Source organism: Rhodopseudomonas palustris, from assembly GCF_003031265.1.
Taxonomy (GTDB): Bacteria; Pseudomonadota; Alphaproteobacteria; order Rhizobiales; family Xanthobacteraceae; genus Rhodopseudomonas; species Rhodopseudomonas palustris_H.
In genome coordinates this window covers 3,864,774-3,978,734 of the sequence record NZ_CP019966.1, presented here as the reverse complement: position 1 = coordinate 3,978,734, position 113,961 = coordinate 3,864,774, and the positions used below count along the sequence as shown (strand labels likewise).

100 protein-coding genes, 1 other RNA gene and 1 riboswitch (1 of these 102 cut by a window edge) are annotated in these 113,961 nt (G+C 66.0%); of the genes, 59 read left to right on the top strand and 42 right to left on the bottom strand.

Going from position 1 to position 113,961, the window contains the following annotated elements:
- Window positions 1–1,171: 1,171 nt before the first annotated feature.
- From RPPS3_RS18540 to RPPS3_RS18530, 3 genes are all read right to left on the bottom strand, one after another.
- Window positions 1,172–2,014: an AAA family ATPase gene (locus RPPS3_RS18540; RefSeq protein WP_107345376.1), complete on the bottom strand. Its 843-nt coding sequence runs from the start codon at window positions 2,012–2,014 to the stop codon at window positions 1,172–1,174.
- Window positions 2,015–2,129: 115 nt separating this feature from the next.
- The gene (locus RPPS3_RS18535) at window positions 2,130–2,384 is read right to left on the bottom strand and encodes a GlsB/YeaQ/YmgE family stress response membrane protein (protein ID WP_013501497.1); all 255 of its coding nucleotides are present in this window, start codon (window positions 2,382–2,384) and stop codon (window positions 2,130–2,132) included.
- A 154-nt stretch (window positions 2,385–2,538) separates the two neighbouring features.
- Window positions 2,539–4,473 (bottom strand): diguanylate cyclase, encoded by a 1,935-nt coding sequence (locus RPPS3_RS18530; protein ID WP_107346677.1) that lies wholly within the window; start codon window positions 4,471–4,473, stop codon window positions 2,539–2,541.
- A gap of 169 nt (window positions 4,474–4,642) precedes the next feature.
- On the opposite strand from RPPS3_RS18530, the gene RPPS3_RS18525 reads away from it, so the two are divergent.
- The 3 genes from RPPS3_RS18525 to sseA all read left to right on the top strand — a co-directional run bounded on the left by RPPS3_RS18525 (window position 4,643) and on the right by sseA (window position 7,440).
- Window positions 4,643–5,818, top strand: coding sequence for a vWA domain-containing protein (locus RPPS3_RS18525; protein ID WP_107345375.1), 1,176 nt, complete (start codon window positions 4,643–4,645; stop codon window positions 5,816–5,818).
- Between the two features lie 148 nt (window positions 5,819–5,966).
- A complete protein-coding gene (locus RPPS3_RS18520; protein ID WP_107345374.1) occupies window positions 5,967–6,383 on the top strand; it encodes a rhodanese-like domain-containing protein in 417 nt (138 codons plus the stop codon).
- A gap of 196 nt (window positions 6,384–6,579) precedes the next feature.
- The gene (gene sseA, locus RPPS3_RS18510; protein WP_107345373.1) at window positions 6,580–7,440 is read left to right on the top strand and encodes a 3-mercaptopyruvate sulfurtransferase; all 861 of its coding nucleotides are present in this window, start codon (window positions 6,580–6,582) and stop codon (window positions 7,438–7,440) included.
- 12 nt (window positions 7,441–7,452) lie between these two features.
- On the opposite strand, the gene RPPS3_RS18505 is transcribed toward sseA, so the two are convergent.
- Window positions 7,453–8,445, bottom strand: coding sequence for a hypothetical protein (locus RPPS3_RS18505; protein WP_107345372.1), 993 nt, complete (start codon window positions 8,443–8,445; stop codon window positions 7,453–7,455).
- Window positions 8,446–8,867: 422 nt separating this feature from the next.
- Between RPPS3_RS18505 and RPPS3_RS18500 the strand changes: the two genes are divergently transcribed.
- Complete coding sequence (locus RPPS3_RS18500; protein WP_107345371.1) at window positions 8,868–10,133, top strand: L,D-transpeptidase family protein; 1,266 nt, start codon at window positions 8,868–8,870, stop codon at window positions 10,131–10,133.
- Window positions 10,134–10,212: 79 nt separating this feature from the next.
- On the opposite strand, the gene RPPS3_RS18495 is transcribed toward RPPS3_RS18500, so the two are convergent.
- Window positions 10,213–10,413, bottom strand: coding sequence for a hypothetical protein (locus RPPS3_RS18495; protein WP_011159149.1), 201 nt, complete (start codon window positions 10,411–10,413; stop codon window positions 10,213–10,215).
- A gap of 240 nt (window positions 10,414–10,653) precedes the next feature.
- Here RPPS3_RS18495 and ettA point away from each other — a divergent pair, with 240 nt between their 5' ends.
- The 5 genes from ettA (at window position 10,654) to RPPS3_RS18470 (ending at window position 15,926) form a co-directional block, all read left to right on the top strand.
- Entirely contained in the window at window positions 10,654–12,303 is a 1,650-nt protein-coding gene (ettA, locus tag RPPS3_RS18490; protein ID WP_107345370.1) for an energy-dependent translational throttle protein EttA, read from the top strand.
- Window positions 12,304–12,351: 48 nt separating this feature from the next.
- Window positions 12,352–13,059, top strand: coding sequence for a hypothetical protein (locus RPPS3_RS18485; protein ID WP_159060695.1), 708 nt, complete (start codon window positions 12,352–12,354; stop codon window positions 13,057–13,059).
- A 93-nt stretch (window positions 13,060–13,152) separates the two neighbouring features.
- Window positions 13,153–13,923 carry a trans-aconitate 2-methyltransferase gene (gene tam / locus RPPS3_RS18480; RefSeq protein ID WP_107345368.1) on the top strand — a complete coding sequence of 257 codons (771 nt, stop codon included), beginning with the start codon at window positions 13,153–13,155 and terminating at the stop codon, window positions 13,921–13,923.
- A gap of 174 nt (window positions 13,924–14,097) precedes the next feature.
- A complete protein-coding gene (locus RPPS3_RS18475) occupies window positions 14,098–14,688 on the top strand; it encodes a TIGR00645 family protein (protein WP_107345367.1) in 591 nt (196 codons plus the stop codon).
- Complete coding sequence (locus tag RPPS3_RS18470; protein ID WP_199852152.1) at window positions 14,688–15,926, top strand: lytic murein transglycosylase; 1,239 nt, start codon at window positions 14,688–14,690, stop codon at window positions 15,924–15,926. Before RPPS3_RS18475 ends, RPPS3_RS18470 begins: the two co-directional genes overlap by 1 nt.
- A 76-nt stretch (window positions 15,927–16,002) precedes the next feature.
- Here RPPS3_RS18470 and RPPS3_RS18465 read toward each other — a convergent pair whose 3' ends face one another.
- Together RPPS3_RS18465 and RPPS3_RS18460 are read right to left on the bottom strand one after the other, a co-directional pair.
- A complete protein-coding gene (locus RPPS3_RS18465) occupies window positions 16,003–16,287 on the bottom strand; it encodes a hypothetical protein (RefSeq protein ID WP_011159141.1) in 285 nt (94 codons plus the stop codon).
- Window positions 16,288–16,508: 221 nt separating this feature from the next.
- Complete coding sequence (locus tag RPPS3_RS18460) at window positions 16,509–16,868, bottom strand: hypothetical protein (protein ID WP_107345365.1); 360 nt, start codon at window positions 16,866–16,868, stop codon at window positions 16,509–16,511.
- Between the two features lie 103 nt (window positions 16,869–16,971).
- Here RPPS3_RS18460 and RPPS3_RS24850 point away from each other — a divergent pair, with 103 nt between their 5' ends.
- Both RPPS3_RS24850 and bfr read left to right on the top strand, forming a co-directional pair.
- Window positions 16,972–17,469 (top strand): (2Fe-2S)-binding protein, encoded by a 498-nt coding sequence (locus tag RPPS3_RS24850; protein WP_349626908.1) that lies wholly within the window; start codon window positions 16,972–16,974, stop codon window positions 17,467–17,469.
- A 122-nt stretch (window positions 17,470–17,591) separates the two neighbouring features.
- Window positions 17,592–18,074: a bacterioferritin gene (gene bfr / locus RPPS3_RS18450; RefSeq protein ID WP_012497027.1), complete on the top strand. Its 483-nt coding sequence runs from the start codon at window positions 17,592–17,594 to the stop codon at window positions 18,072–18,074.
- A gap of 53 nt (window positions 18,075–18,127) precedes the next feature.
- On the opposite strand, the gene RPPS3_RS18445 is transcribed toward bfr, so the two are convergent.
- Window positions 18,128–18,670: a hypothetical protein gene (locus RPPS3_RS18445; RefSeq protein ID WP_107345364.1), complete on the bottom strand. Its 543-nt coding sequence runs from the start codon at window positions 18,668–18,670 to the stop codon at window positions 18,128–18,130.
- Between the two features lie 136 nt (window positions 18,671–18,806).
- Window positions 18,807–20,510: a methyl-accepting chemotaxis protein gene (locus RPPS3_RS18440; protein ID WP_107345363.1), complete on the bottom strand. Its 1,704-nt coding sequence runs from the start codon at window positions 20,508–20,510 to the stop codon at window positions 18,807–18,809.
- Window positions 20,511–20,862: 352 nt separating this feature from the next.
- Here RPPS3_RS18440 and RPPS3_RS18435 point away from each other — a divergent pair, with 352 nt between their 5' ends.
- Together RPPS3_RS18435 and RPPS3_RS18430 are read left to right on the top strand one after the other, a co-directional pair.
- A complete protein-coding gene (locus RPPS3_RS18435) occupies window positions 20,863–22,443 on the top strand; it encodes a DUF1800 domain-containing protein (RefSeq protein WP_107345362.1) in 1,581 nt (526 codons plus the stop codon).
- Window positions 22,430–23,635 (top strand): DUF1501 domain-containing protein, encoded by a 1,206-nt coding sequence (locus RPPS3_RS18430; RefSeq protein ID WP_107345361.1) that lies wholly within the window; start codon window positions 22,430–22,432, stop codon window positions 23,633–23,635. Before RPPS3_RS18435 ends, RPPS3_RS18430 begins: the two co-directional genes overlap by 14 nt.
- A gap of 17 nt (window positions 23,636–23,652) precedes the next feature.
- On the opposite strand, the gene RPPS3_RS18425 is transcribed toward RPPS3_RS18430, so the two are convergent.
- Window positions 23,653–24,282 carry an SOUL family heme-binding protein gene (locus RPPS3_RS18425; protein WP_107345360.1) on the bottom strand — a complete coding sequence of 210 codons (630 nt, stop codon included), beginning with the start codon at window positions 24,280–24,282 and terminating at the stop codon, window positions 23,653–23,655.
- Between the two features lie 154 nt (window positions 24,283–24,436).
- On the opposite strand from RPPS3_RS18425, the gene RPPS3_RS18420 reads away from it, so the two are divergent.
- The gene (locus RPPS3_RS18420; RefSeq protein ID WP_107345359.1) at window positions 24,437–24,703 is read left to right on the top strand and encodes a DUF2277 domain-containing protein; all 267 of its coding nucleotides are present in this window, start codon (window positions 24,437–24,439) and stop codon (window positions 24,701–24,703) included.
- Window positions 24,704–24,747: 44 nt separating this feature from the next.
- Here the strand turns inward: RPPS3_RS18420 and RPPS3_RS18415 are convergent, their stop codons facing one another.
- Window positions 24,748–25,386 carry a collagen-like protein gene (locus tag RPPS3_RS18415; RefSeq protein WP_107345358.1) on the bottom strand — a complete coding sequence of 213 codons (639 nt, stop codon included), beginning with the start codon at window positions 25,384–25,386 and terminating at the stop codon, window positions 24,748–24,750.
- Between the two features lie 119 nt (window positions 25,387–25,505).
- Window positions 25,506–26,585, bottom strand: a complete 1,080-nt coding sequence (locus RPPS3_RS18410; RefSeq protein ID WP_107345357.1) for a hypothetical protein — start codon at window positions 26,583–26,585, stop codon at window positions 25,506–25,508.
- A gap of 309 nt (window positions 26,586–26,894) precedes the next feature.
- Here RPPS3_RS18410 and RPPS3_RS18405 point away from each other — a divergent pair, with 309 nt between their 5' ends.
- Window positions 26,895–27,509 carry a hypothetical protein gene (locus tag RPPS3_RS18405; protein ID WP_107345356.1) on the top strand — a complete coding sequence of 205 codons (615 nt, stop codon included), beginning with the start codon at window positions 26,895–26,897 and terminating at the stop codon, window positions 27,507–27,509.
- A gap of 141 nt (window positions 27,510–27,650) precedes the next feature.
- Here the strand turns inward: RPPS3_RS18405 and RPPS3_RS18400 are convergent, their stop codons facing one another.
- Complete coding sequence (locus RPPS3_RS18400) at window positions 27,651–28,601, bottom strand: YiiG family protein (RefSeq protein ID WP_107345355.1); 951 nt, start codon at window positions 28,599–28,601, stop codon at window positions 27,651–27,653.
- 193 nt (window positions 28,602–28,794) lie between these two features.
- On the opposite strand from RPPS3_RS18400, the gene RPPS3_RS18395 reads away from it, so the two are divergent.
- On the top strand, window positions 28,795–29,223 hold the full coding sequence (locus RPPS3_RS18395; protein ID WP_107345354.1) for a hypothetical protein: 429 nt from the start codon (window positions 28,795–28,797) through the stop codon (window positions 29,221–29,223).
- Here the strand turns inward: RPPS3_RS18395 and RPPS3_RS18390 are convergent.
- Window positions 29,216–29,770, bottom strand: coding sequence for a hypothetical protein (locus tag RPPS3_RS18390; RefSeq protein WP_107345353.1), 555 nt, complete (start codon window positions 29,768–29,770; stop codon window positions 29,216–29,218). The two genes, RPPS3_RS18395 and RPPS3_RS18390, sit on opposite strands and share 8 nt — an antisense overlap.
- Window positions 29,771–30,064: 294 nt before the next feature.
- On the opposite strand from RPPS3_RS18390, the gene RPPS3_RS18385 reads away from it, so the two are divergent.
- The gene (locus RPPS3_RS18385; protein WP_107345352.1) at window positions 30,065–31,357 is read left to right on the top strand and encodes a flavin-dependent oxidoreductase; all 1,293 of its coding nucleotides are present in this window, start codon (window positions 30,065–30,067) and stop codon (window positions 31,355–31,357) included.
- A gap of 17 nt (window positions 31,358–31,374) precedes the next feature.
- Here RPPS3_RS18385 and RPPS3_RS18380 read toward each other — a convergent pair whose 3' ends face one another.
- Together RPPS3_RS18380 and RPPS3_RS18375 are read right to left on the bottom strand one after the other, a co-directional pair.
- A complete protein-coding gene (locus RPPS3_RS18380) occupies window positions 31,375–31,563 on the bottom strand; it encodes a hypothetical protein (RefSeq protein ID WP_107345351.1) in 189 nt (62 codons plus the stop codon).
- Window positions 31,564–31,732: 169 nt separating this feature from the next.
- A complete protein-coding gene (locus tag RPPS3_RS18375; RefSeq protein ID WP_107345350.1) occupies window positions 31,733–32,017 on the bottom strand; it encodes a hypothetical protein in 285 nt (94 codons plus the stop codon).
- Window positions 32,018–32,960: 943 nt separating this feature from the next.
- On the opposite strand from RPPS3_RS18375, the gene RPPS3_RS18365 reads away from it, so the two are divergent.
- The 5 genes from RPPS3_RS18365 to RPPS3_RS18345 all read left to right on the top strand — a co-directional run bounded on the left by RPPS3_RS18365 (window position 32,961) and on the right by RPPS3_RS18345 (window position 36,134).
- Window positions 32,961–33,623: a hypothetical protein gene (locus RPPS3_RS18365; RefSeq protein ID WP_107345348.1), complete on the top strand. Its 663-nt coding sequence runs from the start codon at window positions 32,961–32,963 to the stop codon at window positions 33,621–33,623.
- Window positions 33,624–33,642: 19 nt separating this feature from the next.
- A complete protein-coding gene (locus tag RPPS3_RS18360; protein WP_234819987.1) occupies window positions 33,643–34,089 on the top strand; it encodes a hypothetical protein in 447 nt (148 codons plus the stop codon).
- Window positions 34,090–34,393: 304 nt separating this feature from the next.
- The gene (locus tag RPPS3_RS18355; protein ID WP_107345346.1) at window positions 34,394–34,906 is read left to right on the top strand and encodes a hypothetical protein; all 513 of its coding nucleotides are present in this window, start codon (window positions 34,394–34,396) and stop codon (window positions 34,904–34,906) included.
- Window positions 34,907–34,969: 63 nt separating this feature from the next.
- Window positions 34,970–35,500: an REP-associated tyrosine transposase gene (locus RPPS3_RS18350; protein ID WP_107345345.1), complete on the top strand. Its 531-nt coding sequence runs from the start codon at window positions 34,970–34,972 to the stop codon at window positions 35,498–35,500.
- 244 nt (window positions 35,501–35,744) lie between these two features.
- Window positions 35,745–36,134, top strand: a complete 390-nt coding sequence (locus tag RPPS3_RS18345; protein WP_107345344.1) for an ester cyclase — start codon at window positions 35,745–35,747, stop codon at window positions 36,132–36,134.
- Between the two features lie 100 nt (window positions 36,135–36,234).
- Here RPPS3_RS18345 and RPPS3_RS24525 read toward each other — a convergent pair whose 3' ends face one another.
- The 6 genes from RPPS3_RS24525 to RPPS3_RS18315 all read right to left on the bottom strand — a co-directional run bounded on the left by RPPS3_RS24525 (window position 36,235) and on the right by RPPS3_RS18315 (window position 43,007).
- Window positions 36,235–37,251: a hypothetical protein gene (locus tag RPPS3_RS24525; protein WP_159060694.1), complete on the bottom strand. Its 1,017-nt coding sequence runs from the start codon at window positions 37,249–37,251 to the stop codon at window positions 36,235–36,237.
- Between the two features lie 640 nt (window positions 37,252–37,891).
- Window positions 37,892–39,817 carry a phosphomethylpyrimidine synthase ThiC gene (thiC, locus tag RPPS3_RS18335; RefSeq protein ID WP_107345342.1) on the bottom strand — a complete coding sequence of 642 codons (1,926 nt, stop codon included), beginning with the start codon at window positions 39,815–39,817 and terminating at the stop codon, window positions 37,892–37,894.
- Between the two features lie 233 nt (window positions 39,818–40,050).
- Window positions 40,051–40,659 carry a thiamine phosphate synthase gene (locus tag RPPS3_RS18330; RefSeq protein WP_107345341.1) on the bottom strand — a complete coding sequence of 203 codons (609 nt, stop codon included), beginning with the start codon at window positions 40,657–40,659 and terminating at the stop codon, window positions 40,051–40,053.
- Window positions 40,646–41,428, bottom strand: coding sequence for a thiazole synthase (locus RPPS3_RS18325; protein WP_107345340.1), 783 nt, complete (start codon window positions 41,426–41,428; stop codon window positions 40,646–40,648). The genes RPPS3_RS18330 and RPPS3_RS18325 overlap by 14 nt, the downstream gene beginning before the upstream one ends.
- 254 nt (window positions 41,429–41,682) lie before the next feature.
- A complete protein-coding gene (gene thiS / locus RPPS3_RS18320) occupies window positions 41,683–41,880 on the bottom strand; it encodes a sulfur carrier protein ThiS (protein ID WP_107345339.1) in 198 nt (65 codons plus the stop codon).
- A complete protein-coding gene (locus RPPS3_RS18315) occupies window positions 41,871–43,007 on the bottom strand; it encodes an FAD-dependent oxidoreductase (protein ID WP_107345338.1) in 1,137 nt (378 codons plus the stop codon). The genes thiS and RPPS3_RS18315 overlap by 10 nt, the downstream gene beginning before the upstream one ends.
- Window positions 42,996–43,133, bottom strand: a riboswitch (TPP riboswitch). Its footprint overlaps the gene before it by 12 nt.
- 184 nt (window positions 43,134–43,317) lie before the next feature.
- Here RPPS3_RS18315 and RPPS3_RS18310 point away from each other — a divergent pair.
- A complete protein-coding gene (locus RPPS3_RS18310) occupies window positions 43,318–44,799 on the top strand; it encodes a hypothetical protein (RefSeq protein ID WP_107345337.1) in 1,482 nt (493 codons plus the stop codon).
- Window positions 44,800–44,812: 13 nt separating this feature from the next.
- Here RPPS3_RS18310 and RPPS3_RS18305 read toward each other — a convergent pair whose 3' ends face one another.
- Both RPPS3_RS18305 and RPPS3_RS18300 read right to left on the bottom strand, forming a co-directional pair.
- Window positions 44,813–46,147 carry an ATP-binding protein gene (locus RPPS3_RS18305; protein WP_107345336.1) on the bottom strand — a complete coding sequence of 445 codons (1,335 nt, stop codon included), beginning with the start codon at window positions 46,145–46,147 and terminating at the stop codon, window positions 44,813–44,815.
- A complete protein-coding gene (locus tag RPPS3_RS18300) occupies window positions 46,144–46,866 on the bottom strand; it encodes a response regulator (RefSeq protein ID WP_107345335.1) in 723 nt (240 codons plus the stop codon). The genes RPPS3_RS18305 and RPPS3_RS18300 overlap by 4 nt, the downstream gene beginning before the upstream one ends.
- A gap of 167 nt (window positions 46,867–47,033) precedes the next feature.
- Between RPPS3_RS18300 and RPPS3_RS18295 the strand changes: the two genes are divergently transcribed.
- Entirely contained in the window at window positions 47,034–47,582 is a 549-nt protein-coding gene (locus RPPS3_RS18295; protein WP_107345334.1) for a hypothetical protein, read from the top strand.
- Between the two features lie 274 nt (window positions 47,583–47,856).
- The gene (locus tag RPPS3_RS18290; protein ID WP_107345333.1) at window positions 47,857–48,420 is read left to right on the top strand and encodes a PRC-barrel domain-containing protein; all 564 of its coding nucleotides are present in this window, start codon (window positions 47,857–47,859) and stop codon (window positions 48,418–48,420) included.
- Window positions 48,421–48,499: 79 nt separating this feature from the next.
- Here the strand turns inward: RPPS3_RS18290 and RPPS3_RS18285 are convergent, their stop codons facing one another.
- From RPPS3_RS18285 to RPPS3_RS18275, 3 genes are all read right to left on the bottom strand, one after another.
- Window positions 48,500–50,059: a DUF4403 family protein gene (locus RPPS3_RS18285; protein ID WP_107345332.1), complete on the bottom strand. Its 1,560-nt coding sequence runs from the start codon at window positions 50,057–50,059 to the stop codon at window positions 48,500–48,502.
- A 156-nt stretch (window positions 50,060–50,215) separates the two neighbouring features.
- Window positions 50,216–50,554, bottom strand: coding sequence for a hypothetical protein (locus tag RPPS3_RS18280; RefSeq protein ID WP_107345331.1), 339 nt, complete (start codon window positions 50,552–50,554; stop codon window positions 50,216–50,218).
- A 188-nt stretch (window positions 50,555–50,742) separates the two neighbouring features.
- On the bottom strand, window positions 50,743–51,462 hold the full coding sequence (locus RPPS3_RS18275) for a L,D-transpeptidase (protein WP_107345330.1): 720 nt from the start codon (window positions 51,460–51,462) through the stop codon (window positions 50,743–50,745).
- 269 nt (window positions 51,463–51,731) lie between these two features.
- Here RPPS3_RS18275 and RPPS3_RS18270 point away from each other — a divergent pair, with 269 nt between their 5' ends.
- From RPPS3_RS18270 to arsB, 5 genes are all read left to right on the top strand, one after another.
- Window positions 51,732–53,180, top strand: a complete 1,449-nt coding sequence (locus RPPS3_RS18270; protein ID WP_107345329.1) for a tryptophanase — start codon at window positions 51,732–51,734, stop codon at window positions 53,178–53,180.
- 226 nt (window positions 53,181–53,406) lie between these two features.
- Complete coding sequence (locus tag RPPS3_RS18265; RefSeq protein ID WP_107345328.1) at window positions 53,407–53,607, top strand: DUF3606 domain-containing protein; 201 nt, start codon at window positions 53,407–53,409, stop codon at window positions 53,605–53,607.
- A gap of 386 nt (window positions 53,608–53,993) precedes the next feature.
- A complete protein-coding gene (locus tag RPPS3_RS18260) occupies window positions 53,994–54,371 on the top strand; it encodes an ArsR/SmtB family transcription factor (protein ID WP_107345327.1) in 378 nt (125 codons plus the stop codon).
- Window positions 54,372–54,379: 8 nt separating this feature from the next.
- Complete coding sequence (gene arsC / locus RPPS3_RS18255; RefSeq protein WP_107345326.1) at window positions 54,380–54,805, top strand: arsenate reductase (glutaredoxin); 426 nt, start codon at window positions 54,380–54,382, stop codon at window positions 54,803–54,805.
- Window positions 54,806–55,035: 230 nt separating this feature from the next.
- Window positions 55,036–56,070, top strand: a complete 1,035-nt coding sequence (gene arsB / locus RPPS3_RS18250) for an ACR3 family arsenite efflux transporter (RefSeq protein ID WP_107345325.1) — start codon at window positions 55,036–55,038, stop codon at window positions 56,068–56,070.
- Window positions 56,071–56,098: 28 nt separating this feature from the next.
- Here the strand turns inward: arsB and RPPS3_RS18245 are convergent, their stop codons facing one another.
- The 4 genes from RPPS3_RS18245 to RPPS3_RS18230 all read right to left on the bottom strand — a co-directional run bounded on the left by RPPS3_RS18245 (window position 56,099) and on the right by RPPS3_RS18230 (window position 60,404).
- A complete protein-coding gene (locus RPPS3_RS18245; RefSeq protein ID WP_107345324.1) occupies window positions 56,099–56,920 on the bottom strand; it encodes an SDR family NAD(P)-dependent oxidoreductase in 822 nt (273 codons plus the stop codon).
- On the bottom strand, window positions 56,917–57,636 hold the full coding sequence (locus tag RPPS3_RS18240) for an SDR family oxidoreductase (protein ID WP_107345323.1): 720 nt from the start codon (window positions 57,634–57,636) through the stop codon (window positions 56,917–56,919). Before RPPS3_RS18240 ends, RPPS3_RS18245 begins: the two co-directional genes overlap by 4 nt.
- Window positions 57,633–59,534: a B12-binding domain-containing radical SAM protein gene (locus RPPS3_RS18235; protein WP_107345322.1), complete on the bottom strand. Its 1,902-nt coding sequence runs from the start codon at window positions 59,532–59,534 to the stop codon at window positions 57,633–57,635. The genes RPPS3_RS18240 and RPPS3_RS18235 overlap by 4 nt, the downstream gene beginning before the upstream one ends.
- Window positions 59,535–59,765: 231 nt before the next feature.
- Entirely contained in the window at window positions 59,766–60,404 is a 639-nt protein-coding gene (locus RPPS3_RS18230) for an HAD-IA family hydrolase (RefSeq protein WP_107345321.1), read from the bottom strand.
- 177 nt (window positions 60,405–60,581) lie between these two features.
- Between RPPS3_RS18230 and RPPS3_RS18225 the strand changes: the two genes are divergently transcribed.
- Complete coding sequence (locus tag RPPS3_RS18225) at window positions 60,582–63,845, top strand: autotransporter outer membrane beta-barrel domain-containing protein (RefSeq protein WP_107345320.1); 3,264 nt, start codon at window positions 60,582–60,584, stop codon at window positions 63,843–63,845.
- Between the two features lie 36 nt (window positions 63,846–63,881).
- Here RPPS3_RS18225 and RPPS3_RS18220 read toward each other — a convergent pair whose 3' ends face one another.
- Window positions 63,882–64,121, bottom strand: coding sequence for a hypothetical protein (locus RPPS3_RS18220; protein ID WP_107345319.1), 240 nt, complete (start codon window positions 64,119–64,121; stop codon window positions 63,882–63,884).
- 190 nt (window positions 64,122–64,311) lie between these two features.
- On the opposite strand from RPPS3_RS18220, the gene RPPS3_RS18215 reads away from it, so the two are divergent.
- Window positions 64,312–66,267, top strand: a complete 1,956-nt coding sequence (locus RPPS3_RS18215; protein WP_107345318.1) for a methyl-accepting chemotaxis protein — start codon at window positions 64,312–64,314, stop codon at window positions 66,265–66,267.
- 123 nt (window positions 66,268–66,390) lie between these two features.
- The gene (locus RPPS3_RS18210) at window positions 66,391–67,632 is read left to right on the top strand and encodes an extensin-like domain-containing protein (protein ID WP_107345317.1); all 1,242 of its coding nucleotides are present in this window, start codon (window positions 66,391–66,393) and stop codon (window positions 67,630–67,632) included.
- Between the two features lie 11 nt (window positions 67,633–67,643).
- On the opposite strand, the gene RPPS3_RS18205 is transcribed toward RPPS3_RS18210, so the two are convergent.
- On the bottom strand, window positions 67,644–68,294 hold the full coding sequence (locus RPPS3_RS18205; RefSeq protein WP_107345316.1) for a TetR/AcrR family transcriptional regulator: 651 nt from the start codon (window positions 68,292–68,294) through the stop codon (window positions 67,644–67,646).
- Window positions 68,295–68,476: 182 nt separating this feature from the next.
- Between RPPS3_RS18205 and RPPS3_RS18200 the strand changes: the two genes are divergently transcribed.
- Both RPPS3_RS18200 and RPPS3_RS18195 read left to right on the top strand, forming a co-directional pair.
- A complete protein-coding gene (locus tag RPPS3_RS18200; protein ID WP_107345315.1) occupies window positions 68,477–69,757 on the top strand; it encodes an HlyD family secretion protein in 1,281 nt (426 codons plus the stop codon).
- A 150-nt stretch (window positions 69,758–69,907) separates the two neighbouring features.
- Complete coding sequence (locus RPPS3_RS18195) at window positions 69,908–71,503, top strand: DHA2 family efflux MFS transporter permease subunit (RefSeq protein ID WP_107345314.1); 1,596 nt, start codon at window positions 69,908–69,910, stop codon at window positions 71,501–71,503.
- A gap of 192 nt (window positions 71,504–71,695) precedes the next feature.
- Here the strand turns inward: RPPS3_RS18195 and rnpB are convergent.
- Window positions 71,696–72,178, bottom strand: an RNA gene (rnpB, locus tag RPPS3_RS18190) — RNase P RNA component class A.
- A gap of 62 nt (window positions 72,179–72,240) precedes the next feature.
- A complete protein-coding gene (locus tag RPPS3_RS18185) occupies window positions 72,241–73,107 on the bottom strand; it encodes an N-acetylmuramoyl-L-alanine amidase (protein ID WP_107346676.1) in 867 nt (288 codons plus the stop codon).
- Window positions 73,108–73,606: 499 nt separating this feature from the next.
- Here RPPS3_RS18185 and rsmH point away from each other — a divergent pair, with 499 nt between their 5' ends.
- From rsmH to murB, 11 genes are all read left to right on the top strand, one after another.
- Window positions 73,607–74,605 (top strand): 16S rRNA (cytosine(1402)-N(4))-methyltransferase RsmH, encoded by a 999-nt coding sequence (gene rsmH / locus RPPS3_RS18180; RefSeq protein ID WP_107346675.1) that lies wholly within the window; start codon window positions 73,607–73,609, stop codon window positions 74,603–74,605.
- A complete protein-coding gene (ftsL, locus tag RPPS3_RS18175) occupies window positions 74,605–74,985 on the top strand; it encodes a cell division protein FtsL (RefSeq protein ID WP_199851840.1) in 381 nt (126 codons plus the stop codon). Before rsmH ends, ftsL begins: the two co-directional genes overlap by 1 nt.
- Window positions 74,982–76,736 (top strand): peptidoglycan D,D-transpeptidase FtsI family protein, encoded by a 1,755-nt coding sequence (locus RPPS3_RS18170; protein ID WP_107345313.1) that lies wholly within the window; start codon window positions 74,982–74,984, stop codon window positions 76,734–76,736. The genes ftsL and RPPS3_RS18170 overlap by 4 nt, the downstream gene beginning before the upstream one ends.
- A gap of 112 nt (window positions 76,737–76,848) precedes the next feature.
- A complete protein-coding gene (locus tag RPPS3_RS18165; protein WP_107345312.1) occupies window positions 76,849–78,306 on the top strand; it encodes a UDP-N-acetylmuramoyl-L-alanyl-D-glutamate--2,6-diaminopimelate ligase in 1,458 nt (485 codons plus the stop codon).
- Entirely contained in the window at window positions 78,303–79,742 is a 1,440-nt protein-coding gene (locus RPPS3_RS18160; RefSeq protein WP_107345311.1) for a UDP-N-acetylmuramoylalanyl-D-glutamyl-2,6-diaminopimelate--D-alanyl-D-alanine ligase, read from the top strand. The genes RPPS3_RS18165 and RPPS3_RS18160 overlap by 4 nt, the downstream gene beginning before the upstream one ends.
- A gap of 10 nt (window positions 79,743–79,752) precedes the next feature.
- Window positions 79,753–80,838: a phospho-N-acetylmuramoyl-pentapeptide-transferase gene (mraY, locus tag RPPS3_RS18155; RefSeq protein WP_107345310.1), complete on the top strand. Its 1,086-nt coding sequence runs from the start codon at window positions 79,753–79,755 to the stop codon at window positions 80,836–80,838.
- A 151-nt stretch (window positions 80,839–80,989) separates the two neighbouring features.
- A complete protein-coding gene (gene murD, locus RPPS3_RS18150) occupies window positions 80,990–82,399 on the top strand; it encodes a UDP-N-acetylmuramoyl-L-alanine--D-glutamate ligase (protein ID WP_107345309.1) in 1,410 nt (469 codons plus the stop codon).
- A 261-nt stretch (window positions 82,400–82,660) separates the two neighbouring features.
- Window positions 82,661–83,803, top strand: coding sequence for a putative lipid II flippase FtsW (ftsW, locus tag RPPS3_RS18145; RefSeq protein ID WP_107345308.1), 1,143 nt, complete (start codon window positions 82,661–82,663; stop codon window positions 83,801–83,803).
- Window positions 83,804–83,807: 4 nt separating this feature from the next.
- Entirely contained in the window at window positions 83,808–84,908 is a 1,101-nt protein-coding gene (murG, locus tag RPPS3_RS18140) for an undecaprenyldiphospho-muramoylpentapeptide beta-N-acetylglucosaminyltransferase (RefSeq protein WP_107345307.1), read from the top strand.
- 136 nt (window positions 84,909–85,044) lie between these two features.
- The gene (gene murC, locus RPPS3_RS18135; RefSeq protein ID WP_012496964.1) at window positions 85,045–86,448 is read left to right on the top strand and encodes a UDP-N-acetylmuramate--L-alanine ligase; all 1,404 of its coding nucleotides are present in this window, start codon (window positions 85,045–85,047) and stop codon (window positions 86,446–86,448) included.
- An 85-nt stretch (window positions 86,449–86,533) separates the two neighbouring features.
- Window positions 86,534–87,463, top strand: coding sequence for a UDP-N-acetylmuramate dehydrogenase (gene murB / locus RPPS3_RS18130; protein WP_107345306.1), 930 nt, complete (start codon window positions 86,534–86,536; stop codon window positions 87,461–87,463).
- A 58-nt stretch (window positions 87,464–87,521) separates the two neighbouring features.
- Here murB and RPPS3_RS18125 read toward each other — a convergent pair whose 3' ends face one another.
- Entirely contained in the window at window positions 87,522–88,343 is an 822-nt protein-coding gene (locus RPPS3_RS18125) for a DUF4239 domain-containing protein (RefSeq protein WP_107345305.1), read from the bottom strand.
- Window positions 88,344–88,571: 228 nt separating this feature from the next.
- Between RPPS3_RS18125 and RPPS3_RS18120 the strand changes: the two genes are divergently transcribed.
- The 8 genes from RPPS3_RS18120 (at window position 88,572) to recN (ending at window position 99,638) form a co-directional block, all read left to right on the top strand.
- Window positions 88,572–89,900 carry a glycosyltransferase family 87 protein gene (locus tag RPPS3_RS18120; protein ID WP_107345304.1) on the top strand — a complete coding sequence of 443 codons (1,329 nt, stop codon included), beginning with the start codon at window positions 88,572–88,574 and terminating at the stop codon, window positions 89,898–89,900.
- A gap of 109 nt (window positions 89,901–90,009) precedes the next feature.
- The gene (locus tag RPPS3_RS18115; protein WP_107345303.1) at window positions 90,010–90,999 is read left to right on the top strand and encodes a D-alanine--D-alanine ligase family protein; all 990 of its coding nucleotides are present in this window, start codon (window positions 90,010–90,012) and stop codon (window positions 90,997–90,999) included.
- Window positions 91,000–91,316: 317 nt separating this feature from the next.
- On the top strand, window positions 91,317–92,306 hold the full coding sequence (locus RPPS3_RS18110; protein WP_107345302.1) for a cell division protein FtsQ/DivIB: 990 nt from the start codon (window positions 91,317–91,319) through the stop codon (window positions 92,304–92,306).
- Complete coding sequence (gene ftsA, locus RPPS3_RS18105) at window positions 92,303–93,625, top strand: cell division protein FtsA (protein ID WP_107345301.1); 1,323 nt, start codon at window positions 92,303–92,305, stop codon at window positions 93,623–93,625. The genes RPPS3_RS18110 and ftsA overlap by 4 nt, the downstream gene beginning before the upstream one ends.
- A gap of 93 nt (window positions 93,626–93,718) precedes the next feature.
- Window positions 93,719–95,497 carry a cell division protein FtsZ gene (gene ftsZ, locus RPPS3_RS18100; protein WP_107345300.1) on the top strand — a complete coding sequence of 593 codons (1,779 nt, stop codon included), beginning with the start codon at window positions 93,719–93,721 and terminating at the stop codon, window positions 95,495–95,497.
- A 346-nt stretch (window positions 95,498–95,843) separates the two neighbouring features.
- Entirely contained in the window at window positions 95,844–96,806 is a 963-nt protein-coding gene (gene lpxC, locus RPPS3_RS18095; RefSeq protein ID WP_107345299.1) for a UDP-3-O-acyl-N-acetylglucosamine deacetylase, read from the top strand.
- Window positions 96,807–97,032: 226 nt separating this feature from the next.
- Entirely contained in the window at window positions 97,033–97,941 is a 909-nt protein-coding gene (locus tag RPPS3_RS18090) for an outer membrane protein assembly factor BamD (RefSeq protein WP_164573044.1), read from the top strand.
- Between the two features lie 11 nt (window positions 97,942–97,952).
- The gene (recN, locus tag RPPS3_RS18085) at window positions 97,953–99,638 is read left to right on the top strand and encodes a DNA repair protein RecN (protein WP_107345298.1); all 1,686 of its coding nucleotides are present in this window, start codon (window positions 97,953–97,955) and stop codon (window positions 99,636–99,638) included.
- A gap of 153 nt (window positions 99,639–99,791) precedes the next feature.
- On the opposite strand, the gene RPPS3_RS18080 is transcribed toward recN, so the two are convergent.
- Complete coding sequence (locus tag RPPS3_RS18080; protein WP_107345297.1) at window positions 99,792–100,079, bottom strand: GIY-YIG nuclease family protein; 288 nt, start codon at window positions 100,077–100,079, stop codon at window positions 99,792–99,794.
- A 145-nt stretch (window positions 100,080–100,224) separates the two neighbouring features.
- Here RPPS3_RS18080 and ligA point away from each other — a divergent pair, with 145 nt between their 5' ends.
- Window positions 100,225–102,372, top strand: a complete 2,148-nt coding sequence (gene ligA / locus RPPS3_RS18075) for an NAD-dependent DNA ligase LigA (RefSeq protein WP_107345296.1) — start codon at window positions 100,225–100,227, stop codon at window positions 102,370–102,372.
- A 307-nt stretch (window positions 102,373–102,679) separates the two neighbouring features.
- Here ligA and RPPS3_RS18070 read toward each other — a convergent pair whose 3' ends face one another.
- Both RPPS3_RS18070 and RPPS3_RS18065 read right to left on the bottom strand, forming a co-directional pair.
- A complete protein-coding gene (locus RPPS3_RS18070) occupies window positions 102,680–103,966 on the bottom strand; it encodes a multidrug effflux MFS transporter (protein WP_107345295.1) in 1,287 nt (428 codons plus the stop codon).
- Window positions 103,967–104,347: 381 nt separating this feature from the next.
- Entirely contained in the window at window positions 104,348–106,177 is a 1,830-nt protein-coding gene (locus RPPS3_RS18065; protein ID WP_107345294.1) for an aminopeptidase P family protein, read from the bottom strand.
- A gap of 196 nt (window positions 106,178–106,373) precedes the next feature.
- Between RPPS3_RS18065 and RPPS3_RS18060 the strand changes: the two genes are divergently transcribed.
- Window positions 106,374–106,568, top strand: coding sequence for a hypothetical protein (locus RPPS3_RS18060; protein ID WP_107345293.1), 195 nt, complete (start codon window positions 106,374–106,376; stop codon window positions 106,566–106,568).
- A gap of 24 nt (window positions 106,569–106,592) precedes the next feature.
- Here RPPS3_RS18060 and RPPS3_RS18055 read toward each other — a convergent pair whose 3' ends face one another.
- Window positions 106,593–107,483: a 50S ribosomal protein L11 methyltransferase gene (locus RPPS3_RS18055; protein WP_107346672.1), complete on the bottom strand. Its 891-nt coding sequence runs from the start codon at window positions 107,481–107,483 to the stop codon at window positions 106,593–106,595.
- Between the two features lie 443 nt (window positions 107,484–107,926).
- Between RPPS3_RS18055 and RPPS3_RS18050 the strand changes: the two genes are divergently transcribed.
- On the top strand, window positions 107,927–108,229 hold the full coding sequence (locus RPPS3_RS18050; RefSeq protein ID WP_107345292.1) for a hypothetical protein: 303 nt from the start codon (window positions 107,927–107,929) through the stop codon (window positions 108,227–108,229).
- 68 nt (window positions 108,230–108,297) lie between these two features.
- Here RPPS3_RS18050 and RPPS3_RS18045 read toward each other — a convergent pair whose 3' ends face one another.
- On the bottom strand, window positions 108,298–109,908 hold the full coding sequence (locus RPPS3_RS18045; protein ID WP_107345291.1) for a phytoene desaturase family protein: 1,611 nt from the start codon (window positions 109,906–109,908) through the stop codon (window positions 108,298–108,300).
- A gap of 161 nt (window positions 109,909–110,069) precedes the next feature.
- On the opposite strand from RPPS3_RS18045, the gene RPPS3_RS18040 reads away from it, so the two are divergent.
- The gene (locus RPPS3_RS18040) at window positions 110,070–112,349 is read left to right on the top strand and encodes a spermidine synthase (RefSeq protein WP_107346671.1); all 2,280 of its coding nucleotides are present in this window, start codon (window positions 110,070–110,072) and stop codon (window positions 112,347–112,349) included.
- 284 nt (window positions 112,350–112,633) lie between these two features.
- Here the strand turns inward: RPPS3_RS18040 and RPPS3_RS18035 are convergent, their stop codons facing one another.
- Window positions 112,634–113,404 carry a L,D-transpeptidase gene (locus tag RPPS3_RS18035; protein ID WP_107345290.1) on the bottom strand — a complete coding sequence of 257 codons (771 nt, stop codon included), beginning with the start codon at window positions 113,402–113,404 and terminating at the stop codon, window positions 112,634–112,636.
- A gap of 269 nt (window positions 113,405–113,673) precedes the next feature.
- On the opposite strand from RPPS3_RS18035, the gene RPPS3_RS18030 reads away from it, so the two are divergent.
- Window positions 113,674–113,961, top strand: the 5' portion of a protein-coding gene (locus tag RPPS3_RS18030) for a hypothetical protein (RefSeq protein WP_107345289.1). Its footprint extends 60 nt past the window's final position; only the first 288 of its 348 coding nucleotides appear in the window; the start codon lies at window positions 113,674–113,676; the stop codon falls past the right edge of the window.

Here is a 113,961-nt window from a genome sequence, read left to right as displayed (position 1 = left end):
GCAAGGCGGTAAAGGACTGAGCCGAAAACGAAAATGGCCGGGACAAGCCCGGCCATGACGCAAATTCTGATGGATCGATCTTGAGCCTGCCGCCTCAGACCGCGCGCCGGCTCAGCGCGTCGTAGGCCGGCGTGAGCATGGTGATACGCCGGGCCGCCCGAGACCCGCATGTCGCGACGCTCACGCGGGCTACCTGCTTAACTGATCAGCTGCGCCAGTGATGCTTGAGGCACCACGCGATCGAAAATCGCCGTCTCATCCGGCAATATCGTTCCATCCAATAAAGCTCATCGACGATCGCATTGGCCGAACAGCCTTGTGCCGCTCGATGTTCAAGGTAAGGTCTCCAATCGGGGTCTTGTGCAGCAATCCGGAGATCGCTGATAGCCGCGCGTTCTACTTTTGAAGATCGAGTGATTTTGTTGATTTGTCGTGGGGATCTTGGCTGCAGAACGCCCTTAAGGCCGGCAGCTCTTGCTTGACCGTACCCAAATCCCATTCTGAGGCTCGTAGGCTTGTCATTTGTCACGATGACGTTCCAGTGCAAGCGAGCAGCTAAGGGGAGCATTTCTAAGAATAATGGAACCTAATATGGCAGCCAAGGGGCTCTACAGGACCAAAACTCCAGAAAGTGACGCTGAGTACGCTTTTGTTGATTATGGAGTCCCGTCATCTGCCGGGGAAATACCGCGCTCGAGATACGAATCGCAGGGCTACGAACCGCCCTTTGATTCGCTGCCGACTAAGGAGGATTTCGAAGCGCGGAACAACAAAGACTAGTATTATGTGCGAGGCTAGCGGAGCAGGCCGTATTGAAATGCCCGATCTTGTTAAGCTGATTGATATGACGAGCCGGTCCAGCCGTGCGGCAGACGGCACGAGGGCGTGTGCGGCGGACCATTTAATAAGCCGAGTACTTCCTGACGAAAATGGCCGGGACAAGCCCGGCCATGACGCAAATTCTGATGTATCGATCTGGAGCCTGCCGCCTCAGACCGCGCGCCGGCTTAGCGCGTCGTAGTCCGCGTGAGCATGGCGATACGTGGGCCGCCCGCCACCCGCATATCGCTCCGCTCATGCGGGCGACCTGCCGGGGGACCGCCGCGCGCAGACCATCTCGGGATTCCGGGCTCGCGCTACGCGCGCCCCGGAATGACGAACGAGAGAGGCTTTACACTTCCCGCCGGCTCAAAAACGCCAGTCGTTCGAACAGATGCACGTCCTGCTCGTTCTTGAGCAGCGCGCCGTGCAGCGGCGGGATCAGCTTGCGCGGGTCTCGCTCGCGGAGCTGCTCCGGGCTCATCTCTTCGTTGAGCAGCAGCTTCAGCCAGTCGAGCAGTTCGGAGGTCGACGGCTTCTTCTTCAGGCCGGGGACGTCGCGCACTTCGAAGAAGATCTTCAGCGCTTCTTCGACCAGGCGCTGCTTGATGCCGGGGAAGTGGACGTCGACGATCGCCTGCATGGTGTCGGCGTCCGGGAACTTGATGTAGTGGAAGAAGCAGCGGCGCAGGAAGGCGTCCGGCAATTCCTTTTCGTTGTTCGAGGTGATCACCACGATCGGCCGCTTGGCGGCCTTGATGGTTTCGCCGGTCTCGTAGACATGGAATTCCATCCGGTCGAGTTCGAGCAACAGGTCGTTCGGGAATTCGATGTCGGCCTTGTCGATCTCGTCGATCAGCAGCACCGGGCGGTGCTCGGCGGTGAACGCCTCCCACAGCTTGCCGCGCTTGATGTAGTTCTTGATGTCGGAGACGCGCGGGTCGCCAAGCTGGCTGTCGCGCAGGCGGGACACCGCATCGTATTCATACAGGCCCTGCTGCGCCTTGGTGGTCGACTTGATGTGCCAGGTCAGCAGCGGCGCGTTCAGCGCCTTGGATACTTCCTCCGCCAGCACCGTCTTGCCGGTGCCGGGCTCGCCCTTCACCAGGAGCGGCCGTTCAAGCACGATCGCCGCATTGACGGCGACCTTGAGGTCGTCGGTCGCCACATAGTCCTTGGTGCCGGTGAACTTCATGCGTTTCAGCCTCGTCTGATCCGGCGCGCGCGCCGTTGTTGTTGTTTGTTGATTGGTGGTGGTTGGAGGAGAGGGAGCGGCCGCAGGCAGCGACCGCTGACAGGCGGTGTCGGTATCAGGCTCTGCGGATCATCGCCAGCAGCACTAGCACGATCACGGCGCCGATTGCGGAATTGATGATCGCGCGGAAAATTCCGACGCCGAGATTGACGCCGAGGAACGGCAGCAGCCAGCCCGCGACCACGGCGCCGACGATGCCGATCACGACATTGCCGACCAGTCCGAATCCGCCGCCGCGAACAATCAGCCCGGCGAGCCAGCCAGCGACCGCGCCCACCAGAAGCCAGACCAGAATGGAATCGATCCCCATTGCGCTCCTCGTCCTTGTTCGTCTCGCTGCCGGCGCTATGCACCGGCAACAGGCGCGACTTTAGCGCGCATCCTGCGGGACAGGCTACCGATTTTGCAGGCTGCGGCAAGCGGCGGACTGCGCGCGCTGATTGTAGTGATCGCTGGTGGCCGCGCTACGAGGTCGCGTCGGCGTTGGCCGAGTCATGATCCGGTTGCAGCGGTGCGGCGTCCTCGACGAAGGCGGCAGCCGCGGTGACGCAGCAGTCGCGGCCGCGCCGCTTGGCTTCATACAGCGCGATATCGGCGTCGCGCAGCAGCACGGTGGAGTCGCACGGGGCGGCGCCGCAGGCGATACCGACGCTCACCGTGACGCAGCCGCGGGCCGACGCTGGATTCCGGATCGCGAGCGCGCGCACTGCGGCCTGCAGGGTCTCGGCGAAGTCCCTCGCAGCGGCCGCATCGGTGCCCGGCAGCACGATGGTGAATTCCTCGCCGCCGTAACGTGCCGCGAAGCCGTGCACCCCTGCGACCAGGCCGGCGAACAGATGGCCGAGCTGCCGCAGCGCGTCGTCGCCGCCCTGGTGGCCGAAATGATCGTTGAAGCCTTTGAAGTCGTCGACGTCGATCATCAGCACCGACAACGTCGGCGCCGACGTGATGACACGGCCGACGAAGCCGTCGAGCGATCGGCGGTTGGGAAGACCAGTGAGGCCGTCCGTCCGCGCCAATTCCGCCAGACGGGTATTGAGGTCTTCGACTTCTTTTTCGATCGCCTTGCGCCGCGTGACGTCCCGCAAGGTGCTGACGATGCAATCGGTGGGGCCGTCCTCGTTCCGGGTATAGGCGAAATTGGCTTCGAGCCAGACCAGCCGCCCCTCGGGACAGCGCATCCGGAACTCGACGCACAATCCGGCCGGCGTATCCGGCAGCCGGGCGCCGACCGCCTCGACTAACGGCACATCGTCAGGGTGCACCAACACGGTCCAGTACCGGCCGACCAGCTGATCGGGCTTCAGGCCGAGGACGGTCTCGACCGACATCGATACGAACCGCAGGATGCCGACCTCGTCGCTCAGCACGATGACGTCGCCCATGTTGGCGTCGATCAGCCGATAATGCGCGTCGCGTTCGCGCAGCAGGTTCTGCACTTCCTGGCGGGTGCGCAGTTGCGCCGCAAGGCCTGCCGCGAGTAGCACGACGCAGGCCAGCATCGCAGTTGCGACCGCGGCGTCGGAACGCACCGCCTCGCGCCATCCCGCCAGTACCGCCTCTTCGGTGCGCGCCACCGTCACCACCAGCGGATAGCGGGTGATCTGCCGGTAGGCGAGATATTTGGACAGGCCATCGAACGGCGAGACCGTGAGATAGAAGCCGTCGGGACTGTGGGGGAGCGCCTTCTGGAACAGCACGGAATTCGACATGTCGCGGCCACTCTGCAGTGACGGCCACTGGATCAGCAGTCGTCCGTCGCTGTGCAGCAGGCTGATGCTGCCGCCGATGCCGAGATCGATGGACTTGTAGAAATCGCGGAAGTAATCGCCCGCGATGGTCGCCACCACCACACCGGCAAAACGGCCGTGCTCGGTCTCCAGCCGGCGGCTGACGGCGAAGATCGAGTAGCCCGAGGTACGGGACTGAATCGGACCTGTGATCAGCAGCTGGTTGTCGTCATGATCGAGGTGGTAGCGGAAGTAGCTGCGATCGGCATTGTTGAGCTGCGGCACCGGCGTGACGGAGGCGTATTTGATGTTGCCGGCGGCATCGGTGATCGCGACGTCGGTGAGTTGCGGCAGGTTGTCGACGAGGGCGCGCAGCCGCTCGTTGAAGGCGTCGCCCGGATTCGGCCGCCACTTTAGGAACGAGACGATGTCGTCGAGCACCACGTCGGCGCCCTGAAAGGTGTGGGTGGCGTGCTCGGCGAGCGAGTGCGCTAAATTCCGTATCTCGGTTTCATTCTGCGCCAGCGCAATCTTGCGGGAGTCGTAGCCCTTCCACACCACCAGCCCGAGCACGCTGGCGCTGAGCGCGATCACGAATATCGCGACGACCAGCGTCGCGGTGGAGACGCGGCCGATCCAGCTTCGGGACAGGAGAGGGCGAGGGGACATCGACAAAGGCCATTCGTAAGGCGCCTGTGCTTGCACCCCGGATGCTTTACTGAGTCATAATTCCATTGCTCGGATTTGCGCCTATCGGGCGCATCGGGACGAGTTTTCAACAGTCGCAACGGAGGTATTCTGTCTTGACGGGGCTGCAGGGTCGGGCAATCTGTCGTTCATGTTCCTGCAATTCTTCACGTCGCTGCGCGACGCCCAGGTTCCGGTCACGCTCCGCGAATATCTGACGCTGATGGAGGCGCTCGACGCCGACCTCGCCGATCAGAGCGTTGAGAATTTTTACTACCTGTCGCGCGCCGCGCTGGTGAAGGACGAGCGCAATCTCGACAAATTCGACCGGGTGTTCGGCGCCACCTTCAAGGGCCTGGAAAACCTGCTCGACGCGATGGAGAAGGCGGAGATCCCGGCCGAATGGCTGAAGAAGCTCGCGGAGAAATATCTCAGCGAGGAGGAGAAGAAACAGATCGAGGCGATGGGCTGGGACAAGCTCATGGAAACGCTGAAGAAGCGCCTCGAGGAGCAGAAGAAGCGCCACCAGGGCGGCAACAAGTGGATCGGCACCGCCGGCACCTCGCCGTTCGGCGCGCAGGGCTACAATCCCGAAGGCGTGCGGATCGGCCAGGAGAAAAGCCGGCATCAGCGCGCCGTGAAGGTCTGGGACAAGCGCGAGTTCAAGGATCTCGACGGCAACGTCGAACTCGGCATCCGCAACATCAAGGTGGCGCTGCGCCGTCTGCGAAAATTCGCCCGCACCGGCGCGCCGGACGAACTCGATCTCGACACCACGATTCGCGAGACCGCCAATCACGGCTATCTCGACGTGCACATGCGCCCCGAGCGCCGCAATGCGGTGAAGGTGCTGGTGTTCTTCGATATCGGCGGCTCGATGGACAGCCACGTCGCTCAGGTCGAGGAGTTGTTCTCGGCGGCCAAGAGCGAATTCAAGCACATGGAATATTTTTACTTCCACAACTGCCTGTACGAAGGCGTGTGGAAGCAGAACAAGCGCCGGTTCACCGACCGCACCCCGACCTGGGACGTGCTGCACAAGTTCCCGCACGACTACAAAGTGGTGTTCGTCGGCGACGCGTCGATGTCGCCTTACGAGATCATGGTGCCCGGCGGCTCGGTCGAGCACGTCAACGAAGAGGCCGGTCACGTCTGGCTGGAGCGGGTGCTGCGCACCTATCCGCACGCGGTGTGGCTGAACCCGGTGGCGCAGCGGCACTGGGACTATTCGGAATCCACCACCATCATCCGCCGCCTGTTCTCCGAGCGGATGTATCCGATCACGATCGAGGGCCTCGAAGGCGCGATGCGCGAGCTGGTGCGCTAGGATTAGATCGCGCCCTCATTCCGGGGCGCGAGCGACAGCTCGCAAACCCGGAATGTCCCGGATCTACACAGTGAGATGCCGGGTTCGCGCTGCGCGCGTCCCGGCATAACCAACCAAAACTGATAAGAAACGAAAACAAGGAACGACCATGCCCCAGACCATCACCCGCGGTATCAAGACGATGCTCGACGAGGCCAATTCGTCGATCGAGACGCTGACGACCGCGGACGCGATCGCGTTGCACAAGTCCGGCGCCAGCGACGTGGTGATCGTCGACATCCGCGATCCGCGCGAGATCGAGCGCGACGGCAAAATTCCGGGCTCGTTCTCCTGCACCCGCGGCATGCTGGAATTCTGGATCGATCCGCAGAGCCCGTACGCCAAGCCGATCTTCCAGGAAGACAAGAAGTTCGTGTTCTATTGCGCCGGTGGCTTGCGCTCGGCGCTGGCCGCCAAGACCGCGCAGGACATGGGCTTGAAGCCGGTGGCGCATATCGAGGGTGGTTTCGGCGCCTGGCGCGATGCCGGCGGTCCGATCGAAGCCTGGGCGCCCAAGAAGAAGTGAGCGCGGCGCATTGGGAGTCGATCTCCGCTGTCGCATCGTCACACGCGGGCTTGACCCGCGTGTCGCTTGCTTTCTTCGTCATTGCGAGCGAAGCGAAGCAATCCAGCTTCGTGCACTGAGCTGGATTGCTTCGTCGCTGCGCTCCTCGCAATGACGGGGTGGGCTTGATTTCCTTCGACCTCTCCGAGGCCATCCCATGACCACTCACACCGATCCCTTGGTCTCCACTGATTGGCTCGCTGCGCGGCTCGGCAATCCGACCGTCAAGATCATCGACGCCAGCTTCAAGATGCCCGGCGTGCTGCCGTTGCCGGCGGACGATCATCTCGCCGCGCACATTCCGGGTGCGGTGTTCTTCGACGTCGATGCGGTATCGGATCACAGCAGTTCGCTGCCGCATATGTATCCGAGCGCCGATCAGTTCGCGCGCGATGTCGAAGCGCTCGGCATCTCGTCGGGCGACACAGTGGTTGCTTACGATGCAGGCGGCTGGGTCGCGGCGCCGCGGGCGTGGTGGATGTTTCTGTCGTTCGGCCATGCCGACATTCGGATCCTCGACGGCGGGCTGAAGAAATGGGTGGCCGAGGGCCGGCCGACCGAGGCGGGCAAGCCGACGATTACGCCGGGCCGGTTCAGCGCCAAGCTCGATCCGTCGTTCATCCGCAGCCGCGATCAGCTCGTTGCCAATCTCGACAGCGGGGCCGAGCAGGTGATCGACGCCCGGGCTGCGCCGCGATTCGAGGGCAGCGTCGCCGAGCCGCGTCCCGGCCTGCGCGCCGGTCACATCCCGGGCAGCCGCAATCTGCCCTACAACGAGCTGTTCGACGCCGCGACCGGAACGATGAAGCCGCTGGCCGATCTGCGGCAGGCGTTCGAGCGGGCCGGGCTCGATCTCGGCCGGCCGGTGGTCACGAGCTGCGGCTCCGGCGTTTCGGCGGCGGTGCTGACGCTGGCGCTGTATCGGCTCGGCGTGCGCGGCTCGGCGCTGTACGACGGCTCGTGGTCGGAGTGGGGCCTTCAGGACGGTCCGCCGGTCGCAACCGGTCCAGCGGCGTAACCGCAGCTTTTCTTACAGACCGGTACCCGATCCCGGCTGCGGCTGCTCGGCGCGCGGCGTGCGCCGCCGCGCCACCTGACGCCGCTTCTTCAGCGGACGCCGGACCACCGGCTTCGGGCGCGCCACCGGCAGCGGCGTCGCGTCTGGCGGCGGCAGGGTTTCGCCGATTGATCCAGTGACATCTGTGGTCGGATTGTCTGCGGCAGGGGCCGCAGGCGTGGCCGCGTTGGGCGCAGCGGTGGTGTTGGCGGCGGTCTTGGTCCTGTCGCGCGGGTCGCGGCGCGGCGTCGGGATCGGACCGGACAGCGGGGCAACTTCCGGCAGCGCCTCGGCGGCAGGTTCGGTCGCTGCCGGAGCGGCCGGTGCCGCGGGCGCCGACGTCTCGGTAGCGGCAGTTTGCGCTGGTGCAGCCGGAGTGGCGGGTTTCTCAGCTCCGGCCTGCGGCTTGTCGTCGGGCTTTGGCGCGTCGGCCGAAGTCGTCGCAGTCGTGGTGGCTGGCGGCGCCGCCGGAGCCACAGCGTCAGGCGTGGCGGCCTGCTGCTGCGGCTGGGGCGAATTGGCTTGCGGCGCCGGGTCCGGGGCGGCCGGCGTCTGTTCAGCTTGCGGCGGCTGTGCTGCCGGCGCGGCGGCGGGGGTGTCGGCCGCAGCGGGCTGCAGCGCGGCGGTCTGCGCCGGCTCGGGGGCTTTGGCGTCGGGTTTCGCAGCTTCGTTGCCGAGAGATGCGACGTCTGCCGCGGCCGGATCGATTGCACTCGGGCTTTGGTTTGCAACTGCGGCAGGCGGTTCAGCGGTGGGTGCCGGCGGATCGACCCGGAGCATGCTCAGGCTCGGCGTCGGAGCCTCGGGTGCCCGCGCCAGCAGCGTGATCGCCGGCGGACGCACCGTGTGGACGTTCACGAATTGCTCGTGCGCAGCCCGGAGCAGGGCGGCGGCACCGAGACCGAACACCAACAATGAGACCGCAAGCGTCATCGCCGCGAACAGAAACCGGAAACCGGGAAGCATTTCGGATGTATTCCGTCGTCGCACATCGGATCGCGACGACACTTATGACCCACACCAACGCGGCGACCACTACGACATCGGTTCGCGGCGCACTCAAAACCAGCCGCGAATCAAGCCATCTGAGAATAGCGCAAAACGAGTCGCATCACGCGCCGCGAAACGACTCAGCGACTCGATTGCCGCCTGATGCGGCCGAAGGTTGCTGGCGGACGGTCTCAGTCGCGCAGCGCGTGCGCCGAGATGGTTTGGGCAGCCGCACGCGGTAGTCTCTAAAGGCCCTCTCGGGCTGCAAACCCTTCGCGGGCGGCAAATATCGCCAAAATTCGCGTGATTGTGCCGGCCTCGTCTTGAATGCGCCGTGATCCTCCGGCATTTCCGGCCCCGTTAACGGTCCGGTTGCCGCTCCGACTTACAAACGGGTTATGATGAACAAGCGCTTACTGACGTTGCTGGCGTCCGCTGCCGTGGTCGCCGCGGGAACCTCCGCCGCGCTCGCGCAGAGCTATCCCTCGACCCCCGGCGCTTATATCGGGCAAGCCGGCGAGGACCGTCCCGGCCTGCCGAATTTCGACAGCATCGACGATGAGGATGCGCCCACCGCGCGCCAGTCCGCAACGCTGCCGCCGCCCGGCCCGGTGACCTCGCCAGGCGACCCGCGCTACGGCGGTTCGGCCGCGCCGACCTATTCCAATGCCGCCCCGCAAGGCCCGGTGCTGTCGCCTGACGATCCGCGCTATGGCCGCCCGATGGGCGCCCCGACCTATTCCAACGCAGCACCGGCCGCCGGCCCGCAGGGGCCCGTGATGTCGCCCGACGATCCGCGTTACGGCCGCCCGACCGGCGCCACGAGCTATTCGAATGCGGCCCCGGGCGCCGCGCCGCAGGGACCGGTGATGTCGCCGGATGATCCTCGCTACGGCCGTCCAATGGGCCCGCCGTCGGTGATCTATTCCGATCGTGGCGACGGTGGCGTGCGTCCGCCGGCTGGTGTTGGCGGCGGAGCGCCGTCGGCTCAGCCCGGCGCCGATGGCCGGCCGATGCAGGTCTCGGCGTTGCCGCCGGAAGAACAGCCGGACGTCGATCAGACCGTGCAACTGCCGCCCAATCTGCGCCGGCAGGAGGTCGACTTCGCCACCAAGGAGCCGGCCGGCACCATCGTGGTCGATACCGCTAACACTCATCTCTATTATGTGCTCGGCAACGGGCGCGCGATCCGCTACGGCGTCCGCGTCGGTCGCGACGGTTTCACCTGGAACGGCGTGCAGAAGATCACCCGCAAGGCGGAGTGGCCGGATTGGCATCCGCCGGCGGAAATGATCGAGCGCCAACCCTATCTGCCGCGCTTCATGGCCGGCGGTCCGGGCAACCCGATGGGCGCCCGCGCAATGTATCTCGGCTCCACCGTGTACCGCATCCACGGCACCAACCAGCCGTCGACGATCGGCAAGTTCGTGTCCTCCGGCTGCATCGGCATGCTGAACGACGACGTCAGCGATCTGTTCGAGCGCGCCAAGGTCGGTACCCGCGTGGTGGTGCTGCCGGGCTCGCCGCCGAAGAACACCGCAACTGCTCAGGCGCAGCCCGCCATGGCGCCGGGTGCGCAGTCCCCGGCGTTGCCGCCGGCGCCGCTGCCGGGTGCGCAGCCGACGTCGGTAGCGCCGCTGCCGGCACCGGTCACGATCCGCTAAGCGCGACCGATTCCAGATTTGAAACGCCCGCCGGTGGTTCGCCGGCGGGCGTTTTGCTTTTGCGATGATGGTTCGAGACTTAGTGCCGCGTCGGCTTGTGGCCGTGCTTGGCGTGCCAAGCCGGGCCGGGGCCGCGCATGTAGTACATCTCCGGCCGGTAGGGATTGAACGCCTGGACGAAGAACTGCCGCCAGAACAGCCGGATTTCGCTCAGCAGGCTGGTGTCCGGGCCGGCCTGCTCGTCGTGATGCACTTCGGTGGTCGTGGTGAGGCTCGCCATGCTGATCGCCCCAAGGGTCGGCGCCGCGCCGACCCGGCAGCGTATCCGTCGCCGCTGTGAGGAGACGAGTGTTGGACGAGGTCGTTAAAATTGTCTTCGAATCGTTCGTGCCTCGGAAACGCACGAGAACAGGCTTAATCGCCTCTTAACGTCGCGCGTCCTCGGGTTGCCCTTTGCGGGCCGCACCGTTACATCAGCGGCAACCGATTTTCCCCGCACGCACCGCGTTCAAGGACCACGATGGCTCGCCAGTTCGTCTATTTCATGCAGGGTCTGACCAAGGCCTATCCGACCCGCAAGGTGCTGGATAACGTTCATCTGTCGTTCTACCCGGACGCCAAGATCGGCGTTCTCGGCGTCAACGGCGCCGGTAAATCGACCCTGCTGAAGATCATGGCGGGGATCGACAAGGAATATACCGGTGAAGCCTGGGTCGCCGAAGGCGCCCGCGTCGGCTACCTCGAACAGGAGCCGAAGCTCGATCCGGCACTCTCGGTTCGTGAAAACGTCATGCTCGGCGTCGCCAAGCAGAAGGCGATCCTCGATCGCTATAACGAGCTGGCGATGAACTACTCCGAGGAGACCGCCGACGAGATGACGGCGCTGCAGGACCAGATCGAGTCCGCAGGGCTGTGGGATCTCGACAGCAAGGTCGATCAGGCGATGGACGCGCTGCGCTGCCCGCCGGATGACGCCGACGTCTCCAAGTTGTCGGGCGGTGAGCGTCGCCGCGTCGCGCTGTGCAAGCTGCTGCTCGATCAGCCCGACCTGCTGCTGCTCGACGAACCGACCAACCATCTCGACGCCGAGAGCGTGTCGTGGCTGGAAAGCCATCTGCGCAACTATCCGGGCGCCATCCTGATCGTCACCCACGATCGCTACTTCCTCGACAACGTCACGAGCTGGATCCTCGAGCTCGATCGCGGCCGCGGCATTCCCTACGAGGGCAACTACTCGTCCTGGCTGGTTCAGAAGCAGAAGCGGCTGCTGCAGGAAGGCCGCGAGGATGCGGCCCATCAGAAGACCCTCGAGCGCGAGCAGGAGTGGATTGCGTCGTCGCCCAAGGCCCGGCAGGCCAAATCCAAGGCGCGCTATCAGCGCTACGAGGAACTGCTCGCCAAGGCCTCGGAGAAGCAGACCCAGACCGCGCAGATCATCATTCCGGTGGCGGAGCGGCTCGGCAACAACGTGGTCGATTTCGAGCACCTCACCAAGGGCTTCGGCGATCGGCTGCTGATCGACGATCTCACCTTCAAGCTGCCGCCGGGCGGCATCGTCGGCGTGATCGGCCCGAACGGCGCCGGCAAGACCACGCTGTTCCGGATGATCACCGGGCAGGAGAAGCCGGATTCCGGCACCATCACGGTCGGCGAGACGGTGCGGCTCGGCTATGTCGATCAGTCGCGTGACGCGCTCGATCCGAAGAAGACCGTCTGGGAGGAAATCTCGGACGGCAACGAGCTGATCCTGCTCGGCAAGAAGGAAGTCAATTCGCGCGGCTACTGCTCGGCCTTCAACTTCAAGGGCGGCGACCAGCAGAAGAAGGTCGGCTCGCTGTCGGGCGGTGAACGCAACCGCGTCCACCTCGCCAAGATGCTGAAGTCGGGCGCCAACGTGCTGCTGCTCGACGAACCGACCAACGACCTCGACGTCGACACGCTGCGCGCGCTCGAAGAGGCGCTGGAGGATTTCGCCGGCTGCGCCGTGATCATCAGTCACGACCGCTGGTTCCTCGACCGTATCGCGACGCACATTCTGGCGTTCGAAGACGACAGCCACGTCGAGTGGTTCGAAGGTAACTTCCAGGACTACGAAAAGGACAAGATGCGCCGGCTGGGTCAGGATGCCATCATCCCGCACCGCGCCAAGTATAAGAAGCTGACGCGGTAATTCAGCGGCGCCGGGACACCCGGCTTCATCAGGCGGCGGAGGGCATCAATGGCCTCCGGACTATCAGGCGGAAACTTCGCATGGCGCGCCAGTTGGCGCGTGGCGGTGTTTTTGCTCTTGATGTTCGGTGTGCCTCTGGTGCTCTACACACTCGATCGCTTCGCCGGCAATGTTGACGTCTCACTGGCGGAAGCGATCCGGCTGACCACCGGCACGATCGTCGGGTCGTTTCTGTATCTGCTGTTCGCTCTGGCGCTGGTCTTCCCTTGCTTGCAGCGCGTCGCCATGCTCGGTCTGCCGCGCTTGCTCGGCCTGCTCGTTCCGCTGCTGATCCTGCTCGACTTTCCATTTTTCGTGGCCGGCGATGCGCCGACGCCGTTCGGCAGTTCGATCGGCTGGCCGAGCGGTACCGTGCCGATTTATCTGATCACGGCCTTCGGACTGATCGCCGCGATGGCTTTGGCTCATCCTATCCTACTTCCCTTGCGGCCCGTGCAGCGATGGCTCGGCGCTGCCGCGCTCGGGATCGCCATCATTGTTGTTCTGGAATTTGGATTCGTGGTCGGCATCGCGAGCTGGATGGCCTCGATCGTGGCTAACTTGCCGGATGATGAAGCGCCGCCTGCGGCGTTTGTGCCGCTGCTGATCGCGAGCGGCTGGGTGCCGTGGAGCACGCCGCTGTTGTGCGTGGCTTTGCTCGGGCTGGCGACGTGGTGGGGTGTGGCTTCGCGCCGGATGGAGAGACCCGCGGTCTGAGCATCGGCCGCGCGACGAACCGCCTGGGGATTGCAAAATCCAGCAGGATCAATAGCTTTTCCCTCGCAGACTCGGGGGCGCAAGGGACGCTGGATGGCTGACTGGAATGCCGAGCAATATCTGAAATTCGAAGACGAGCGGACCCGTCCGGCGCGGGATCTGTTGGCACAGGTGCCGACCACGGCGCCGCGCAAGGTCGCTGACATCGGCTGCGGGCCGGGCAACTCCACCGCGCTGCTGGTCGAGCGCTGGTCCGAGGCGTCGGTGATCGGCGTCGACACCTCCGCCGACATGCTGCGCCAGGCCCGCGAGCGGCTGCCGCAACACAAGTTCATCGAGGCCAATGTCGCGCATTGGGCGCCGCCGGCTGGCACCGACGTGCTGTTCGCCAACGCGGTGTTCCAATGGGTGCCCGACCATCTCAAGCAGCTCAAGCGGCTGTTGTCGGCTCTCGACAGCGGCGGCGTGCTCGCGGTGCAGATGCCGGACAATCTCGATGAGCCGTCGCACATCATGATGCGTGAGGTGGCGCTGCAGGAGCCGTGGCGGCATCAGCTCTCCAAGGCCGTCGAACTGCGCGACACGCTGCCGAAGCCGAGCGTGTACTACGATGCGCTGAAGCCGTTGTGCAGCCGGCTGGAGATCTGGCACACGGTTTACAACCACGCGCTCGACGGCCCCGAAGCGATCGTCGAGTGGGTCAAGGGCACCGGGCTGCGGCCGTTCATCGATCCGCTCGAGCTGCCGGAACGTAAGACCTATCTGGCGGCCTATACGGCGCGGATCGCCGCGGCCTATCCGGCGCAGGCCGACGGCAAGGTGCTGCTGCGATTTCCGCGGATCTTCATCGTCGCGGTGAAGTAACTGCCGAGAGGCAGCGTCATGGCGGCTCCACGCAGGCGCGTGGTGTTATGCTGCCGTTCCGTTCCGTTCGCTGCCACGAACTGCGGTTAAACGCCGCTCCTCTGCGTCTCGACAGAATCGGAGGGAGTTCCCAAGTGACTGTTCGCCCAATTCAGCTGTTCGGAGCTTTCCTACATGTCGATGACACCCGAGACGCCGCTGCCGCCGAAAGGACTGGGGCTGCGGCCGATCCCCATGCTGATCTTCGGTTCGCGCTGGCTGCAATTGCCGCTGTATGTCGGCCTGATCGTCGCGCAGGGCATCTACGTCATTCTGTTCCTGAAGGAGCTGTGGCATCTGTTCCAGCACTCCTTCGACTTCAGCGAGCAGCAGATCATGCTCGCGGTGCTGGGGCTGATCGACGTGGTGATGATCTCGAACCTGCTGGTGATGGTGATCGTCGGCGGCTACGAGACGTTCGTGTCGCGGCTCAACCTGCGCGGGCACCCCGACGAGCCGGAGTGGCTCAGCCACGTCAATGCCAGCGTGCTGAAGATAAAGCTGGCGATGGCGATCATCGGCATCTCGTCGATCCATCTGCTGCGCACCTTCATCGAAGCCGGCAACCTCGGCGCGGTCGGCAAGGTGAGCGGCTACACGGAGACCGGTGTGATGTGGCAAACCATCATCCACACCGTGTTCATCCTGTCGGCGATCGGCATCGCCTGGGTCGACCGGATTTCGAATCTGGCGACCGAAGAAGAGAAGGCCAAGGGGCATCATTGATGCGCCGCCTGGCCGCGCTGGCAGGTGCCGTCGTCGCAGCCGCATGGCTGACGTTCGGCGTCGCGCCGGCGCGGGCCGCAGACGCCGGCTTCGATCGCTTCCTCGCCGAGCTGTGGCCCGAGGCGCGCGAAGCCGGTGTGTCGCGCGCGACGTTCGACGCCGTCACCGCCGGGCTCGAGCCGGACTACAAGCTGCCCGACCTGATCCTGCCCGGCCGGCCGAAGACCGGCGCGCCGCGTCAGGCCGAATTCGTCCAGGTCCCGGCGGACTATCTGAAGGAAGCGCGGATCGAGAGCCTGGCCGCGCATGGCCGCACGCTGATGCAGCGCTATCGTCCGACACTGGATGCAATCGAGCGCAAGTTCGGCGTGCCCGCCACGGTGGTGCTGGCGATCTGGGGCCGCGAGACCGACTACGGCCGTTACAAGCTGCCCTACGACGCGGTGCGGGTGATGGCGACGCAGGCCTATGTCGGCCGCCGCAAGGACCAGTATCGAACAGAATTCATCCTGGCGATGAAGATCATCGGCGAGGGCGCAGTGACGCGGCAGGGGATGCGTTCGTCCTGGGCCGGCGCCACCGGCCTGACCCAGTTTCTACCGTCCGAGTACTACAAGCACGGCGTCGACTTCGACGGCGATGGACGCGTCGATATCTGGCATTCGGTGCCGGACGCGCTGGCGTCGGCTGCACAGCAGCTCGTCAACAAGGGCTGGCAGAGCGGACTGCGCTGGGTCTACGAGGTCAAGGCGCCGGCGCGCGTCGACTGCACCGAAGGCGTGCCGGAAGTCACCAAGCCGATCGGGCAATGGCTGCGTGAAGGCTTCACGCTCGCCCGGCCGGATCGTCTGAGCGCGACCGAGCGCGAGCAGCCGGCGTCATTGCTGCAGCCCGAAGGCATTTACGGTCCGGCGTTCCTGACCACGAAGAACTACTTCGTCATCAAGGAATACAATTTTTCGGATCTGTATGTGCTGTTCGTCGGCCATCTCGCCGACCGGATGACCGATCCGCGCCCGTTCGCCACCCCGTGGTCGGCCACCAAGCAGCTGCGCACCACCGACGTCGAGGCGATGCAGCGCGGATTGGAGCGGCTCGGGATCTATCGCGACAAGATCGATGGCAAGGCCGGGATGCTGACCCGTGCGGCGCTCGGCGCCTACCAGAAGCGCGCCGGACTGCAGGTCGATTGCTGGCCGAGCGAGGCGGTGCTGCGCTCGATCCAGGCGGCGCGCTGAGGGCAAACAAAAACCCGGCCGATTGCGCGGCCGGGTTCAGCATTCAGACGGGCGCAGGCTGTGCGCCGCGACAGGATCAATCGCAAACGCGGACGCGGCGCGAACGCCACACGCCAGCGTAGTCGTCCCAGAAGCGCTCGCGGACCCAGTGGCAGTCCGGCTCTTCGACATAAACCGGGGCAGGGGCGGCATAGGCGGGGCGGCTGGCGGCGATCGCGCCACCCAGCAGGGCGCCGCCGATCAGGCCACCCGCAACGCCGGCGGCGATCCGGCCGCCATCGGCCTTCGCGGCCGGGGCGACGCCGACCAGCGAACCGGCGATGGTCGCGGCCGCAAGCAGGACGGTGACAGTCTTCTTCATTTGAGAGGCTCTCCTGAGATCGCGCCGCGCCCGGCGCTGTTGAACGAACCGGTAGTCCCCGACGGCACAGCATCAAAAAAGCGCAATGTCGTCAATTGTCGCGTATCGGCTGGCGGATCAGTGTCGCGCAAAAACGGTGTTTTTCGGGCGATACCGTCGACGCCCGGAATCCGGGCGTTCAGGCTGTTGGTTGGTCGGACGCGGCGGTGAAAGGTTCACCGTCAGTCGCAGACTCGGATCCGGCGGATTCGCCAGCCGTAGCCGTCCCAGAACCGCTGCCGCTGCCAGTAGCAGCCGCCGTAATAGCCGGGCGACGCGACATAGGCCGGGGCCGGCGCGTAGCCGTAATAGCGCGGGCCATAGCTGTAGTAGCGCGGGCCGTAGCCATAGCCGCCGCCGTAATAGTAGCCGCCCGGGCCGTAATACGGCGAGGACAGCGCGCCGCCGATGAGCGCACCGCCGATCAGACCGGCGGCGATTCCGGCGCCGAAGCCGTCATGCGCCTGGGCGGGCGCGGTGGACCCGACGGCCGTCACGGCCATCGCAGCGGCCGCGGCCAACGCCATCATCGACTTTCTCATGGCATCACCTCTCGAACGAGCACCGGACCCGATGGGCCGCGGGCGCGACCCCGCCATGGTCCAGCACCCGGAACCTTTCACCATTCGATTGAACGATCCATGAATGCCGCCGCCGCAGTGCTGCCATGGTCGGTTCCGCGCGGGCGATCGTGCCGTTGGATGCGCGGCGAGGGAGCGTGGCTTCCCGGACGTCTGTGCGCCGTCGTGCAGGTTTCAGGTCAGCGCGGGATGTCCCGTTTTCCCCGTTGTAAGGGGCGTGCAAGTTGGGGACGCGCGATCTCGATTGAGCAAAATCAAACGGCCAGTTGCAGATTGGAATAGCTTGAAGTTGCACGTTTTCCTTTTGCGTCTGCGAGTGCATCTCACTATCCAAAAGCTTGTTACTGCTGGATCGAGACCGATGATCGTTTGTTCTTGCAACGTCCTGAGCGACCACGATGTGCGGGCCACTATGCACAGCGAAGGTGGTCCCGCGCGGAACCCCGGTGAGGTTCACCGCTGCCTCGGCTGCAGCCGAAAGTGCGGCCGCTGCATGCACACCATCAAGAACATCATGAACGAAGCGCTGTGCGGCGCGGCAGAGCGTCGCGCCGGCTCCTAAGTGTTTTGATGGGCTGTTGATCGGGTGAGCCGGGATTGCATCTCACCCGCGTTATGATCTAGAATTATTCTAATTCTAAAGCGGCCAGCCCTGGCCGCCGATTGCAGGAGTGACGGATTCACATGAAGGGCGATGCCAAGGTCATCGAATATCTCAACCGCGGTCTGCGCAGCGAACTGACGGCCATCAATCAGTACTGGCTGCACTATCGCCTGCTCGACAATTGGGGTCTGAAGGATCTCGCCAAGACCTGGCGCAAGGAATCCATCGAAGAGATGGTCCACGCCGACAAGCTCACCGATCGCATCATCTTCCTCGACGGCTTCCCGAACATGCAGGTGCTCGATCCGCTGCGGATCGGCCAGAACGTCAAGGAAGTGCTGAACGCCGACCTGCAGGCCGAGATCGACGCGCGCGCGCTGTATCAGGAAGCGGCAACCTACTGCCACAGCGTCAAGGACTACGTGTCGCGCGACCTGTTCGAGCAGCTGATGAAGGACGAGGAACATCACATCGATTTCCTCGAGACCCAGCTCGATCTGGTGAACCGGATCGGCGTCGAGCTGTATCAGCAGCACCACATCGGCGAACTCGATCACGACTGATCGGTTCGTGCCGCGCACTCCGTCGGCCGGTTCGGCCGACGACCGCGCGGGGCTCACGTCGTCCGGCGCGGCTGTTGCGCCGGCGACAGCGGGCAGTCCCGATAGGCTGCCTCGATTGCCGGCTCCGAGCCGTCGACCTTGAACAGAGCCGTGCTGGTGCCGGCGTTCAATGACCTGATCCGCACAACAAGCTGGGTCGACTCGCGCAGGTCGGCGATGAACTGCTGCAGCGCCGCGGGCTCTTCGACGACGATCACCTGATGCCCCAGCAGCACCCGCGACTCCACCGCATCGCGCCCCGGCTTGTCGTCGAACCGATACCCCAGGCTGGTGTTACGGTCGCTGCCGATCTTGAAGCCGAAACCGACCTTCACGATCGGCCGCTTCTCGAAGCAGGTGAGCTGGAGCGTCGCCAGCGAGACCAGCAGCGGATCGGTACTGTTCGACGCCCGGTTGGTCAGGGTGATGGCGCCGGCGACAGGCGCGCCGGTGATGAGGTCTGGCCGCTGATCGATCCGCCAACTGCCGGATTTCAGCGAGCCGTCGCTGACGCATCCGGCCAACACGACGGCGATGACGCAACTCGCAACACGCACTGCAACCTCCCCCGGCCGCAGCGTTAATCTGCAACTTAAGCGTGCGTAACGCAAGCGCGACGCGAAAGGTCGAAATGCGAAGGCCCGGCTTCGGGTGAAGCCGGGCCTTCAGGCTAAGTGGTCGGCGAGAAGCGGATTACGCCGCGCGCACCGAGCTGAGGAAGCGCGCCACCTCGGTCTTGAGCTGCGCGCTGTCGGTCGATAGCGACCGCGCCGCTGCCAGCACCTGCGACGACGACATCCCGGTCTCGGCCGCGCCGCGCTCGACGTCGGCGATGTTGGCGCTGACCTGCATCGTGCCCTGGGCCGCCTGCTGCACGTTCCGCGAGATCTCCTGGGTCGCCGAGCCCTGCTGCTCGACCGCCGAGGCGATGGCGGACGAGATTTCCGACATCTGGCCGATGGTGGTGCCGATCTCCTTGATCGCCGACACCGACTCTTCGGTCGCGGCCTGCATGCCGGAAATCTGCTGGCTGATTTCGTCGGTCGCCTTCGCGGTCTGCTCGGCGAGCGCCTTCACTTCCGCCGCGACCACCGCGAAGCCGCGGCCGGCTTCACCGGCGCGGGCCGCCTCGATGGTGGCATTGAGAGCGAGCAGGTTGGTCTGGCCGGCGATGGTGTTGATCAGGTCGACCACGTCGCCGATCCGCTGCGCCGCCGTGGCGAGCTGATTGATGCGGTCGTTGGTCTTGTTGGCCTGCTGCACGGCCGAGCTGGCGATCCGCGAGGAGTCCTGCACCTGACGGCTGATCTCGTGGATCGAGGATGCCATTTCCTCGGTGGCCGAGGCGACCGACTGCACATTGCTGGTGGCGATCTCCGAGGCGCCGGCGACGGCGGCGGTGAGCTTCTCGGCTTCCTCGGCGGTGTGCGCCATCTTGCTGGCGGAGGCCTCCAGTTCGGTCGATGCGCTCGACACCGCTTCGACGATGCGGCCGACAGCGCCCTCGAAGGCGTCGGCGAGCTTCTGCATTTCCTGCTTGCGCTGCTGTGCCGCCACTTCGTCCTGATGCGCCTTCTGCTCGGCCTCTTCGCGGGCGCGATGATCGGCATTCTCGCGGATCACCACCACGGTCTTGGCCATATCGCCGATCTCGTCGCCGCGCGCGGCGCCGGGAATTTCGACGTCGAGCTGGCCGCCTGCCATCTTGTCCAGCGCCCCGTTCAGCCGCATCAGCGGCCGCGAGATGCCGAAGAAGGTGAACACCATCGAGATCACCAGCGAGATCATCACCACCATGCCGAGGGCGAAGTTGATCCGGTTGGCGCTGGACAACTCGTCCGCGGCCTGGGTCTTGGTCGCCTTGGCGGCCTTCTCGGCGCGCTCCACCGCTTCGCCCATCAGACCGAGCGCCTGCGTCGCGACCGAGTGGGCCTGGCTGATGAGCTGATCGCGCTTGGCCTTGTCGGCATCGCTGGCGCCGCCTGACTGGCCGGATTTGGCCAGCTTGCCGACTTCGGTCATCGCGCCATCGTACTGCGTCGTCAGCGCGCCGATCGAGCGCAGGCGTTCCTTGTCGGCGCCGTCTGCGATCTGCGCCACCGCGGTGCTGATCCCACGATCGATCGTTTCCCGCGCGTCGTGCAGCCCGGTGAGGGCGCTGTCGACCTGCGCCGGCGTCGAGGCGAGGCGGAGCTCGGCTGCGGCAAGCTGCATCCGGCGCAGTGCGACGTTGGCTTCGAGACCGTGATCGGCGACCATCTGCTGCGCATCGGCGCGAGCGTTGACGGCGTTGATCGACCGCTCAGTGGTCAACTGATTGGCCGCCATACCGAGCGACAGCGCGATACTGGTCAAGCTCGCGAGGCCGAGCTTCATTCCGATACTGTTCAGTCTCATGTCGAGAACCTTCGCGTTGGGGGCGGTTCGCCTTCTTTTGGGCCGCGCTGAAATCGTCAGGTGCGCCTCGGGCGCATCGCCGGCAGCACTACGCCTCACCTCGTGAAACCACGGTTAACATTGGGGTTCTGGAATTACCCCGCGCGGCAAATAGTTACCTGTAATCAGGCAGATACGACGCAAGTCGTGTGCTGAGATGCCTTACGTAGTTGTCCGGATGTCGTCCGCGGGTGCTCGGCCCCCGTGCGCCTGGCCGCCGACGAAGCCACGCTGCCGCCACCATGTATTCAGCGGCGGTTCAGCAGCCCGGCGCGCATCATCCCGGCACCACACGATCAAGCGGGATGCGGCGATGCGAACCAACACGGCCGGACGGTGGAGCGCACGAGGATCGGCGATCCTGGGGATCGGCATCGCCGCAATCATCACCGGCGGGACAGCCCGCGCTGCAGAGATCTCGGTGCACGATCTGGCGCTGATCGATCGGCTGACCTGGGGCATCAACGGCTCCAGCGTGGCGCAATTCCAGAAGCTCGGCGCCGCGCGCTGGGTGGATCAGCAACTGCACCCTGCAGCGGACAGCGCGCTGCCGCAGCCGGTCGCCGCGCAGATCGACGCGATGCCCGATGCGGCCGGCCTGACGCCGGCGGCGATCAATGCGTTTCAGGCGCAGGGCAAGGATGCCGATCAACTCACCGATCCGGAGGCGCGCAAGACCGCGAAGCAGGCGTACCAGCAGGCGCTGAACGACCGCGCCAAGCAGGCGGCGAGCCGTTCGATCCTGCGTGCGCTGTACGCTCCCGCGCAGCTCCGCGAGCGGATGACCTGGTTCTGGCTGAACCATTTCAACGTCCACCAGAGCAAGGCCGAGCTTCGCCTGCTGGTCGGCGACTATGAGGACCGCGCGATCCGCGCCCATGCGCTTGGCAAGTTCGGCGATTTGTTGCGCGCCACGCTGCGGCACCCGGCGATGCTGCGCTATCTCGACAATGCCGGCAATGCCAACGGCCATCTCAATGAGAACTACGCCCGCGAGATCATGGAGCTGCACACCATGGGCGTTGGCAGCGGCTACACCCAGGCCGATGTCGAAGCGCTTGCCAAGATCCTCACCGGCGTCGGCATCGACCTGAAGCCTGAGGACCCGAAGCTGAAGCCGGCGCTGGCTCCGCAGCTGGTCCGCGACGGCGCGTTCGAGTTCAACCCGGCGCGGCACGATTACTCCGACAAGACCTTCCTCGGCCACACCATCCGCGGCAGCGGCTTTGCCGAAGTCGACGAGGCACTCGACCTGATCGTGCACAATCCGGCGACCGCGCAGCATGTGTCGCGCAAGCTCGCGACCTACTTCGTGTCGGACGAGCCGCCGCAATCGCTGATCGACAAGATGGCGAAAGCCTTCACCGCCTCCGACGGCGATATCGCCCAGGTGCTGGCCGCGATGATCGCTGCGCCTGAATTCGATGCGTCGCTGAAGACCGCGGAACGCTTCAAGGATCCGGTCGGCTACGTGTATTCGGCGGTGCGGCTCGCTTATGACGACAAGGTCGTGCTCAACACCGTTCCGATTCAGCGCTGGCTCGGCCGGCTCGGCGAAGGGCTGTATCAGCGCCAGACCCCGGACGGCTATCCGCTGACCGCGACCGCCTGGAACGGCCCGGGCCAGATGATGCTGCGGTTCGAGATCGCACGGCAGATCGGTTCCGGCTCGGCGGGATTGTTCAAGCCGGAGCAGGCCGACGCCAAGGATCGCCCGGCGTTTCCACTGCTGCAGAACGCGCTGTATTTCGGCGGGCTCAGCCGGACGCTGAGTTCGACCACGCGCGGCGCACTCGATCAGGCAATCTCGCCACAGGATTGGAATACGCTGTTTCTGTCCTCGCCCGAATTCATGGTTCGTCAACGCGCGGAGGCTCCGCATGAACCGTCGTGATCTGCTGAAAGCTGTCGCGGCCCTCGCACCGGCCGCATTGACCACCACGATCGCGGGCCGCGTTTGGGCCGCGCCGGCCACCGACGCCAAGCTGCTGGTCGTGTTCCTGCGCGGCGCTTACGATGCCGCCAACGTGCTGGTGCCGGTGTCGAGCAGCTTCTACTACGAGTCCCGGCCGAACCTCGCGATCGCCAAGCCGGACGTCGGCAATCCGAACTCGGCCGTGGTGCTCGATGCTGATTGGGGCCTGCATCCGGCGCTGCGCGACAGCCTGGCGCCGCTATGGACGAACCGCGAGATCGCGTTCGTGCCATTCGCCGGCACTAGCGATGACACCACCCGCAGTCACTTCGAGACCCAGGACACGATCGAACTCGGGCAATCGACCAAAGGTTCGCGTGACTATCGCTCCGGCTTCATGAGCCGGCTTGCGGCGGAACTGACGCGGGTGAAGCCGATCGCCTTCACCGAACAGCTGCCGCTGATTTTCCGCGGCCAAGCGGAGATTCCGAATATCGCACTCGGTAATGTCGGTAAGCCCGGCGTGGATGACCGCCAGGCCGAGCTGATCAAGCAGATGTACGCAAAGACCAAGCTCGCGTCCGCAGTGGCCGAAGGTTTTCGTGTGCGCGACGAGGTGGTGAAGTCGATCGCCGACGAGATGACAGAAGCTAATCGTGGTGCGGTGTCGCCGCGCGGCTTCGAGCTGTCGGCGCGCCGGATCGGCCGGCTGATGCGCGAGCAGTTCAACCTCGGATTCGTCGATGTCGGCGGCTGGGACACCCACGTCAATCAGGGCGCGGCGACCGGTTATCTCGCCGATCGGCTCGGCGAGCTCGGCCGGGCGCTCGCCGGCTTCCGCGAGGAGATCGGGCCAGCGGCCTGGCGCGACAGCGTGGTGGTGGTGATTTCCGAATTCGGCCGCACCTTCCGCGAGAACGGCGATCGCGGCACCGATCATGGCCATGGCAGCGTGTACTGGGTGCTCGGCGGCGGTCTCAATGGCGGCCGCATCGCCGGCGAGCAGATCAAGGTGGCGCAGCCGTCGCTGTTCGAGAACCGCGACTATCCGGTGCTGACCGATTATCGCGCGCTGTTCGCCGGTCTGGTGCAGCGCATGTACGGGCTCGATGCCGCGGCGCTGCAACGGGTCTTCGCCGGCGTGCGTCCGGCCGATCTTGGTCTCGTCTGATTGGCGGGTTCGTGTGATCAGCGCTTCGCGACTTCCACCGCAGCTTCGTTGCGGCGGACGAACGGAAGCGTGAACGGCGCATCGTAGAACAGGCCGTAGGGCGCGCCGACCGGCTGCCATGGCGTCTTGGCGAGCGCGGCGATCAGTTGCTGCTCGCGCTCGCGCAGGTCGCGCCCGGTGCCTGAGAAGCGCAGCGTCGCGATGGTCTGTTCCGGCACGGTGACGATCTGCACCCGCGAGTCGTCGGGCTTCGGCGCAGTCTCGGCCGTGAAGGCCGCCGGCAGGAAGAACCGCATCCGCGTCATGCGGTCCTGCGTCGCGGTTTCGACCGGCGCGGTCATCGCGATCTTCTCCGGCCGTGCGACGTCGACGGGCACCGTCATGGCCACGCGTTCGGAGGCGCCCGATCCGCCGCGATTGGCGCCGGCGATGTAGTTGAACAGCAGCGTGAAGGCCTGGCCGTCGGCATTGCCGCGGCGCTCGAGATCGACCTCGGCCGCGACTCTCGGCGCGTATCGCCTGATCTCGATTGTGTCGCTCGGCCGGTCGAGCACGGTGTAGGCCGGCTCCTCGTACAGCCGCAGCCCGACGATGCCGAGGACGGATTCGGCGACCAGAACCGTGTAGTACCAGATCGCCGAAGCCATGCTGCCGTCTCCGCGCCGCGCTGTGTTGCGCTCCTTGACGTCAGCTAATCATCGCACGGCCATCGGCAAGGTTTTATGTCGCGCGGTTCCGTGTTGTATCGCGGGTGGATGCGATTACCATCGATGGTCTGTCGAAGCCGAAAGGTGCCGCTGCATGTGCCGGAACATCAAGACGCTGTTCAACTTCGAGCCGCCGGCAACCGACGACGAAGTTCGCGCCGCCGCGCTGCAGTTCGTCCGCAAGCTGTCGGGTTTCAATGCGCCGTCGCAGGCCAACGCCGCCGCGTTCGATCGCGCGGTGAGCGAGATCACCGACGTGGCCCGCACGCTGCTGCTGTCGCTGCAGACCCAGGCCGCGCCGCGCGACCGCGAGGTCGAGGCGGTGAAGGCGAGGGAACGATCGCGCGCGCGGTTCGGCTGACCGCGCGGGCTCATCGAACGAGACGGATCACGCAAGCGGTGCGATCAGTCCTTGTGCTTGCGCTTCTTCTTTTTCTTGCCGCCCTCGGCATGGGCCTCGTCGTCGAGCGCGATCTCGGCTTCGGCATTCGCGGCTTCGATCGCGGCAGCGACTTCACGCTCGGCAGCTTCGCGCGCCGCCAGCTCGAGAGCTTCGGCGGCAAGACGCTCTTCGAGCTCGCGGGCTTCGCGGGCGCGCTGCGCCTTGTAGTCTTCGTAGGCGTCGAAGATCAGGTGCAGCCAGGGCATCACCTGCTCGATCGAGGGGAGCGCACCGGCGGGGCCGGGCTCACCGCGCGGGCCCTGTTCGCCGCGTGGACCTTGCGGGCCTTGCTCACCACGAGGACCTTGCTCGCCGCGCGGGCCTTGTTCACCACGGGGACCTTGCGGGCCCGGCTTGCCTTGCGGGCCGATCGGACCGGGCTTGCCATCGGGGCCCGGCTTGCCGGCGACGCCGGGTTTGCCTTGCGGACCGGCCTTGCCCTGCGGGCCGGGTTTGCCGACCGGGCCTTGCTTGCCGCGGGGGCCCTCGGGGCCGGGACGGCCCGGATGTCCTTGTGGTCCTGGTCGGCCCGGTTCACCGGGACGTCCGCGCGGGCCTTGCGGCCCCGGACGTCCGCGGCGGGTGGATTCAGCTTCAGCCACGCAACGCCCCCAAACGATTCCTGACGGCGTGACTTTACCAGAGCTTGCGTGACGGCTTCAATTCCGCGGCGGTGCAGCGGTGCTTCGCACGAGCGTGTGCAGTGCGCAGCGACACAGCGCTACTCGGCGGCGTCGCTCCGCGCCACGCTGTCGCTCGGCGCAGCCTTCGGGGCCGCTGCCGCCGGAGCCGGCGATGCTGATTGCGCCGAAGCGGGGGCAGCGTGCGAGGCGGGGCCGGCCGCGGACGAGAACACCAGACCGTCGTCCTTGCGGCAGATGCCGTAGGTGCCGGCGCTGTTCGACGTCAGGGTGATCACCGGCTCGTTGCACTTCTCGCACACCAGCGTGCCGGCGCCGTTGACATGGCCGGGCAGGCGATCCTGCTTGCTGAGCAGCGTGCATTGCTGGCCGAGCGGATCGATCGAGACCTTGGCGCCGCAGGAGAAGCAGTAGCGCGTCTCCGAATGCTGCTTGCCCTGATCGATGTTCGCCGGAATCTTGCTGGCGCACACCGGGCAATTCACCGACACCGCGCGGGTGAACTGCGAGGCGCCCGGCATCCGCAGGAAGATGTTGCCGCTGGTCGAGCGGTGGGCGTGGAAGCGCTGGCCGCAATGCGGGCAGGTCGGCTTGGCGCTGTCGCCGGGCAGGCTGCCGACCTGGAATTCGACCTGCTTTTTGCAGGCCGGGCAGTTCTCGGTCTCGGTGACCAGCTTGCGCTCCGGCGTGCGGCCGTCGGTGATCCGCGCCTCGATTTGCAGCGTGTCGCGTGCGGTCAGCATCTCGATCACGTCGAACGGCAACTGCCGGCCGGTGATCTCGCCGAGCTCGTGGGTGACGCCGATCAGATTGTCGATGCACTGCTCGATCTGCGCCAAGTAAACGGCGGCGGGAATCGACTCGTCGCGGCCGCCCTTCACCGATTTGTGGATCTGGCTGATCGAAGTCTCGAGCTGGCGCGCCAGCACGTTGAGGTTGGCGGCCATCCGCGCTTCGGCGGCGCGCTGGCGCAGCGTCCACACCACGGCGAGCGTCGCGAGGCTGGCGCCGCAGATCGCCGACACCTGACCCCAGAACCAGATCCAGCCCGATTGGGTGCCGAGCGCGAAACCGAGCACGATCATGAACAGACCGGTGCAGGCGGCAATCGTCTCGACCGGATGGGCCGAAAACACTTTCATGAAAGCTTTGCGCAGCACCGCTTAATCCTCGGAAACCTATTGCCTCAACCTATCGTCAATTCCGCCGCGCCGGAAGCCGGACCCCGTAAAATGGCAGGGTTTTACCCATCGAACCCGGCCTCGACGATGGTCGGTATCAGGTGAGTGGCGCTGCATGTGAGTTGCATGAAGCTTGTCACTGCCTCGCGCATTGCTGGCGTTGCGCATCATCCAAGACTGGAAAGCCTGCCTTGGAGGCTTCATCGGTATTCCCGCATAGGTTGTGTTGAGTTGAATCTCAACTATGATCCGCCGCCGTGCATCTGCAACGGCACATGGAGAACAACCATGCGTAAAGCTCTGGTGTTCGGTGTGTTCGGCGTCTTCGCAGTTCTGCTGGCGGCAGTTTCGCCCGCGCGTGCGCAAGCGGAAGTCCTTCTTCCTTATCCTGCTCTCACGATCTTCTTCAGAACGGCCAATCTCGAACCTCTGTCTCAGAGCCAGTTCGTTCTGAATCTCGCGGCGCAAAGTTCGACGAAGGAGCCGCAAGCCAACGTCAACCTGTTCGACGATTTCTATCTGATCAACGGTCAGTGGAGCGGATCGCCCAACAATCTGATCGTCCACTTCAACGGCAGCCTGCAGAACCTCGGACAGCGCGTGATCCCGACATGGATCGGCGTCGCGCAGTTCTCCAACCATGCCATCACCTACGACCTGCAGGCCGGCCTGCAGCAGGTCAAAGCCAAGTACGGCATGCCGGCCGCGCGGGCCACCAGCGTCGTGGTGTACCGCACGATCAACACCGGTCAGATCGTGTACGACTACCGGATTCCGATCGCAGGCGGGCGCTGCCAGGAGTATCTGTTCATACCGGATAACGGCGGCTTCCAGCTCGGCATGCAGGGCGGCTGCTACATTTCGCTCGCGGCGGCGGGGCGTAGCCGCGCCGGACATCGCTGAGTATGCCGATGATGGATGCGGCGCGGCCGCATCCATCACATAAAGGCCGATCGCATGCGGCGCGGGGCTTCACCGATTCAGTTCGGCCCGCGCCGTATCGTCGAGGAAACCCGATCGACCGACCGAGCCGTGGTCGGCCTCTCAGAAGCCTGCGCCGCGATTGTAGGAGTCGACCAGCTGATTGTAGTCGCGCAGCAGGCGCGGCGGCGAGCCTTCCACCATCCATCCCGAGCCGGCGTTGCTCAGCATCATCTTTTCGCCGCTCGAATACGGCGTCTTGTCGCGCTGGCGGCGCATCAGTTGCTTGGCGGTGACGAGAAAGGACTTGGCGTTCGACATGAACATCGAGCCGATCTTGGCGTTTCGCTCGCCCTCGGTGAAAGCCTCGTTCGCTGCGACGGTCTTGCCATAAGCGTCGATGGCCGCTGTCAGCGCGGCCAGATCGGGCTTGTCGGCCTCGGCCGCGCGGATCACGCGCTTGGCGTCGATCATGGTGGCTTCGATCTGGTAGCGCGCCTTGCGGCCTTCGCTGCGTTCGATCGCCGCCAGCTTCTCGGCGGACTGACGGTCCTTGATGACCTCGACGCCGCCGCGCAACTTGCGGTCGGCGTCCGCGAACGCATCCCAGGCGGCGACCAGACGGGGATGCAGGGCTTTGCCTTTCGCCATCTTGTCGTCCTTGTAGTTCTCCTGCGTGTAGTAGTCGTCGGTTTCCTTCAGCAGCGGCTCGAGCTTGCCGACCGCGTCCGCATAGGCAGAGGCTGCGGCTTCGAGCGCGGGTTCGTGCGGCTCGATCGCGTTGGCCTTCTCGACGGCGGCGCGGCAGTCCTTGGTGTCGTAGATCGTGTAGGTGCCGTAGACGATCCGTTCCTTGCCGGTCGGGCCGGTCTTGGCGGCCCAGGAGAAGTAGCGCGCGCGGGAATCGAATGCGCGCGCCGACAGCCGATTGAGGCAGCCGATATAGGCATTGAGCTTTTCGGTGAGAGCGTCCGACGAGTTCGGAGTTTCGGCCGCGAGTGCGGGTGCCACGACGACAAGACACATCAGACTGCCGACGAGCAGTCTGACAGCGGATCGGCGGGTGGCAACCATTCGATTCTCCTTTTTGTTGTATCGGTACAGCGTCGCGGTTCGTTGTCGCCGCGAGCGATACACCGGTTCAGCACAAGCTGCAGGTCCGGTGTCGCCGCCGTGGTGGTTTCACCGTCATGGCGCCCGAATCGCGATGGTAGTGCTAGACGGGAAAGACGAAGCCCGTAAGGGGCGAGCGATAAAGGAGAGCGGGATGCGTGGATTGCTGGGGACCGTGATTGCCGTGCTGATCGGCCCCTTTGCACTGGGCGCGCCCGCCCAGGCGGACGAGGGACGGATCACGCTGACGATCTACAAGGGCGGCTGGGTGATCGGCGGCTCCGGCGGCTCGGGCACGTTGAATTTCCACGGCAAGCGCTATCCGCTGTCGATCGGCGGCCTGTCCTACGGCCTGGTGTTCGGCGGCTCGAAGGCGCAGCTCGCCGGGCGGGTCAGCAACATCCGCTCGCCGCGCGACGTCGCCGGCGTCTACGGCGCGGTCGGGGCCGGCGCGGCAGTCGGTATCGGCGCCCGCGCCATCGTGCTGCGCAACGAGAAGGGCGCGGTGCTTGAACTGAGCGGCTCGCAGGTCGGCCTGATCGCCGATCTCGATCTGTCGGGCCTGGCAATCGGGTTCAAATAGTTCGGCCACGGCGCGCTCCTGAACAACCGCGCCGCGACGCCAGCTTGCGGCGCTCGGTCCGCGCGCCGCAGTGCCCGCAAGGCGCTGGCGCGTTGAACAGCTCGGCGAGCCGCGCATCCTGCAGCGCGATCGCGTCGTACAACGCGAACACCTCCGCGGCGCGCGGTGTGCCGATGATCTCGTCGCGCCGCAATGCGCGCGCCGCCAGCCGGTCGAGACCGTCGGCGAGGCTGGCATCCTGAACCATCACCCACGGTCCGGTCGCGGCGATGAAGTGATGCAGGCGCACGACGAAGCGGTCGGACGGGCTGGCGCCGTCGCCCCAGCGCCCGCAGATCAGGTCGATCTCTGCGCCGTGTTCGGCGACATGGCCGACCGTCCACCACGCCTGATAGGCCGCGACTGCGGCGCCCTCCGTCGAGATCGTGCCCGAGACACGGCGGCTGCTCCGGCCGCAGCACTCGCAGCGGCCTGTGACGTGATCGGCTTCCGGGCTGACCCGTAGCGCGTCCGGGGTGGTGGTGATGCCTTCCTCCGGACTAATCACGACCGGGCATCCTGTCGTGGGGCGGGTAGGGCGGTGATCCGCTGCACCGAAGCTGCGCTGGAGGTCAGAAAACCACACCGCATCGATGCCTCCCATTGCAACCTGGCTGATCATCCCGCAATTTCTGATTGCAGAATGTTCCCGATATGTTCGACTTCGTCAAGCGGCATCGTCGCGGCGAAAGCCGAATACCAGTCGCGCCGCGCCCGCACCCTGTCGGCCGCCCTTGCTTGCCTCGCCGGGCGTTGCTGGCTACAGCAAGTCGCAATCACAAGCGGGTAGGACGTCCTTCTCATGAGCGACAGAGTCATCATCGCCGGCGGCGGCATTGGCGGGCTTGCGGCGGCGTTGACGCTGCATCAGATCGGCGTGCCCTGCGTCGTCTATGAGGCGGCGCGCGAGATGCGGCCGCTCGGCGTCGGCATCAACCTGCAGCCGAACGCGGTGCGCGAACTGCTCGACCTCGGCATCACCGAAGCCGACCTCGACGGCGTCGGCCTGCCGGCGAAGGAATGGGCGCTGGTCGGACTCAACGGCAACGACATCTATGCGGAGCCGCGCGGCAATGCCGCCGGCTATCGTTGGCCGCAATATGCGGTGCATCGCGGCCGCTTCCACATGCTGTTGCACGCGCGCGTGGTCGAGCGGCTCGGTGCCGACGCCGTCCAGCTCGGCCGCCGCGTCGCCTCCTATCGCAAGACCGCTGACGGCGTCGTGGCGACGCTGGAGCACGCCGATGGCGGCAGCTCGGAAGTGACCGGCGCGCTGCTGATCGGCGCCGACGGCATTCACTCTGCGGTGCGGGCGCAGATGCATCCGAACCAGCCGCCGATCCATTGGGGCGGCGCGGTGATGTGGCGCGGTACCACATGGGGCAAACCGACCCGCAGCGGCGCCTCGTTCATCGGGCTCGGCACCCATCGCCACCGCGTAGTGATCTATCCGATCTCGCACCCGGATCCGGCGACCGGGCTGTCGATGCTGAACTGGATCGCCGAGGTCACGCTCGACAATGCCGAAGGCTGGAAGCAGCAGGGCTGGTTCCGGCAGGTGCCGACCTCCGAGTTCGCGCATCATTTCGACGGCTGGGTGTGGGATTGGCTCGACGTGCCGGCGATGATCCGCGAGGCCGACTCCGCTTACGAGAATCCAATGATCGACCGCGATCCGGTCGAGACCTGGCGCGACGGCCCGGTGGTACTGATCGGCGACGCCGCACACGCGATGTATCCGACCGGCTCGAACGGCGGCACTCAGGCGATCGTCGACGCGCGCGAACTCGGCGCCGCGATGGTGACGCACGGTGCCACCGAAGCCGCGCTGGCGGCGTTCGATGCCAAGCTGTGCGGGCCGATCTCGCAGCTGATCCTGCGCAATCGCGGCGCCGGTCCGTTCGGCCTGCTCAACCTGGTCGACGAGCGCTGCGGCGGCACCTTCGAAAACATCGACGACGTGATCCCGCCGGCCGAGCGCGCCGCCTTCATGGCCGGCTACAAGGCCGCCGCCGGTTTCGCGATCGATCACCTCAACGCCGCGCCGCCGACGATTCAGCCCGGCGCGCGGGTGAAGGAGCCGGCGGCGGCGTGAGCTGCGGCGCGCCGGACTCAGCCTTCGCGGGTGCTATCATCCGCCGCGTGATCATCATTCGCCGCCGGCGGCGATGAGGTCGCGGCAACCGGCCGCGCCATTGGACGGCGGACGCGGCTGTTGATCTGAAACAGCGTGTGCACCTTGCCATTGGCGGTGGCGCAGCCGCCGCGCATGTTCGGAAGTATCAACGTCGCTTCGCTCATCGCATCTCTCCATTGCTGTGATGCGATACTAATCGCGACGACAATTGTCTGGTTCGCGTCAGCGTTTTGGTATCGTTAAACGATCGTTAACGCCGTCCGTCCGGGGGGCGCAGCGGCGCGCATCGCTGCCGCGGTCTTCGGTTCGCGTGCGCGCCGTGCCGCCGCCGGCTTAGCCGCCCCAGTTGATGCCGCAGCCGTGAGTATCCGACGCGCAGCGGCTGATCGAGGCGACGTGGAAGTACTCCGGCCCCTGCGTGCCGGTCACCGTCACCTTGGTGGCGAGATAGGGCCGCAGCTTCGGCTCGTCGTTGAACGGGCGGGCATCGATCGCGATGCGCTGCTCGCTGTCGTCGAAATGCTGCAGATAATAGATTGGCGTTTCGCTGCGGGAACCGATCGCGGCGAGCTTGGCGAACAGAAAACCATGCAAGGTCTGTACGTCGGATGCGGGCATGACCAACGTTCCTTCAGGTTGTTAGTTCACCGCCGAGCTTAGGAGCCTGCCGGCGCGCAGCATTGATCGGGCACAATCTAAAGCTGAGTGCGCGCCGAAATCGCGCCTGTGGAGCGTTCGACAATGATGACGAATGCACCGTTTGTTGCACATGCCGGTATGATGGAGTGTCGTTCGGCAGGAAGCGTGCAATTAGTTCGGCCCTGGACATGCAGCCACATTCTCGCAGCGCCGCAGCGCCGCAGCGTCCGAGGTTTGCGCCCGTCGTCGTCACGACGAGGGACGGACGCGCCGCTTGGCGCAAAGTTGGTGGTTGGTCGCGATGGTTTGCGATTCATCGCGCATCGCCTCACGGCGCGCCCACCAGCGGCGATCTTTTGGTATCGGGACCTTTTGCGCCCCTCGCGTCGTCGCCGGGCTCGACCCGGCGACCCATCATCTGGACGAGGGCGACGATTACACAGCGGGTTATCAATGGATGGATGCCCGGGTCGAGCCCGCGCATGACGTCGTGGATACCCTCTCGTTCGTCATTCCGGGGCGCGCCACCGGGTCCGGCCTTCGGCCGGCCCGATGACAGGCTCCGCGCGAGCCCGGAGTCCATAACCACCGCACCTGCGGCGGAGTGAGAACGCCGATCCGAAAGACCGAGACATTGCAAGGCTGCGTCCCGGATTTCGCAGCGCTCCATCCAGCCGGGCAGTGACCGTGTCGCTGGCGCGATCGCCGCATCTACCTTCGCTGCTCGATGTCAGTCTCGCGAGCGATCACTTTGCCGGTTGGGTTGGCGAAACGGTCCGTCCTGCTCGACGACGCTTAGCACAGCGAGGTTCGCTGACAGGACACAGGCAAATTATTCTGTCTCAGGAATAAATCCAAAATGTGTCGCGATAGGAAAAAATGCAGACATGATGAATTTGACGAAGCGCGGAGCTGATGAGCAATGTCGTTGTTATTCGAAAAATGGAATCTGTTGCGGTGGAGAGCCGAACTTGCGGCGATCAGAGTCGAACTTAGAGAACGGCGGCTTTCCCGTTCCACGATCAAAGCCGGCTTCAGAGAGGAGCAGCCTCGTAACGAACTTGGCAGATGGACGCTCGAGAGTGGTGTCGAGGTGTCGACCTCGACCGGATTCTTCACTGGCATCGCGGAGATTGATGAAACATCGGTGGCGCTGAGTAATACGCTCGCTCGCGTCATGGGGGCGTTGGAATACTTACCGAAAATGTCGCCTGCGTTGTACGGCACCGCCGTCCACATTGCGTTCGGGGTAGCGTTAAGGCTCCAGGGGCTTCCAGGCGTGGGAGACATCGAACGGAGTTTCAGTCTCGACACCGTTGATCCCTACTACGGGCTCGCCGGAACGATCAGAACCGATGCAACGCTCCGTAATGTGCAAGGGGATATTATCGCGATCTATGATGTCAAAACCGGTGCCCAGACGATATCGCGGGCCCGAGCGGACGAACTTCGGGCGAAGACGCGGGCCGCGCCGGACACCCCCGTCTTCGAACTGAATGTCGTCCGAGGAATTTCGCGAAAGCAGATTGTTCTAAGCACTTTCAGGTCGCGTTCGCGGGCGCGCCCGATTACCCGAGGGATTTGACATGTCGATGGAAATCTACGTGCTGTCGGACCAGAAGCTGAGTTCGATGGCGGACTGGCAGAGCGTCATCGACGCAAAGGGTTTCCCGCTACGGCTGTCGGCCGCGACCCCGTTTGCAAGCAGCCACGGCGCGTTGCCCGTCGTGCTTCGCGATCGGCCGTCGGCGTTCGAGTGCGATCATTGGGACGCGAAGGTCCTGATGTCCGAGACGCCGAAAGTGACGTTCGAGCGGTCCTGGCGATACGCGCTCGCGTTTCGCTGGGGCGGCGACATCGACGCTGGAGTGTCCGCCTATCTCGCCGCAGCCGCCTACGCCGAGGCGACGGTCGGCCTCGTGCTCGATTGCGCGGAGGGCAAGCTGATCTCGCCGGCCCGCGCCGCCGAGGTTGCCGCTGAGCTGGATAGGAGCCGGGCGTTGATCGAGGAGGCGGTTCGGCGGGCGCTTGAAGGCTTTCGAAAGCCGTGACAGGCGAGGGCGAGGATCTCGCGAGCGGCGTTGGCGCGGGGCTCGCAGCTCGCAGACGCGGCTCTGCCGATCCGGTCCACTCAGGCGAACCGGTATCAGCGCGGAGCGGATAGCTCGTCGGACGGCTTGAGCGCAGCGGACGTCGTGGTTCGGGGATGGCGTCGTGTCGATGCGGCCTGCGTCCGATCCGGCGCGCTTGGGTCTTCCACGCGATGCCTGCGACCTTCGGCGATCGTGCGCTCGGATCAATGCCGCGGCTTGCGGCCTTGTTAGGTTGGGGCGCTGTCTTGAACCGGAGGTTGCCATGATCGCGCGTCGTCGTTTTGCTGGTTTGGCTGTCGCGTTGCCCGCGCTGGCCGCAGCGGTGCTGGAGCCGCGGTCGCCGGCGCGCGCCGGGGACGGGCTGGAGCCGTACGCGCCGCTGCTGATAGAGCTGCCGGGCTGGAAAGCCGGCAAGCTCGGCGGCCTGGCGATGCAGGACGGCGGTAGCCGTATCGTGGTGGCGCAGCGCGGCTATGAGCGCGGCGAGATCCATGTCAGCGTCCAACTGCTCGCCGGCGCGCCGGCACAAAGCCGGCTGGCGGCCGGCGGCACCGGGATGAAGACCGAGGCCAGCCACGGCCCGGCCAACACCACCACCATCGACGGCTTCAAGGTGACGCGGACGTTCCAGGCCAGCGACAAGTCCGGCACCATCCTGATCGCGCTCGGCCCCTCCGCCGCACTGTCGCTGTCGTTCAAAGGCCTCGGCGAAGACGAAGCGCTGGCGACGGCGAAAGGCTTCGACTGGAAAGCGATGCGCGCGGCGGTGAAGTAGCGGAGAGGCGATCGTAGGGCGGATTAGCGGAGCGTAATCCGCCATCTGCGTACGAGGTGCCCGATGCCGAACTACCGTCGTGCCTTCGTTCCGGGCGGATGCTGGTTCTTCACCGTCGCTCTGCTCGAACGCCGCAACACACTGCTGGTCGATCACATCACCGCCCTGCGCGACGCGGTCGCGCGCACGCGGGAGCGCTTTCCGTTCGAGATCGATACCGTCGTGGTGCTTCCAGACCATCTTCACGCGGTGTGGACTCTGCCGCCCGGCGATGCCGATTTTTCGACCCGCTGGCGGCTGATCAAGACGCATTTCGCAAAGGCACTGCCGAAAGAGGAGCGGCTGAGCGCGGTCCGTGCCAAGCTGGGCGAACGTGGCATCTGGCAGCGCCGGTTCTGGGAGCATCTCATCCGGGATGAGGCCGACTACGCGCACCACGTCGACTACTGCATGATCAACCCGGTGAAGCATGGGCTGGTTAGCCGTGTGCAGGATTGGCCGTATTCGTCGTTCCATCGCGACGTCCGACGCGGGGTGTTTCCGCTCGACTGGGCGGGTGATGCCAGTGTCGAAGGTGAGTTCGGCGAAGCCTAGCGTCGCTTGACCGTAGGGCGGGTTAGCCGAAGGCGTAACCCGCCGGGCCAACGTGACGGTGCCTTGGCGCAAGGGCGGATTACGCTACGCTAATCCGCCCTACGGCTGCGTGATCCCGTGGATCATGAGTTGCAGGGCAAATCGGTGTGGAGGTGGAACTGCTTCAGCTTTGCGGGATCATCATACAGATGGCGTCGCGCGGCTGAGCGAAGCGTCATCCGCCATGGTCAAATAGGATGATCCGATGACCCCCGCCGAACTCTCCGAGATCTACCGCGGCTACATCGCCTGCCTGAACCGGCAGGATTGGCCGAAGCTGGACCAATTCGTCGGCGAGGATATGTCCTACAACGGCGAGCGGGTCGGGCTTACCGGCTATCGCGATATGCTGCAGCGGGATTTTCGCGCGATCCCTGACCTTCACTTCGACATCAAATGGCTGGTATCCGAACCGCCGCGGGTCGCGAGCCGGCTGTGGTTCGACTGCACCCCATCGGGCGAGCTGTTCGGCCTTGCCGTCAATGGCAGACGAGTCCGCTTCGCCGAAAACGTGTTCTACGCGTTTTCCGATCGCCGCATCGTGGAAGTCTGGTCGATCATCGACAAAGCCGCCGTCGTAGCGCAGCTCGCGTGAGCCGATAGCGGCTGTAGGGCGGGTTAGCCAAGGCGTAACCCGCCAAACGGCGGCAGAGCTTGCGTCCAAGTGCCGGCGGATTACGCTTCGCTAATCCGCCCTACGGGCTACGGGTTCCATGAATGATATCGAGGTCAATGTATTTCAACTGTTTGGTTGTTATGTAATTGGGTAGCTCCCAAGCGGGGTCCGACGAATATCGAAACATCGTGATATTCTTGGAGGGTATCTCGACGATGTCGTGTCGTTCTTTTTCGAGCAGGATCGCGTGAGTTGTCGTCAGGATCAGAAGATTGCCAACTATCGCTTGCTCTTGGCCCTTGTCGTTGGTGACGAAAGTCAATGATGCCTCTATTCCACCGCCAAACCGTACGATTCTGAGGAAGGATCCATATACATCGTTAGTAAATAGTCCGATTACCATGAAAAGTAGTATTATCAGCGCTGCAAATGCTTGCGCTGCAATCCAGGTCAGTTCGTTGGTGACACACCAGATTGCCAACGTGCAGATTGAGGCCAGGAACATTTTACCCGCGAAGTCGATGGGTCCGATAAAGCTGCTTCCCGGAATCGCGAGGTATGTGAACGTTTTTGGAAATATCAAAGTTGCTGCGCTGGAAACGAATCCCAACAAGGCGATCAACAACGTGAAACGGCTGCCAAAGATTGTCTTCGTGGCCCATTGGGCGATTTCGATTGTCTTCACTGCTCGTGATCGACTTTTGTATGAGACCGGTTTCAGGGTGCCGATTGTTTTTCGCAGAAGGCGAAAGCCCATTTCAAATTGCGTTTCTATGTTGTCGATGATTACTATTAGTAAGGTGAATGTGGCGATCGTTCCTGCGAAGCTGACAAATGTTCCTAGTGCGATTGCGAACTGGATGAAAGGAGTGTTCTCAACTGGAACCCGGAATCCGTTTCGAATTGCGAATGCAGCGGTTGCGTAGATGGCTAGGAGTGAAAGGATCGACGATGCGAGTATAGATTTCAGAATCGTTAATATTGTCCATTGGATCGATGTTGGGAGCGAAGCGAAAAATCTGATTGCTTTGAGGGCGAGATGAGTCAGTAGATCGGGATGACGATTAGAGGAGGGTGCTACGTCATTCTGGGTCATTTCACGCAATGTCTTTCGTTATCGAGTAGTCGTGGGGTTGTTCTTCGATTGAATTGATCAGCTTAAATGGCGGGGAGCGAAAGGTCTGCCTCGCGAAATGGTGGCTGTGTTGTGCAACAATCGATCGCTTGGAGAGGTTCGTTGGTATCTCATGTTTAAGTCTGCTAGCTATCTATCAGCTCGCGCTTGTGTGTTGAGCTATCCATTTGTCTGATTGGGCTGATATATATTTGGTCAATCAATACGTCTTCTGCCAACCTTGCTGTTGTGGTTGTCGTTGCTCTCGCCGTGGCGACCAGGCGTCCTAATCAGATTGCGCGCTGGCTTCAAAAAAGTCGATCGATCTGGGGTGTGTCGTCGATTGTGGGGATCTATACTCGATTTCAAGGATCTCTCTTGGGCTCAAGGTTGCCTCTCCAACGAATGGTATCGATTTGTTGTGGTGGAGGGTTGCTATTCGCTTTTAGGTCCACGCAAGAATAGGGGGCGAGCGATGCGGTTGACCCGCTCGCTGAAAAATATGTCGCAGAGTTGGTTGTCAACGAAGCGGCCGGGCTTTCGCCCGGCCGCTTCATTTTCCGATAGATGCCCGGGTCGAACCCGGGCATGACGTTTGTAGCTTGGTGAGCGCCTGTCGCCCTTACGACAGCGCCTTGTTGCTCTCTTTCACTTTGTCCGCATCGAGATACACGCTGCTTCCCATCTCTTTGAACTTGGCGCTCATCTGGGCCATGCCGTCTTCGATGGTGCCGGAGATGGTCATGCCGGCGTGGCCGACCGGGTAGAGGGCGGCTTTTTCGTTGTCGCCGAGGCCGGCTGCGTAGTCGCGCACATCCTGGGTGATCTTCATCGAGCAGAATTTCGGGCCGCACATCGAGCAGAAATGCGCGACCTTGTGGGCGTCCTTCGGCAAGGTCTCGTCGTGGAAGGCTTGCGCCGTGTCCGGATCGAGGCCGAGGTTGAACTGGTCCTGCCAGCGGAATTCGAAGCGGGCACGCGAGAGGGCGTCGTCGCGGAGCTGCGCGGCGGGGTGGCCCTTGGCGAGGTCGGCGGCGTGGGCGGCGATCTTGTAGGTGATCACGCCGGTCTTGACGTCGTTGCGGTCGGGCAGGCCGAGATGCTCCTTCGGCGTGACGTAGCACAGCATCGCGCAGCCGAACCAGCCGATCATCGCGGCACCGATGCCGGAGGTGATGTGATCATAGCCTGGCGCGATGTCGGTGGTCAGCGGCCCGAGCGTGTAGAACGGCGCCTCGCCGCACTCCTTGAGCTGCTTGTCCATGTTGATCTTGATCTTGTGCATCGGCACGTGGCCGGGGCCTTCGATCATCACTTGGCAGCCCTTGGCCCAGGCGATCTTGGTGAGCTCGCCGAGCGTCTCCAGTTCGGCGAACTGGGCGCGGTCGTTGGCGTCGGCGATCGAGCCCGGCCGCAGGCCGTCGCCGAGCGAGAACGACACGTCGTACTTGCGCATCAGGTCGCAGATCTCGTCGAAATGCGTGTAGAGGAAGCTCTCCTTGTGATGCGCCAGGCACCACTTCGCCATGATCGAGCCGCCGCGCGACACGATGCCGGTGACGCGGCTGGCGGTGAGGTGGATGTATTGCAGCCGCACGCCGGCGTGGATGGTGAAGTAATCGACGCCCTGTTCGGCCTGCTCGATCAGCGTGTCCTTGTACAGCTCCCAAGTGAGCTTGACCGGATCGCCTTCGCACTTCTCCAGCGCCTGATAGATCGGCACAGTTCCAATGGGGACGGGCGAGTTGCGCAGGATCCATTCGCGGGTGGTGTGGATGTTGCGGCCCGTGGAGAGGTCCATCACGGTGTCGGCGCCCCAGCGGATCGCCCACACCATCTTGTCGACTTCTTCTTCCACCGACGAGGTCACCGCCGAGTTGCCGATATTGGCGTTGATCTTGGTGAGGAAGTTGCGGCCGATGATCATCGGCTCGAGCTCGCCGTGGTTGATGTTGGCCGGGATGATCGCGCGGCCGCGCGCGATCTCGTCGCGGACGAATTCCGGGGTGATGAACGCCGGCACCGCGGCGCCGAACGATTCACCGTCGGCCAGCGCTGCTTCGGCGCGCTCGAGCTGCCGCTTGCGGCCCAGATTCTCGCGCTCGGCGACGTAGATCATCTCCTTGGTGATGATGCCGCGGCGGGCGAATTCGTACTGGGTGATCGGCGCATCGCCGACGCCGCGTAGCGGCTGGTGATGCGCGGTGAAGGCTTTCGCCGCATGGGCGGCGCCGACATTGCCGTTGTCTTCCGGCTTGATGTCGCGGCCTTCGTACTGCTCGACGCCGCCGCGCTCCTTGACCCATTCGGTGCGCGGGCGCGGCAGGCCCTTGTTGACGTCGATGACGACGCTCGGATCGGTGTAGGGGCCACTCGTGTCGTACACCGGCAGGTTCGGTTCGCCGGCGCCTTCGCTCAGGATGATCTCGCGCAGCGGCACGCGCAGATCCGGCGCGGTCGCCGGCGTGGCGTAGATCTTCTTGGAGGAGGGCAGGGCGCCGGTGGTGACGGCGGCGCGGGTGGTCTCGGGATTGGAGCGGATATTCATGCCATCCTCCTGTTATCGGTTGTTATTCGGGCCGCTTGGTTCGGTCGTGTTGTCGGTCGGAGCGGTGAGGGCACGTTGCGTGTCGCCCTCACCCCGACCCTCTCCCGCAAGCGGGAGAGGGGGAACTAGCGCTTCGGTCGCGGCGGTGCCTCACGCACGGCCTGCTCCCTCTCCCGCTTGCGGGAGAGGGCTGGGGTGAGGGCGCCGCGGGTCGCGGCCGCTGAAGTCGTTCATCACGCCTTCTCGGCGACGAAATCGAGCCAGGCGCGGACGCGGGCGTCTGGATCGGGGTTCTGCGTCACGTCACTGACCACCGCGATCGAGTCGGCGCCGGCGGCGAAGATCTCTTCGGCCTGCTCCAGCTTGATGCCGCCGATCGCGACCAGCGGGATGTTGCCGACGCGCTTCTTCCATTCGGTGATCTTCGGAATGCCCTGCGGGGCAAACCGCATCGATTTCAGCGTGGTCGGGAAGATCGGGCCGAGCGCGATGTAGTCCGGCTCGGCGGCGAGCGCGGTTTCGAGTTCGGCGTCGTCGTGGGTGGAGAGGCCGAGCGTCAGCCCGGCGCTGCGGATCTCGGCGAGGTCCGCCTCGGCGAGGTCTTCCTGGCCGAGATGCAGATGCTGGGCGCCGGCGACGATCGCGGCGCGCCAGTAGTCGTTGATGATCAGCTTGACGCTGGTGTCCTTCACCGCCGCGAGCGCGTCGGTGACGAGCTGCAGTGCGGCGCCGTCGTCGAGGTCCTTGGCGCGGAGCTGCACGGTGCCGACGCCGAGCGCGGCGAGGCGTTTGACCCACGCGATGCTGTCGACGACGGGATAGAAACGGTCAGGATACGGCATGCCAGAACGGTGTCCCGATCACAGGGGTGGAGGGCGAAGCGAAATCGCGGGCGCCCATCAGCCCCGCTTCGAATCCGGTGCGGCCGGCCTCGACCGCCAGCTTGAAGCCGCGCGCCATCGTCACCGGATCTTCGGCCTTGGCGATCGCGGTGTTGAGCAGCACGGCGTCGTAGCCGAGCTCCATCGCTTCCGCGGCGTGGCTCGGCGCGCCGAGGCCGGCATCGACCACCAACGTGATATCAGGCAGCCGATCGCGCAGCAGCTTCAGCGCGTCGCGACTAACGATGCCGCGCGCGCTGCCGATCGGCGCCGCCCACGGCATGATCACCCGGCAGCCGGCATCGACCAGCCGCAGCGCCACCGACAGATCCTCGGTGCAATAGGGAAACACCTCGAAGCCATCCTTGATCAGGATCGAAGCTGCTTCGACTAAGCCGACGACATCCGGCTGCAGCGTGTCGTTGTCGGCGATGACTTCCAGCTTGATCCAGGAGGTGGCAAATAGCTCGCGCGCCAGCTTGGCGGTGGTTACCGCGTCGCGCACGCCGCGGCAGCCGGCGGTGTTCGGCAGCACGGTGACGCCGAGTTCGCGGATCAGCGACCAGAACTGATCGCCGGCCTTGCCGCCCGCGGTCTCGCGCCGCAGCGACACCGTGACGATCTCGGCGCCAGACTCGCGGATCGAGTCCTGCATGATCGCCGGCGAGGGATACAGCGCGCTGCCGATCAAGAGGCGGGAGCCGAATTCGCGGTCGTAGAATTTCACCATGTTGTCAGCTCCGAGCACGGACTGCTCCCTCTCCCGCTTGCGGCAGAGGGCCGGGGTGAGGGGCGACGCGAGGATTTCACCCTCCCCTGGAGGGGGAGGGTCGCTCGCGCAGCAAGCGGGGTGGGGTGGCGACGAGTTCATCCGCAGTGCCCGCGGCTCACCCCACCCCGTCCCGCAGTCCGCTACGCGGCCTGCGTGCCGACCCTCCCCCTCAAGGGGAGGGTGAACGAGGTGCGCGTGGCTCGCGGCCATCCTCATCCCCCCTGCCGCGGCGTCAGGATCTCGATTTCGTCGCCGGCGGTGACGGGGGTTTCGTCCCATTTGCCGCGGGGGACGACGTCGTAGTTGAGCGCGACGGCGAAGTGGCCGCCGGTGCAGTCGAGCTCGGCCATCAGCGCGGCGACGCTGGCGGACTGAACCTCGCGCTGTTCGCCGTTGATGGTCACAAGCATCGCATCACCTGATTGTCGATCTCGCCGCGCTCGACATAGGCCACCACCTTCTCGGCCAGCGACGGCGCCATCAGGAAGCCGTGGCGATACAGGCCGTTGGTGGCGACGCGGCGGTTGCCGATGGCGATCCGCGGCAGGTTGTCGGGGAAAGCGGGACGCAGCCCGGCGCCGAGTTCGACGATATGGGCTTCGCCGAACGCCGGATGCACCGCATAGGCGGCGCTCAGCAGTTCCAGCGCCGAGCGCACCATCACCAGCTCGTCTTCACTCTCGACGGTGGTGGCGCCCAGCATGAAGTGATTGTTCTGGCGCGGGATGACGTAGAGCGGCCAGCGCGGGTGCATCAGCCGCACCGGGCGCGACAGCTCCACCTCGGCGGTCTTGATCACCACCATCTCGCCCTTGACGCCGCGCAGCTCCGGGGCCTTGTCGCGGGCCGCGAGGCCGCGGCAGTCGATCACCAGGCCGTCGAGATCTTCCGGAGTCATTTCCGATTCGAAATGGATGCTGCCGCCGGCCTCGATCAGCCGCTCGTGCAGGCGCGCCAGCACCAGCCGCGGCTCGACATGGCCTTCGTCCGGGAAGAACAGGCCTTCGCGGAACCGGCCGGCCAGCGCCGGCTCCAGCTCGGCGATGCCGTCGGCGTCGACGCGCTGATGGCCGGTGGTCATCTTGGCGAAGCGCTCGAAGTCGGCGCGGTCGCGCGGATGCGCCACCACCAGCGAGCCGTTGAACACCGCGTCCGGGAATTCCTTGCGCCACATCTCCAGCGAGCGCATGCCGATCTGGCTGACCATCGGCTCGGCGCCCTCGGCCTCGCAATACGGCGCCAACATGCCGCCCGCCCAATGGCTGGTGGCCTGTGTCATCTCGTTGTCGCCGCGCTCGTACAGACTAACCTTGCGGCCGGCGCGCGCCAGCAGCAGCGCCTGCCAAGCGCCGGCGATGCCGGCCCCGATCACCGACACCGGCGCGTCCTTGCGCAGGTCCGGCTTCTCGCTGCGCAGCGCTGCGGCGGTCAGCGCCGAAGAAGCTGAAGCCGAAGCAACTGAAGCCGAAGCAACGGAAGCAAACGCGGAAAGATTGGCGGATTCGGCCCCGCCGCGGCCTTCGACTGTCTGATGCATCCCTGTCCCTTCGCCGGCATGACCCGGATCAGGTTCAAAGGGTCACCGCGGTCTCTGTGCCTCGCGAATCGAAGCGGCGAGCGTGCGGTATCTCAGCTCCTCGTCGGAGCCCCCCTCGGAACGGGCTCAATGTAGGCCGATGCCCTGCCGTGTCAACGTGCCTTTGGTGCGATGCTGGTGGGCAAAGCCGCGCAGCAGGCCGGGTTCCTCGTCGCACGGGCGGCGCCGCCGCGCGTGTTCCGGTTTACGCCAAATTATCCGCCGGCGTGTTGGATCGCCGCAGCCGCAACCTGCAAGCGAGCGCCGCTGCATGACCATCACCGTTGCCGACGCCAACCAGATCAGCCTCGCCAGGCCGCGGCTGTGGCCGCTGGCGATCGGGCTCGGCGTCTATGCGCTGCTGTTGATCTCCGGCGACCGGCTGCTGAACGATCCCGATACGCTGTGGCAGGTGACGATCGGGCAGTGGATCATCGATCACCGCGCGGTGCCGTGGACCGACAGCTACTCGTTCACAATGGCGGGCCAGCCGTGGATCTCGACGCAGTGGCTGGCGCAGGTCGCATTCGCGGCGAGCTATCAGCTTACCGGCTGGGCCGGGCCGGTGGTGATGACGGCGGCCGCGCTCGGCGGCACCTTCTATCTGCTGGCGCGGCTGCTCGGCGCCCGGCTGAACGACACAGCCACCGTGATCTTCGCCGCCGCCGCCCTGGCGCTGACCGCCCCGCACATGCTGGCGCGGCCGCACGTGCTGGCAATGCCGGTGATGCTGGCCTGGGTCGGCGCATTGGTCGGCGCCGCGGACCGCCGCGGCGTGCCGTCATTGTGGACGCTGCCGCTGATCACGCTGTGGGCCAATCTGCACGGCGGCTTCGTATTCGGCATCGCGCTGGTGGCGCCGTTCGCGCTCGATGCGGTGCTATCCGCCGAGCGACCGCGCCGCGTCGCGCTGCTGCTGCGCTGGGCGCTGTTCGGCGTGCTCGCGCTCGCCGCCGGATGCCTGACGCCCTATGGCTGGGACTCGATCCTGGCGTCGCGCAAGATCCTGTCGCTCGGCGAGGCGCTGAGCCGGATCGGTGAATGGGCGCCGGAGGATTTCTCCAAGATCGGCGTGCTCGAGATCACGCTGCTCGGCGGCCTCGGTCTGGCGCTGCTGCGCGGCGTGACGCTGCCGCCGGTGCGCATCCTGATCCTGCTCGGCTTGATCCATATGGCGCTGAGCCACAGCCGCAATCTCGAACTCTTGGCGCTGCTGGCGCCGCTGGTGCTCGCCGCGCCGCTGGCCGCGCAATGCGGCGTCGCCGCGCCGGCCGCAGCGGCGACCTCGTCACGCGGCCTCACCGCTGCGCTGCTGGCGCTGGCGGTCGGCGGCACGCTGGCGTTTGCGACGTGGCACAGCTTCGCGCCGCGTTCGCTGTTCGCGCCGCAGGCCGCGGTCGCCGAGCTCAAGCGGCTCGGAGCCAAGCGGGTGTTCAACGACTACAACTTCGGCGGCTATCTGATCGCGAACGGCGTGCCGACCTTCATCGACGGCCGTACCGAACTGTTCGGCGAGACGCTGGTGGTCGATCACGACGACGCGGTCCGACTGCGCGTGCCCGACAAACTGTTCCGCCTTCTCGATACCTACGCCGTCGATGCGACGCTGCTGATCCCGAGCAGCCCGGCAGCTAAGCTGCTCGACCGTACAGAGGGCTGGCAGAAGGTCTATGCCGATGACCTCGCGGTGATCCACCAGCGCAAGCCCGGTGCGCTGCCGAACCCGGCGCCGTCGGTCACTCTGCCGCGCTGATAATTCCCGCCGGTCAGGCCGCGCGGCTCGGGGCCTGGCGGGGCAGGGTGATGCGCGCGATCAGGCCGTGCGGCGTGCGGGTGTGCAGCGAGAGCTCGCCGCCGTGGCCGCGGGCGATGGCGCGGGCGATCGACAGGCCGAGGCCGAACGAGGAGCTGTCGTCCATGTTGCGGGCGTCGTCGCCGCGCACGAACGGCTGCATCACGCTGTCCTTGTCGGCATCGGCAATGCCCGGGCCGTCATCTTCCACCTCGATGACGATCTCGTCCTGATGCAGCGCGAGCCGGATCGTCACTTCGGTGCCGAACCGCACCGCGTTTTCGACCAGGTTGGTGACCGCGCGATGCAGGTCGCCGGGCCGCGCCATTGCCATCGCGTGCTCGGGACCCTGATACGCGACCTTGGCGCCGATGTCGGCGAACTGATCGGTGATCAGCTGCATCGCGCTGGCAAGGTCGATCAACGTCGGCGCGTCGCGGGTGGCACCGTCGCGCAGGAAGGTCAGCACCGCGGTCAGCATCGCGCCCATCTGGTCGAGGTCGTGCAGCGTCTGGGTGCGCTGGTGATCGTCCTCGATGAATTCGGCGCGCAGCCGCATCCGGGTGATCGGCGTGCGCAGATCGTGGCTGATCGCCGCCAGCATCCGGGTGCGATCCTCGATCAGTGTGGTGATGCGCTCGCGCATCCGGTTCAACGCCCGCGCCAGCGAGCGGATCTCGGCCGGGCCGCGCTCCGGCAGCGGCGCGTCCGAACTATCCAGGCTGAAAGTCTCGGCCGCGGTGGCGAATGCCGACAGCGGCGCCGCCAGCGTCCGCGCCGCCCACAGCCCGAGCAGCGCGAGGCTGACCACGCCGATCAGCAGTGACGCCATCCACGGATTGCCCAGCACCGGCCGGTGCCGCTCCGGCGGCAGCCGCGCGCTGATCGCATCTCCTTCGGGCAGGGTGATGACGATCCGGTCGCCGCCGGCGAGATCGACGCGATAGTCCGGCCCGAGATGCCGGCGCAAATAGTCGATCTGGTGCGGCGGCCAGGCGCCGTCATGCGGACGGGCCACGGCCGTGGTGCCGGCGAGTTCGAGCTCCGGGAAGGCGGCGGCGATGGTGACGATCAGCTGCGGGCGGTCCGCCGCCGGCGTGCGTCCCATCAGTTCGGCGAATTCGTAGAGCTGATGTGGCTCCGGCTGCTGCGGCGGTCGCGGCATGTCGGGCCGGTTGGCGAAGAACGCCGCCGCGATGATGATGTGGCTGGCGATGATCGATGCCAGCACCAGGATCGCGATCTGGCCGCGGATGCCTTCCGGCTTCAGGCCGAAGCCGAGCGCCGCCAGCCGCGCGCGCAGGCTCATGCGGTTTCGACCTCCGGCGTGAACACGTAGCCGCCGGCCCGCACCGTCTTGATCAGCGTGGCTTCGCGCGGATCGGGTTCGATCTTGCGGCGGATGCGGCTGATCAGCACGTCGATCGAGCGCTCGAACGCGCCGACGTTGCGGCCGTGGGTGAGATCGAGCAGTGCTTCGCGCGACAGCACCCGGCCGGCGCGCTCGCACAGCACCTGCAGCAGGTCGAACTCGGCGCTGGTCATCGCCACCAGTGCGCCGTCGGGATTGCGCAATTCGCGGCGCCGGCAATCCATCCGCCAGCCGAGGAAGCCGAGCGTGGTGGCGCCGGGGGTGGCGCTGGCGGTGACCGCGCTCGCCTGCCGGCGCAGCACCGAGCGGATCCGCGCCAGCAGTTCGCGCGGATTGAACGGCTTCGGCAAGTAATCGTCGGCGCCCATTTCGAGGCCAAGGATACGATCGACGTCATCGCCGCGCGCGGTCAGCATGATGATCGGCAGCGCCGAATTGGCGCGGATCTTCCGGCACAGGCTGAGCCCGTCCTCGCCCGGCAGCATCACGTCGAGCACGACCAGATCGACGCGATGATCGGCGATCCAGCGCTCCATCTCGCGGCCGTCCGCGGCCGTGGCGACGTTGCAATTGTTGGCGCGGAGATATTTGGCGATCAGCGCGCGGGTCTCGCGGTCGTCTTCGACGACGAGAATCGATGGTGGTGCGGTGCTCATGGCAGGGGTTTTGCGATGTTTTGCCGGGACTGTAGCAGAGAATCTTGTTTCCGATTGTTTCTACCTGCCGCCCGGCAAAAACCCGCAACTAACTCAAGCCTTTGGCGAAGGTCTTGTTAATCGATTAACCATAGCGTCGGCTTCGATCCAAACCCGGAGCCTGCCCCATGACCGCAATTTCCTCCGCTGCCGCGGGCGGCAGCAGCTATCTCTCACCGCTGCAACTCCTGCAGAAGGAGCTCGCGTCGGAAGTCTCGTCCGGTACCGTGAAATCCAACGACGCCGACGCGCTGTCGTCGGCGCTGCAAGACATCGACTCGTCGCTGCAGAGCAGCCGCTCCAGCAGCAGCTCGGACTCGCGCCCCACCGATCTGAAATCCAAGATCGACGACCTGATCGCCAGCGAAGTCTCGAGCGGCAAGCTGACCACCGATCAGGCCACCGAACTGCAGAACGTGTTCAAGAACACTTTCGCAGGTGGGCCGCCTCCGGGCGGCGGTGCCGGCGGTCCGCCGCCGCCGGATGACGGCACCAGCGCGTCGTCGTCCAGCACCTCGACGGATTCGTCGTCATCGTCCGACATCAGCGACATTCTGAAGCAGTTCCTGCAACTGCTGCAGGATCAGCAATCGTCGACCGCCAACGCCTACAGCGCCAGCGGCTCGGCGGCATCGTCCGGCTCGTTCACCGCGCTGCTGATCAACTACCAGACCTGATCGTCTCGTCTTCTACCCGACAGTGTGACGCCGTCGGTTCGAGCGCATTCCCTTCCGCTTCGGCGCAAAGGGGATGCGCTCTTTTTGCTGGTGATGTCGGAACGCCGTTACGATGCGTGGACGCGGAACCCACGGAACTCTTCGGAACTCGTGAGCGGTCTGTCGACCTAATCGTTTGGTGCGCCGCAAGGCACTAAAAATAGTTCGATTGCGGGAACGCAGTGTGGAGTCCGCGGTTCTGTAGGCACCATTCACAAGCAAAGAGGGCAAGCCAATGAAAGCCAAGACGATCATCGCCGGTCTGCTGGGGACCACGCTGCTCGCGTCCGCCGCCTACGCGCAGAATCCGGCGCCGGCCGACAACAGCAGCACGATGTCGAAGTCGTCCGCTGCGGCGTCCGATTCGCAGCAGCACATGGGTCAGTGGCGTGCGTCCAAGCTGATCGGCGTCAACGTGTACAACCAGGGCAACGAGAAGCTCGGCGACATCAGCGAACTGCTGATCGACAACCAGGGCCGTATCCAGGGCGTCGTGATCGGCGTCGGCGGCTTCCTCGGCGTCGGCCAGCGTGACGTTGCGGTGACCTTCGACAAGCTGCAGTGGGTCAACACCCCGGTGTCGTCGAACACCGCGATGAACAGCCAGACCACTCCGGCCGGCTCGGGCACCTCGACGGCTTCTCCGGCCGCCGGCACCACCACCGGTGCGGCGACCTCGAGCAGCTCCTCGACTTCGGCGACCGCCAACAACGCCGATCGGTGGTATCCGGACCACGCGGTGCTGAACGCCACGAAGGATCAGCTGAAGTCGATGCCGGAGTTCAAGTACTCCAAGTAAGCGACGCGGACTTAAGGTCCCGTCACGCAAACACCGCCGGTTTTGCCGGCGGCGTTTGTGCGCGTTGCGAGGAAAGGGGTCAGCGCGGGACTTGCGGCAGCTCCGGCGGCTTGAGCCGGGTGACCTTGACTTCGAGGATGCCGTTGGCCTCGGCGGTGATCCGCAGCATGTTGGAGTCGAATACCAGGTCCGACAGCCGCAGGCTGGAGATCTCCGAGGAAATCCGCAGGCCGTCCTCGTTGCGCTGATAGGTCGCGATCATATTGCCGACCCGGCGCTGGATGTTGGTCGACTCCGGCTTGAGGTCGATCACCGCCTTGTCGGCGATCGCCTTCTCCAGATAGGGCACCGCGGCGCGGGCGGTGTCGCCGAGCAGGCCGAACGCGGCTTCGGATTCGACCGCCAGCTTGATGTCCGACAGCCGCAACGTCTGGTCTTCCTGATCGAGCGTCGGGCGGCCCCAGATGTGCAGCGTCGCCTCGGTGCCGAAGCCGAAGAAGCTGCGGTTCTCCTTGGCATCGACCAGCAGAGAGATCAGCAGCCGGTCGCCGCTGGCGGCGAGCTTGGCACGCTTCACCGTGATCGCGGCGCGGCTGTCGCCCTCCGGGAAGGTCTTGCCGACGAACTGCGCTTCCAGAATGCGGTCGAGCTCCTGGAACGGGATGTCAATCGGCACCGCGACTTTGACCCCGGCGTTGTCCGGCGCGACCATCTGCAGCGCCGGCGGGAACGGGCATTGTGGCTTGGTCGGACCGGCGGTGATGCGGGTGTCGGCGACGATGCCGAGCGTCAGCGTGGCGGCTGCGGCATCGACCTGCGGCTGGGCTGCGAGCGCCCGGGTCGGCCGAATTTCCAGGAAGAAGCCGTTGGGAATGCCGGCGCCCTGCAGCGGCACCGAGCGGCACAGCCGATCCCATTCGCGCCGGGCGCTGCGCTCCAGCGCGCCGTCGTCGCGGATCTGGCGCTCCAGCACGCCGAGCTGATCGGCGATCGCCTTGTCGATCACCGGCTTGACCTGCTGCGGCACGTCGATGCGGACGCCGCCGACCGAGACGCCGGAATCCGACAGCGCCACTTCAGCGTCGAGATGCGGATCGACATGCCAATTCGGCAGCACCTGCGGCCGCGCACTGATCGCGATCGTGCCCTTGATCTCACCGTTGGCGTTGAACGACTTGATGTTGACGCCGATCTGCTTGGCCATCTTGTTGCCGAGCAGCCGGCCGAGCGTCTCGTCGACCTTGGACTGGGTGTTGGCGGAGAGCGAGCCCTTGGCATTCACCGTGCCGGTGAGCGGCGAGGTGATGGTGAGCTGATCCTTGGCGCCGCGCACCGTCACGGTGCCGCGCGTCGCGGTCCATTGGATGTCGGCGTTCTGCACATATTGCGACAGCGGATTGTTGGCTTTGCCGGAGAAGGTGCGCGGCGCGACGGCATCGACCAGGTCGCGGATGGTCCCGAGCGGCACCGACACCGGCACCACCACGGTGGACTGCCGGATCGGCGGCAAGGGTGGCAGCGCCTGCAGGCTCGGCGGCGAGATGGCGCGCGGCGCCAGCCAGTCGAACGCCTTCAGCGTGACCGTGAATGAAATCGCGACGATCGCGAGTGCTACCAATCCAAACTTGACGAAACGCATCGATACCCCGGGGCGGAACGGCCGGGACAATACAGCCCGGGGGCGGGGGGCGCCAGCCGCGCCAGCCCCGCGGGCCGCCAAGCCGTGGAAAGACCCGCGAACCGCCGCGATATCGCCGGTAACGGCGCCGCAGATGCGGCGGAGTGTTGCCGGAAATTACAGCCGGATCGGTCCGTCGGGCTCGCAGCCCAGTGCGCCGCCGCGCTGTGCCCACAGATTGCACACCGAATCCGCGCTGACCGGGCCTTCGACCACCAGGCACTGGTCTGGTGCCTGATAGAACCGGCAGGAGCCGCAGCGCCGCCCGGAGGACGCGGTCGCGACAAAGCGGGCATCCTGCTGCGATGATTTCCGCGGGATCACCGCCGAACATCCGGCGGCCGGCTGCGCCCGGCCGGTCGTGGCGGCCGTGCAGGTCGCTGCCAGCGTCAGGCCGGCGATGCCGAGCAGGCGCCGGCGCGACACCAGGGCCGCGGAGTCGATCGGCTTGTCCATCACAGTCCCCCTTCGCCGCGGCGCACAGAACGAGACAGGCCGCGATCGGGAGAACTGATAGTTCCGTCGTGCTGACGGTTAGCTGACAACGCTCGCGGTAAGCGGCGATGGATGCTGGACGCAGATGCGCGCGGCCTCCGGCGAGACCGCGCGTTTGAATTAACTCATCGCTTACCGCCGGGGCGAACTCAGCCGCGGCGTCCGGTGCCCGCATCTGCGGCGCGGCGGTTGTCGGGAAGCACGATCACCTTGGCGCCGACGTTGACCCGCGAATACAGATCCTTGACGTCCTCGTTGGTCAGCCGGATGCAGCCCGAGGAGACGTGGGTGCCGATGGTCGACGGCGCGTTGGTGCCGTGGATGCGATACACGGTGCCGCCGAGATACATCGCGCGGGCTCCGAGCGGATTGCCGGGGCCGCCGGCCATGTGGCGCGGCAGATAGGGCTGGCGGGCGATCATTTCCGGCGGCGGCGTCCAATCCGGCCACTCGGCCTTTCTGGCGACCGCCTTGACGCCCGACCAGGTGAAGCCATCACGGCCGACCCCGATACCGTACCGGATCGCACGCCCGCTGCCGAGCACGTAGTACAGATAGGTGTTCGGCGTATCGACGATGATGGTGCCCGGGGCTTCGCGGGTCTGATAGGCGACGATCTGGCGCTTCAGCCGGGCCGGCAGCTCGGCGACGGTGCCGTCCTCGTCTTCCTGGGGCGCGACCTGGGGCTGCGGTGCGCTCTGTTCGACCGGCGCGTAGGCCAGCGGCTGCATCGCTTCCGGCTGCGGCAGGAAAGGCAGGAACGGGAAGGGTAGCGTCTGCGCCGCATTCGCGGGTGCGGCGATGGCAATGGTCCCGATCGCGACGATGGCGACCGCAGCGGCACGGCTGGTGCGCGGAAAACGGATCATGTCGGGTCCCCCTGTGGGTGCTCTGTTCGTTCGCCTCGACGCCTTTTCGGCGACTTGTTGCGTAATCAGTACTCCACCATCCGTTTCCGGACGTTTTCGCCGACCGATGGATTTGGTTTCGTCGCAGTAGGGATTTGTTTCGCCTGTCCGCCCGGCTGGCTCCCGGAGGCGCGCCCGATCGTTTGATCAAGCGCAATTGAGAAAGCCCGCCTGCCCGATAAGCCAAGGCCCTCGCGCGGTGCGGGCAAGGGTCGGGGGAGTTTGACGACATGGCGACAGTGAAGTTTTTCGGCAACGAGGCGGTGCCGCTCGAGATGCACAAGGTGCGGATCGTGCAGAAACTCAACCTGCCGCCGGTCGAGCGCCGCCTGGAAAAGATCACCGAGGCCGGCAACAACACCTTCCTGCTGAAGAACGACGACGTCTTCCTCGACATGCTGACGGATTCCGGCGTCAACGCGATGAGCGACCGCCAGCAGGCCGCGATGCTGACCGCCGACGACTCTTACGCCGGCAGCGCCACCTACACCCGGCTCGAAGACAAGCTGCGCGACATCTTCGGCATGCACTACTTCCTGCCGACCCATCAGGGCCGCGCCTGCGAGCACATCCTCGCCAAGGTGTTCGTCACGCCCGGCAAGGTGGTGCCGATGAACTATCACTTCACCACCACCAAGGCGCACATCGTGCTGCAGGGCGGCACGGTGGATGAACTGGTGACCGACGCCGGCCTCGAAGTGACCAGCGCCAACCCGTTCAAGGGCAACATGGACATTGCCAAGCTGCGGGCGGTGATCGAGAAGGTCGGGGCCGCCAATATCGGCTTCGTCCGGATGGAAAGCGGCACCAACCTGATCGGCGGCCAGCCGGTGTCGCTGCAGAACCTCGCCGACGTCAGCAACGTCTGCAAGGAGCACGGCGTTCCGCTGGTGCTGGACGCCAGCCTGCTCGCCGACAATCTGTACTTCAACAAGACCCGCGAGGATCACTGCAAGACGCTGTCGATCCGCGAGATCACCCGCCGCACCGCCGACCTGTGCGACATCATCTACTTCTCGGCGCGCAAGCTCGGCTGCGCCCGCGGCGGCGGCATCTGTATCCGCGACCGGGCGCTGTACGAGAAGATGCGGCCGCTGGTGCCGCTGTATGAAGGCTTCCTCACCTATGGCGGCATGTCGGTGCGCGAAATGGAAGCGCTTACCGTCGGCCTCGAAGAGACCATGGACGAGGAGATGATCAACCAGGGGCCGCAGTTCATCGCCTACATGGTCGACCAGCTGGTCGAGCGCGGCGTTCCGGTGATCACTCCGGCCGGCGGCCTCGGCTGCCACATCGACGCCAAGCGGTTCGTCGACCACATTCCGCAGTCGCAATATCCGGCCGGCGCGCTGGCGGCGGCACTGTACGTCGCCTCCGGCATCCGCGGCATGGAGCGCGGCACGCTGTCCGAACAGCGCGAGCCGGACGGCAGCGAGATCTACGCCAATATGGAGCTTGTGCGCCTCGCGATGCCGCGCCGGGTGTTCACGCTGTCGCAGGTCAAATACGCGGTCGACCGCATCGCCTGGCTGTACGCCAACCGCAAGCTGATCGAAGGCTTGACCTTCGTCGAGGAGCCGGAGGTGCTGCGGTTCTTCTACGGCCTGCTCAAGCCGGTGACCGACTGGCAGAACAAGCTGGTGGCGAAGTTCCGCGAGGACTTTGGCGACAGCCTGTAATCATCGCTGTTACTTAAGTCTTGCAGCACAAACGTCGTCATGCCCGCGCTCGTCGCGGGCATCCACGTCTTGGAGACCTGTCGAGCAAGGCGTGGATGGCCGGGATGATGCCCGGCCATGACGAGGGCGGCAAACGGACGTTCGATTCCATTCGGTACGACGCCGCGTGTTCGGAACCTGGGAATCCTGAATGCGTTGCTCACGGGGGCAACATCAGGAGGCCAGCATGGCTGCGAAGAAAGCCACCAAGAAGACCACGACGCGCGGACGCAAGCAGGACCGGGCCCGCGTCGCCGCCGGCCAGGACTACGAAGTCCGCTACGAAGCCAAGAAGACCGGCCGCTCCGCGCCCGCGGTGAAGAAGGCCGTCAAGAAAGTCGGCAACGCGCGCAAGAAGGTCGAAAAGCGGCTGGCGAAGAAGGGGTAAACCGGTTCGCTCCGATCTCGGATGCGCTCGCTTTGCTCCAGCGCCGTCCACTGACGCGAAGCACTTCCGCAGCGTCCATCGCCCCGCAGCAACCGCCGCGGCGGCGCATGGTTGGACGTAGCTAGACCTTTCCACGTCATTGCGAGCGAAGCGAAGCAATCCAGGCTGCATACCCTGAGCTGGATTGCTTCGTCGCTGCGCTCCTCGCAATGACGGGGAGAGGCCGGGTGTCAGTGGGTCGGCAGCCGGCTCCCTAAATTCGAGGCTGCCACTGCTGGATCGTTCGACCTCTCATCGCAGAGGAGCATGACAAGCCAGCCCCCTGACACGACAACCGTCCCGTCGGCGACGTTGACACAGCGCATTATTTCGATAATTCTCGATATATGAAATCAGAGGACGCCATTCTCGCGCTCGGGGCGCTAGCGCAGGGGACGCGGCTGGAGGCGTTTCGGCTGCTGGCGGCGCATGAGCCGGACGGGCTCGCCGCCGGCGCGATCGCCGATGCGTTGGCGGTGCCGCAGAACACGATGTCGTCGCACCTGGCGGTGCTGGCGCGGGCCGGGCTGATCCGGTCGCAGCGGTACAGCCGCTCGATCGTGTACCGCGCCGACCTCGCGCGGTTTCAGGAGGTCGCGCTGTTCCTGATCAAGGATTGCTGCGGCGGCCGGCCGGAGTTGTGCGCGCCGCTGATCGCCGATCTGCAGCCGTGCTGCGCGCCGGCCGCAAAACCCACGCGCGGCAAGGCGCGAGCCAAAAGCTGAGGGAGCCTATGGACGTCATCATCTATCACAACCCTTCCTGCGGCACCTCGCGCAACACGCTCGGCCTGATCCGCAACGCCGGGATCGAGCCGCACGTGATCGAATATCTGAAGTGCCCGCCGAGCCGGGCGCTGCTGAAGCAGCTGATCGCCCGCGCCGGACTGACGCTGCGGCAGGCGCTGCGCGAGAAGGGCACGCCTTACGCGGAGCTGAAGCTCGACGATCTGTCGCTCAGCGATGACGATCTGCTCGACGCCATGATCGCGCATCCGATCCTGATCCAGCGCCCGCTGGTGGTGACGCCGAACGGCGTGCGGCTGTGCCGGCCATCGGAACAAGTCCTCGACCTGCTACCACCGCAGCAAGGCGAATTCCGCAAGGAAGACGGCGAGCTGGTGGTCGACGCGAGCGGCCGGCGGGTAGCGACGGCGTAGTGCTTCTTTGAAGGTTGAGTGGCAGAAGGCGCCTGCCTCTCCACCGCCGTCATCGCTCGGCTTGTCCGGCGATCCAGTATTCCAGAGCGCCGCTGAGTTCGTGCGGCGATGTGAGTAGTTGAAAGCGGGCGCTCTGGAATACTGGATCCCCGCCTACGCGGGGATGACGTTGGTGCGGGGATCGTGCCGCTCCCATCCAGGAGTCACCGGTTCGCCAAGAGAGGCCCCTGATGTCCACCTTCGAACGCTATCTCACCCTCTGGGTCGCGCTGTGCATCGTCGTCGGAATCGGGCTCGGGCATTTGATGCCGGGGGCGTTTCAGGTGATCGGGGCGGCGGAGATCGCCAAGGTCAACCTGCCGGTGGCGGCGCTGATCTGGCTGATGATCATTCCGATGCTGGTGCGGATCGACTTCGCGGCGCTCGGACGGGTGCGCGAGCACTGGCGAGGCATCGGCGTGACACTGTTCATCAACTGGGCGGTCAAGCCGTTCTCGATGGCGGCGCTGGCGTGGCTGTTCGTCGGTTATCTGTTCAAACCGTATCTGCCGGCCGAGCAGATCAACTCCTACATCGCCGGGCTGATCATTCTCGCCGCCGCGCCGTGCACCGCGATGGTGTTCGTATGGTCGAACCTGACCAAAGGCGAGCCGCATTTCACCCTCAGCCAAGTCGCGCTCAACGACACCATTATGGTGTTTGCCTTCGCGCCGATCGTCGGCTTGCTGCTCGGACTGTCGGCCATCACCGTGCCATGGGACACGTTGGTGCTGTCGGTGGTGCTGTACATCGTCGTGCCGGTGCTCATCGCGCAGGGCCTCCGACGCTGGACGCTGGCGTCAGGAGGGGACACGCAACTCCAGCGGCTGCTCGGCGTGTTCCAGCCGCTGTCGCTGGTGGCGCTGCTGGCGACGTTGGTGCTGCTGTTCGGCTTTCAGGGCGAGCAGATCATCAAGCAGCCGCTGGTCATTGCGCTGCTCGCGGTGCCGATCCTGATCCAGGTGTATTTCAACGCCGGGCTGGCGTACCTGCTCAATCGGCTGTCCGGCGAGCAGCATTGCGTCGCCGGCCCGTCGGCGCTGATCGGCGCCAGCAACTTCTTCGAACTCGCGGTCGCCGCGGCGATCAGCCTGTTCGGCTTCGAATCCGGTGCCGCGCTTGCCACCGTGGTCGGCGTGCTGATCGAGGTGCCGGTGATGCTGACGGTGGTCGCGATCGTCAACCGTTCCAAGCGCTGGTACGAAGCCGCTGCGGGCGCCCGGTGACGCGGACGCCGGGCTGACGGAGCCCTGATTAAGCGCCTCCGGCCGCCGCACGGAGCGTGGCGCGGGCGACGCCGAACGGTTCGCCCAGCGACAGGCCGCCGTCGATCACCAGCGTCTGACCGGTGATGTAGCCCGCCGCCGGCGAACACAGGAATGCCACCACCTCGGCGATCTCGGCGCCGGTGGCGGCGCGGCCGAGCGGCACCGCGGCTTCGAGCACCGCGCGATTGACCGGATCGTCGCTGAGCTTGGCGCCGACATCGCGATCGACCACGCCGGGCGCCACCGCATTGACCCGCACGCCGCTGCGGCCGAGATGCCAGGCGAGATAGCGGGTGAGCTGTTCGACGCCGGCCTTGGCGACGTGATAGGCGGCGGTCTCATGTGCGACGCTGCGCGCCAGCACCGACGACAGGTTGACGATCGCGCCGCGGGCCTGCGCCAGCTGCGGCAGCGCCGCCTGTGCGGTGAGCATGTAGCCGCGCAGCATCACCGCTTCGGTGGCATCCCACAGCACGGTGCTCTGCTCGGCGAATGGCGGCCGCGCCCGCTGCGTAGGCGCGGCGTTGTTGACCAGGATATCGAGCCCGCCGATCGCGGTCGCGCTCGCCGCCACCGTTGCGGCGATCGCGGCCTCGTCGCTCATGTCGCCGACGATGAAGCGCGCATCGCCGCCGGCGTCCCTGATCGCGCGTGCCGCCGCTTCGCCGGACTCGTGCTTGAGGTTGACCAGCACGACCTGCGCGCCCTGCAGCGCCAGCGTGCGGGCGATCGCAAGGCCGATACCCTGAGCGGCGCCGGTGACCATCGCGCGTCGGCCGTGCAGGGGCAGGGCGGTGCGATCGCTCATCGCGTCGCCGGCGATGGCGGCCGCGCCGGCCGCAGTTCGATCCGGCTCGCCAGCGCGCGCGGCGCGAATGACAGCGCGTCGATCACCGCCTGCGCGACGTCGTCGGCTGATAGGTGCCAGTCCTGCGGCGGCTCGCCGGCGAAATCGGTGGCGACCCGGCCCGGCATCACGCAACTGACGCGGATTCCTAACGGATGCAGTTCCTGCAGCAGCGATTCCGACAGCCCGAGCAGGCCGAATTTCGAGGCGCAATACGCCGCGCCGCCGCCATAGGCGTTGACGCTGGAGCGGCTGCCGATGTTGACGATGGCGCCGCCGCCGCGCGCCTTCAGCGCCGGGATCGCGTAGTGGCAGCAATAGAACGCGCCGGTGAGGTTGGTATCGAGGGTGAGCCGCCAGTGCTCAGGCGGAAACGTCTCGACCGGTCCGAGCAGGCCGACCCCGGCGTTGTTAACCAGGATGTCGAGGCCGTCGAACGCCGTGACGGTGTGCTCGACCAGCCGCTGTACCGCCGCTTCGTCGCGGACGTCGCAGGCGAGGCCGTGAACCCGGCCGTGCACGCCGTCGCGCAGCGCCGGCAGCGCCTGCGCGATTTCGCTCTCGTCGCGGGCGCAGATCATCACCGATGCGCCGGCCTGCGCCAGCGACCGCGCGATCGCAAAGCCGATCCCTTTGCTGCCGCCGGTGACCAGCGCTGCCTTGCCGGCGAAACTCATGCGTGCACCTGTTGGCGCTGCGGCTGCGGCAACGGCCGCGTCAGACCGCGCGGCATTGGACCCGCGAACCAGTCCGGCGGCTGCTCGACATGCGCCAGCGCCAGCAGTTCGGGGAATTGTGCGACGCGGTTCTGCCAATAGGCGGACGTCGCGGTGAGCCGCAGGAAGTCGGCGCGATGATGGGCGTGACGCTGCGCGTCGCCGAGCAGGTGATAGGCGTGCGCCAGCGCCGCGGCCATCGAGGCGTCGTAGGGATAGCCATCGTGGATCGCCTCGATCCAGCGCGCCAGCTTGGCGGCATTGCCGCCGCGGCGGAAGTTCGGATTGTCGAGGAAGTTGGCGACCAAGTTGAAACTGAACCAGATCTCCTTCTGCTGTTCGAGATCCGGCACGCTGTCGCGGTCGATCTCGAAGATCTCCCAGCCGGTGCGCAGCACGCGGTCGCGCGCGAAGCGGTAGCCGAATTCGCCGCGCTCGGCGGAGCGTCCCGGATTGATGGTCTTGTCGTAGCGCTCTTCCTTGGCGCGCGCGTCGCCGAGCGATTGGAATGCCGAGAACATCTCGGTGCCCTTCAGCGGCTGGCAGATGTAGAAGCTCGCCCAGTCGCTGGCGAGCTCGACCGCCAGATCGTAGCTGTCCATCATCTGGCCGAAGGTTTCGTCGGGAAAGCCGATGATGAAATTGGTCGAGACGAACACCTCCGGATATTTGGCGAACAGCTCGGCGCGGGCGCGCAGCTTCGGCTTGGTGGTCGGCTTCTTGATCGTCTTCAGCATCGCGTCGTTGCCGGATTCGACGCCGATCTTGAAGGCGCGCAGGCCGGACGCGACCATCGCCTGCATCACCTCGTCGTCGATCGCCACCGCGATCAGACCGTTGCTGGCGGTCCATTCCAGCCCCGGCACCTGCTCGGCGAGGCCCCTGAACAGCGCCAGCGCGCGCTCCCGGTCCCACAGCAGATCGTCGTCGAGCCAGTCGATCGAGCGGATGCCGTGATCGGTCACGAGGTGCTTCACCTCGTCGATCACGTCCTGCACCGTGCGTTGCCGCAGGCCGAAGCCGTTGAAGTTGCGCACCGTGCAGAAGGTGCAGCGGGCCCGGCAGCCGCGTGCGGCCAGCACGGTGGCGAACGGCTTGTCGGCGCCGACATAGCGCGAGAATGCGCCGAGCCCACCGTAGCGGTGATACTCCTCGATCTGGATCGCCGCATAGAACGGCGTGACGTCCCAGTTCACGGGATTATCCGGTGGCGGTGCGCCGAGCTCGACGATGGTGCCGGCCTCGGTGAACGCCATGCCGACCGGAACGGCGTCCGGGTTGCCGGCCAGCGCGCCGAGATAGCCGATCAGTTGCTGTTCGCCTTCGTGGCGGGCGACGATGTCGCACAGCCCGCTCGCCAGGATCTCCCGATAGTCGAACGTCGCCTGCACGCCGCCGCACAGGATCGGCACCTGCGGGAATTCGCTGCGGATCAGATCGATCACTTCGGTGAAGCACGGCTTGGTGGTGCCGAACATGTACGACACGCCGACATGCGGATGGGCGCAGGCTTTGATCGCATCGCGGACCAGATCGCGCCAAAGGCCGTAGTCGAAGGCCTCGCCATGCGCGGCCTTGAGCAATTGATGATTGATGTCGATCAGGTGGATGCCGAGCGCGGGATCGGCGGCGCGGGCGGCCGCGGCGAGATACAGCAGCCCCACCGGCGGGAAATTGTAGTAGCCGCCGCTGCGGGCGGTGGTGACGTCGAAATAGCTCTGCGGCACCAGCGCCGGCTGGATCAGGATCAGGTCGCTCGGCCGCTGCAGCGAACGGGCTGCGGCGAAGCGGTCGAACTCGGCGCGGATCCGGGCGCGATCATCCGGCGCGGAACTGATGGTCGAACCGACCTTGGTCATCGATGCGGGCTCGCACGCTTGCAGGAACGATTGAACGCAAAACAACCACGGACGCCGCCCGCTGATCCAAGCGCGGCGGCGCAAGACGAATCACTCCAATCACTCTGGGATGAGTAGAGGCGGAGCCGCGCCCCCGGGCTGCTCGGGAAACTACGCGGACGCCGGATCGCGGCCGATGAGCGGCGGCGGCCGGGAGCCGCGACCGCCGGCTAGGGGCAAGGGGATTGGCGCTCAGGCGCTGCGCAGATTCAGCCCGGTCGCGTCTTCGAGTTCGGCGATCGCCTGTTCGGCGCTGACGACCTTGATGGTCGCCATCCCCATCTCGCGCGCCGGCTTCAGATTGACGCCGAGGTCGTCGAGATAGACGCAAGCCTTCGGATCGACGCCGAGCGCCTCGATCATCATCTGGTAGATCTTCGGATCCGGCTTGCGCAGGCCGATCTTGGCGGATTCGATCACGTGATCGAACAGCGCCATCACCTCGGCGACGTACAGCGTCCGCCCCGAGCTCGAACCGATCGCGTTGGCCGGCAGATTGTTGGTAATGCAGCCGGTCTTGTGGTTCTGCTTGATGGTGCGCAGCGCCGCAACCATCTCGGGACGCAGCGTGCCGGACAGCAGCGGCAGGACGTCGCGGCCGCGCACCTCGGCGCCGAGCGCGCGGGATTCTTCAGCAAACAGCTCGTCGAAGGTGTCGAGATCGATTTCCGCGCGCTCGAATTTGGCCCAGGCGTTCTCGAAATGATTGGCGGCGTTGGTACGGCGGATGATGTCGATCGGCAGTCCGCGCTCGGTCTCGAACCGCGCAAATGCCTCGAACGGCGAACTCGTGAGCACCCCGCCGAAATCCCAGATCACCGCCTCGATCATCGCGTTCCATCTCCCCGCTGTTGTTTGCCGGAGCGCTATCACGCGCTCGCGGCGGCGACCAGTCTGATCGCCGATTTTGGGTTCCAATAATGGTTCCTATTTGCATCCCAATCCTGAACCTTTAGGCTGTTTCCTGAATCAGGTCGCCAATGACCTGAGAGGTGACGGGGCAGTTGCGTGCAGGGTCGGGGCATTGGTGAGGGGCTGAGGTCGAGCGTCGTAGACCGGGCACGTCGCGCACGAAGACGGCGGGTGCTTTCGTCCCTCCTCGGTTCGACCGCGCTGGTGGCGGTGGCCATGCCCGCGACGGCTCAGCAGGTCTGGGTCGGTGCCGATCAGATTTACAACACGCCTTCGAATTGGAGTGGCCCAGCCACCGTTCCGGACTCCAACGACACCGCCGTTTTCCGCAACAACGGCGCGTCGACGTCGCTGGTGCTGTCCGGCAGCACCACGCGCAACCCCGACGGTTTCACGTTCGAAGCCGGAGCGCCCGGCTTACTCATCGGGGTTCTGTCCGGCGCTCAGCTCAATTTCAACGGCGCCGGCATCGTGAACAATTCCGGCATCGCGCAGCAGCTGATCATCGGTTCGGGCGGTCAGATCGATTTTCGGGGCAGCAGCACCGCCGCAGACGTCAAGATAACGAATACCGGCGGGACACTGCTCTTCAGCCAGACATCGTCGGGCGGGACGGCGGAAGTCGTCAGTAACGGCGGGAATTTGGCGCTGCGGACCACCACGGGGGCGATCTCGATCGGATCGTTATCGGGCAGTGGAACCGTTCAGGCGACGGCGGTGGGCGGAGTTCCAGTCCAGGCTCTCACCATCGGTAGCCTGAACACCTCGACGGAATTCTCGGGCACGTTTGTCGATAACGGTGCCAAATTCGCGCTGGGCAAGACCGGGACCGGAACGCTGACCCTGACCGGTGACAGTTTCTACACCGGCGGCACCACGATCTCGGACGGAACCCTGCAGCTCGGCAATGGCGGCATCAGCGGCTCGATCACCGGCGACATCACCAACAATGCGACGCTCACCGTCAATCGCGGCAACAGCACCAGCCTCGGCGGCGCGATCTCCGGGACCGGACAATTGATCAAGCTCGGTGGCGCCATTCTGGCGCTGCTCGGCGACAACACCTACACCGGCGGCACGACGATCTCGGCCGGCACGCTGCGAGTCGGCAACGGTGCCACCGGCGGTTCGATCGTGGGCGACGTCGTCAACAACGGTGTGCTGGAGTTCAATCGGTTCGATTCGATCGGCTTCAACGGTGTGATCTCCGGTACCGGCAGCGTCACCAAGCTCGGCAACAACTCGATGCTGCTGGGCGGGGACAACACCTACACGGGCGGCACGACGATCAGCGGCGGTTATTTGCAGATCGGCACTGGCGGCACGACCGGGTCGATCGTCGGCGATGTCGTCAACAACGGGACGCTGGAATTCGCGCGTTCCGACGCCCATACGTTCAGCGGCGCTATTTCCGGCACCGGCAATCTGATCAGCTTCGGCGGCAGCGCCGGCAGTGGCGTTTTCACGGTGACCGGAACCAATACTTACACCGGCGGCACCACCGTCTCCAGAGGCACGTTGCAGATCGGCGACGGCGGTACGTCGGGGTCGATCCTCGGCAATGTCACCAACAACGCCACGCTCGCCTTCAATCGTTCCGACGCGACCAGCTTCGGCGGCGCGATCTCGGGTGGCGGCAATCTGATCAAGCGTGGCGCCGGCAACCTGTCGCTGACCGGTGTCAGCAGCTACACCGGCGCCACCACGGTCGAGGCCGGCACGCTCAGCGTCAACGGCTCGATCGCCTCGTCGTCGCTGACGACGGTGAGTTCCGGCGCTGCGCTCGGCGGCAACGGCACGGTCGGCACCACGCTGATCAACGGCGGCGCGCTGGCACCCGGCAATTCGATCGGCACGCTGAATGTCAGTGGCAACCTGACCTTCACGGCGGCATCGAGCTACATGGTCGAGGTGTCGCCGACCAGCGCCGACCGCGTCAACGTCTCGGGCTCGGCGACGCTCGGCGGCGCCACCGTGAACGCGTCTTTCGCCAGCGGCGGCTATGTCGAGCGGCAATACACAATCGTCAATGCGACCGGCGGCGTGGTCGGCACCTTCGGCACGCTGGTCAATACCAATCTGCCGTCCGGCTTCAGATCGAGCCTCGGCTACGACGCCAACAATGCCTATCTCAACCTGGTGCTCGACTATACGTCTGGCCCATCGGGCCCGTCGTCGGGAGTCAACGGCGGCCTCACCGGCAACCAGAGCCAGGTCGCCAACGCACTGAGCACTTACTTCGCGCGCAATGGCAGCATTCCGATCGTGTTCGGTGCGCTGACGCCGGCCGGGCTCAGCATCGCCTCCGGCGAAACGGCGACCGGCGCGCAGCAGTCGACGTTCAGTGCCATGACCCAGTTCCTGGGCGTGCTGACCGATCCGTCGAGCAACGGCCGCAGCGGGCGGGATGCAGCGTCAGGTCCGCTGGCCTACGCTGATCGCCCCGTGCGCGGCTCGGCGTCCGACGCCTACGCGATGATCACCAAGAGCGCTGCGGCGCCGTTCGTGCCGCATTGGAATGTATGGGGTGCCGGCTTCGGCGGCGCACAGACCACCGACGGCAATGCTTCGCTCGGCTCCGCCACCGCAACCAGCCGGCTTGCTGGCATTGCGGCCGGCGCCGATTACTGGCTGTCGCCGCAGACTGTCGCGGGTTTTGCGATGGCCGGCGGCGCCACGCAGTTCAGCCTGGCGGGCGGCCTCGGTTCGGGCACGTCGGATCTGATCCAGGTCGGCGGCTTCATCCGCCACAGTTTCGGTGCGAGCTATCTCACCGCCGCGGCGGCCTATGGCTGGCAGGACATCACCACCGAGCGGACCGTCGCGATCGGTGGCCTCAATCAACTCCGCGCCACCTTCAACGCCAACGCTTACTCCGCGCGGGTTGAAGCCGGGCATCGCTGGATCGCCCCGGTGATCGGGGGGCTTGGTCTGACGTCGTACGCTGCGGCCCAGGTCACCGCGTTCGATCTGCCGGCCTATGCCGAGCAGGCGGCGGGCGGGACAGGTGTATTCGCGCTCGGCTATGCGGCCAAGACCGTGACCGCGACGCGCAGCGAGTTCGGCCTGCGGACCGACAAGTCGTTCGCCCTCGATAGCGCGCTGCTGACGCTGCGCGGCCGTGCCGCATGGGCGCACGACTTCGATGTCGATCGGTCTGTGACAGCAACCTTCCAGACGCTGCCGGGCGCCAGCTTCGTGGTGAACGGCGCGCGGCCGGCGCGGGATGCGGCGCTGACCACTGTGTCGGCGGAAGTGAGTTGGCTGAACGGCTTCTCGGTCGCCGCCAGCTTCGAAGGCGAGTTCTCGGACGTCACCCGCAGCTACGCCGGCAAAGGACTGCTTCGCTACGCGTGGTGATCGCTCCGGTGAGGGTGGTCGGCCGCGGAACGCGCCTCAATGCATCGTCTTGCTGCTCTTGAGGAACGGCCGGCGGGCGGATTCGTGCTTCTCGTAGAGCTCGAGCCAGCGGCGGTCTTCCGGCCGGTACCACTCGTCCCGGGTGACCTGGGGCAGCGGCATGCTCTTGCTGATGATTTCCTCGAGGCGAAAATATTCGGCAGTCTCCTCCGCCGTCAGCCCAATCAGCACGCGGTTGCCTGAATCGTCGAGTTCGTAGTCGTCGTCCTTGATCATGCGGTTAGTTGACCAGGCGCGCGCGCGTGGTCAACGCGATTGCGGTTTTAACCTAACCAGTCAACCTTACCGGGCCGGTCCGAACTGGTAATCCTACGAGGTAGGTAGGCATTAACCGCTTCTTGTTCCCTTGCGGGTAGGTGTGGACTGCGGCGGTCTGACCGCGCGCACCTAGAAAAGGGACCGCGGAATGCTCAAATCGATATCGGCCCGGATGATCGTGGCCATCACGCTGGTGGCGATCGGCTCCTGTGTCGTGCTCGCCGGCTTCAGCGTGTGGCGCCAAAAAGCGACGATCGACGTCGCCCTGGAGCGCGAGCTGCGCGCCGATTTTGCCAACATCACCGCGGCGACCGAGGCCGAGACCCGAACTACGCTGGCGCTAAGCGACGTGCTGGCGGCGCTGCCGCCGCTGCGTGAGCTCACCAAGGCGAGCGACCGCGACGGGCTGATGAAGCTGCTCAAGGAAGGCCGCGACCTGACCACGCTGCGCGGGCTGTCGCTGTACACGATCCAGGTGCCGCCGGCGACGACGCTGATGCGCATCCACAATCCCAAGACCTTCGGTGACGACGTGTCGACGCGGCGCGCCATGGTGGTGCAGGCGATGACCACCGGCAAGGCGGTCGGCGGCATCGAGCCGGGGCTGGACAATCTCACCGTGTTCGGCACGACGCCGATGGTCGAGGACGGCAAAGTAATCGGCACCGTCGATATCGGCGCGCCGTTCGGCAAGGCGTTTGTCGAGCGGATGAAGGCGCGGTTCGGCGTAGACGTCGCGATCCTGCAGCTCAGCGGCGACAAGACCAACGTGATCGCGTCGAGCGTTGCCAATCCTGCCACCGATCTTGCGACGCTGCGCCGTGCGTTCGGCGGCGACCTGGTGATCGAAAAGGGCGAAGCCGACGGCAAGGCGATCGCTACCACCTTCGGCCCGCTCAAGCGGTTCTCCGGCGAGCCGGTTGCGGTGCTGATGATCATGCGCGACGCCAGCGCCTATGCGGCTCTGGAACGGCAATCGATGCAGTGGCTGGCCTTCGCGGCGATTGCTGCCGTGCTGGTCGCTGCCGCGATCGCGGTGTGGCTCGGCCGCAGCATGGCCAAGCCGATCCAAGCGCTGGGCAATGCGATGCGTGAGATCAGCAGCGGTCGTCACGACGTCGAGGTGCCGGGCCGCGGCCGCAGCGACGAGATCGGCTCGATGGCTCAGGCGGTCGAAGTGTTCAAAGAGGGGCTGATCGAAACCGGCCGGCTGCGCGCCGCGCAGGACGAGCAGCGGGTCACTCACGAAACCGAGCGCCGCAAGGCGATGCACGAGCTGGCGGCGCGGTTCGAGACCGGCGTCGGCAGCGTGGTCGAACTGGTCGGCTCGGCCGCGACCGAACTGCGCGGCACCGCGGACTCGATGGTCGGCACCGCGCGGGAATCCGAGCGCCGGCTGGTGGCCGCGACCGCGGCGTCGCAGCAGGCGACCTCGAATGCGCAGGCGGTCGCCGCTGCCGTGGAAGAGCTCGATGCCTCGATCACCGAAATCGGCAACCGGGTCGATCAATCGGCACGGGTCGCCGGCGAGGCGGCCACGCAGGCCGGCCGCACCAATGAAGAGGTGCGCAGTCTCGCCGAGGCCGCGCAGAAGATCGGCGAGGTGGTGACGCTGATCAGCGACATCGCTTCGCAGACCAATCTGCTGGCACTCAACGCCACCATCGAAGCGGCGCGTGCCGGCGATGCAGGCCGCGGCTTCGCGGTGGTCGCTGCCGAGGTGAAGGCGCTGGCCGAGCAGACCTCGAAGGCGACCGAGGAAATCACCACGCAGATCAACTCGATCCAGCAGGCAACGCAGTCGTCGGTGCAGGCAATCGAAGGCATCACCGGCACGGTGGCGCAGATCAACGAGATCGCCACCGCGATCGCCAGCGCAGTGCGCGAACAGAGCGCGGCGACGCGCGAGATCGCCCACAACGTTGCAGAGTCCGCGCGCTCCACCACGGAAGTCTCCAGCAACATTTCGGGCGTCAATGAAGCCGCGCGCGAGACCGGTGTTGCGGCGGGGCAAGTGGTCGAGTCCGCGTCGGAATTGTCGCGCAGCGGCGAGGCGCTGAAGACCCAGGTCGACACCTTCCTGCGCGAAGTCCGCGCCGCCTGATCAGGCGACAACGGCGACAGTGAGGCGCTGCGGGACACGACGTTCCGCGCGCCTCTTATGGTTAAGAAAACCTCGCCCAATACCGTTCAATTCTCTTTAATCAGATTGGTGGACTGTGCGCGCATGACGCGCGGAGTTCGTTTGTATCTCGTCGGCTCCTTCGTCCTCGTCTCTCTTGCGGGTTGCGGTCGCGGTCTGTTTCAGACCGCTGAGCGCGAACCGTGGCGGGCCGAGGCCGAGATCGCGTGCTTGAAATCCGGCGTGGTGCGCGAAGGACCGGATCTGGTCCGGATCGATCCGATCTCAGGCCCTGGTGTGTGTGGCGCTGAGTTTCCGCTGAAGGTCGCAGCGCTCGGTGAAACCGGCGCGATTGGTTTCGCCGACGACCTGCGTCCGCCGGGAGCGATCGGCGGCGGTAATCAAAGCCAGCCGCGCTGGCCAGGCGGCCAGCCACAGCCGAACTACGCGACACCTCAACGTGGCTATGCCGAGCCGCCCGCGCGCGCCCCGAACTACGGCACGCAGCCGCAGGCCGGCTACGGCGCGCCGCAGGGCGGCTACGGCAAAGCGCCGGTGTCGCTGAATGCGCCGGGCGTGGTGCCGGCTCAGGACGATATCGAACTGCCGCCGGAAGGCGAGCCATCGGCCGATCGCCCGCCGGCAGAGAACGTCACCGGCTATCCGCGCGGTGCGGCGCCGCAGGGCGGCTATCCCGGCGAAACGGAGCGGCCGCTGCCACGGCTCGGGCCGGGCCAGCAGGGCGGCATCACCGGCTCGGTCGGGCCGGTCGCGATCAAGCCGACCGCGACGCTGGCGTGCCCGATCGTGTCAGCGCTCGATCGCTGGCTGGCGGAGTCGGTGCAGCCCTCTGCGATGCGCTGGTTCGGCGTGCGCGTGGTCGAGATCAAGCAGATCTCGGCGTATTCGTGCCGCGGCATGAACGGCAATCCGAATGCTCACATCTCCGAGCACGCGTTCGGCAATGCGCTCGATATCGCCGCCTTCGTGCTGGCCGACGGTCGCCGCATCACGGTGAAGGGCGGTTGGCGCGGATTGCCGGAGGAGCAGGCGTTCCTGCACGACGTGCAGAATTCGGCGTGCCAGATGTTCACCACGGTGCTGGCGCCGGGCTCGAACGTCTATCACTACGATCACATTCACGTCGATCTGATGCGCCGGCGTAGCCAACGCACGATCTGCAAGCCGGCCGCGGTGTCCGGCGAAGTGATCGCGCAGCGGCTGCAGCAGCGCAATCCTTACGCGGGCAGCGCGTCGCCGGGCTCGGGTTGGAACGGCGTCACCGGCTCGATCGGCCGCAATGCGGCGCGTCACAAGGTCGATCGCGACGAGGCCGAGGACGATTAGTCGAACGACGGTTAGTTCGGGCCGCCGGCTTTAGGCGCCCGATAGGCGGCGAGGAACATCGCGGTGGCGCTGTCGACCACGCCCGCAATCCGCGACGGCGAGGGCGGCTCCGACGTCTGAAAGATGAACGGCAGAAACAGCGTCGCCTGACAAGCCTGCATGAACTGCGCGGCGGCGAGTTCGCAATTGTCGATCTGAAGCACGCCGGCCCCGACCTGGGCCTGCAGATAACGCCCGAACCGGCCGATGGTGTTGGCGATCACCCGCTCGTAGTAGCGCCGGCCGATTTCCGGCATCCGCTCGGCGATGGCCATCACGGTGCGGATCGCGGAAGCGCCGCGCGGATTGCAGATCAGCGCGATATAGGCGTTGCCGAATGCGCGCAGCGTCGCTTCGATATCCCTGTCGGGCGCGAATTCGAACGACAGCATGCCTTGCGCCAGGCTCTCCTGCTCGACGATCTCGCAGAACAGCGAATTCTTGTCGGCGAAATAGACGTACAGCGTGCCTTTGGATACGCCCGCGGCGCGGGCGATCTCGCCCATGCTGGCGCCGTCGAAGCCGAACTCCAGAAACACCGCGCGGGCGCCGTCGAGGATCTGGCGCCGCTTGGCGCTGTCCTCGTCGCTGTGAATTGCCGCCGCCGCTGTGGTTGCAACCATTGGTTCAGCCTGTCCTGCAAAATCAGTGGGGGTCGAACGAGGGCAGAAACGCAAGACTGCTACCCTGATGCCAGGAACTTAAGTTGACCGAACCGTTCGGTCAATGGTAGATCAGGGTGACCTGCTAGGGGTACCAGTCTGGCAGGCTCTTTTGTCGTGCGAGCTGAGTTCAGGAGAACCCGATGTCCGGACGCGACCAAGCTGCCCGCGTGCTGCGCTCCGAGCCGGAGAACGGGGAGGCGGTAGCGGCCGCCGGCACGCCCGCGCATCCGGCTGCGCCACACGGCGCGCCGTCGCAGGCCGAGGCGCTGCGCTCGCTGCTGGAAGATCCCTCGACGCTGAAGCTCGCCGATCCGCCCGAGCCCGAAGCGGAGTCGGAGCCGGTGGCGCCGGCCGCGCGTCCGGGCGCCGCCGCCAAGCCGCCGAGCAAGAAGAAGTTCGTGCTGATCGGTGTCGGCATCGCGGCGCTGGCCGCGCTCGGTTACTTCGGCACGCAGTACATGCTGGTCGGCCGTTTCATGGTCGGCACCGACGATGCCTATGTCCGCGCCAACAACACCACGCTCGGTGCCCGCGTGTCCGGCCACATTGCCGCGATCCTGCCGCGCGACAATTCCGAGGTGAAGGCCGGCGACATCGTGTTCCGGATCGACGACGGCGACTACAAGATCGCGGTGGACTCCGCGCGCGCCAAGATCGCCACCCAGGAAGCCACCATCGCCCGGATCGGCCGCCAGGTCGCCGCGCAGCAGAGCGCGGTGGAGCAGGCGCAGGCGCAGCTCGCCTCCGCCGAAGCCGCCGCCAAGCGTGCTGACCTCGATTTTGATCGCCAGCAGGCTCTGAGCACCAAGGGCTTCGCTTCGCGTGCGGTGTTCGAGACCTCGCAGGCGAGCCGCGACCAGAGCGCCGCTTCGGTGCTGGCCGCCAAGGCGGCCTACGACGCGGCCCGCGACAATGTCGAAGTCACCAAGGCGCAGCAGACCGAAGCCCGCGCCCAGCTCACCGAGCTGCAGAGCGCGCTGGCCAAGGCCGAGCGCGATCTCGCTTTCACCAATGTGCGCGCGCCGGTGACCGGCGTGTTCTCCAACCGCCTGGTCAATGTCGGCGACTACATCAACGCCGGCCAGCGCCTCGCCAATATCGTGCCGCTCGACGGCGTCTATATCGATGCCAACTTCAAGGAAACCCAGCTGCGCCGACTGAAGCCCGGGCAGAAGGTCGGCATCTCGGTTGACGCGTTCTCCAGCCGCAAGATCGAAGGCACCGTCGACAGCCTGGCGCCGGCGGCCGGACAGGTATTCACCCTGCTGCCGCCCGACAACGCCACCGGCAACTTCACCAAGATCGTGCAGCGCGTTCCGGTGCGGATCCGCGTCCCCGCCGACGTCGCGCGCGAAGGGCTGCTGCGTGCCGGCATGTCGGTCTATGTCGACGTCGATACCCGGACCGGCGACGCCAAGTAATTCTTTTCTGTCAGCGTTGTTGCGAGGAGCAAAGCGACCAAGCCATCCAGCCCCGTGCACCGAGTCCTGGATTGCTTCGCTTCGCGCGCAATGATGGAAATTCTGTTCGATTATTGACGGCCGCTCAGGTCGGGCGCTGAGAACGTAGCAATGTCCGCGACAACCACGGCAGATACACCGATCGCGGCGCCCGCCGAGCCCTCCGAACACGTCCCGGCGACGCGCCTGATCGCGTTTCTGATCATGGTGTTCGGGATGTTCATGTCGATCTTGGACATCCAGATCGTCTCGGCATCGCTGTCCGAAATCCAGGCCGGTCTGTCGGCGTCATCGTCCGAAGTCTCGTGGGTGCAGACCGCGTATCTGATCGCCGAAGTGATCGCGATTCCGCTGTCCGGCTTCCTGTCGCGCGCGCTCGGCACCCGGAATCTGTTCGCGATCTCGGCCGCCGGCTTCACCTTCGCCAGCCTGATGTGCGGCTTCACCTCGTCGATCGCCGAGATGATCGTGTGGCGCGCGATCCAGGGCTTCCTCGGCGCCGGCATGATCCCGACCGTGTTCGCATCGGCCTACACGGTGTTTCCGCGCTCCAAGTTCAACATGGTCGGCCCGATCATTGGTCTCGTCGCCACGCTGGCGCCGACCATCGGCCCGACGGTCGGTGGCTACATCACCGACCTGATGTCGTGGCACTGGCTGTTCTTCATCAACATCGTGCCCGGCATCGGCATCACCATCGGCGTGCTGGCGCTGGTCGATTTCGACGAGCCGCATTACGAGTTGCTCGATCATTTCGACTGGTGGGGCCTCGGCTTCATGGCCGGCTTCCTTGGTTCGCTCGAATACGTGCTGGAAGAGGGCCCGCGCAACGACTGGTTCAACGACGAGTCGATCTTCATCTTCGCGATCGTCTGCGCGGTCTCGGCGGTGGCGTTCTTCTGGCGGGTGCTGACCGCGCGCGAGCCGATCGTTGACATCCGCGCCTTCACCGACCGCAATTTCGCGATCGGCTGCATGTTCCAGTTCTGCGTCGGCATCGGGCTGTACGGCCTGACCTACATCTACCCGCGCTATCTCGCCGAAGTGCGCGGCTACAGCGCGCTAATGATCGGCGAGACGATGTTCGTCTCCGGCATCGCGATGTTCTGCACCGCGCCGCTCGTCGGCCGGCTGATGGCGCTGGTCGACATGCGGATCCTGATCGCCATCGGCCTGATCCTGTTCGCTGGCGGCACCTGGCAAATGACCTGGATCACCCGCGACTTCGATTTCTACGAACTGCTGTGGCCGCAGATCTTCCGCGGCGTCGGCATGATGATGGCGATGGTGCCGGTCAACAACATCGCGCTCGGCACGCTGCCGCCGCACCGGGTCAAGAACGCCTCCGGCCTGTTCAACCTGACTCGTAACCTCGGTGGCGCGCTCGGGCTGGCGCTGATCAACACCATTCTCGACAGCCGCACCGACCTGCACATCTCGCGGCTGCACGACAAGGTGAACTGGGGCAACGCCCAGGCGGTCGAATTGCTCAACACCTTCACCCAGCGCTTCCAAGGCATGGGCGACGCCTCGATGATGGCGCTGAAACAGCTCACCGCCATCGTCCACCGCCAGGCCGTGGTGATGAGCTACGGCGACGCCTTCTTCCTCCTGACGGTGTTCTACCTTGGCCTGACCACGCTGGTGTTCCTGCTCGCCAAGCCGGCCAACCCGATGGCCGGGCCGGGCGGCGGAGGAGGGCATTGAGGCATCGCGGCTTCCGGCCAATCTGTTTGCCGATGCAATGCCATTTCGTCATTGCGAGGAGCGAAGCGACGAAGCAATCCAAGCCGCATGTGTGGCGCTGGATTGCTTCGCTTCGCTCGCAATGACGTTGCGGGCGCCGAAGCATCAAATGGCGAAGGGCCCGACGTTTCCGCCGAGCCCTTCATTCTTAGAAGTATCAGCCGGCCTGTAAGCCGGGTTCTGGAGGGCACCGCTTCCTTGCGGAGGCGATACGCGACGGCCATTCCTCTGGGACACTGTTTGCACAGCGCCTCGAGCAACCTACCCGGACGGCAAGCCTGACATCGCCCTGCGGAGTTATTGCTGCAAGCAGCAAACTATCCGCGATGCCGTCCCTATTCGGTTTTGCTCCCGGTGGGGTTTACCATGCCGTCCCCGTTGCCGGCGACGCGGTGCGCTCTTACCGCACCTTTTCACCCTTACCCGCCGTCGCAGCTTGCGCTGCTATGGCGCGGCAGGCTTGAGAGCTTGTCGCGCCGAAGCCCCGAAGGGCGTAGGCGGGCGGTTCGTTCTCTGTGGCACTTTCCCTGGGGTCGCCCCCGCCGGACGTTATCCGGCACCGTATGTCGATGGAGCCCGGACTTTCCTCCCCGGCGGCCTTTCGGCGCTTGCCGGAGCGGCCGTCCAGCCGACTGACGCGGCAAGCCATGCGGGCTCGGGCCGCGATCGTCAAGCCGCAAGTGGTGTGGAAGAAGCGCTCAGCCGAGCGCGGCGACGGCGCGGGCTTCGACCGGCAGCCGGTCGAGCAGCGCATGCAGCGTCGCCAGCGTCGAGGCGTCGGCAATGCCGTCGACCTTTTCCGGGCGGAAGTGACGCTGGAACGCGGTGACGACGTCGGTGGTGGCGTGGTCGTAGCTGCCGTTGACCGGGACGCGGTAGCCATAGTCGGCCAGCGCCTGCTGCATCAGCCGCACTTCATCGCCCTCGGTGCCTTGCTTCAGCGCCGGCCCTGGCACGATCCGCGCCGGTTCGACCCACAGGCCGACGCCGGAGGCGGCGAGCGACCGCCACGGAAACTTCTCGCCCGGATCCTTCTTGCGCGCCGGCGCCACGTCGGAATGGCCGACGACGCGGTGCGGCGGCACATCGCGGCGCAGGATGATGCCGCGGCACAGCGCGATCACCGCCGCGATCTGGCGCAGCGGATAATCGGGATAGCCCCAATCGTGGCCGCGATTGATGATCTCGATGCCGATCGAGCAGGAGTTGATGTCTTCTTCGCCGGCCCAAGAGGCGACGCCGGCGTGCCAAGCGCGCTTGGTTTCCGGGACGCATTGCAGGATCCTGCCGTCTTCGAGCACAACGTAATGCGCCGAGACTTCGGTGCCTGCCTTGCACAGCCGAGTGAGCGCGCCTTCGACATCGGGCATGCCGGTGTAGTGCAGGACGATCATGTCCGGACGGCGCGCTTTATTGCGCTCGCCGTAATTCGGCGAGGGCAGCACGTCGGACACCATCGACGAGTCGGGCGTGAAGGTCTGCATAGACAGCATGCCCTTGGGCAAAGGGAGGCCGCGTCGACGTTTCGACTCCAGACCAGCGGACGCTAACGAACCTGACAACATCGGATAACTCAATACTGGCAGGACCACGGCGAAGCTGACCGACGCCGACTGCAACATCCGATTTACTATCTGAGTCCCTTGGGTCTCCTGCAACGCGCTGTCTTCACGATTTTGCCATTTTCTGTGGACGAGCGCGGGTTCGCCGTCCTGCAGCGCAGCGAAAATGCCTGCGAGCGATGCCGCGTTCCTCGGCGCGGGAAGACGGACAGCCGTCAACGGTTTCTTAAGCGTAAGCGCCGTTACTGAGTGGTGAACAGCCGGTGTCAAATTGCCGGCAATATTTCCTGTGACGCCCCATAAGCCGATGGCAATCCATCAGATTCCACGCGGAGAGCCGGGTTCGTCGGTCGCCTTGGTCGGCTGGCGTGGCGCTCCGCCGGCGGAATGGGACGAGGCGAGGCACGATGGGCCGATTGCCCTGCAGCAAGCCGACGATCAGCCGAACCGGTTTCCGCTCCACGCGGGACGGACGGGGCTTTGCCGCGGCCGGGGCGATCGCATGAAGCCGTCCGACGCGCGCCATATTCCGGTGCTCGGCCCTGAAGCGGTCGGCCTGCTCGCGCCGCGCGACGGCGGCATCTATGTCGACGGCACGTTCGGGGCCGGCGGCTACACACGGCTGATCCTTCAGACCGCCGGCAGCCGCGTGATTGCGATCGACCGCGATCCGACTGCGATTGCCGGAGGCGCCGATCTGGTTGCCGAGTCCGGCGGCCGGCTGACGCTGGTGCAGGACCGGTTCTCCAATCTGGCCGACGTCTGCGCCGCGCGGGGCGCCGCGACCGTCGACGGCGTGGTGATGGATATCGGCGTGTCGTCGATGCAGCTCGACCAGGCCGAACGCGGCTTCTCGTTCCGGTTCGATGGGCCGCTCGACATGCGGATGGGGCGCGATGGACCGAGCGCGGCCGATGTCGTCGCGCGCGCGTCCGAAACCGATCTCGCCAACATCATCTACATCTTCGGCGAGGAGCGGTATTCGCGCCACGTCGCCCGCGCCATCGTGGCGGCGCGGAGCGAAACGCCGATCACGACGACCAAGGCGCTCGCCGACATCGTCGCCAAGGTGGTGCGCGCCAAGCCGGGTGAGATCCATCCGGCGACCCGAACGTTCCAGGGGCTGCGGATCTTCGTCAACGAAGAGCTCGACGAGCTGCACCAGGCGCTCGACGCTGCCGAGCGCGTTCTGAAGCCGGGCGGGCGGCTCGCGGTGGTGTCGTTCCATTCGCTGGAAGACCGCATCGTCAAGGCCTTCCTGACCGAGCGCAGCAAGACCGGCGGCGGTTCGCGCCACCTGCCGGAAGTCGCGCAGGCGGCGCCGAGCTTCACGCTGCTCAGCAAGCGGCCGATCGTCGCCGGCGACGCCGAGGTCGCCGCCAACCCGCGCGCGCGCTCCGCCAAGCTGCGCGGCGCCGAACGCACCGAAGCCCCTGCGCATGCCGCCGGCGATCTGCCGGGATGGCCGACGCTCGCCAGCGTGATGAGGGCCGGGCGATGATGCGGCTCGTGCACGTGCTGGTGATCGGCATGCTGGTGTTCGCAGCGGCCTATGTGTACCGGATCAAGATGGAGTCGACGGTGCGCACCGAGAAGGTGCTGCAGATCCAGGCCGAGCTCCGCAAGGAGCGCGAGGCGATCGCCCGGCTCCGCGCCGAATGGGCCCAACTCGACTCGCCGGGCCGGCTGCAGGGCCTCGCCACCCGCCATCTCAAGCTCAAGCCGGTCGGCGCGCGGCAGTTCGACTCGCTGAAGAACCTGCCCGAGCGGCCACCGGCCGTCGTCGATCCGAGCGCTCCCGATCCGATCGCATCGATGATCGAAAAGATCGATCCCGACATCGTCACCGGCTCGCTGCCGGCTCCGGAGCCTGCCCAGTGACCGATCCTTCGCTGCCGCTCGTCGGCCACCACGTCAAATGGCGCCAACGGCTGATCCGCAGCCTGATCTACGGCAAGGACGTCGATCGCGACGGCAAGGCGCGCGCCCGTGTCGGCCTGGCGATGATCGCGTTTGCGGCGGTGTACGGCATCATCGCGTTCAAGCTGTCGATGATCGCGGTGTTCGGCGACGGCCACGGCGCGCGCCGCACCGGCTCGCAGGACGCGGTCGCAACCGCGCGGCCGGACATCGTCGATCGCAACGGTCAGGTGCTGGCCACCGACGTCAAGACGCCGTCGCTGTTCGGCGAGCCGCGCCGGCTGATCGATCAGGACGAAGCGGTCGAACTGCTCACCGCGACGCTGCCCGACCTCGAAACGCAGGAAGTGCGCGAGCGCCTGGCGTCGAAGAAGGGCTTCGTCTGGTTGAAGCGTGAAATCACGCCGCGCCAGCAAGCCGAGATCAAGAAGCTCGGCATTCCCGGCATCGGCTTCCTGCGTGAGAACAAGCGCGTCTATCCGAACGCCGCCGAAGTCTCCCACCTGATCGGTCTGGTCAACATCGACAACCAGGGCATCGCCGGCATCGAAAAATGGCTCGACAACAACGGCCTTGCCGACCTGCACCGCGCCGGCTTCGCGTCCGACCGGATGCAGCGCCCGATCGAGCTGGCGCTCGACGTCCGCGTCACCCACGCGCTGCGCGACGAGCTGATCAAGGCCAAGGAGAAGTACAGCGCCAAGGCGGCGTCGGGTCTGGTCTCCAACGTCAAGACCGGCGAGATCGTCGCGATGGTGTCGCTGCCGGACTTCGATCCGAACAACCCGCGCGAGGCCAACGATCCCGACCGCATCAACCGGCTGACCACCGGCGTCTATGAAATGGGTTCGACCTTCAAGACGCTGACGCTGGCGATGGCGCTCGATGCCGGCAAGGCGACGCTGCATTCGATGTACGACGCACGCGGGCCGCTGCACTACGGCAAGTTCAAGATCCACGACTCGCACAATATGGGCCGCGCCATCTCGCTGGCCGAAGTGTTCACCTATTCGTCGAACGTTGGCGCGGCGCGCGTGGCGCTATCGATGGGCGTCGAGGCCCACAAGGCATTCTTGAAGAAGGTCGGCCAGCTCGACCGGCTGCGCACCGAGCTGCCGGAAAGCGCGTCGCCGATCGTGCCGAAGCGCTGGAGCGAACTCAACACCATCACCATCTCGTTCGGCCACGGCGTCGCGGTCGCGCCGCTGCAGGCGGTGATGGGCATCAACGCCATGGTCAATGGCGGCTATCTGATCCCGCCGACCTTCCTGAAGCGCACCGAAGAGGATGCCAAGAAGCTCGGCAAACGGGTGATCAAGACCGAGACCAGCGACAAGATCCGCTACCTGATGCGGCTCAACGCGGAGGTCGGCACCGCCAAGACCGCCGACCAGATCGCCAAGGGCTATTACATCGGCGGCAAGACCGGCACCTCGGAGAAGGTGGTCAACGGCCGCTACGCCAAGAAGCAGGTGCTGAACTCGTTCACCGCGATCCTGCCGGCGGACAATCCGCAATATCAGGTGCTGGTGATGCTGGACGAGCCGAAGGCGCTGCCGGAGACCCACGGCTTCATCACCTCGGGCTGGAATGCCGTGCCGACCGGCGGCAAGGTGATCGAGCGAATCGCCCCGCTGCTCGGAATCGAGCCGCGGTTCGATCTGCCGCCGCCCGACCGCCTTATTCTTGCGTCATCGAGGGCCGGCCAGTAGCCGCGCGGCCTGCCGCGACGGCGCCATCCCTGCCGTTTTGCGCCGCGCGCTGCTTGCGTTAAAAGCCTCGCAGGCGTGAGAACATCTGTCTCGAATCGGACGCCCCAGGACCATGAAGCTTCGCGACCTCTTCAGCGCTGAGGCCGACATCGCCGCGCCGGCGGCCGATCTCGCCATCGGCGGGATCGCCGTCGACAGCCGCGCGGTGAAGCCGGGCGACCTGTTTTTCGCGCTCGCCGGGGCCAAGACCGACGGGGCGCGGTTCGTCGCGGCGGCGGTCGCAGCCGGCGCGGTGGCGGTGGCCGGCGAACACCGGCCGGAGGGCGACCTCGCGGTGCCGTTCGTGCAACTGTCCAATCCGCGCCTGGCGCTGGCGCAGGCCGCGGCGCGGTTCTACCCGCGCCAGCCGGAGGTGATCGCGGCGGTCACCGGCACCAGCGGCAAGACCTCGGTCGCGGCGTTCACCCGGCAGATCTGGCAGCGGCTCGGCCATGCCTCCGCCAGCATCGGCACTATCGGTCTCGTCACCCCGACGCGCAGCGTGTATGGCTCGCTGACGACGCCCGACCCGATCGCGTTGCATCGCTCGCTCGACGAGATCGCGCGCGAGGGCATCACCCATCTGGCGCTGGAAGCCTCGTCGCACGGGCTCGATCAGTTCCGGCTCGACGGCGTTCGCGTCGCGGCGGGCGGGTTCACCAACCTGTCGCGCGACCACATGGATTATCACCCCACCGTCGCGCACTATCTCAACGCCAAGCTGCGGCTGTTCCGCAATCTGGTGCAGGATGGCGGCGCCGCGGTGATCTCCGCCGATCACGATTGTTCGGCCGAAGTCATCGAGGCGGCGCGTGCGCGCGGCCTGCGACTGATCACCATCGGCCGCAATGGCGATCCCGACGCCGGCATCAAGCTGATCGATGCCGCTGTCGAAGGCTTTGCGCAGACGCTCGACGTCGAACATGAGGGGCGGCGCTACACCATCAAGCTGCCGTTGGTCGGCGAATTCCAGATCGAAAACGCGCTGGTCGCGGCCGGCTTGGTGATCGGCACCGGCGGCGATGCGGCCGCAAGCCTCGCCGCGCTCGAACATCTCGAAGGTGCGCCGGGCCGGCTCGATCTGGTCGGCGCCCGAAACGGCGCGCCGGTGTTCGTCGACTACGCGCACAAACCGGATGCGCTTGCCAAGACGCTGCAGGCGCTGCGGCCCTATGCGAAACGCAAGCTGGTGGTGGTGTTCGGCGCCGGCGGCGATCGGGACTCCGGCAAGCGGCCACTGATGGGCGCGATCGCGGCCGAGAATGCCGACGTGGTGATTATCACCGACGACAATCCGCGCAGCGAAGATCCGGCGACGATCCGCGCCGCCATCCTCGCGGCCGCGCCCGGCGCACGCGAGATCGGCGACCGCGCCGAGGCGATCCGCATTGCCATCAGCGAATTACAGCCGGGCGATGCGCTGCTGATCGCCGGCAAAGGCCATGAAACCGGGCAGATCGTGGGCGACCGCGTGCTGCATTTCAGCGACCACGACGCCGCGAAAGCGGCGCTATCAGCGAGCGCCGTATGAGCAAACAACCGCTTTGGACCTCCGACGCGATGGCGGAGGCGATGGCCGCGACGCGCAGCGGCACGCTGCCGCGCGACGTGTTCGGGATTTCGATCGACAGCCGCACGCTGGCGCCTGGCGACGCGTACTTCGCCATCAAGGGTGATGTTCACGACGGCCACGACTTCGTCGCCGCGGCACTGAACGCCGGCGCGGCGCTGGCGGTGGTGGAGAAGGCGCAGCGCGACAAGTTCGCTGCCGACGCGCCGCTTCTCGTCGTTGAAGATGTACTTGAAGGTCTGCGCCGGCTCGGCGTCGCGGCGCGCTCGCGCCTCTCGGCCAAAGTCATCGCGGTGACCGGCTCGGTCGGCAAGACCTCGACCAAGGAAGGCCTGCGCGGCGTGCTCGGCGCGCAGGGCGCGACCCACGCCTCGGTGGCGTCGTTCAACAATCACTGGGGCGTGCCGTTGTCGCTGGCGCGCTGCCCGGCGGACACCCGGTTTGCGGTGTTCGAGATCGGCATGAACCACGCCGGCGAGATCGAGCCGCTGGTGAAGATGGTGCGGCCGCACATCGCGATCATCACCACGGTTGAAGCGGTGCATCTCGAATTCTTCTCCGGCATCGAGGGCATCGCCGATGCCAAGTCGGAGATCTTCACCGGGCTCGAGCCGGGCGGCATCGCGGTCTTGAATCGCGATACGCCGATGTTCGACCGGCTGTGCAGCAATGCGCTGCGCGCCAATGTCGGTCGCATCGTCACCGTCGGCGCCGATCCGGCCGCCGACGCGCGGCTGCTCGATGTCGCGTTGCATGCCGACTGTTCGGCCGTGCATGCCAGCATTCTCGGTCACGACGTCACCTACAAGCTCGGCATGCCGGGCCGGCACATGGCGCTGAATTCGCTCGCAGTGCTGGCTGCCGCCGAGCTTGCCGGCGCCGACCTCGCGCTCGCCGCGCTGGCGCTGTCGCAGGTTGCGCCCGCCGCCGGCCGCGGCGTCCGCAAGCCGCTGTCGGTCGGCTCCGGCGAGGCGACGCTGATCGACGAGAGCTACAACGCCAATCCGGCCTCGATGGCGGCGGCGCTCGGCGGTCTCGGCCGCGCCGAGGTCAGCGGGCAGGGGCGTCGGATCGCCGTGCTGGGCGACATGCTCGAACTCGGCCCGCGCGGCCCGGAGCTGCACCGGGGCCTCGAAGAGGCGGTGCGGGCCAATTGCATCGACCTGGTGTTCTGCTGCGGCCCGTTGATGCGCAATTTGTGGGACGCCCTTTCCTCCGGCAAACGAGGGGGCTATGCAGGCGACGCGGCCGCGCTCGAATCCCAAGTCGTCGCCGCAATCCGAGCTGGCGACGTCGTGATGGTGAAGGGGTCGCTCGGTTCGCGCATGAAAACCATTGTCACCGCGCTCGAGAAGCGCTTCCCCGACACGACCGCACGCGACGACGCTGCGGTGTAAGGCGGCTTGAATGCTCTATTGGCTGATCGACCTCTCCAGCTCGTTTCCGGCGTTCAACGTCTTCCGCTACATCACTTTCCGCACCGGCGGCGCGATGGTGACCGGGGCGCTGTTCGTGTTCATGTTCGGCCCATGGATCATCGACAATCTGCGGCTGCGCCAGGGCAAGGGTCAGCCGATCCGCACCGACGGCCCGCAATCGCACCTGATGACCAAGAAGGGCACGCCGACGATGGGCGGCCTGATGATCCTGTCGGGACTGACGGTCGGCACCGTGCTGTGGGCCAATCCGCTCAATCCCTATGTCTGGATCGTGCTGGCGGTGACGCTCGGCTTCGGCTTCGTCGGCTTCTACGATGACTACATGAAGGTGACCAAGCAGACCCACGCCGGCATCTCCGGCCGCACCCGTCTGCTGATCGAATTCACCATCGCGGGCGCGGCGTGTTTCGCGCTGGTGTGGCTCGGGCGCGCGCCGCTGTCGAGCTCGCTGGTGATTCCGTTCTTCAAGGAAGTGATGCTCAATCTCGGCTGGGCGTTCATCGTGTTCGGCGCCTTCGTGGTGGTCGGCGCCGGCAACGCGGTGAACCTGACCGACGGCCTCGACGGCCTCGCGATCGTGCCGGTGATGATCGCTGCGGCGAGCTTCGGCTTGATCTCGTATCTGGCCGGCAACGCGGTGTTCGCCGAATATCTGCAGATCAACTACGTCGCCGGCACCGGCGAACTTGCGGTGTTGTGCGGCGCGCTGCTCGGCGCCGGCCTCGGCTTCCTGTGGTTCAACGCACCGCCGGCCTCGATCTTCATGGGCGACACCGGCTCGCTGGCGCTCGGCGGCATGCTCGGCTCGATCGCGGTCGCGGTGAAGCACGAGATCGTGCTGGCGGTGATCGGCGGCCTGTTCGTGCTCGAAGCGGTGTCGGTGATCGTGCAGGTCGCCTCGTTCAAGCTCACCGGCAAGCGCGTGTTCAAGATGGCGCCGATCCACCACCACTTCGAACAGAAGGGCTGGACCGAGCCGCAGATCGTGATCCGGTTCTGGATCATCGCCGTGATGCTGGCGCTCGCCGGCCTGTCGACGCTGAAGCTGCGGTGACGTTGTTAATGCGATCGAGCAGGCACAGCCTCATCCTGAGGAGCGGTCCGCAGGGCCGCGTCTCGAAGGATGTGCCAAATAATCATCCTTCGAGACGCGCGCTGGCGCGCGCTCCTCAGGATGAGGTCGTCCTTGTAGTCGGAGCGTCAGCATGATCCCCGTCACCTCTTTCGCCGGTCAGTCGGTCGCGGTGTTTGGGCTCGGCGGGTCGGGGCTGGCGAGCTGCCATGCGCTGAAGGCTGGCGGCGCCGAAGTGATCGCGTGCGACGACAATCTCGACCGCATGGTCGAGGCGGCGCAGGCCGGCTTTATCACCGCGGATCTGCGCAATCTGCCGTGGACGAATTTTGCCGCACTTGTGCTGACGCCCGGCGTGCCGCTGACCCATCCGGCGCCGCATTGGACGGTGCTGAAGGCGCAGGAGGCCGGCGTCGAAGTGATCGGCGACGTCGAACTGTTCTGCCGCGAGCGCAAGGCGCATGCGCCGCGCGCTCCGTTCGTCGCGATCACCGGCACCAACGGCAAGTCGACCACCACGGCGCTGATCGCGCATCTGCTGCGCGAGGCCGGCTGGGACACCCAGCTCGGCGGCAATATCGGCACCGCGATCCTGTCGCTGGAGCCGCCGAAGGACGGCCGCGTCCATGTGATCGAGATGTCGTCGTATCAGATCGACCTGACGCCATCGCTCGATCCGACCGTCGGCATTCTGCTCAACGTCACCGAGGATCACATCGACCGCCATGGCACCATCGAGCACTACGCTGCGGTGAAGGAGCGGCTGGTCTCCGGCGTGCAGGACGGCGGCACGTCGATCATCGGCGTCGACGATGAGTTCGGCCGCGCCGCGGCGGACCGGATCGAACGCGCCGGCAAGCGCGTGGTGCGGATGTCGGTGCAGGGGCCAGTGACGTCTGGCATCACAGCCGATCTGGAAACGATTCGCCGCATCGACGGCGGCAATTCTACCGAAGTCGCCAAGCTCGGTGGAATCGGCTCGCTGCGCGGGCTGCATAATGCGCAAAACGCCGCGGCCGCTGCAGCCGCGGTTCTGGCGCTCGGCGTCTCGCCGCAGGTGCTGCAGCAGGGCCTGCGCAGTTTCCCGGGCCTCGCACACCGGATGGAGCAGGTCGGCCGCCAGATTGGCGAGAAGGGGACGACGCTGTTCGTCAACGACTCCAAGGCCACCAATGCCGATGCGGCTGCGAAGGCGCTGTCGTCATTCGGCGAGATCTTCTGGATCGCCGGCGGCAAGCCGAAGACGGGCGGCATCGAGAGCCTGGCCGAGTATTTCCCGCGTATCCGCAAGGCCTACCTCATCGGCCAGGCCGCGCAGGAATTCGCCGCCACACTGGAAGGCCGGGTGCCGTACGAGATCAGCGAAACCCTGGAAGTTGCGGTCCCCGCCGCCGCGCGCGATGCCGCAGCATCGGGACTGGCCGAGCCGGTCGTGTTGCTGTCGCCGGCCTGCGCCTCGTTCGACCAGTTCCGCAATTTCGAGCTCCGCGGCACCAGGTTCCGCGAACTGGTGACAGCTTTGGAGGGTGTTGCGGCGGTGTGAGGCCGGCGCTGCGCCGCCAAACTCACGCCCGTCATCGCCCGCGCAGGCGGGCGACCCAGTATTCCAGGGCGTTTCGACTGAAGAGATAGGCTCTGGGATACTGGATCCCCGCCTTTGCGGGGATGACCGTGGAGGGGGATGAAAGCGGAGTGTGGGATAGGGCGGGGCAGCCGTTCACATCCTCGATTCCGCGCCATCGCATTAACCCCTTGGCAACCACGTGGGCGCACCAATGGGCGACCTCTTTGCCCAGGATCGCCGATGATCTCCCGTGACCAACGCACCCCGTTCAGCGAATGGTGGTGGACCGTCGACCGCGTGCTGCTGGTGGCGCTGATCGCGCTGATGCTGGCGGGCGTGATCCTGTCGCTGGCGGCGTCGCCGCCGGTCGCGACCCGGATCGGGCTCGATCCGTTCCACTTCTTCAACCGCCACGTTCTGTTCCTGGCGCCGTCGCTGATCGTGCTGATCGGGGTGTCGTTCCTGTCGCCGCGACAGATCCGGCGTTCGGCGCTGATCGTGTTCGTGCTGGCGATCGGGCTGATCGTGGCGACGCTGCTGTTCGGGCCGGAAGTGAAGGGCGCGCGGCGCTGGATCACGCTGGTCGGTATCAACATCCAGGCCTCCGAAATTGCCAAGCCGTCGTTCGTGATCCTGGCCGCCTGGCTGTTCTCGGAAGCGGCGCGGCGGCCGGAGATGCCCGCGACGTCGATGGCGATGATGCTGCTGCTGTCCCTGGTGTCGCTGCTGGTGATGGAGCCGGACTTCGGCCAGACCATGCTGGTGCTGATGGTGTGGGGCGCGCTGTTCTTCATCGCCGGCATGCGGATCGTTTGGGTATTCGGTCTCGCCGGCGCCGCCGCGGGCGGACTATTCACCGCCTATCTGTTCGTTCCGCACGTCGCCGGCCGTATCAAGCGGTTCATGAATCCGGCCTCCGGCGACACCTTCCAGGTCGACATGGCGAGCGAAGCGTTCAGCAATGGCGGCTGGCTCGGCCTCGGCCCCGGCGAAGGCATCGCCAAGCGCAGCCTGCCGGATAGCCACACCGACTTCGTCTATGCGGTCGCTGCCGAAGAGTTCGGCATCGTGCTGTGCCTCGCGCTGCTCGCGCTGTTCGCCTTCATCGTGCTGCGCACGCTGTCGCGCGCCTATCGCAGCGAGGATCTGTTTTCGCGGTTCGCCGCCTCGGGGCTGGCGATCCTGTTCGGCGTGCAGGCCGCGATCAACATGGCGGTGAATCTGCAACTGATCCCCGCCAAGGGCATGACGCTGCCGTTCATCTCCTATGGCGGCTCGTCGATGGTGTCGCTGGCCTACGGCGTCGGCATGATGCTGGCGCTGACGCGGCAGCGGCCCAAGACCGAAGTCAATGCGATCGAGGCGGCGGGAAGCTACGCGTGAGGCCATGACCGACGCTCCCCTGATCCTGCTCGCCGCCGGCGGCACCGGCGGCCACCTGTTTCCGGCCGAAGCGCTCGGCGTGGTGCTGATCCAGCGTGGATACCGCGTCCGCCTGATCACCGACCATCGCGCCACCCGCTACAGCGGGCTGTTCACCGCCGAGATGACCGACGTGGTGCCGAGCGAGACGGTGCGCGGCCGGACGCCGTGGGCGCTGGCGAAGACCGCGCTGAAGCTCGGCTCCGGTGCGCTGCTCGCCTTCAATTTGATCGGGCGGCTCAAGCCGGCTGCGGTGGTCGGGTTTGGCGGCTATCCGACGCTGCCGCCGCTGCTCGCTGCGACCTGGCGCCGAGTGCCGACGCTGATCCACGAGCAGAACGCGGTGATGGGCCGCGCCAATCGCTTTCTGGCGCCGCGGGTCGACGCCATCGCCACCGGTTTTCCCGGCCATGAGACCGCCTGGCCGGCGCTCGCCGCGAAGATCGCCAATACCGGTAATCCGATCCGTCCAGCCGTCGCCGACGCTGCGACTGTCGCCTACGACCCGCCGACCGTTGGCGGTCCGCTGCGGGTGCTGGTGTTCGGCGGCAGCCAGGGCGCCCGGGTGATGGCCGACATCGTGCCGCCGGCGCTGGAGAAACTGGATCCGGCGCTGCTGCGCCGGCTGGTGCTGACCCAGCAGGTCCGCGACGAGGACATGGGCCGCGTCCGTGCGGTGTATGACCGTCTGCAGCTGAACTGCGAGCTGGCGCCGTTTTTCACCGATCTGCCGCAGCGGTTGGCGTCGAGCCAGCTTGTGGTGTCGCGTTCCGGTGCCGGCACCGTTGCCGAACTGGCGGCGATCGGCCGGCCCGGCATCCTGGTGCCGCTGCCGGGTGCGCTCGACCAGGACCAGTTCGCCAATGCCGGCGTGCTGACCGCGGCGGGCGGTGCGCTGCGCATCGTTCAACCGGATTTTACCCCGGACCGACTCGCGGCCGAGATCACCGCGCTGGCCGCCGATCCGGCCAAATTGGCCCAAATGGCCGCCGCGGCGCGCCAAATTGGCCGTCTGGATGCCGCCGAACGGCTCGCCCACGTAGTCGGACGGGTCGCGAAGGTCTAAGGCCGGGCGGACGAAAACCTCGCAAGGGCGCATTTGCCGGACTTGTCCCGGCCATCCCCGTCTTGCATGAAGTGACCCTGAATCGGAAATGCCCGTGACCATCCGGGCACGACCAGCAACGATAGAGACCCTCCCCATGAGATTGCCGCGCCATATCGGACCCATCCACTTCGTCGGGATCGGCGGTATCGGCATGAGCGGCATCGCCGAGGTACTGTGCAATCTCGGCTACACCGTGCAGGGCTCCGACGCGTCGGAAAGCGCCAACGTCAATCGGCTGCGCGAAAAGGGCATCCAGATCCACGTCGGCCACCAGGCCGACAACATCAAGGGCGCCGACGTGCTGGTGGTGTCGACCGCGATCAAGCGCGACAACCCCGAACTGCTCGCGGCGCGCGCGCAGCGGATTCCGGTGGTGCGCCGCGCCGAGATGCTGGCGGAGCTGATGCGGCTGAAGAGCTGCGTCGCCATCGCCGGCACCCACGGCAAGACCACCACCACCTCGATGGTGGCAGCATTGCTCGACGCCGGCGATCTCGATCCGACCGTGATCAACGGCGGCATCATCAACGCCTACGGCACCAATGCGCGGCTCGGCGGCGGCGACTGGATGGTGGTCGAAGCCGACGAGAGCGACGGCACCTTCCTCAAGTTGCCGGCCGATGTCGCGATCGTCACCAACGTCGATCCCGAGCATCTCGATCACTTCAAGACCTTCGACGCGGTGCAGGACGCCTTCCGCAATTTCGTCGAGAACGTGCCGTTCTACGGCTTCGCGGTGATGTGCATCGATCATCCGGTGGTGCAGACGCTGGTCGGCAAGATCGAAGACCGCCGCATCATCACGTACGGCGAGAACCCGCAGGCGGACGCGCGGCTGCTCGATCTCGCGGCCAGCGGCGGCGGCTCGACCTTCAAAGTCGCATTCCGCGATCGCAAGGCAGGCACCGCGCACGAGATCGCCGATCTCAAGCTGCCAATGCCGGGCCGCCACAACGCGCTCAACGCCACCGCTGCGATCGCCGTGGCGCACGAGCTCGGCCTGTCCGATGACACCATCCGCAAGGCGCTCGCGGCGTTCGGCGGCGTGCGCCGTCGCTTCACCAAGACCGGCGAATGGAACGGCGTCACTATCATCGACGATTACGGCCACCATCCGGTCGAGATCGCCGCGGTGCTGAAGGCGGCGCGGCAGTCGACCTCGGGCAAGGTCATTGCCGTGGTGCAGCCGCATCGGTTCAGCCGGCTGCAATCACTGTTCGAAGAATTCTGCACCTGCTTCAACGATGCGGACGCCGTGATCGTCGCCGACGTCTATCCGGCCGGCGAGGCGCCGATCGAAGGCATCGACCGCGATCACTTCGTGCTCGGCCTGCGCGCCCACGGCCACCGCGATGTCGTCGCGCTGCAGGATTCTGCGTCGCTTGCTGGCGTCGTCGCCGGCCTCGCCCACAGCGGCGACTACGTCGTCTGCTTAGGGGCGGGCAACATCACCCAATGGGCCTACGCACTGCCCGGCGAATTGAAGGCGCTGGGTTGATGGAGCAGCGGACCGCTGCCGCAAGGGTTCTCGTCCCGTCATGGCCGGGCGCGTCCCGGCCATCCACGTGTTTGGCCGTAAGCGTATGAGTTTTCCCGATCTCACGCCCGACCTGAAAGCCGCGATGCCGGAGCTGCGCGGGCGGCTGCTCGGCAACGAGCCGCTGGCGCCGCTGACCTGGTTTCGTGTCGGCGGGCCGGCGCAGGTGCTGTTCACGCCGGCCGACGAGGATGATCTCGGTTACTTCCTGTCACGGCTGCCGGCCGAGATTCCGGTGATGTGCCTCGGGCTCGGCTCCAACCTGATCGTGCGTGACGGCGGGCTGCCGGGGGTTGCGATCCGGCTGTCGCCGCGCGGCTTCGGCGAGCATCGCGTCGAGGGCGAAGTGGTCCATGCCGGGGCCGCCGCGCTCGACAAGCGTGTGGCCGAAACCGCAGCCGCTGCTCAGCTCGGCGGACTGGAATTCTACTACGGCATTCCCGGCTCGATCGGCGGCGCGCTGCGGATGAACGCAGGCGCCAACGGCCGCGAGACCAAGGACGTGCTGATCGATGCCACCGCGTATGATCGCAGCGGCACGCGCAAACTGTTTGACAACGCCGCGATGCAGTTCTCGTATCGCCACAGCGGTGCTGATCCGGCGCTGATCTTCACCTCTGCGCGGCTGCGCGGCACGCCGGCGACGCCGGATCACATCCGCGCCAAGATGAACGAAGTGCAGGCGCATCGCGAGCTGGCGCAGCCGATCCGCGAGAAGACCGGCGGCTCGACCTTCAAGAATCCGCCCGGCCAGAGCGCGTGGCGCCTGATCGATGCTGCGGGCTGCCGCGGCCTCAGAATCGGCGGCGCGCAGGTGTCGGAGATGCACTGCAATTTCCTGATCAACACCGGCGAGGCCACCGCCGCCGATATCGAGACGCTCGGCGAGACCGTGCGCACCCGCGTCAAGGCGCAGTCCGGCGTCGAGCTGCAGTGGGAAATCAAGCGGATCGGCGTCGCGCCCGAAGGGGGCTGAGCCGGCTGCCGCACGCGATCAACTCAGCAGAATTGCAAAGCGACGCGAGTGCCGCACCTCATGGTTTTTGAGGTGAGGGAGCTGGCGTCGCGTTGGGAGGTAGTTCGGGCGTATCCGGCAGCGACAGCACGTGCTTGAGCGGGATTGCCGACACCTGGAACACGCCGCTGAATGGATCTTCCTGCAGCGCGATCAGCCCGAGTGCGACGATCGCGCCGGTGGCGAAGACCGAAAGCGCCGCCGACATCGCACGCGGCTTATCGAGATGCACCAGCGCGATCGCGATTTGGGTGATCACGCCGAGGAGCAGTACGGAGATCCACTTCAGGTCGCTGGTGCGATCGATCGACAGGCTGATCCGGGTATTGCGTGAGGTGCCGGCCCGCACCGCGGAGCTGAGCAGCGCCACATGCACCGCCGCGCCGGAATCGCGGGTGATCGCCGGTGAGCTGATTTCAGTCAGCATCTGATCGTAGGCGAGGCTGGTACGCGGCGCGGCGAAACCGTTCACCGTCGGCCATTCGTCCTTGAGCACCGACGCCACATAGGCTTTCAACGCGACGCGGATGGCTTGCATGTCCGACACCGAGGCAACGCTGAGCGTATAGACGTTCTGCAGTTCGCCGGCCTCGGTCTGCACCGCGCGCGACGCCTGTCGATTGCGTTCGGCGACATCGTAGCCGAGGAAGCCGGTCAGCAATCCGAACAGCACTGCGACCGACGAGAAGAACGGCGCCACCACGCCCTGCAATCGCGCGATCGGTCCGCGCAGCGGCGAGACGAACACCACCACGATCAGCACGGCGGCGACGCCGTAGTACAGCAGCGCCAGCGTCGCAAAGGTTCCAAACGGCGGAAGGTCGAGCCAATCTCGGATCATCTGTTTCTCTTTGTTTCCCCGCAACGGCGCGAAACTGCACCGACGCGGGACCGCCGGAATCACGGTGCAACACCTGCAAACGTGTCCGACTTTGGCGGTTTTCGCCGCCATCGTCCACGGGCGGCGCGCGAGGGTTTTGGCTGCCCTGCACGTATGCTGGTCTAGTGCCACGGTTCCGCCAGACCGCTGCGGCCATGTGCTCAGCGACGGCTGAGGAGACATCCTGCCTTGCATTCGCAATTTGCGCCGCGCCTGCGACAGCTTCGCTGGTACGAGATCGTGCTGATCGCCACTGTCGCAGCGGCGCTGTGCATCTATCTGCCTGTCGTGGTGAAGCGCTCTGCGGTGCAGGGCTTCGGCGACGTGCAGGTGTTCTTCCGTGCGGCGTGGGCGGTGTGGACCGGCTATCCGCTGTATGAAGTCGCCGATCATCACGGCTGGACCTATCACTACCCACCGACCTTCGCGCTGCTGATGGGACCGTTCGCCCATCCGCTCGACGGCTTCCCCAAACCGGAGTGGGCGCTGCCGTTGCCGCTGTCGGTCGCGACTTGGTACGTCTTCAGTGCCCTTGCGATGCTGGCCGCCGTCGATCTGTGGGCGCGGGGGCTCGAACGTGCGCTGCCGCCGTCACTCGATCAAACCGGCTGGAGCGCGTGGTGGCTGCTGCGGCTCGGGCCGGTGGTGGCGCTGCTGCCGTTCTTCGGCGACGGACTCGGCCGCGGCCAGCCGAGCGCCGTGGTGCTGCTGACCATGGTGGCATTCCTTGTGCTGTACTTGCGGGGCCGGATCTACCTTGCGGCCTGTGCGCTGGCGCTCGGTTTCACCATCAAGCTGTTTCCGCTGGCGCTGCTGATCTTCCCGGTGCTGCGCCGCGATCTCCGCACCGTGCTCGCCACTTTCGGCTTCAGCGCGGTGTTTCTGTTCGTGGTGCCGACGCTGTGTCTCGGACCGGCCGAAGTGGTGAAGCTGTACGGCGCGATGTGGACCGAGCATCTCAGCGGCATCTTCACCGGTGTGCCCAATCCGAAGATCGCCGACGAGATCACCTTCACGTCCTACGACATGCTCAGCATCGGCGCCATGCTGGCGCGGATCGCCGCCGGCGGTCTGCCCGAGACCGACACCCTGCCGCGCTTCGCCACCATCGGCCAGCTTGCGTTCGATGCGGTGGTGATCGGGGCGCTGGTGTGGCTCGGCCATGGCCAGTTCTGGCGGCTGAATGGCCCGCAGCCGCCGCTCGGTCCGTCGCTGCTGATCGGCGGCGCGCTGCTCTGTGCGGCGCTGCCGGTGATGCTGTCGGTGTCGCAGCCGAACTACGTGGCGTTTGCCGCGCCCTTGGTCGCGTTGGTGCAGCTCGAAGTCTGGCGGCGGCGAGGGCGGGTGTGCCTGGTGCCGGCGCTGATCGCCTGGTCGGGCGTGATGTGGCTCGGCATGATCGCGACCGAAGGCGGAGTGTGGCAGCCGCTGCGGGTGGTCGGCTTGACCACGCCGGCGCTGGTCGTGCTGCTGCTGTGGGGCTTCGCCTCCCTGCGGCGCGCAGCCGCGCCGCCGTAACGCCGCTTCTCCGAATCGGCCAAATCGGCAAAATGACGCCGCGCGCCGGGTCCGCGGGACGCAGCAGCTTTTCTTCGACTTCAACAGGGACCGCGCGGCGGATCGACCGATGCGACATACCATTCTGTTCGGCGGCACCAGCAAAGAGCGGCTGGTGTCGGTCGCCTCGGCGCAGGCGCTGCACAGCGCGTTGCCGGGCGCCGATCTGTGGTTCTGGAACGACGACGACCGTGTCCATGCCGTTTCGGCGCAAGCGTTGCTGGCGCATGCCCGGCCGTTCGAAGAGGCGTTCGTGCCGGACGGCGAGGACGTCGGTCCGCTCGAAACCGCGCTCGACCGCGCCGCTGCCGACCAGCGGCTGCTGGTGCTGGGCCTGCACGGCGGCGCCGCCGAGAACGGCGAGTTGCAGGCGATGTGCGAACTGCGGCGCGTGCCGTTCACCGGCTCGGGTTCGGCGGCGTCGCACCTGGCGTTCGACAAGGTCGCCGCCAAGCACTTCGCGTCGATCGCCGGTGTCCGTACCGTGAGCGGGATCGCGCTCGCCGATGCCGAGGCGGCGCTCGAAACCTACGGCCGGCTGATCGCCAAGCCGGCCTGCGACGGCTCGAGCTATGGGCTGTTCTTCGTCAACGCCAAGCAGGATCTGGTCGCGGTGCGCCATGCTGCCAAGACCGAGGATTATCTGATCGAGCCGTTCGTCGCCGGCGTCGAGGCCACCTGCGGCGTGCTCGAAGCCGAAGACGGCTCGCTGCGGGCGCTGCCGCCGATCGAGATCGTGCCGGCCGACGGCGGCTTCGACTACACGGCGAAATATCTTGCCAAATCGACCCAGGAGATCTGCCCCGGCCGGTTCGCTCCCGAGATTGCGGCGGCCATCATGGACTATGCCGTGCGGGCGCACCGGGTGATGTCGTGCCGCGGCTACTCGCGCTCCGACTTCATCGTGGGCAAGGATGGCCCGATCTTCCTGGAGACCAACACGCTGCCCGGGCTGACCAAGGCCTCGCTCTATCCCAAGGCGTTGAACGCGCTGGGAATCCCCTTCGTCGACTTCCTTAACGGACAGATCGCGCTGGCCGAGCGCACCGTGCGGAGCTGACCGGGACGCCTCCGGGTTCCATCCGGAGGCCTTGGCGGAAAGTCGCGTTTTCGCCGCAAATCCTTCTCCGGACGCAACAAATTCGGGTCTGAGCAGGCCTGCTTTACGATTTGTTTACCAGGAGGGCCGAAGGTTAACGCTGGCGGCGCATCCTGGCGCTCGGCTGTCGTGGCGTAAGCCGGGCGGAGCTCTTTATCCGTTTCGGTTTGCATTTCTGGCAGACGGTCCGGCCCGCAGGGCTGGTCCGGAACCACCGAGACGTCACCTGCGCCATTGCCCGGAGTAGGCGCGGGCGCAACGTGTAACGAGCTTTTGCAATGGACGGTGGAGGGCGCCTCGCCCGGTCGTCAAGACTGTCGAGGCTTCAGTCTGACCTGAAGGCGGTCGCCCACGCGGTGGCTGCGCTGCTGCGCGAACGCCGTTCGCGCAAGAAGCAGGCGCGGCCGCAACGTTTGGTGCGTCCCGAGCCGTCGCGCGGTGTGATCGCCGTGCTGGAGCGCTGGCTGCCGCGCCGCGTCGGCGTCGCCTTCACCGCGCTGATCCTGCTGGGCAGTGCCGGCATGGGCATCGTCAAGGGCGGTCATGTCGACGAGTTCGTTCAGGCACTGGACGACACCCGCAACGGCGCCGCCAATCTCGCTGGCTTCCGCATCAAGCAGGTCGCAATCGCCGGCCGCAAGCAGCTCACCCAGGACGAGATCCTGGCGATCGGTGGCATCACCGGCCGGTCGTCGCTGCTGTTTCTCGATGCTGCCGCGGTGCGCGACAAGCTGAAGGCGAACCCGTGGATCGCCGACGCCACCGTGCTGAAGTTCTATCCGGGCGAATTGCAGATCGACATCGTCGAGCGCACCGCATTCGCGCGTTGGCAGCTCGACGGACATATGTCGGTGATCGCCGATGACGGCGCGGTGCTCGAGCCATATGTGGCGCGCCGCTTCCTGTCGCTGCCGCTGGTGGTCGGGAAGGGCGCCGGCGAACGAGCCAAGGATTTCATCGCGCTGTTGAAGCGCTATCCGCAGGTGTGGTCGCAGACCCGCGCCGTCGCCCTGGTCGGCGAACGGCGCTGGAACGTCTGGCTCACCAGCGGTCTCGTCATTCGCATGCCCGAGCACGACGTCGGCAACGCGCTGACGATGCTCAGCCAGCTCGATCAGGACGACAAGCTGTTCTCGCGCGACATCACTGCGATCGATATGCGGCTGCCGGACCGTCTGACGGTGCGGCTGTCGGACGCCGCCTTCAAGGCGCGCGAAGAGCTGTTCAGCAAGGACAAGAAGTCCAAAAAGAAGGCTGGTGACGCGTGACCGTCTTCGATCGTACCCAAACGCCGAAGACACGGCCGATTGCGCCGCATCGCACCGCGATGGTGGCATCGCTCGATATCGGCACCAGCAAGATCGCCTGCATGATCGCGCGGCTGAAGCCGTGCCCGCCGCAAGAGGCGCTGCGCGGCCGCACCCATTCGATCGAACTCGTCGGCTACAGCCAGATCCAGTCGCGTGGCGTCAAGGCGGGCGCGGTCGTCGACATGGCCGAATGCGAGAAGGCGATCCGCCACGCCGTGGCGCTGGCCGAGCGGATGGCCAAGGTGCGGGTGGAGTCGGTGCTGCTGTCGGTCTCCGCCGGCCGGCTGCAGGGCCAGCTGATCGAAGCCACCTCCGACATCAAGGGCGGCGCCGTCACCGCCGAAGACATCAGCCGCGTCACCTCGACCGGCATGCACCACGCTACCGGCATCGGCCGCGCTGTGCTGCACGCGCTGCCGGTCGGCTACACGCTCGACGGCGTCAAGGGCATCCGAGATCCGCGCGGCATGGTGGCGCGTCAGTTCGGCGTCGACATGAACGTCGTCACCACCGACGCCACCGTCGCCAAGAACCTGATGCTCGCGGTCGAACGCTGCCACCTCAACGTCGAAGCGATGGCGGCGAGCCCGTATGTCGCCGGGCTGTCGATGCTGACCGACGACGAGGTCGATCTCGGCGCCGCGCTGATCGAAATGGGGGCTGGTACCACGACGATCGCGATCTATTCCGGCGGTCGCTTCGTCCATGCCAGCGGATTTGCGGTCGGCGGGCATCACATCACGATGGATCTCGCCCGTGGACTCGGTGCGTGCATTGCGGATGCCGAGCGAATCAAGACGTTATATGGCACGGTGCTAACTGGCGGTTCCGATGCGCGCGAGTTGATGTCGATCCCGGCCGCCGGGGACGAGCGGGATAGCCCGCAAGTGATCTCCCGCGCCACGATCGCGAACATCATCCGGCATCGGGCCGAGGAGATTTTTGAGATGGTCAGGGACCGGCTGGCGGAGTCGCCGTTTGCGGCAGAGCCCCGGGCGCGTGTGGTGCTGAGCGGCGGTGCGTCGCAGCTCACCGGCGTGCCCGAGCTCGCCACGCGGATTCTCGGCCGCTCGGTCCGTGTCGGCCGTCCGCTCGGCGTCGGCCGTCTGCCGAACGAAGCCAAGAGCGGCTCGTTCGCGGTGCCGACCGGTCTTTTGGTCTATCCGCAGTTCGCTCACCTCGAGCACATCGAACCTCGCCACACCCGCCACATCCGGGCCGACGCCCATGCCGGTTACTTCGGCAAAGTCGGCCGCTGGCTGCGCGAGGGCTTCTGATGACTCTTTTCCGCCCCCTTCCGCTTTCACAGATTGCCCAGGCCATTTGCCGGGGACTTCACGAACCAACGCGCGCGTAATCGAGAGGCAACCATGACCATCAATCTCAATGTCCCGGATATTCGCGAGCTGCGGCCCCGGATCACCGTGTTCGGCGTCGGTGGCGCCGGCGGCAACGCGGTCAACAACATGATCACGGCCGGACTGGATGGCGTGGACTTTGTGGTCGCCAACACCGACGCGCAGGCGTTGACGATGTCGAAGGCCCAGCGGCTGATCCAGATGGGCACTCAGGTCACCCAGGGTCTCGGCGCCGGCTCGCAGCCGGACGTCGGCTCGGCCGCCGCGCAGGAAGTCATCGACGAAATCCGCGACCACCTCTCGGGCGCGAACATGGTTTTCGTCACCGCCGGCATGGGCGGCGGCACCGGCACCGGCGCCGCGCCGGTGATCGCCAAAGCCGCGCGCGAGATGGGTATACTGACTGTCGGTGTGGTGACCAAGCCGTTCCACTTCGAAGGCGCGCGCCGGATGCGCACCGCCGAGACCGGCATCACCGAGCTGCATAAAGTCGTCGACACCCTGCTGATCATCCCGAACCAGAACCTGTTCCGGGTGGCCAACGAGAAGACCACCTTCGCCGACGCGTTCGCGATGGCCGACCAGGTGCTGTATTCGGGCGTCGCCTGCATCACCGACCTGATGGTCAAGGAAGGCCTGATCAACCTCGACTTCGCCGACGTCCGCGCCGTGATGCGCGAGATGGGCAAGGCGATGATGGGCACCGGCGAAGCCACCGGCGAGAAGCGCGCGCTGACCGCCGCCGAAGCCGCGATCGCCAATCCGCTGATCGACGATTCCTCGATGAAGGGCGCCCGCGGCCTCTTGATCTCGATCACCGGCGGCAAGGACCTGACGCTGTTCGAAGTCGACGAAGCCGCCACCCGCATCCGCGAGGAAGTCGATCAGGACGCCAACATCATCGTCGGCGCCACCTTCGACGAGAGCCTCGATGGCATCATCCGCGTGTCGGTGGTCGCCACCGGCATCGAGCAGGCGCAGCTGTCGCGCAATGCCGGCACCCCGGCGGCGGCCGCCGCCGCGAGTGCGGTGGGAAACGATAGCCGCTTGGCTGAGCTGACAGCCAAGCTGCGGGCCGACAATCAGCGGATTGCCGAAGCTGCTGCGATGCGCGCCGCCCAGGCCGCCGCTGCTCCGGCCGCCGCTGTCGTCGACTCGTCTCCGCGCCAGGCCGCCAATGTCGAGCGCGCCGCGCTCGCCGCGATCGCCGCCGCCGTCGGCAACGAGCCGATGCCGCAGGAAGCCCCGGTGCAGCCGGCGTCCTATGGCGACGTCACGGTCCGCCCGATCCCGCAGAAGCCGTCGCTGTTCCCGGATCCGGAACAGTCGCGCGCCGTGTCCGAAGAGCCGCTGGCGCCGGAAGCCTTCGTGCCGCCGGCCGCCGACCGTGCCGCGATGCGCCCGCCGCGGATGCCGCGCTTCGACGAACTGCCGGTGCCGGCCCAGAACGAAATCCGCCAGGCCCGCGGCGATGGCGAAGAGGATCATCCGCAGAAGAATCGGCTGTCGCTGCTGCAGCGCCTCGCCAACGGCCTCGGCCGCCGCGACGACGAGCCGGCTGAAGCGCCGCAGGTCGCCCGCAATGGCGGTCCGCAGATGCCGCCGCTGCCGGAGCGCCGGCCGCAGCGCAGCGTCGCCGATCAGATGGGTAAGGAGCCGGTGTCCGAGTACGCCAAGCGTCCGGCTCCCCAGGGTCTCGACATGCACGGCCGCCCGGCGCCTGTGGCCCCCGCGCCACAGGGCGACGACCATCTGGATATCCCCGCCTTTCTCCGGCGACAGGCGACCTGAAACAATGTCTGAAATCTGACCAAGCTCAGGGCCTCGGCGATCCGCCGGGGCCCTTTTTTGTGGCAAGCCGGTATTCCGGCCTTCAGAATCTAAGTCACTGAAAAATCGTGAGTTTACGACTTTAGGCGGAACTGAAACGAAATCGCGCCGATCACGATTGATGTCGAATTCGATCGACAGGCGGCGGTAATGCGGCGGGTTTGGGGTAACAATCCGTAAAAAAGCGTGAGTTGGCGCGATTTGGGGCAGTGCTATGGTCAATACGGACTTGGGGACGCCTAGAGCGAGTCGCCCGGCCGACAGGACCGGAACGATCTCCGCACTGCGTCAGTGGGACACTTTATTTATGAAGTTCAGCCGGCAAACCACGCTGCGTTCGCAAGCCACGGTGACGGGCGTAGGTGTTCATTCGGGCCGTCCTGTGACTCTGACGTTGGGACCCGCAGATATCGATGCGGGTTTTCTTTTTGTCCGGACCGGACTTGATGGCGCCGATCGCGAGATCAAGGCGACATCCAAGTCGGTGGTCGCCACCGAGCTGGCCACCGTCCTCGGCGACAGCGACGGTCCGCTGGTCTCCACCGCCGAACACATTCTCTCCGCGCTGCGCGGCATGGGCATCGACAACGCCACGATCGAAGTCGACGGCCCCGAAGTTCCGATCATGGACGGCAGCGCCGCCCCGTTCGTCGCGGCCATCGACCAGGCCGGCCTCCGCGAGCAGGCCGCTCCCCGCAAATACCTTCAGATCCTGAAGCCGGTCTCCGCCGCGATCGGCGAATCCTTCGGCGAATTCCGGCCCTACGCCGCCGGCTTCCGCGTCGAAGTCGAAATCGACTTTTCCAATCCGCAGATCGGCAAGCAGAAATATGCGCTCGCGGTCGAGCCGGAGATCTTCCGCCGCGAAGTCGCGCGCGCCCGCACCTTCGGCCGCATGAACGACGTCGCCCGGCTGTGGAAGATGGGTTACGCGCTCGGCGCCTCGTTCGAGAACTCGGTGGTGTTCGACGACGACCGTCTGCTCAACCCGGAAGGCCTGCGCTACTCCGACGAATGCGCGCGCCACAAGGCGCTGGACGCGATCGGCGACCTCGCGCTCGCCGGCCTGCCGATCCTCGGCGCCTATCGCTCGGTGCGTGGCGGCCACAAGCTCAACCACACCGTTCTGACCACTCTGTTGGCCGATCGCAGCGCCTGGCGCGTGATCGAAGCCGAGCCGGCGCGTCGCGCCGTGCGCGGCCACGCCGAAGCCGTCACCGGCCTGGTCGGCGGCATGGTGGCTCCGGCCTACGGTCCGGACGTGTCCTGACCGCAACAGCGCGTCAGGCGATTTTCCACATCTTGCGGCCTGTTAACTGATTGGGCCGGCCGCCTTATTCCCGGCGAATTAGCTGCGTACCCGGTTGGTGAAGTCACCTTTTTCGGCTAAACAGCCGGCGGTTGACTCCACGCTTTCCGGCGCAGGTCGATGGCTCAGGCCACAGCGGTCTGGTCGATTGCCGGGGCACCGTTCTCCATTTGTCGGGTTGGAATTGATGTCGGCACAGCGGATCGCGCTCGGACTGCGGAACGGAGAGACTTCTCGCAGGGGCGATCGCCTGCGGCGCGGGCTGCCGATGATCTTCAGCCTGCTGGCTCTGTCGCTTCCGCTCGGCGGCTGCGGCACCGGCGCGTTGTGGGACAAGTTCCTGGCCAAAGACGACAAGATGGTCGATGAGCCGGCGGACAAGCTCTACAACGAGGGCTTGTACCTGATGAATCAGGACAAGGACACCAAGGGCGCCGCCAAGAAGTTCGAAGAAGTCGACCGCCAGCACCCGTATTCGGATTGGGCGCGCAAGTCGCTGTTGATGTCCGCCTACGCGTACTATCAGGCCGGCGACTACGACAGCTGCATCGGCGCCGCCACCCGCTACGTCACGCTGCACCCCGGCAGCTCGGACGCCGCCTATGCGCAGTACCTGATCGCGGCGTCGAATTACGACCAGATCCCGGACATCTCGCGCGACCAGGGCCGCACCGAAAAGGCGATCGCCGCGCTCGAAGAGGTGATCCGCAAATATCCGACCTCCGAATATGCCAACAGCGCCAAGCAGAAGCTGGAAGGCGCCCGCGACCAGCTCGCCGGCAAGGAGATGGATATCGGCCGCTATTACATGAGCAAGCGCGACTACGCCGCGGCGATCAACCGGTTCAAGACCGTGGTGACGCGCTATCAGACCACCCGCCACGTCGAAGAGGCGCTGGCGCGTCTGACCGAGGCCTATATGGCGATCGGCATCGTCGGCGAGGCGCAGACCGCCGCCGCCGTGCTTGGCCACAACTTTCCTGACAGCCGCTGGTACAAAGACGCCTACAATCTTGTAAAGTCGGGGGGACTCGAACCCACCGAGAACAAGGGCTCCTGGATCAGCAAGTCCTTCAAAAAGCTCGGTCTCGGATAGGACCGTCTCCCATGCTTTCGCGCCTTTCGATCCGCGATATCGTGTTGATCGAGCGGCTCGACATCGAATTTTCCCGTGGCCTTGCGGTGCTGACCGGCGAGACCGGTGCCGGCAAGTCGATTCTGCTCGACGCCTTTGCGCTGGCGCTCGGCGGCGGCGGCGATGCCGCGCTGGTCCGCCACGGCGCCGAGCACGGCCAGGTCACCGCCAGCTTCGATGTCGCCAAGACCCATCCGGCATTCGCGATCCTCAAGGCCAATGGTCTCGACGACCGTGAGGTCGACGAATCCGGCGAACTGATCCTGCGCCGGGTCCAGCTCGCCGACGGCCGCACCCGTGCCTTCATCAACGACCAGTCCGTCAGCGTGCAGACCCTGAAAGCGGTCGGCGCCACGCTGGTCGAAATCCACGGCCAGCATGACGAGCGGGCGCTGGTCGACGCCGCCACCCATCGCCGGCTGCTCGATGCCTTCGCCGGGCTTGAGAAGGACGTTGCCGCGCTGGAGACGCTGTGGGAGGGCCGCCGCACCGCGCGGGCCGCGCTCGACGCCCACCGCACCGGTATGGAGCGTGCCGCCCGCGAGGCCGACTATCTGCGCCATGCTGCCGATGAGCTGAAGCAGCTCGCGCCGCAGGATGGCGAGGAGACCACGCTGGCCGAGCGCCGCGCCACCATGATGCAGGGCGAGAAGATCGCCGCCGATTTGCGCGAGGCGCAGGAGGCAGTCGGTGGGCCGCATTCGCCGGTCGCCTCGCTGGCTGCCGCGGTGCGCCGGCTGGAGCGCCGCGCCGGCTCCGCGCCGCAACTGGTCGAGCCGGCGGTGAAAGCCATCGACGCCGCGATCAACGCGCTGGAAGAGGCCGACCAGCACCTCAACGCTGCGCTGGCCGCGGCTGATTTCGATCCGTTGGAACTGGAGCGGATCGAGGAGCGGCTGTTCGCGCTGCGCGCCGCCGCCCGCAAGTATTCGACCCCGGTGGATTCGCTCGCCGCGCTTGCCGCGCAATACGTCGCCGACGTCGCGCTGATCGATGCCGGCGCCGATCGGCTGGTGGTCCTGGAGAAGGACGCTGCCGAAGCCGACGCCCGCTACAGCGCTGCAGCCGCCAAGCTCTCGGCCGCGCGGACCAAGGCGGCGGAGAAGCTCAACAAGGCGGTGGGTGCCGAGCTGGCGCCGCTTAAGCTCGAACGCGCCAAGTTCATGACCCAGGTCGAGGCCGATGACGCGGCCCCGGGGCCTCAGGGCATCGACCGCGTCGAGTTCTGGGTGCAGACCAATCCCGGCACGCGCCCGGGCCCCCTGATGAAGGTGGCGTCGGGCGGCGAGCTGTCGCGCTTCTTGCTGGCGCTGAAGGTGGTGCTGTCCGACAAGGGCTCGGCACCGACCCTGGTGTTCGACGAGATCGACACCGGCGTCGGCGGCGCCGTCGCCGCGGCGGTCGGCGCGCGGCTGGGGCGGCTCGCCTCCAAGGTCCAGGTGATGGCCGTCACCCACGCCCCTCAGGTCGCCGCCCGTGCCGACCAGCATTTGCTGATCTCCAAGGCTGCCCTCGACAAGGGCAAACGCGTCGCCACCCGCGTCGCCGCCCTGGAACAAGACCACCGCCGCGAAGAAATCGCCCGCATGCTGGCCGGCGCCGAGATCACCGCAGAGGCGAGGGCCGCGGCCGACCGGCTCATCAAGGCGGCGGGGTAGGGTTCTCCTCCCATTGGCAGAGATTCCGGGTTCGCGAGCTTTCGCTGGCGCCCCGGAATGACTCGCTGAGGGGCTGTTTCTCAAAACGCCGTCATTCCGGGGCGCGCGCAGCGCGAACCCGGAATCCCGAGATTCAGGGCACCCTGTCTCAGCCTAGCGTGCGATCGTCTCGAACAGATCGTCCCAGCCCGGATTGTCGCGCTCGATCAGCGCCACTTTCCACGCCCGTCGCCACTTCTTGATCTCCTTCTCACGGGTGATGGCGGAGATCGGGTCGTCGTGGATTTCGAACCACACCAGTCTGGCGATGTTGTATTTCGACGTGAAACCCGGCACGGCTTTGGTGCGATGCTCATAAGCCCGGCGGACGAGGTCGTTGGTGACGCCGACATACAGCGCACCGTCTTTGCGGCTGGCGAGCAGATAGACATAATAGGCCACCGGCGCCTCGCGCGCGGCGAGATTCCGGGTTCGCTTGCTGTCGCAAGCGCCCCGGAATGACTCGCGGTAAAGCTAAACACCTCTCCCCAAGGTCATTCCGGGGCGCGAGCGTGAGCTCGCGAACCCAGAATCTCAAGTGCGAAAAATGGCTGCGAAGACCAAACCCGCTCCCGACGTCGCCACCCTCACCAAAGCCAAGGCCAAGGTGGAGCTGATGCGATTGCGCCTCGAGATCGAGGGGCATGACAAGGCGTACTATCAGGACGACGCGCCGAAGATTTCGGACGCTGACTACGATGCGTTGCGGCGGCGGCTGGAGGCGATCGAGCAGAAGTTTCCCGAGCTGGTCAGCGCCTCGTCGCCGACCCAGACCGTCGGCGCGGCGCCGGCGCGCGGCTTCGCCAAGGTGCAGCACGCGGTGCCGATGCTGTCGCTCGGCAACGCGTTCGCCGATGACGAAGTCGCCGAGTTCGCTCTGCGGGTGCAGCGCTTTCTCAAGCTCGACGACGTGCCTGCGATCGTTGCCGAGCCGAAGATCGACGGCCTGTCGCTGTCGCTACGCTACGAGCACGGCGAACTGGTGCGCGCGGCGACGCGCGGCGATGGATTCACCGGCGAGGACGTCACCGCCAACGTCCGCACCATCAAGGACGTGCCAAACACGCTGAAGGGCAAGCGCATCCCCGCCGCCTGCGAACTGCGCGGCGAAGTCTACATGCTGAAGCAGGACTTCCTCGCGCTGAACAAGCGTCAAGAGGAGGCGGGCGAGACCGTGTTCGCCAATCCGCGCAACTCCGCCGCTGGTTCGCTGCGGCAGAAGGACGTGTCGGTCACCGCGTCGCGGCCGCTAAAGTTCTTCGCCTATGCGTGGGGCGAAATGAGCGACTATCCGATGGAGGAGCCGACCCAGCACAAGATGCTGCAATGGCTCGATCACGCCGGCTTTGTCGTCAATCCCGAGATCACGCTGTGTCATAGCGTCGAAGACGCGCTCGCGTTCTATCGCCGGATCGGCGAGAAGCGCGCGGCGCTGCCGTATGACATCGACGGCGTGGTCTACAAAGTCGACCGGCTCGACTATCAGGAACGCCTCGGCTTTGTGTCACGCAGCCCGCGCTGGGCGATCGCGCATAAGTTTGCCGCTGAGCAGGCGACGACCGTGCTGGAGAAGATCGACATCCAGGTCGGCCGCACCGGCGCGATGACGCCGGTAGCGCGGCTGCAGCCGGTGACGGTCGGCGGCGTGGTGGTGCAGAACGCGACGCTGCACAATGAGGACTACATCAAGGGCATCGGCAATGACGGCGAGCCGATCCGCGATGGCGTCGACATCCGCGAAGGCGACACCGTGGTGGTGCAGCGCGCCGGCGATGTGATTCCGCAGATCGTCAGCGTGGTGATGGAGAAGCGGCCGGATACGGCGAAGCCGTATCACTTCCCGCACAAATGCCCGGTGTGCGGCAGCCACGCGGTGCGCGAAGAGGGCGAGGCGGTGTGGCGCTGCACCGGCGCGCTGATCTGCCCGGCGCAGGCGGTCGAGCGGCTGAAGCACTTCGTGTCGCGGCTCGCCTTCGACATCGACGGGCTCGGCGAAAAGCAGATCGAGCTGTTCCACGAGCGCGGCTGGGTGCGGGAGCCGGCTGATATCTTCACGCTGAAGGCGCGCAATGCCGAACTCAAGCTCGAACAGCTCGAAGGCTACGGCGAGACCTCGGTGCGCAACCTGTTCGCCGCGATCGACGCGCGGCGCACGATCGAGCTGCACCGGCTGATCTTCGCGCTCGGCATCCGCCATGTCGGCGAGGGTAACGCCAAGCTGCTGGCGCGGCACTACGGCACGCTGGATGCGTTCCTCAGCGCGATGCGTGCCGCCGCCGACGCGCAGACCGAGGAGGGCAACAGCTCGGAGGCGTATCAGGATCTCGACAACATCGCTGGGATCGGCGACGTCGTGGCCGAAGCGGTGGTCGAGTTCTTCGCCGAGGAGCGCAACATCAAGGCGCTTGATGCGTTGCTTGCCGAACTCACCGAGGTGCTGCCGGCCGAGCAGGCGCGGCGCGACACCGCGGTCGCCGGCAAGACCGTGGTGTTCACCGGTTCGCTGTCGAAATTCACCCGCGACGAAGCCAAGGCCGCAGCCGAGCGGCTCGGCGCCAAGGTCGCCGGCTCGGTGTCGAAGAAGACCGACTACGTAGTCGCCGGCGAAGATGCGGGTTCGAAGCTGACCAAGGCGAAAGACCTCGGCGTCACGGTGCTGACTGAAGACGAGTGGCTGGCGCTGATTGGCGGGTAGTTCACGGCGTTGCTGCATCAACAGCGTCATCGCCCGCGCAGGCGGGCGACCCAGTATCCCAGAGCGTTGAGGCGATCCGCCATCGCCTCCGCAAGTCATTCCGGGGCGGTTGCGCAGCAAGCGAACCCGGAATCTCGAAGTTGCTACGCGCGGCGTTCGCTCCGGATGAACTCCTCGAGATTCCGGGTTCGCTCACTTGCGTGAGCGCCCCGGAATGACTCGTTGAGGCGCTCCGATGTGAACGCGTGAGGCTCTGGGATACTCGATCCTCCGCTTTCGCGGAGGATGACGGTGAAGGACCGCCGCTCTACACCAGCGTCTCTTCTTCCGCCTTCTCGATCATTTCCTCGGTCGCGATCAGATTGCGGCGCGGCACCAGGAAGATCATCGCCGAGGCGCAGGCGAGTGCCGTTCCGAAGATCGCGATGTTGAGCGGCAACGGCGTCGCGAAATGACCGCCGAGCCAGGCGCCGGCCTGCGAGCACAGCGAGCCGAACCCGAATTGGGTGAAGCCCATCAGTCCGGATGCGGTCCCGGCGGCCTGCGGGCGGATGCTGATCGCGCCGGCGGCGGCGTTGGCCATCACCGCGGCATTGCCGAACATGATGATCATGTGGGTGCCGAACAGCCAGCTCGGCACCTGATTCCAGCCGAGGACGCCCCACGCCAGATTGAGCAGCGCGCCGGCGATCTGCATCGCCAGTCCGAACCAGATCAACCGGTCGAGCGAATGCCGCGGTGAGAATTTCACGCAGAACACGTTGCCCATCAGATAGGCGAAGCCGGAGCTGGCGAACCAGGCGCCATACTCGGCACTGCTGCGGCCCATCTGCGTCACCACGACGTAGGGGCCGCCACCGGCGAAGATGAAGATGATCGCCGACGCCAGCACCTGGCACAGCACGTAGCCGATGAAGGCGCGGCTGCCGAACAGGCTCCGGAGGTCGGTGCGGAATCCGCCGCGCTGCGCGGTGGGCGTGCTGCGGCGGCTCGTTTCCGGCAGCGCCAGCGTGATCGCGGCGGCGACGACGATCGCGCCGGCGGTGACGGCGTAGAAGATCGCGCGCCAGCCGAGCGCGGTTTCGATCACGCCGCCGGCGAGCGGGCTCAGCATCTGCGCGATCATCATCACGGCGATCACCAGACTCAGCATGCCGCCGACGCGGTCGCGGCTGTAGAGATCGCGGATGATGGCGCGGCTGATCACCATGCCCGAGGCGCCGCCGAGCGCCTGCAGGAAACGCAAGCCGATCAGTTGCGGCAGCGTCTGCGCGAAGATGCAGCCGATGCTGGCCGCGACCATCAGCGCCAGCCCGCCGAGCAGCACCGGGCGGCGGCCGAAGCGGTCGGATAATGGCCCCATGATCAGCTGCGAGCAGGCCAGCCCGACCATGTAGAGCGACACGGTCATCTGCGCGACCGAGATGTCGCTGGAAAAATCGCTCGCCAGCACCGGCAGCGCCGGCACGAAGATGTACAGCGCGATCGGCGCCGCGCCGTTCATCAGCACCAGCAGAAGGAGCAGCAGCTTCGACGGCGGCAGGTCGCGCCGGCTGGCGTCGATCGTTGCGTATCTGCCGACGATTCCGTGCATGCGAGATCGGTTCCCGACGGGCCTGCCAGGGCGAAGGATGTGAGCTGGTGGTTCGACTGTAGCCTGCCAGGGCAATGCTAACAGGCGGTTTTTCGGCATAAGGCTATGCGGAAGGCGGGCGAGGGGCTGCTGGTCGTGGGGCCGCACAGGCCTCGGACCGGTGTCATTCGCGCGCGGACTCTCAACCTGTCATTCCGGGGCGCGTGCGCAGAAACTCTCGCGTGTCATTCCGGGGCGCCGCGCAGCGGCGAACCCGGAATCTCGAGGTTAGTGTGCGCGACGCAGCTCCAGGCCGTGCCCGCTTCAGATTCCGGGTTCGCGAGCTGGCGCTCGCGCCCCGGAATGACTCGGGGAGAGGGCGGCACTCATCGCTTCAAGTGTTCAGGCTCCCAGCGGCGCGGTCGCCTGATCGAGCCAGAGTTGGGTGGGGCCGTCGAGGTGGGGGCGGACGGTTTCGCGGACGCGGGTGTGGTAGGCGTCGAGCCAGGATCGTTCCTCGGTACTGAGCATCTCGACCTCGATCAGGCGGCGGTCGATCGGCGCCAGCGTCAGGGCCTCGAAACCGTTCATCGGCTTCTCGGCGCCATCGATCTGTTTCTCGACCACCAGTTCGAGGTTCTCGATCCGGATGCCGAAGCCGTCGGTCTTGTAGTAGCCGGGCTCGTTGGACAGGATCATGCCGCGCTTCAGAGGCGTGGTGCCGAGCTTGGAGATCCGCGCCGGGCCTTCGTGCACCGACAGATAGCTGCCGACGCCGTGGCCGGTGCCGTGCTCGAAATCGATCCCGGCCTGCCATAGGAACTGCCGCGCCAGCGTGTCGAGCTGCGCGCCGGTGGTGCCGTTGGGAAACACCGCGCGGGCGATCGCGAGGTGGCCGCGCAGCACGCGGGTGAAGCGGTCGCGCATCTCCGCGGTCGGCTCGCCGACCGCGATGGTGCGGGTGACGTCGGTGGTGCCGTCCTGATACTGCGCGCCGCTATCGATCAGTAAGAGGTCGCCGGGCTGGATGCGGCGGTTGCTCTTGCGGGTGACGCGATAATGCACGATCGCGCCGTTCGGTCCGGTGCCGGAGATGGTCGGGAACGACACGTCCTTGAGTGCGCCGGTGTCGCGGCGGAAGGTCTCGAGCGCTTCGACCGCATCGATCTCGGTCAGCGTGCCCTTCGGCGCTTCGGCATCGATGAAGGCGAGGAAGCGCGCCAGCGCCACCGCGTCGCGGCGATGCGCGGCGCGGGTGCCGTCGATCTCGGCCTGGTTCTTCACCGCCTTGAGCAGCGCGACCGGATCGGCGCCGCGCAGCGGCTTGCCGCCGGCCTCCTTGATCAGCCGGGTCAGCGCATCGGCCGCGGTGGCGCTGTCGAGCGCGATGGTGGCGCCGGTCTTGGCCAGCTCGCGGAGCATCGGCGCCAGCTCGGCCGGCTCGGCGACCTCGGCGGTCTGTTCGAGATGGTCGCGCACGCTGTTCGACAGTTTGCGGCCGTCGATGAAGATGGTGGGGCGGCCATCCTTCGGCAGCAGCGCGTAGGACAGCGGCAGCGGCGTGTGCGAGACGTCGGCGCCGCGGATGTTGAAGGTCCAGGCGACGGCGTGGGAATCCGACAGCACCAGCGCATCGGCCTTCAGCCGGGCCAGCTCCTCGTTGATGCGCCCGAGCTTGCTGGCCTCGCTCTCGCCGGCGAATTCCACGCCGTGGACGGTGACCGGTCCGAGCGGCGGCGCGGGGCGTTCGCTCCACACCGCATCGACCGGATTGCCGTCGACCGCAACCAGCTCGGCGCCGGCTTTGGCGCAGGCGGCCTGCATCCGTTCGACTGCCGAAGAAGTGTGCAGCCACGGATCAAATCCGAGGCGATCACCGGCTTTCAGATGCGTCTCCAGCCAGCGCTCCGGCGGCGGTTCGACTAGCGACTCGATGCACCACGCATTGCCGTCGACCTGTTTGGCGGCCTGCAAGGTGTAGCGGCCGTCGACGAACAACGCGGCCTGATCGATCAGCACATACGCCAGCCCCGCCGATCCGGTGAAGCCGGTGAGCCACGCCAGCCGCTCGTCGGACGGCGGCACATATTCGTTTTGTTGCTGATCGGCGCGGGGAATCGCAAATCCGGTGAGCTTGCGCCGCAGCAGCTCTTCGCGAAACGCCGATAGCCGCGCGGTGAGTGCGACGCCGCTCTCGGGCTCCTCGAAGCTCTGGAAATGCGACTCGAACATAGCGGTCTGCTCCCTCGACACGTTGCGCACGGCTCACGCGATATGCATAAAGTCCAGCTTATGGCACGAGTTATGCTTGATTTATCGAGCCCGCAAGAGACGGGCGAGAGCTCCGCAGTGCCAGCTGCACCACGCTCTGACAACGCGTCCGGGACAATCCCGGGAGTGTCTCAACTCAACGACGAGGTGATACACCATGCCTGCTTTTACGTTTGAGAAGATTTCCCCGCCGGTCCGCCCGGGTGGCACGCCTCCGAACGTCGAGCCCGAGCAGCCGCAGCCGCGTGGTGTGATCGTGCGCATCCTGGACCGTTTCGTCCAGTCGGCGGTCAGGCGCACCGACCCGAACGGCGACGCCCACAGCCGATTCCCCGACAAGCCCGCGCACTGAGCGTTCGCTCAGTAGCGCTCCCCGTCAGAACGTCTTCACCAGCAGCAGGCTGCTCCAGCCTTCGATCACCAGTTGCCTCAGCAGCACGCAGCCGCGCGCCCGATACGCCGCGATCACGCTCTGCGCCTGCGGCTGCAGCAGCCCCGACAGGATCACCAGGGCGCCCGGCGCCAGGTGCTCGCTCATCGGCTGGGCCAGCGCCCGCAGCGGGTTGGCGAGGATGTTCGCCAGCACCAGATCGAACGGCGCATGGGCGGCGAACACCGGCGAGGCGAAGCCGGTTGCCCATTCGGCCTGAACCAGATTGCCGACGCCGTTGAGCCGCGCGTTCTCGCGCGCGACCGCGACCGACTGCTTGTCGATGTCGGTGGCGAGCACGGTGTGGCGCAGCGCCTTGGCGGCGGCGATCGCCAGCACGCCGGTGCCGGTGCCGAGGTCGAGCACGCGCTGCGGCGGGCCGGCGCGCAACACCAGATCGAGCAGGGTCAGGCAGCCGCGGGTGGTGCCATGATGACCGGTGCCGAACGCCAGCGCCGCTTCGATCTCGATGCCGAGCTTGTTGGCCGGGACACGGTCGCGGTCGTGGCTGCCATGGACGACGAAGCGGCCGGCCGGGACCGGCACCAGCCCTTCCAGGCTCGCTGCGACCCAATCCTTGGCGGCGACGGTTTCGAGGCTGATCGCCTGCGCGGCCTCGGGGCCGGCGGCCTGCGCCACCAGCTCGCGGATATGGTCGAGGTTCGGCTGCTCGCCGAAATGCAGCGCCACTTCCCAGCTGCGGTCTGGCCGCTCGAACGCTGCGATCGCCATCTCGGCCTCGTCGAAGCACTCGCCGAGCAGGTCGGTGACGCGGCGGGCGGTGGCCTCGTCGCCGAGCACGAAGCTGGCGCGGACGGTGGGGGCGGGATCAGTCATGGCAGGTCCGAAGGTTGGCAGCGAAAGGGCGCGGCTGAAGTGATCTCTCAACAGATCGTCCACCGCTTCTGCGCCGGAAACGCACAGCTTGTCCATGACTTATGCACAGGGTTGAATCCGCAAGATTCATGGTTCTCCACAGCCTTCGCGCAACTGTCGACAGATTCGTGCACAGCGTGACGAACGGCTGCGAAGCCTATGCGCGTGGACAGAAAACGACTCGGAGGTTCTGTTACGCACACGCTTCCCAGGGAGTGGTCCGCCCCAACGGATAGCGGGTGCGAAATAGATGCGCGGAACCAGTTCCGTGCCGGCTGCGTTTCAAGTTTTGGTTGTGAGAGTCCTATTGTCGCCTTGTTCTTTGGCCAATGGGTTCGCGCGCTTGGCCGCAGCTCCAATGACGGCGCCGCCAGCGACGATCCCCGACAACGACATGAGGTTTGATGAGCAAGGCCAACGAAGTTCTGTGCGCGACCGCCACCCGGCGCCGAAAACTGTCTACGATGGTGGTCGTTTCAGCCTTGCTCGCAACCGTTGGAACGCCCGCGGCTTTCGCCGAAGGGCAGGGCGGCGTGACGCCGGTAGCTTTCCCGGCTGGGCAGACCGCCATTCCGGCGGGCGTCGATTGCGTCACGGTGCGCTACTACGTCAGCGAACACGGCCGGGCCAAGTCGATCGCCTGGGCGCTGAAGAACGGCTACAGCTGGGCGCAGATCGCCGAAGCCAAGCGCTGCCTGCGCGGCTGAAAAACGCCCGCAGCCGCACTGTTCATCTACAAGTTTTCCACAGTTTATCCACAGGCTTATCCCCAACCTTATCCACGGCTTGCAAACAAGTTGCGGTGGTCGTTGAGGATCGCGGCGGCCGCATTATGGCCGGGGGCGCCGGTGACGCCGCCGCCGGGGTGGGCGCCGCTGCCGCAGTGATAGAGGCCCTTTAGGGGACCGCGATAGTCGGCGTGGCCCAGCAGCGGGCGCGCCGAGAACAACTGGTTCAGGCTGAGCGCGCCGTGGAAGATGTCGCCGCCGACGAGGCCGAACTCGCGTTCGAGATCGAGCGGCGACAGGATCTGGCGGCCGAGCACGCTGGCGGCAAAGCCCGGCGCGTAGCGGTCGACAGTCGCGATCATCAGGTCGGCAACCTCGTCGCGATGGTCGTCCCAGGAGGCGCCGTCCGGCAGCTCGGGAGCCACGTGCTGGCAGAACAGGCTGGCGACGTGTTGCCCGTTCGGCGCCAGGCTGTCGTCGAGCGTCGACGGGATCAGCATCTCGACCACTGGCTCGCGGCTCCAGCCGTGGGTGCGGGCGTCCTGATAGGCGCGGTCCATGTAGCCGAGGCTCGGCGCGATGATGATGCCGGCGGTGAGGTGGTCGCCTTCGCCGGGCAGCGCAGTGAACGACGGCAGCTGTGACAGCGCGACATTCATCCGGAACGTGCCTGAGCCGGTCTTCCAGTGCTGCATCCGTCGGCGGACGTCGTCGGGCAGGGCATCCTGCGGCAGCAGGCGGGTGTACAGCAGCTTCGGATTGACGTTGGACGCCACAAACCGCGCCCGCACGCTGCGGCCGTCGTCCAGGCTGACGCCCACCACGCGATCCTTCTCGACCAGCACCTCGCGCACGCCGGCGGAGGTCTCGATCTCCGCGCCAGCGGCCCGCGCAGCCGCGGCCATCGCCTGGCTGATCGCGCCCATGCCGCCGATCGCGTGACCCCAGACGCCCTTCTTGCCGTTCACCTCGCCGAACGCGTGATGCAGCATCACATAGGCCGAGCCGGCCGCATACGGACTGGCGTAGTTGCCGACGATGGCGTCGAAGCCGAACAGCGCCTTGACCAGATCATGCTCGAACCGGGCGTCGAGCATCTCGCCGGCCGAGCAGGTGAACAGATCGAGCAGCAGCCGCTGCTGCTCCATGGTGAGAGCCCGCAGCCGGTTGGCGGTTCCGAGCGCGTTGAGGCTCTCGCGGATCGCCGGCAAGCCGAACTGCGCCACCAGATTGGGCGGGGCGCGCAGCACAAAGTGCCGCAGCACATCGGCGATGATTTCGAGCTCGGCCGCGAACCCGCCGAACGCTGCGGCATCATGCGGGCTGAGCCGCGCCAGCGAGGCGGCGGTGAAGTTGCTGCCGGTGAGCAGATATTGGCCGTCCGGCGCGGGCAAGAAGTTCTGCGCCTTGCGCTCGACGATTCTGAGCCCGTGATCGTGCAGCTTGAGGTCGGCGATCACTTTCGGATTGAGCAGGCTGACCGTGTAGGCCGCAACCGAGTTACGAAAGCCGGGATGAAACTCCTGCGTCACCGCGGCGCCGCCGACCACGCTGCGGCGCTCCACCACCTTCACCTTCAATCCCGCGCGCGCCAAATACGCCGCGCAAGTGAGGCCGTTGTGACCGGCACCGATGATCAGAACGTCGGGATCGGACATCGGAAGGTTCCCGGACCGGATGTGACAGACGCGTTCGCGGCTGGTTTTGCCATTGTTCACAGAGCGACGCTAGGATGCGGCGCGTCACGGGCCTGCCGGAATCCATCGCCATGGCCGACGATGTCCAGCGTCCGCCGCGGCGGACCGCAGCAGGAAACGCCATGACCGAACCGACCCTCGCCGCGAGCCCGAACAGCCCGGCGCGCAACCGGCAGATCCTGATCGTTTTTACCACCGCGATCTTCGTCAGCGCGCTGCTGCTGTTTTCGGTGCAGCCGCTGTTCACCAAAATGGTGCTGCCGCGGCTCGGCGGCTCGCCGGCGGTATGGTCGGTGGCGATGGTGTTCTTCCAGTCGCTGCTGCTGGCCGGCTACGCCTATGCGCACGGGCTGAGCCGGTTTGCCGATCGCCGCGTGCCGGTCGTGGTGCACCTGCTCGTGCTGGTCGGCGCGCTGCTGACACTGCCGCTGGCGATCGCCGGCGGATGGGGCACGCCGCCGGCGAGCGGCTATGAGCTGTGGCTGCTCGGCTTGTTCGCGGTGTCGATCGGCCTGCCGTTCTTCGCGCTCGCCGCCAACAATCCGCTGCTGCAGGCGTGGTTCGTCCGCACCGGCCATCCCGACGGCCGCGATCCGTACTTCCTCTATGCGGCCTCCAACATCGGCAGCTTCCTGGCGCTATTGTCCTATCCGGTGCTGCTCGAGCCGCTGCTGACACTGCGGCTGCAGAATCTGATGTGGACCGCCGGCTATGGTGTGCTGATCCTGCTGATCGCCGCCTGTGGCTTGCTGCTGCTGCGCGCACCGGCCGCTGCTGCGGCCGACGTGATTGCCGACGATCAGGACGTCCCGGCGCCGTCGTGGTTGACGGTGGGGCGCTGGGTGTTCCTCGCCGCGGTGCCGTCCGGGCTGCTGATCGCCGTTACGGCGCACATCTCGACCGACGTCGCCGCCGCACCGCTGCTGTGGGTGCTACCGCTGTCACTGTACCTGCTCACCTGGGTGCTGGTGTTCCAGTCGCGACCGCTGCTTCCGCACAAATGGATGCTGGCGCTGCAGCCGATCGCGATCGCGGTGATCGTGGTGCTGCTGGCCTATTCGGCGTCCGAGCACAATCTGCTGCTGACGCTCGGCGGACACCTGGTGTGCTTCTTCATCATCGCGATGGCCTGCCATGGCGAGCTGGCGCGGACCCGGCCGCCGGCGCGATATCTCACCGGCTTCTACGTGGCGCTGTCGTTCGGCGGCATGGTCGGCGGCCTGTTTGCCGGGCTGCTGGCGCCGTACACCTTCTCCTGGATCGCCGAATACCCGATCTTGCTGGCTTTGGCGGTGCTGTGCCGGCCGCAGACGCCGGAATGGCGACCGCAATGGTCGGTGGCGATCTGGCTGCTGATCGCCGCGCCGGCGGTGGTGCTGATCACCTCGGCGTTCACCACCGGCAAGCTGCACGAATGGTTCGCCACCAACCGGGTGCTGGTGATCGGCGATGTCGTCGGGCTCGGGGTGGTCCTCGCGGTGGTGCTGCGCGCAGCCCCGGCCAAGCTGCTCGCCACCGTCGTGCTGGCGCTGGTCTTGATCCGGCTGTATCCGGCCGACGAGGGGCGGATCGAAACGGTGCGCAGCTTCTTCGGCGTGCACAAGATCCAGGTGACGGCGGATGGCCGCTTCCATGTGCTGCTGCACGGCACCACGATCCACGGCGCCGAACGCGTGCTCAACGACGATGGCACGCCGGTCACCGGCCGGCCCGAGCCGATCTCGTACTACCACAAGGACGGCGGCATCGGGCAGGCGATCACCGCGATGCGCGAGCGTAAGGGCGGCCCGATCCGCGTTGCCGTAATCGGGCTCGGCTCTGGCACGCTGACCTGCGCGGCGGCGCCGGACGAGCATTGGCGGTTCTTCGAGATCGATCAGTCGATGATCGATACCGCGCGCGATCCGAAATATTTCAGCTTCGTCAGCAAATGCGCGCCGGATCTGCAGCCCGTGGTCGGCGACGCGCGGTTGACCTTCGCGCACGAGCCGGACGGCGCCTACGACCTGATCATCGTCGATGCCTATTCGTCGGACGCGATCCCGATCCATCTCGCCACTCGCGAGGCGATGGCGATCTACAAGGCGAAGCTGGCGCCACAGGGCGCCGTGCTGATGCACGTCTCCAACCGCCATCTCGAACTGGCGAGCGTGGCCGTCGGCATCGCCGATGCCAACGGGCTGAAGAGCTGGGTTGCGTCGCAGGATGCCGGGCGCGACGCCGAATACATCTTCGCCACCTCGGTGGTGATCTCGGCCCGCGAGGCGGCGGACATCGGCTGGCTCGCCGCCAATGACGATTGGACCCTGACCGCGCCGCGCGACGGCGACCGGGTGTGGACCGACGACTACTCCAACGTGCTCGGCGCGGTGTGGCGCCGGCTGCGCGACGGCGAGGATTAGAGCGCTTCTTCGATTGATTGAAGCGAACTTGGCCTTTCCAAGCGCACTAAAGCCCTCATCCTGAGGAGCCCGGCAAAGCCGGGCGTCTCGAAGGATGAGGAGCCGCAGGGCTTGCGGCACATGGTTCGAGACGGCGCTTCGCGCCTCCTCACCATGAGGTTCTGCAAGCTGCGACCGCGAGGAAGTGCGGTCCTGATCCCGTCGAAATCAGAAATTCTCTAGGCAAAACAAAACGCGCGGCCCGGGGAGGCCGCGCGTTTCGATCGGATCAGTCGTGGCTCGGCTCAGTACGCCGAGTAGCCGCCATAGCCGCCGTCATAATAGCCGCGCGGCTGATAATAACGTCGCGGCGCGTAATCCTGGGCGTAGGAGTCGTTCTCGACGTAGCCGTATTGCGGCGGCGCGACGCGGCGATAGCCGGGAGGGGCCGGGTAGCGGCGGTCAGCGTAGCTGCCGTCGGCCGGATAGATGTAGCCGTCATCGGTGACCTGCGGGCGCACCGCGCGCGGCCGGCTCGGCACCAGATCGATCGGCTGGCCGTTGGCATCATAGGTCGGAGACGGCAGCGGTTCGGCGCGGGCGATGGCATTGCCGCCCTTGCTCTTCAGCCGCGCCAGCGCGACCTGCGACGAGCCGGTCAGCGTCACCGTGGTGTTGAGCACGCCTTCCTTCTCGACCAGGGCGTACAACGTCGCGGCGTTGTCGCGGGACAGCCGCACGCAGCCGTGTGACACCGGCACGCCGAGCTTGCCGGCCGCGTCGGTGCCGTGGATGGCGTGGCCCTGCTTGGTGAAGAAGATCGAATGCGGCATCGGCGCATCGTCGAACTCCTTCGAATAATGGTCGGATTCCATCCGGAAGGTCTGGAATTTGCCGTTCGGCGTTTCGTGCGACGGATTGCCGGTCGACACCGGCCAGCGGTATCGCTCGACGCCGTCGACCGCGACGGTGAGCTGCTGATTGTCCTTGTCGACGGTAATGGCGACTTTCGCCTGAGCGGTGCTCGAGACCGCCAGCAGGATCAGGCCGGTCAGAGATACGAGATACGAACGCATTGTGCGGCCTCCTGGCCCGATCCTTTTCACTTCCTTGCCCGCCCGACGGTAATATGCATAGCGGCTGCGACAGTTTCCAGTCGCCGCTGTGCCGCAGCGGCAAAACCTTCGGCATCGTTAAGATGGCTTCGGCGACTCCAGCGGCAGCATCAAGACACCACCACGGCGGAATCTCGGCGAAACGGGAACCCGAGGCGCGCGGGCGTGTTAATGTGCTGCAGAGTCCGCGCCCGGCGTTCTGTCGGGCGTTTCAATCCGGAGGGACATCGATGAAGACCACTGCCAAGGCGTTCGCCGTTCGCGCCGAGCACACCCCGTTGAAAGCACTGTTCGCAGCAGCCGCCCTGGCGCTCGCGGTGCTGGCGATTCCGACCGCGGGTCATTCGCAGGGCATCGTGCGCGGCGCGGAGCAGGGCGCCCGTGAAGGCAATCGCGCAGCCGGACCGATCGGCGGCGCTGTGGGCGGCGCGATTGGTGCTGGCGTCGGCGGCGCGGTGGGTGCGGTGAACGGCGTGCTCGGCCTGCCGAACCACGGCCCGCGCTACCGCTATCACCGC

Coding starts and splice junctions, on each gene's coding strand:
- murD (WP_107345309.1), top strand. CDS start 80,990: ATGATCCCCGTCACCTCTTTCGCCGGTCAGTCGGTCGCGGTGTTTGGG.
- RPPS3_RS18160 (WP_107345311.1), top strand. CDS start 78,303: ATGAGCAAACAACCGCTTTGGACCTCCGACGCGATGGCGGAGGCGATG.
- RPPS3_RS18380 (WP_107345351.1), bottom strand. CDS start 31,563: ATGAGCGAAGCGACGTTGATACTTCCGAACATGCGCGGCGGCTGCGCC.
- RPPS3_RS18485 (WP_159060695.1), top strand. CDS start 12,352: ATGGCCTCCGGACTATCAGGCGGAAACTTCGCATGGCGCGCCAGTTGG.
- RPPS3_RS18295 (WP_107345334.1), top strand. CDS start 47,034: ATGACCGCAATTTCCTCCGCTGCCGCGGGCGGCAGCAGCTATCTCTCA.
- RPPS3_RS18125 (WP_107345305.1), bottom strand. CDS start 88,343: ATGATCCGAGATTGGCTCGACCTTCCGCCGTTTGGAACCTTTGCGACG.
- murB (WP_107345306.1), top strand. CDS start 86,534: ATGAGTTTTCCCGATCTCACGCCCGACCTGAAAGCCGCGATGCCGGAG.
- RPPS3_RS18055 (WP_107346672.1), bottom strand. CDS start 107,483: ATGACTGATCCCGCCCCCACCGTCCGCGCCAGCTTCGTGCTCGGCGAC.
- RPPS3_RS18495 (WP_011159149.1), bottom strand. CDS start 10,413: ATGGCGAGCCTCACCACGACCACCGAAGTGCATCACGACGAGCAGGCC.
- RPPS3_RS18325 (WP_107345340.1), bottom strand. CDS start 41,428: ATGGTGAAATTCTACGACCGCGAATTCGGCTCCCGCCTCTTGATCGGC.
- lpxC (WP_107345299.1), top strand. CDS start 95,844: ATGAAGTTCAGCCGGCAAACCACGCTGCGTTCGCAAGCCACGGTGACG.
- RPPS3_RS18305 (WP_107345336.1), bottom strand. CDS start 46,147: ATGAGCCTGCGCGCGCGGCTGGCGGCGCTCGGCTTCGGCCTGAAGCCG.
- RPPS3_RS18205 (WP_107345316.1), bottom strand. CDS start 68,294: ATGGTTGCAACCACAGCGGCGGCGGCAATTCACAGCGACGAGGACAGC.
- RPPS3_RS18110 (WP_107345302.1), top strand. CDS start 91,317: ATGGACGGTGGAGGGCGCCTCGCCCGGTCGTCAAGACTGTCGAGGCTT.
- RPPS3_RS18260 (WP_107345327.1), top strand. CDS start 53,994: ATGAAATCAGAGGACGCCATTCTCGCGCTCGGGGCGCTAGCGCAGGGG.
- tam (WP_107345368.1), top strand. CDS start 13,153: ATGGCTGACTGGAATGCCGAGCAATATCTGAAATTCGAAGACGAGCGG.
- RPPS3_RS18420 (WP_107345359.1), top strand. CDS start 24,437: ATGTGCCGGAACATCAAGACGCTGTTCAACTTCGAGCCGCCGGCAACC.
- RPPS3_RS18425 (WP_107345360.1), bottom strand. CDS start 24,282: ATGGCTTCGGCGATCTGGTACTACACGGTTCTGGTCGCCGAATCCGTC.
- ettA (WP_107345370.1), top strand. CDS start 10,654: ATGGCTCGCCAGTTCGTCTATTTCATGCAGGGTCTGACCAAGGCCTAT.
- mraY (WP_107345310.1), top strand. CDS start 79,753: ATGCTCTATTGGCTGATCGACCTCTCCAGCTCGTTTCCGGCGTTCAAC.
- RPPS3_RS18315 (WP_107345338.1), bottom strand. CDS start 43,007: ATGCATCAGACAGTCGAAGGCCGCGGCGGGGCCGAATCCGCCAATCTT.
- RPPS3_RS18235 (WP_107345322.1), bottom strand. CDS start 59,534: ATGACCAAGGTCGGTTCGACCATCAGTTCCGCGCCGGATGATCGCGCC.
- RPPS3_RS18460 (WP_107345365.1), bottom strand. CDS start 16,868: ATGAGAAAGTCGATGATGGCGTTGGCCGCGGCCGCTGCGATGGCCGTG.
- arsC (WP_107345326.1), top strand. CDS start 54,380: ATGGACGTCATCATCTATCACAACCCTTCCTGCGGCACCTCGCGCAAC.
- bfr (WP_012497027.1), top strand. CDS start 17,592: ATGAAGGGCGATGCCAAGGTCATCGAATATCTCAACCGCGGTCTGCGC.
- RPPS3_RS18050 (WP_107345292.1), top strand. CDS start 107,927: ATGAGCAAGGCCAACGAAGTTCTGTGCGCGACCGCCACCCGGCGCCGA.
- RPPS3_RS18290 (WP_107345333.1), top strand. CDS start 47,857: ATGAAAGCCAAGACGATCATCGCCGGTCTGCTGGGGACCACGCTGCTC.
- RPPS3_RS18265 (WP_107345328.1), top strand. CDS start 53,407: ATGGCTGCGAAGAAAGCCACCAAGAAGACCACGACGCGCGGACGCAAG.
- ftsL (WP_199851840.1), top strand. CDS start 74,605: ATGCGGCTCGTGCACGTGCTGGTGATCGGCATGCTGGTGTTCGCAGCG.
- murC (WP_012496964.1), top strand. CDS start 85,045: ATGAGATTGCCGCGCCATATCGGACCCATCCACTTCGTCGGGATCGGC.
- rsmH (WP_107346675.1), top strand. CDS start 73,607: ATGAAGCCGTCCGACGCGCGCCATATTCCGGTGCTCGGCCCTGAAGCG.
- RPPS3_RS18200 (WP_107345315.1), top strand. CDS start 68,477: ATGTCCGGACGCGACCAAGCTGCCCGCGTGCTGCGCTCCGAGCCGGAG.
- RPPS3_RS18060 (WP_107345293.1), top strand. CDS start 106,374: ATGCCTGCTTTTACGTTTGAGAAGATTTCCCCGCCGGTCCGCCCGGGT.
- RPPS3_RS18195 (WP_107345314.1), top strand. CDS start 69,908: ATGTCCGCGACAACCACGGCAGATACACCGATCGCGGCGCCCGCCGAG.
- RPPS3_RS18300 (WP_107345335.1), bottom strand. CDS start 46,866: ATGAGCACCGCACCACCATCGATTCTCGTCGTCGAAGACGACCGCGAG.
- RPPS3_RS18040 (WP_107346671.1), top strand. CDS start 110,070: ATGACCGAACCGACCCTCGCCGCGAGCCCGAACAGCCCGGCGCGCAAC.
- RPPS3_RS18475 (WP_107345367.1), top strand. CDS start 14,098: ATGTCGATGACACCCGAGACGCCGCTGCCGCCGAAAGGACTGGGGCTG.
- RPPS3_RS18065 (WP_107345294.1), bottom strand. CDS start 106,177: ATGTTCGAGTCGCATTTCCAGAGCTTCGAGGAGCCCGAGAGCGGCGTC.
- RPPS3_RS18365 (WP_107345348.1), top strand. CDS start 32,961: ATGTCGTTGTTATTCGAAAAATGGAATCTGTTGCGGTGGAGAGCCGAA.
- RPPS3_RS18090 (WP_164573044.1), top strand. CDS start 97,033: ATGTCGGCACAGCGGATCGCGCTCGGACTGCGGAACGGAGAGACTTCT.
- ftsW (WP_107345308.1), top strand. CDS start 82,661: ATGATCTCCCGTGACCAACGCACCCCGTTCAGCGAATGGTGGTGGACC.
- RPPS3_RS18500 (WP_107345371.1), top strand. CDS start 8,868: ATGATGAACAAGCGCTTACTGACGTTGCTGGCGTCCGCTGCCGTGGTC.
- RPPS3_RS18400 (WP_107345355.1), bottom strand. CDS start 28,601: ATGGTTGCCACCCGCCGATCCGCTGTCAGACTGCTCGTCGGCAGTCTG.
- RPPS3_RS18285 (WP_107345332.1), bottom strand. CDS start 50,059: ATGCGTTTCGTCAAGTTTGGATTGGTAGCACTCGCGATCGTCGCGATT.
- RPPS3_RS18165 (WP_107345312.1), top strand. CDS start 76,849: ATGAAGCTTCGCGACCTCTTCAGCGCTGAGGCCGACATCGCCGCGCCG.
- RPPS3_RS18230 (WP_107345321.1), bottom strand. CDS start 60,404: ATGATCGAGGCGGTGATCTGGGATTTCGGCGGGGTGCTCACGAGTTCG.
- thiC (WP_107345342.1), bottom strand. CDS start 39,817: ATGAATATCCGCTCCAATCCCGAGACCACCCGCGCCGCCGTCACCACC.
- RPPS3_RS18430 (WP_107345361.1), top strand. CDS start 22,430: ATGAACCGTCGTGATCTGCTGAAAGCTGTCGCGGCCCTCGCACCGGCC.
- RPPS3_RS18435 (WP_107345362.1), top strand. CDS start 20,863: ATGCGAACCAACACGGCCGGACGGTGGAGCGCACGAGGATCGGCGATC.
- ligA (WP_107345296.1), top strand. CDS start 100,225: ATGGCTGCGAAGACCAAACCCGCTCCCGACGTCGCCACCCTCACCAAA.
- RPPS3_RS18465 (WP_011159141.1), bottom strand. CDS start 16,287: ATGAAGAAGACTGTCACCGTCCTGCTTGCGGCCGCGACCATCGCCGGT.
- sseA (WP_107345373.1), top strand. CDS start 6,580: ATGACCACTCACACCGATCCCTTGGTCTCCACTGATTGGCTCGCTGCG.
- recN (WP_107345298.1), top strand. CDS start 97,953: ATGCTTTCGCGCCTTTCGATCCGCGATATCGTGTTGATCGAGCGGCTC.
- RPPS3_RS18385 (WP_107345352.1), top strand. CDS start 30,065: ATGAGCGACAGAGTCATCATCGCCGGCGGCGGCATTGGCGGGCTTGCG.
- RPPS3_RS18115 (WP_107345303.1), top strand. CDS start 90,010: ATGCGACATACCATTCTGTTCGGCGGCACCAGCAAAGAGCGGCTGGTG.
- ftsZ (WP_107345300.1), top strand. CDS start 93,719: ATGACCATCAATCTCAATGTCCCGGATATTCGCGAGCTGCGGCCCCGG.
- murG (WP_107345307.1), top strand. CDS start 83,808: ATGACCGACGCTCCCCTGATCCTGCTCGCCGCCGGCGGCACCGGCGGC.
- RPPS3_RS24850 (WP_349626908.1), top strand. CDS start 16,972: ATGCCGCCGCCGCAGTGCTGCCATGGTCGGTTCCGCGCGGGCGATCGT.
- RPPS3_RS18350 (WP_107345345.1), top strand. CDS start 34,970: ATGCCGAACTACCGTCGTGCCTTCGTTCCGGGCGGATGCTGGTTCTTC.
- arsB (WP_107345325.1), top strand. CDS start 55,036: ATGTCCACCTTCGAACGCTATCTCACCCTCTGGGTCGCGCTGTGCATC.
- RPPS3_RS18220 (WP_107345319.1), bottom strand. CDS start 64,121: ATGATCAAGGACGACGACTACGAACTCGACGATTCAGGCAACCGCGTG.
- RPPS3_RS18330 (WP_107345341.1), bottom strand. CDS start 40,659: ATGCCGTATCCTGACCGTTTCTATCCCGTCGTCGACAGCATCGCGTGG.
- RPPS3_RS18440 (WP_107345363.1), bottom strand. CDS start 20,510: ATGAGACTGAACAGTATCGGAATGAAGCTCGGCCTCGCGAGCTTGACC.
- RPPS3_RS18530 (WP_107346677.1), bottom strand. CDS start 4,473: ATGTCCCCTCGCCCTCTCCTGTCCCGAAGCTGGATCGGCCGCGTCTCC.
- RPPS3_RS18035 (WP_107345290.1), bottom strand. CDS start 113,404: ATGCGTTCGTATCTCGTATCTCTGACCGGCCTGATCCTGCTGGCGGTC.
- RPPS3_RS18240 (WP_107345323.1), bottom strand. CDS start 57,636: ATGAGTTTCGCCGGCAAGGCAGCGCTGGTCACCGGCGGCAGCAAAGGG.
- RPPS3_RS18280 (WP_107345331.1), bottom strand. CDS start 50,554: ATGGACAAGCCGATCGACTCCGCGGCCCTGGTGTCGCGCCGGCGCCTG.
- thiS (WP_107345339.1), bottom strand. CDS start 41,880: ATGCTTGTGACCATCAACGGCGAACAGCGCGAGGTTCAGTCCGCCAGC.
- RPPS3_RS18540 (WP_107345376.1), bottom strand. CDS start 2,014: ATGAAGTTCACCGGCACCAAGGACTATGTGGCGACCGACGACCTCAAG.
- RPPS3_RS18355 (WP_107345346.1), top strand. CDS start 34,394: ATGATCGCGCGTCGTCGTTTTGCTGGTTTGGCTGTCGCGTTGCCCGCG.
- RPPS3_RS18395 (WP_107345354.1), top strand. CDS start 28,795: ATGCGTGGATTGCTGGGGACCGTGATTGCCGTGCTGATCGGCCCCTTT.
- RPPS3_RS18405 (WP_107345356.1), top strand. CDS start 26,895: ATGCGTAAAGCTCTGGTGTTCGGTGTGTTCGGCGTCTTCGCAGTTCTG.
- RPPS3_RS18520 (WP_107345374.1), top strand. CDS start 5,967: ATGCCCCAGACCATCACCCGCGGTATCAAGACGATGCTCGACGAGGCC.
- RPPS3_RS18245 (WP_107345324.1), bottom strand. CDS start 56,920: ATGAGCGATCGCACCGCCCTGCCCCTGCACGGCCGACGCGCGATGGTC.
- RPPS3_RS18375 (WP_107345350.1), bottom strand. CDS start 32,017: ATGCCCGCATCCGACGTACAGACCTTGCATGGTTTTCTGTTCGCCAAG.
- RPPS3_RS18210 (WP_107345317.1), top strand. CDS start 66,391: ATGACGCGCGGAGTTCGTTTGTATCTCGTCGGCTCCTTCGTCCTCGTC.
- RPPS3_RS18505 (WP_107345372.1), bottom strand. CDS start 8,445: ATGCTTCCCGGTTTCCGGTTTCTGTTCGCGGCGATGACGCTTGCGGTC.
- RPPS3_RS18215 (WP_107345318.1), top strand. CDS start 64,312: ATGCTCAAATCGATATCGGCCCGGATGATCGTGGCCATCACGCTGGTG.
- RPPS3_RS18525 (WP_107345375.1), top strand. CDS start 4,643: ATGTTCCTGCAATTCTTCACGTCGCTGCGCGACGCCCAGGTTCCGGTC.
- RPPS3_RS18535 (WP_013501497.1), bottom strand. CDS start 2,384: ATGGGGATCGATTCCATTCTGGTCTGGCTTCTGGTGGGCGCGGTCGCT.
- RPPS3_RS18275 (WP_107345330.1), bottom strand. CDS start 51,462: ATGATCCGTTTTCCGCGCACCAGCCGTGCCGCTGCGGTCGCCATCGTC.
- RPPS3_RS18270 (WP_107345329.1), top strand. CDS start 51,732: ATGGCGACAGTGAAGTTTTTCGGCAACGAGGCGGTGCCGCTCGAGATG.
- RPPS3_RS18045 (WP_107345291.1), bottom strand. CDS start 109,908: ATGTCCGATCCCGACGTTCTGATCATCGGTGCCGGTCACAACGGCCTC.
- RPPS3_RS18185 (WP_107346676.1), bottom strand. CDS start 73,107: ATGTTGTCAGGTTCGTTAGCGTCCGCTGGTCTGGAGTCGAAACGTCGA.
- RPPS3_RS18470 (WP_199852152.1), top strand. CDS start 14,688: ATGCGCCGCCTGGCCGCGCTGGCAGGTGCCGTCGTCGCAGCCGCATGG.
- RPPS3_RS18070 (WP_107345295.1), bottom strand. CDS start 103,966: ATGCACGGAATCGTCGGCAGATACGCAACGATCGACGCCAGCCGGCGC.
- RPPS3_RS24525 (WP_159060694.1), bottom strand. CDS start 37,251: ATGACCCAGAATGACGTAGCACCCTCCTCTAATCGTCATCCCGATCTA.
- RPPS3_RS18345 (WP_107345344.1), top strand. CDS start 35,745: ATGACCCCCGCCGAACTCTCCGAGATCTACCGCGGCTACATCGCCTGC.
- RPPS3_RS18310 (WP_107345337.1), top strand. CDS start 43,318: ATGACCATCACCGTTGCCGACGCCAACCAGATCAGCCTCGCCAGGCCG.